Origin of the sequence: Pseudarthrobacter phenanthrenivorans (assembly GCF_000813845.1) — a bacterium.
GTDB lineage: Bacteria > Actinomycetota > Actinomycetes > Actinomycetales > Micrococcaceae > Arthrobacter > Arthrobacter phenanthrenivorans_B.
This window is the reverse complement of the sequence record NZ_JWTB01000004.1, coordinates 55637-151380: the sequence shown is the minus strand read 5'-3', so window position 1 is coordinate 151380 and position 95744 is coordinate 55637. Positions and strand designations below refer to the sequence as shown.

Annotated in this window: 96 protein-coding genes (1 of these 96 cut by a window edge); 51 read left to right on the top strand and 45 right to left on the bottom strand. The window is 64.5% G+C overall.

The window, feature by feature from the left end:
• Nucleotides 1-197: 197 nt before the first annotated feature.
• The 12 genes from paaA to galU all read left to right on the top strand — a co-directional run bounded on the left by paaA (nucleotide 198) and on the right by galU (nucleotide 10811).
• Nucleotides 198-1202: a 1,2-phenylacetyl-CoA epoxidase subunit PaaA gene (paaA, locus tag RM50_RS01935; protein ID WP_043449340.1), complete on the top strand. Its 1005-nt coding sequence runs from the start codon at nucleotides 198-200 to the stop codon at nucleotides 1200-1202.
• Nucleotides 1199-1594: a 1,2-phenylacetyl-CoA epoxidase subunit PaaB gene (gene paaB / locus RM50_RS01930; RefSeq protein ID WP_043449338.1), complete on the top strand. Its 396-nt coding sequence runs from the start codon at nucleotides 1199-1201 to the stop codon at nucleotides 1592-1594. Before paaA ends, paaB begins: the two co-directional genes overlap by 4 nt.
• Nucleotides 1591-2517 carry a 1,2-phenylacetyl-CoA epoxidase subunit PaaC gene (paaC, locus tag RM50_RS01925; protein ID WP_043449336.1) on the top strand — a complete coding sequence of 309 codons (927 nt, stop codon included), beginning with the start codon at nucleotides 1591-1593 and terminating at the stop codon, nucleotides 2515-2517. Before paaB ends, paaC begins: the two co-directional genes overlap by 4 nt.
• 5 nt (nucleotides 2518-2522) lie before the next feature.
• Nucleotides 2523-3053 (top strand): 1,2-phenylacetyl-CoA epoxidase subunit PaaD, encoded by a 531-nt coding sequence (paaD, locus tag RM50_RS01920; protein WP_043449406.1) that lies wholly within the window; start codon nucleotides 2523-2525, stop codon nucleotides 3051-3053.
• A gap of 9 nt (nucleotides 3054-3062) precedes the next feature.
• Nucleotides 3063-4289, top strand: coding sequence for a 1,2-phenylacetyl-CoA epoxidase subunit PaaE (gene paaE, locus RM50_RS01915; protein WP_043449334.1), 1227 nt, complete (start codon nucleotides 3063-3065; stop codon nucleotides 4287-4289).
• A gap of 41 nt (nucleotides 4290-4330) precedes the next feature.
• Nucleotides 4331-5116, top strand: a complete 786-nt coding sequence (locus RM50_RS01910) for an enoyl-CoA hydratase/isomerase family protein (protein WP_043449332.1) — start codon at nucleotides 4331-4333, stop codon at nucleotides 5114-5116.
• A gap of 147 nt (nucleotides 5117-5263) precedes the next feature.
• A complete protein-coding gene (locus tag RM50_RS01905; RefSeq protein WP_052259897.1) occupies nucleotides 5264-5845 on the top strand; it encodes a hypothetical protein in 582 nt (193 codons plus the stop codon).
• The gene (locus RM50_RS01900; protein WP_043449330.1) at nucleotides 5842-6123 is read left to right on the top strand and encodes a PqqD family protein; all 282 of its coding nucleotides are present in this window, start codon (nucleotides 5842-5844) and stop codon (nucleotides 6121-6123) included. The genes RM50_RS01905 and RM50_RS01900 overlap by 4 nt, the downstream gene beginning before the upstream one ends.
• A 4-nt stretch (nucleotides 6124-6127) precedes the next feature.
• Nucleotides 6128-7345, top strand: coding sequence for a PqqD family protein (locus RM50_RS01895; RefSeq protein ID WP_052259896.1), 1218 nt, complete (start codon nucleotides 6128-6130; stop codon nucleotides 7343-7345).
• Between the two features lie 45 nt (nucleotides 7346-7390).
• On the top strand, nucleotides 7391-8941 hold the full coding sequence (locus RM50_RS01890; protein WP_043449329.1) for a polysaccharide biosynthesis tyrosine autokinase: 1551 nt from the start codon (nucleotides 7391-7393) through the stop codon (nucleotides 8939-8941).
• Between the two features lie 5 nt (nucleotides 8942-8946).
• Nucleotides 8947-9846 carry a nucleotidyltransferase family protein gene (locus RM50_RS01885; RefSeq protein ID WP_043449327.1) on the top strand — a complete coding sequence of 300 codons (900 nt, stop codon included), beginning with the start codon at nucleotides 8947-8949 and terminating at the stop codon, nucleotides 9844-9846.
• A 74-nt stretch (nucleotides 9847-9920) separates the two neighbouring features.
• Nucleotides 9921-10811, top strand: a complete 891-nt coding sequence (galU, locus tag RM50_RS01880) for a UTP--glucose-1-phosphate uridylyltransferase GalU (protein WP_043449325.1) — start codon at nucleotides 9921-9923, stop codon at nucleotides 10809-10811.
• A gap of 69 nt (nucleotides 10812-10880) precedes the next feature.
• On the opposite strand, the gene rfbA is transcribed toward galU, so the two are convergent.
• From rfbA to RM50_RS01855, 5 genes are all read right to left on the bottom strand, one after another.
• Nucleotides 10881-11786 (bottom strand): glucose-1-phosphate thymidylyltransferase RfbA, encoded by a 906-nt coding sequence (rfbA, locus tag RM50_RS01875; protein WP_052259895.1) that lies wholly within the window; start codon nucleotides 11784-11786, stop codon nucleotides 10881-10883.
• 65 nt (nucleotides 11787-11851) lie between these two features.
• The gene (locus RM50_RS01870) at nucleotides 11852-12238 is read right to left on the bottom strand and encodes a VanZ family protein (protein WP_082006937.1); all 387 of its coding nucleotides are present in this window, start codon (nucleotides 12236-12238) and stop codon (nucleotides 11852-11854) included.
• Nucleotides 12239-12530: 292 nt separating this feature from the next.
• Nucleotides 12531-13130 carry an LPXTG cell wall anchor domain-containing protein gene (locus RM50_RS01865; RefSeq protein WP_043449323.1) on the bottom strand — a complete coding sequence of 200 codons (600 nt, stop codon included), beginning with the start codon at nucleotides 13128-13130 and terminating at the stop codon, nucleotides 12531-12533.
• Nucleotides 13131-13311: 181 nt separating this feature from the next.
• On the bottom strand, nucleotides 13312-15192 hold the full coding sequence (locus tag RM50_RS01860) for a DUF4012 domain-containing protein (RefSeq protein WP_240471821.1): 1881 nt from the start codon (nucleotides 15190-15192) through the stop codon (nucleotides 13312-13314).
• Between the two features lie 52 nt (nucleotides 15193-15244).
• Entirely contained in the window at nucleotides 15245-16639 is a 1395-nt protein-coding gene (locus RM50_RS01855) for a sugar transferase (RefSeq protein ID WP_052259894.1), read from the bottom strand.
• 329 nt (nucleotides 16640-16968) lie between these two features.
• Here RM50_RS01855 and RM50_RS01850 point away from each other — a divergent pair, with 329 nt between their 5' ends.
• The 8 genes from RM50_RS01850 to RM50_RS20555 all read left to right on the top strand — a co-directional run bounded on the left by RM50_RS01850 (nucleotide 16969) and on the right by RM50_RS20555 (nucleotide 25149).
• Nucleotides 16969-18114, top strand: a complete 1146-nt coding sequence (locus RM50_RS01850) for a glycosyltransferase (RefSeq protein ID WP_346421898.1) — start codon at nucleotides 16969-16971, stop codon at nucleotides 18112-18114.
• Nucleotides 18111-18776 carry an acyltransferase gene (locus RM50_RS21155; RefSeq protein ID WP_276202725.1) on the top strand — a complete coding sequence of 222 codons (666 nt, stop codon included), beginning with the start codon at nucleotides 18111-18113 and terminating at the stop codon, nucleotides 18774-18776. The genes RM50_RS01850 and RM50_RS21155 overlap by 4 nt, the downstream gene beginning before the upstream one ends.
• Nucleotides 18773-19927, top strand: coding sequence for a glycosyltransferase (locus tag RM50_RS20820; RefSeq protein WP_082006935.1), 1155 nt, complete (start codon nucleotides 18773-18775; stop codon nucleotides 19925-19927). Before RM50_RS21155 ends, RM50_RS20820 begins: the two co-directional genes overlap by 4 nt.
• A gap of 418 nt (nucleotides 19928-20345) precedes the next feature.
• Nucleotides 20346-20954, top strand: a complete 609-nt coding sequence (locus RM50_RS20815; RefSeq protein WP_167562148.1) for a glycosyltransferase family 4 protein — start codon at nucleotides 20346-20348, stop codon at nucleotides 20952-20954.
• Nucleotides 20955-20991: 37 nt separating this feature from the next.
• Nucleotides 20992-21522, top strand: a complete 531-nt coding sequence (locus tag RM50_RS01845) for an acyltransferase (protein ID WP_240471818.1) — start codon at nucleotides 20992-20994, stop codon at nucleotides 21520-21522.
• A gap of 35 nt (nucleotides 21523-21557) precedes the next feature.
• Entirely contained in the window at nucleotides 21558-22652 is a 1095-nt protein-coding gene (locus RM50_RS20275) for a polysaccharide pyruvyl transferase family protein (protein ID WP_043449316.1), read from the top strand.
• Nucleotide 22653: 1 nt separating this feature from the next.
• The gene (locus RM50_RS21255; RefSeq protein ID WP_043449314.1) at nucleotides 22654-23895 is read left to right on the top strand and encodes a Coenzyme F420 hydrogenase/dehydrogenase, beta subunit C-terminal domain; all 1242 of its coding nucleotides are present in this window, start codon (nucleotides 22654-22656) and stop codon (nucleotides 23893-23895) included.
• A 156-nt stretch (nucleotides 23896-24051) separates the two neighbouring features.
• Nucleotides 24052-25149: a hypothetical protein gene (locus RM50_RS20555; protein WP_156133804.1), complete on the top strand. Its 1098-nt coding sequence runs from the start codon at nucleotides 24052-24054 to the stop codon at nucleotides 25147-25149.
• 330 nt (nucleotides 25150-25479) lie between these two features.
• Here RM50_RS20555 and RM50_RS20550 read toward each other — a convergent pair whose 3' ends face one another.
• From RM50_RS20550 to RM50_RS20125, 4 genes are all read right to left on the bottom strand, one after another.
• Complete coding sequence (locus tag RM50_RS20550; RefSeq protein ID WP_156133803.1) at nucleotides 25480-26757, bottom strand: hypothetical protein; 1278 nt, start codon at nucleotides 26755-26757, stop codon at nucleotides 25480-25482.
• Between the two features lie 150 nt (nucleotides 26758-26907).
• A complete protein-coding gene (locus RM50_RS21250; protein ID WP_430929382.1) occupies nucleotides 26908-27744 on the bottom strand; it encodes a glycosyltransferase in 837 nt (278 codons plus the stop codon).
• 22 nt (nucleotides 27745-27766) lie between these two features.
• Nucleotides 27767-28402 carry a CatB-related O-acetyltransferase gene (locus tag RM50_RS21245; protein ID WP_430929381.1) on the bottom strand — a complete coding sequence of 212 codons (636 nt, stop codon included), beginning with the start codon at nucleotides 28400-28402 and terminating at the stop codon, nucleotides 27767-27769.
• Nucleotides 28403-28505: 103 nt separating this feature from the next.
• Nucleotides 28506-29993, bottom strand: a complete 1488-nt coding sequence (locus RM50_RS20125; RefSeq protein WP_052259900.1) for a polysaccharide biosynthesis tyrosine autokinase — start codon at nucleotides 29991-29993, stop codon at nucleotides 28506-28508.
• 359 nt (nucleotides 29994-30352) lie between these two features.
• Between RM50_RS20125 and RM50_RS01830 the strand changes: the two genes are divergently transcribed.
• From RM50_RS01830 to RM50_RS01815, 4 genes are all read left to right on the top strand, one after another.
• Entirely contained in the window at nucleotides 30353-31180 is an 828-nt protein-coding gene (locus tag RM50_RS01830) for an MBL fold metallo-hydrolase (protein WP_043449312.1), read from the top strand.
• A 793-nt stretch (nucleotides 31181-31973) separates the two neighbouring features.
• On the top strand, nucleotides 31974-33224 hold the full coding sequence (locus tag RM50_RS01825; protein WP_240471816.1) for a MinD/ParA family ATP-binding protein: 1251 nt from the start codon (nucleotides 31974-31976) through the stop codon (nucleotides 33222-33224).
• A 55-nt stretch (nucleotides 33225-33279) separates the two neighbouring features.
• Complete coding sequence (locus RM50_RS01820) at nucleotides 33280-33816, top strand: acyltransferase (protein WP_052259892.1); 537 nt, start codon at nucleotides 33280-33282, stop codon at nucleotides 33814-33816.
• A 353-nt stretch (nucleotides 33817-34169) separates the two neighbouring features.
• Entirely contained in the window at nucleotides 34170-34937 is a 768-nt protein-coding gene (locus tag RM50_RS01815; protein ID WP_043449307.1) for an SGNH/GDSL hydrolase family protein, read from the top strand.
• A gap of 428 nt (nucleotides 34938-35365) precedes the next feature.
• Here RM50_RS01815 and RM50_RS01810 read toward each other — a convergent pair whose 3' ends face one another.
• From RM50_RS01810 to RM50_RS01795, 4 genes are read right to left on the bottom strand one after another with little or no spacing between them, the layout of a single operon-like run.
• Nucleotides 35366-36541: an alpha-hydroxy acid oxidase gene (locus RM50_RS01810; RefSeq protein WP_052259891.1), complete on the bottom strand. Its 1176-nt coding sequence runs from the start codon at nucleotides 36539-36541 to the stop codon at nucleotides 35366-35368.
• 23 nt (nucleotides 36542-36564) lie between these two features.
• Nucleotides 36565-37329: an amino acid ABC transporter ATP-binding protein gene (locus tag RM50_RS01805; RefSeq protein WP_043449306.1), complete on the bottom strand. Its 765-nt coding sequence runs from the start codon at nucleotides 37327-37329 to the stop codon at nucleotides 36565-36567.
• Nucleotides 37326-38294: an amino acid ABC transporter permease gene (locus tag RM50_RS01800; RefSeq protein ID WP_043449304.1), complete on the bottom strand. Its 969-nt coding sequence runs from the start codon at nucleotides 38292-38294 to the stop codon at nucleotides 37326-37328. Before RM50_RS01800 ends, RM50_RS01805 begins: the two co-directional genes overlap by 4 nt.
• Before the next feature lie 4 nt (nucleotides 38295-38298).
• Nucleotides 38299-39213 carry an ABC transporter substrate-binding protein gene (locus tag RM50_RS01795; RefSeq protein WP_043449302.1) on the bottom strand — a complete coding sequence of 305 codons (915 nt, stop codon included), beginning with the start codon at nucleotides 39211-39213 and terminating at the stop codon, nucleotides 38299-38301.
• A gap of 226 nt (nucleotides 39214-39439) precedes the next feature.
• On the opposite strand from RM50_RS01795, the gene RM50_RS01790 reads away from it, so the two are divergent.
• The 3 genes from RM50_RS01790 to RM50_RS01780 all read left to right on the top strand — a co-directional run bounded on the left by RM50_RS01790 (nucleotide 39440) and on the right by RM50_RS01780 (nucleotide 42582).
• Complete coding sequence (locus RM50_RS01790) at nucleotides 39440-40141, top strand: GntR family transcriptional regulator (protein ID WP_052259889.1); 702 nt, start codon at nucleotides 39440-39442, stop codon at nucleotides 40139-40141.
• 147 nt (nucleotides 40142-40288) lie between these two features.
• Nucleotides 40289-41689: a glutamate decarboxylase gene (locus RM50_RS01785; protein ID WP_043449300.1), complete on the top strand. Its 1401-nt coding sequence runs from the start codon at nucleotides 40289-40291 to the stop codon at nucleotides 41687-41689.
• A gap of 23 nt (nucleotides 41690-41712) precedes the next feature.
• On the top strand, nucleotides 41713-42582 hold the full coding sequence (locus RM50_RS01780; protein WP_043449299.1) for a class II glutamine amidotransferase: 870 nt from the start codon (nucleotides 41713-41715) through the stop codon (nucleotides 42580-42582).
• A 28-nt stretch (nucleotides 42583-42610) separates the two neighbouring features.
• Here RM50_RS01780 and RM50_RS01775 read toward each other — a convergent pair whose 3' ends face one another.
• A complete protein-coding gene (locus tag RM50_RS01775) occupies nucleotides 42611-43360 on the bottom strand; it encodes a hypothetical protein (protein WP_167562146.1) in 750 nt (249 codons plus the stop codon).
• 143 nt (nucleotides 43361-43503) lie between these two features.
• Here RM50_RS01775 and RM50_RS01770 point away from each other — a divergent pair, with 143 nt between their 5' ends.
• Nucleotides 43504-43863, top strand: coding sequence for a hypothetical protein (locus RM50_RS01770; RefSeq protein ID WP_043449295.1), 360 nt, complete (start codon nucleotides 43504-43506; stop codon nucleotides 43861-43863).
• Nucleotides 43864-43874: 11 nt separating this feature from the next.
• Here the strand turns inward: RM50_RS01770 and RM50_RS01765 are convergent, their stop codons facing one another.
• Nucleotides 43875-44780, bottom strand: coding sequence for a DMT family transporter (locus tag RM50_RS01765; RefSeq protein WP_043449293.1), 906 nt, complete (start codon nucleotides 44778-44780; stop codon nucleotides 43875-43877).
• 232 nt (nucleotides 44781-45012) lie between these two features.
• Nucleotides 45013-45198 (bottom strand): hypothetical protein, encoded by a 186-nt coding sequence (locus RM50_RS01760; protein WP_043449291.1) that lies wholly within the window; start codon nucleotides 45196-45198, stop codon nucleotides 45013-45015.
• Between the two features lie 108 nt (nucleotides 45199-45306).
• Between RM50_RS01760 and RM50_RS01755 the strand changes: the two genes are divergently transcribed.
• The 3 genes from RM50_RS01755 (at nucleotide 45307) to RM50_RS01745 (ending at nucleotide 49895) form a co-directional block, all read left to right on the top strand.
• Entirely contained in the window at nucleotides 45307-46023 is a 717-nt protein-coding gene (locus tag RM50_RS01755) for a hypothetical protein (RefSeq protein WP_043449289.1), read from the top strand.
• Between the two features lie 6 nt (nucleotides 46024-46029).
• A complete protein-coding gene (locus RM50_RS01750) occupies nucleotides 46030-48444 on the top strand; it encodes a hypothetical protein (protein ID WP_082006932.1) in 2415 nt (804 codons plus the stop codon).
• 218 nt (nucleotides 48445-48662) lie between these two features.
• Nucleotides 48663-49895, top strand: coding sequence for a glycosyl hydrolase (locus tag RM50_RS01745; protein WP_052259887.1), 1233 nt, complete (start codon nucleotides 48663-48665; stop codon nucleotides 49893-49895).
• 75 nt (nucleotides 49896-49970) lie between these two features.
• On the opposite strand, the gene RM50_RS01740 is transcribed toward RM50_RS01745, so the two are convergent.
• The 14 genes from RM50_RS01740 to RM50_RS01675 all read right to left on the bottom strand — a co-directional run bounded on the left by RM50_RS01740 (nucleotide 49971) and on the right by RM50_RS01675 (nucleotide 62763).
• Nucleotides 49971-50369 (bottom strand): nuclear transport factor 2 family protein, encoded by a 399-nt coding sequence (locus RM50_RS01740; RefSeq protein ID WP_043449287.1) that lies wholly within the window; start codon nucleotides 50367-50369, stop codon nucleotides 49971-49973.
• Between the two features lie 64 nt (nucleotides 50370-50433).
• Nucleotides 50434-52566 carry an OmpL47-type beta-barrel domain-containing protein gene (locus RM50_RS01735; RefSeq protein ID WP_043449285.1) on the bottom strand — a complete coding sequence of 711 codons (2133 nt, stop codon included), beginning with the start codon at nucleotides 52564-52566 and terminating at the stop codon, nucleotides 50434-50436.
• The gene (locus tag RM50_RS01730) at nucleotides 52563-53066 is read right to left on the bottom strand and encodes a hypothetical protein (RefSeq protein ID WP_043449283.1); all 504 of its coding nucleotides are present in this window, start codon (nucleotides 53064-53066) and stop codon (nucleotides 52563-52565) included. Before RM50_RS01730 ends, RM50_RS01735 begins: the two co-directional genes overlap by 4 nt.
• 1 nt (nucleotide 53067) lies before the next feature.
• Nucleotides 53068-54204, bottom strand: a complete 1137-nt coding sequence (locus RM50_RS01725; RefSeq protein ID WP_043449281.1) for a hypothetical protein — start codon at nucleotides 54202-54204, stop codon at nucleotides 53068-53070.
• Between the two features lie 76 nt (nucleotides 54205-54280).
• Nucleotides 54281-54736 (bottom strand): hypothetical protein, encoded by a 456-nt coding sequence (locus tag RM50_RS01720; RefSeq protein WP_043449280.1) that lies wholly within the window; start codon nucleotides 54734-54736, stop codon nucleotides 54281-54283.
• 432 nt (nucleotides 54737-55168) lie between these two features.
• Nucleotides 55169-55732: a copper resistance CopC family protein gene (locus tag RM50_RS01715; RefSeq protein ID WP_052259886.1), complete on the bottom strand. Its 564-nt coding sequence runs from the start codon at nucleotides 55730-55732 to the stop codon at nucleotides 55169-55171.
• 13 nt (nucleotides 55733-55745) lie between these two features.
• Nucleotides 55746-56480 (bottom strand): YcnI family copper-binding membrane protein, encoded by a 735-nt coding sequence (locus RM50_RS01710; RefSeq protein WP_043449278.1) that lies wholly within the window; start codon nucleotides 56478-56480, stop codon nucleotides 55746-55748.
• Nucleotides 56481-56621: 141 nt separating this feature from the next.
• On the bottom strand, nucleotides 56622-57209 hold the full coding sequence (locus RM50_RS01705; RefSeq protein WP_043449276.1) for a hypothetical protein: 588 nt from the start codon (nucleotides 57207-57209) through the stop codon (nucleotides 56622-56624).
• Between the two features lie 363 nt (nucleotides 57210-57572).
• Nucleotides 57573-58436: a prenyltransferase gene (locus RM50_RS01700; protein ID WP_043449273.1), complete on the bottom strand. Its 864-nt coding sequence runs from the start codon at nucleotides 58434-58436 to the stop codon at nucleotides 57573-57575.
• Entirely contained in the window at nucleotides 58433-58828 is a 396-nt protein-coding gene (locus RM50_RS01695; RefSeq protein ID WP_052259885.1) for a lycopene cyclase domain-containing protein, read from the bottom strand. The genes RM50_RS01700 and RM50_RS01695 overlap by 4 nt, the downstream gene beginning before the upstream one ends.
• Nucleotides 58825-59166, bottom strand: a complete 342-nt coding sequence (locus tag RM50_RS01690) for a lycopene cyclase domain-containing protein (protein WP_043449270.1) — start codon at nucleotides 59164-59166, stop codon at nucleotides 58825-58827. Before RM50_RS01690 ends, RM50_RS01695 begins: the two co-directional genes overlap by 4 nt.
• On the bottom strand, nucleotides 59163-60779 hold the full coding sequence (gene crtI / locus RM50_RS01685) for a phytoene desaturase family protein (protein ID WP_043449267.1): 1617 nt from the start codon (nucleotides 60777-60779) through the stop codon (nucleotides 59163-59165). The genes RM50_RS01690 and crtI overlap by 4 nt, the downstream gene beginning before the upstream one ends.
• A gap of 5 nt (nucleotides 60780-60784) precedes the next feature.
• A complete protein-coding gene (locus RM50_RS01680; protein ID WP_082006931.1) occupies nucleotides 60785-61699 on the bottom strand; it encodes a phytoene/squalene synthase family protein in 915 nt (304 codons plus the stop codon).
• The gene (locus RM50_RS01675; RefSeq protein ID WP_052259884.1) at nucleotides 61696-62763 is read right to left on the bottom strand and encodes a polyprenyl synthetase family protein; all 1068 of its coding nucleotides are present in this window, start codon (nucleotides 62761-62763) and stop codon (nucleotides 61696-61698) included. Before RM50_RS01675 ends, RM50_RS01680 begins: the two co-directional genes overlap by 4 nt.
• Before the next feature lie 23 nt (nucleotides 62764-62786).
• Here RM50_RS01675 and idi point away from each other — a divergent pair, with 23 nt between their 5' ends.
• Nucleotides 62787-63338, top strand: a complete 552-nt coding sequence (gene idi / locus RM50_RS01670) for an isopentenyl-diphosphate Delta-isomerase (RefSeq protein WP_043449264.1) — start codon at nucleotides 62787-62789, stop codon at nucleotides 63336-63338.
• A gap of 58 nt (nucleotides 63339-63396) precedes the next feature.
• On the opposite strand, the gene RM50_RS01665 is transcribed toward idi, so the two are convergent.
• A complete protein-coding gene (locus RM50_RS01665; RefSeq protein WP_052259883.1) occupies nucleotides 63397-64158 on the bottom strand; it encodes a glycosyltransferase family 2 protein in 762 nt (253 codons plus the stop codon).
• A gap of 261 nt (nucleotides 64159-64419) precedes the next feature.
• Here RM50_RS01665 and RM50_RS01660 point away from each other — a divergent pair, with 261 nt between their 5' ends.
• Both RM50_RS01660 and RM50_RS01655 read left to right on the top strand, forming a co-directional pair.
• On the top strand, nucleotides 64420-65349 hold the full coding sequence (locus RM50_RS01660; RefSeq protein ID WP_043449377.1) for a lipid kinase: 930 nt from the start codon (nucleotides 64420-64422) through the stop codon (nucleotides 65347-65349).
• 589 nt (nucleotides 65350-65938) lie between these two features.
• Nucleotides 65939-66151 (top strand): hypothetical protein, encoded by a 213-nt coding sequence (locus tag RM50_RS01655; RefSeq protein WP_043449261.1) that lies wholly within the window; start codon nucleotides 65939-65941, stop codon nucleotides 66149-66151.
• A 171-nt stretch (nucleotides 66152-66322) separates the two neighbouring features.
• On the opposite strand, the gene RM50_RS01650 is transcribed toward RM50_RS01655, so the two are convergent.
• Complete coding sequence (locus RM50_RS01650) at nucleotides 66323-66766, bottom strand: YdeI/OmpD-associated family protein (RefSeq protein WP_043449258.1); 444 nt, start codon at nucleotides 66764-66766, stop codon at nucleotides 66323-66325.
• Between the two features lie 61 nt (nucleotides 66767-66827).
• Nucleotides 66828-67289 carry an Lrp/AsnC family transcriptional regulator gene (locus RM50_RS01645; protein ID WP_043449375.1) on the bottom strand — a complete coding sequence of 154 codons (462 nt, stop codon included), beginning with the start codon at nucleotides 67287-67289 and terminating at the stop codon, nucleotides 66828-66830.
• A 160-nt stretch (nucleotides 67290-67449) separates the two neighbouring features.
• Here RM50_RS01645 and pdhA point away from each other — a divergent pair, with 160 nt between their 5' ends.
• The 4 genes from pdhA (at nucleotide 67450) to RM50_RS01625 (ending at nucleotide 72621) form a co-directional block, all read left to right on the top strand.
• Nucleotides 67450-68676, top strand: coding sequence for a pyruvate dehydrogenase (acetyl-transferring) E1 component subunit alpha (gene pdhA / locus RM50_RS01640; protein ID WP_043449255.1), 1227 nt, complete (start codon nucleotides 67450-67452; stop codon nucleotides 68674-68676).
• Complete coding sequence (locus tag RM50_RS01635; RefSeq protein WP_043449253.1) at nucleotides 68673-69800, top strand: alpha-ketoacid dehydrogenase subunit beta; 1128 nt, start codon at nucleotides 68673-68675, stop codon at nucleotides 69798-69800. Before pdhA ends, RM50_RS01635 begins: the two co-directional genes overlap by 4 nt.
• Nucleotides 69801-69802: 2 nt before the next feature.
• Complete coding sequence (locus tag RM50_RS01630; protein WP_043449250.1) at nucleotides 69803-71317, top strand: dihydrolipoamide acetyltransferase family protein; 1515 nt, start codon at nucleotides 69803-69805, stop codon at nucleotides 71315-71317.
• A gap of 290 nt (nucleotides 71318-71607) precedes the next feature.
• On the top strand, nucleotides 71608-72621 hold the full coding sequence (locus RM50_RS01625; RefSeq protein WP_240471813.1) for a glycoside hydrolase family 16 protein: 1014 nt from the start codon (nucleotides 71608-71610) through the stop codon (nucleotides 72619-72621).
• A gap of 263 nt (nucleotides 72622-72884) precedes the next feature.
• Here the strand turns inward: RM50_RS01625 and RM50_RS01620 are convergent, their stop codons facing one another.
• Nucleotides 72885-74138 (bottom strand): RNA polymerase sigma factor, encoded by a 1254-nt coding sequence (locus RM50_RS01620; RefSeq protein WP_043449372.1) that lies wholly within the window; start codon nucleotides 74136-74138, stop codon nucleotides 72885-72887.
• Entirely contained in the window at nucleotides 74138-74473 is a 336-nt protein-coding gene (locus tag RM50_RS01615; protein ID WP_043449247.1) for a YciI family protein, read from the bottom strand. Before RM50_RS01615 ends, RM50_RS01620 begins: the two co-directional genes overlap by 1 nt.
• 194 nt (nucleotides 74474-74667) lie before the next feature.
• Here RM50_RS01615 and RM50_RS01610 point away from each other — a divergent pair, with 194 nt between their 5' ends.
• Nucleotides 74668-76161 (top strand): FAD-dependent monooxygenase, encoded by a 1494-nt coding sequence (locus RM50_RS01610; protein WP_043449244.1) that lies wholly within the window; start codon nucleotides 74668-74670, stop codon nucleotides 76159-76161.
• 405 nt (nucleotides 76162-76566) lie between these two features.
• Nucleotides 76567-77736 carry an acyltransferase family protein gene (locus tag RM50_RS01605; protein ID WP_043449241.1) on the top strand — a complete coding sequence of 390 codons (1170 nt, stop codon included), beginning with the start codon at nucleotides 76567-76569 and terminating at the stop codon, nucleotides 77734-77736.
• A 92-nt stretch (nucleotides 77737-77828) separates the two neighbouring features.
• Here the strand turns inward: RM50_RS01605 and RM50_RS01600 are convergent, their stop codons facing one another.
• Genes RM50_RS01600 through RM50_RS01590 form a run of 3 tightly spaced genes read right to left on the bottom strand, consistent with a single transcriptional unit; the run spans nucleotide 77829 to nucleotide 79954 of the window.
• Nucleotides 77829-78749: a cation diffusion facilitator family transporter gene (locus RM50_RS01600; RefSeq protein ID WP_043449240.1), complete on the bottom strand. Its 921-nt coding sequence runs from the start codon at nucleotides 78747-78749 to the stop codon at nucleotides 77829-77831.
• Between the two features lie 3 nt (nucleotides 78750-78752).
• Nucleotides 78753-79631, bottom strand: coding sequence for a cation diffusion facilitator family transporter (locus RM50_RS01595; RefSeq protein WP_240471812.1), 879 nt, complete (start codon nucleotides 79629-79631; stop codon nucleotides 78753-78755).
• Entirely contained in the window at nucleotides 79628-79954 is a 327-nt protein-coding gene (locus RM50_RS01590; RefSeq protein WP_043449369.1) for an ArsR/SmtB family transcription factor, read from the bottom strand. The genes RM50_RS01595 and RM50_RS01590 overlap by 4 nt, the downstream gene beginning before the upstream one ends.
• A 133-nt stretch (nucleotides 79955-80087) precedes the next feature.
• Between RM50_RS01590 and RM50_RS01585 the strand changes: the two genes are divergently transcribed.
• Nucleotides 80088-81788: an HNH endonuclease signature motif containing protein gene (locus RM50_RS01585; RefSeq protein ID WP_052259882.1), complete on the top strand. Its 1701-nt coding sequence runs from the start codon at nucleotides 80088-80090 to the stop codon at nucleotides 81786-81788.
• Nucleotides 81789-81905: 117 nt separating this feature from the next.
• Here the strand turns inward: RM50_RS01585 and RM50_RS01580 are convergent, their stop codons facing one another.
• Nucleotides 81906-83444, bottom strand: a complete 1539-nt coding sequence (locus RM50_RS01580; RefSeq protein WP_043449237.1) for an LCP family protein — start codon at nucleotides 83442-83444, stop codon at nucleotides 81906-81908.
• 201 nt (nucleotides 83445-83645) lie between these two features.
• Here RM50_RS01580 and ftsW point away from each other — a divergent pair, with 201 nt between their 5' ends.
• On the top strand, nucleotides 83646-84920 hold the full coding sequence (ftsW, locus tag RM50_RS01575) for a putative lipid II flippase FtsW (protein WP_240471811.1): 1275 nt from the start codon (nucleotides 83646-83648) through the stop codon (nucleotides 84918-84920).
• A complete protein-coding gene (locus tag RM50_RS01570; protein WP_240471802.1) occupies nucleotides 84904-86178 on the top strand; it encodes an MFS transporter in 1275 nt (424 codons plus the stop codon). The genes ftsW and RM50_RS01570 overlap by 17 nt, the downstream gene beginning before the upstream one ends.
• 556 nt (nucleotides 86179-86734) lie before the next feature.
• On the opposite strand, the gene RM50_RS01565 is transcribed toward RM50_RS01570, so the two are convergent.
• Nucleotides 86735-87472, bottom strand: coding sequence for an ANTAR domain-containing protein (locus RM50_RS01565; protein WP_240471801.1), 738 nt, complete (start codon nucleotides 87470-87472; stop codon nucleotides 86735-86737).
• 243 nt (nucleotides 87473-87715) lie between these two features.
• Here RM50_RS01565 and RM50_RS01560 point away from each other — a divergent pair, with 243 nt between their 5' ends.
• Entirely contained in the window at nucleotides 87716-88234 is a 519-nt protein-coding gene (locus tag RM50_RS01560) for a MarR family winged helix-turn-helix transcriptional regulator (protein WP_043449232.1), read from the top strand.
• 62 nt (nucleotides 88235-88296) lie between these two features.
• Complete coding sequence (locus RM50_RS21020; protein WP_240471800.1) at nucleotides 88297-88740, top strand: hypothetical protein; 444 nt, start codon at nucleotides 88297-88299, stop codon at nucleotides 88738-88740.
• 189 nt (nucleotides 88741-88929) lie between these two features.
• Here the strand turns inward: RM50_RS21020 and RM50_RS01550 are convergent, their stop codons facing one another.
• A complete protein-coding gene (locus tag RM50_RS01550; RefSeq protein WP_043449229.1) occupies nucleotides 88930-89253 on the bottom strand; it encodes a hypothetical protein in 324 nt (107 codons plus the stop codon).
• A 157-nt stretch (nucleotides 89254-89410) separates the two neighbouring features.
• Between RM50_RS01550 and RM50_RS01545 the strand changes: the two genes are divergently transcribed.
• Together RM50_RS01545 and trxB are read left to right on the top strand one after the other, a co-directional pair.
• Entirely contained in the window at nucleotides 89411-89845 is a 435-nt protein-coding gene (locus tag RM50_RS01545) for an arsenate reductase ArsC (RefSeq protein ID WP_043449226.1), read from the top strand.
• A gap of 22 nt (nucleotides 89846-89867) precedes the next feature.
• Nucleotides 89868-90845 (top strand): thioredoxin-disulfide reductase, encoded by a 978-nt coding sequence (gene trxB / locus RM50_RS01540; protein WP_043449223.1) that lies wholly within the window; start codon nucleotides 89868-89870, stop codon nucleotides 90843-90845.
• Between the two features lie 72 nt (nucleotides 90846-90917).
• On the opposite strand, the gene RM50_RS01535 is transcribed toward trxB, so the two are convergent.
• Complete coding sequence (locus tag RM50_RS01535) at nucleotides 90918-91259, bottom strand: hypothetical protein (RefSeq protein WP_043449220.1); 342 nt, start codon at nucleotides 91257-91259, stop codon at nucleotides 90918-90920.
• A gap of 284 nt (nucleotides 91260-91543) precedes the next feature.
• Here RM50_RS01535 and RM50_RS01530 point away from each other — a divergent pair, with 284 nt between their 5' ends.
• From RM50_RS01530 to RM50_RS01520, 3 genes are all read left to right on the top strand, one after another.
• Nucleotides 91544-92065 carry a PAS and ANTAR domain-containing protein gene (locus RM50_RS01530; protein WP_240471799.1) on the top strand — a complete coding sequence of 174 codons (522 nt, stop codon included), beginning with the start codon at nucleotides 91544-91546 and terminating at the stop codon, nucleotides 92063-92065.
• A 116-nt stretch (nucleotides 92066-92181) separates the two neighbouring features.
• Complete coding sequence (locus RM50_RS01525; RefSeq protein WP_043449218.1) at nucleotides 92182-92619, top strand: hypothetical protein; 438 nt, start codon at nucleotides 92182-92184, stop codon at nucleotides 92617-92619.
• Between the two features lie 145 nt (nucleotides 92620-92764).
• A complete protein-coding gene (locus RM50_RS01520; protein ID WP_043449215.1) occupies nucleotides 92765-93982 on the top strand; it encodes an MFS transporter in 1218 nt (405 codons plus the stop codon).
• A 10-nt stretch (nucleotides 93983-93992) separates the two neighbouring features.
• Here the strand turns inward: RM50_RS01520 and RM50_RS01515 are convergent, their stop codons facing one another.
• From RM50_RS01515 to RM50_RS21200, 3 genes are read right to left on the bottom strand one after another with little or no spacing between them, the layout of a single operon-like run.
• Entirely contained in the window at nucleotides 93993-94847 is an 855-nt protein-coding gene (locus tag RM50_RS01515; protein ID WP_240471798.1) for an SDR family NAD(P)-dependent oxidoreductase, read from the bottom strand.
• A gap of 23 nt (nucleotides 94848-94870) precedes the next feature.
• Nucleotides 94871-95209, bottom strand: a complete 339-nt coding sequence (locus RM50_RS21205) for an NADPH-dependent F420 reductase (RefSeq protein ID WP_346421897.1) — start codon at nucleotides 95207-95209, stop codon at nucleotides 94871-94873.
• Entirely contained in the window at nucleotides 95166-95549 is a 384-nt protein-coding gene (locus tag RM50_RS21200) for an NAD(P)-binding domain-containing protein (protein ID WP_346421896.1), read from the bottom strand. The genes RM50_RS21205 and RM50_RS21200 overlap by 44 nt, the downstream gene beginning before the upstream one ends.
• A 128-nt stretch (nucleotides 95550-95677) precedes the next feature.
• Here RM50_RS21200 and RM50_RS01505 point away from each other — a divergent pair, with 128 nt between their 5' ends.
• Nucleotides 95678-95744: the beginning of a TetR/AcrR family transcriptional regulator gene (locus RM50_RS01505; RefSeq protein ID WP_043449356.1), read on the top strand. Its footprint extends 512 nt past the window's final position; 67 of the gene's 579 nt are visible here — the first part of the coding sequence; it begins with the start codon at nucleotides 95678-95680; the stop codon falls past the right edge of the window.

The following is a 95744-nucleotide window of genomic DNA, read 5'->3' as shown; positions in this document are numbered from 1 at the left end:
GCGGGATCTGATGGGGCGTCGGGGGAGGGGGGCGGGATCTGATGGGGCGTGCCGGGAGAGGGGGCGGGATCTGATGGGGCGTCACGGGAGGCGGGAGGGAGCGGCGCTTGACGAGTTCCGCCGCGCCAACATATCCTGAACGAACGGTCGGTAAATAATTCCGCACGTCCCAGAAGGTCATTGCATAGGAGCAACCCATGGCAGCGCAGAACCTGCAGTCAGTGCCCGCTGAGCTATCCCCGGAAGAAGAAGCCGCAGGCCAGGCCCACTTTGACCGCATCATCGCCGAGGACTCGCGCATCGAGCCCCGCGACTGGATGCCGGTGGCCTACCGCAAGACCCTCCTGCGCCAGGTTTCCCAGCACGCACACTCGGAAATCATCGGCATGCAGCCGGAGGCCAACTGGATCTCCCGCGCACCGAGCCTGAAGCGCAAGGCCATCCTCATGGCCAAGGTCCAGGACGAGGCCGGCCACGGGCTCTACCTCTACAGCGCCGCCGAAACCCTGGGCCAGACACGGGACAAGATGATGGACGACCTCATCGCCGGCAAGGCCCGCTACTCCAGCATCTTCAACTACCCGGCGTTGACCTGGGCGGACATGGGCGCCATCGGCTGGCTGGTGGACGGCGCAGCCATCTGCAACCAGGTCCCGCTGTGCCGCGCGTCGTACGGCCCCTACGGCCGGGCCATGGTGCGCATCTGCAAGGAAGAGTCCTTCCACCAGCGCCAGGGCTTCGAGATCCTCCTTGAACTCTCCAACGGCACGCCCGAGCAGAAGCAGATGGCGCAGGACGCCGTGAACCGCTGGTACGCCCCGGCCCTGATGATGTTCGGCCCGCCCGACGACGATTCACCCAACTCCAAGCAGTCCATGGCCTGGAACATCAAGCGGTTCAGCAATGACGAGCTCCGCAGCCGCTTCGTGGGCATGATGGTGGAGCAGGTCCGGGTCCTGGGCCTCACCCTCCCTGACGACCAGATCCGCTTCAACGAGGACACCAGGAAGTGGGAGCACGGGCCCCTGGACTGGCACGAGTTCCAGGAAGTCCTGGCCGGCCGCGGTCCCTGCAACGCCCAGCGCCTGGAGCGCCGGAGGGCAGCGCACGACGACGGCGCCTGGGTCCGTGAGGCGGCAGCCGCCTACGCAGCAAAACAGGCAGCAAAACAGTCAATGAAGACGAAGGAATACGCAGCATGAGCCCGCACGGCAACCCCGACGCTCCCGCAAGCGCCGCCACCGAGATCAACCGCGAAGCCCCGAAGGCAAGCCCCGCCCCGGAGAACCCGGCCCCCGCCGAGCACCACGACCGCTCCGCCTGGGGCCTGTGGGAGGTCTTCGTCCGGTCCAGCCGCGGCCTGAGCCACGTCCACGCCGGATCCCTGCACGCGCCGGATGCCGCCATGGCCCTCCGGAACGCACGGGACCTGTACACCCGCCGCAACGAGGGCGTCTCCATCTGGGTGGTCCCGGCTGACGCGATCGCCGCCAGCGACCCCGACTCCAAGGGCAGCTTTTTTGAAAGCCCGCAGGGCAAGGACTACCGCCACGCCACGTACTACACCAAGAGCGAAGGGGTGAAGCACCTGTGAGCACCCCCGAAACCAGCACCCCCGAAACCACCGGCCACGGCGACATCTCCACCGGCGTCGCAGGCGGGGACAGCAACGCCAGCGCCACAAGAATTACCCCCGGTAACGCCCTCCGCCCGGAGGACATCGCGTTGGAAGTCAGGACCGGCCTGGTGAAGCCGTCCGGGGACATCGCCGAGTACGCCCTGCGCCTGGGTGACGACGCGCTGATCCTCGCCCAGCGCCTGGGCCACTGGATTTCCCGCGCCCCGGAGCTGGAGGAGGACATCGCCCTGGGCAACATCGCCCTGGACCAGCTGGGGCACGCCCGCAGCTTCCTCACCTACGCCGGAGCCGGCATGCCCAACGAGGACGGCACCGCCAAGTCCGAGGATGACCTGGCCTACTTCCGCCGCGAACACGAGTTCCGCAGCGTGCAGCTGTTCGAACAGCCCAACGGCGACTTCGCGGCCACCATCGCCCGCCAGTTCGTGGTGAGCTACTACCAGTACGAGCTCTACCGCCGCCTCACGGGATCCACGGACCAGACCCTGGCAGCCATCGCCGCCAAGGCCGTGAAGGAAGTGGACTACCACCGCGACCACAGCTCACAGTGGATCCTGCGCCTGGCCGGCGGCACCGAGGAATCCCGCACCCGGATGATTCACGGCCTGCGCACCATGTGGCCGTACGTTGCCGAACTGTTCCGCGACGATGAGCTGACGCAGCGCCTCGCGGAGGCGGGTGCCGTCGTCGCGCCTTCCTCGCTGAAGGACGACTTTGACCGCCTGACCGCCGAAGTCCTTGCCGAAGCCGAACTGGAGGTGCCGGATGTTCCGGCAGCGCCGGGCGGAGGCCGGCAGGGCAAGCACTCGGAGTACCTGGGCTACATCCTCGCGGAGATGCAGGTGCTGGCCCGCGAGCATCCCGGGGCCAGCTGGTGACCGTCATGGACATCTACGTCAGCGACTTCGAAACGCCTGCCCGGACCGCCGAGCAGCAGGCCTGGGACATCGCGGCCACCGTAGTGGACCCGGAGATCCCCGTGCTCACCATCGCGGACCTGGGGATCCTGCGGAAGGTCGACGTCGGCACGGACGGCGGCGTGCGGGTCACCATCACGCCCACGTACTCGGGCTGCCCGGCCATGGACGCCATCCGGGACGACCTGTACAAGGCCTTCGAAAAGGAAGGCTACGAGGATGTCCAGGTGGACCTGGTCCTGGCCCCGGCGTGGACCACGGACTGGATGACCGAGGCCGGCAAGCAGAAGCTGCAGGAATACGGCATCGCCCCGCCCAGCGGCCACCCCCGCGCCGGCGGCCACTCCGGCCCCGTCCGGCTGAGCCTGGCCGTGAAGTGCCCGCAGTGCAACAGCCTCAACACCAAGGAACTCACCCGCTTCGGTTCCACGTCCTGCAAGGCGCTCTTCGTCTGCCAGGACTGCAAGGAACCGTTCGACTACTTCAAAGTCCTGTAAGGAACCCCCATGCCTGTTGTCCGCCAGACCGCCGCCGAAGAGGCTGAGGCGACCGGCCGCCGTCGTCCGTCCTTCCACACCCTCGAGGTGAAGGAGGTGCGCCGGCTCACCGACGATGCCATCGAGGTCAGCTTCCATGTGCCGGCCGAACTGGCCGGCAAGTTTGACTACCTGCCCGGCCAGTACGTGGCCCTGCGCACCACGCTGCCGGATGAGGACGGCGAGCCCAAGGAAATCCGCCGCAGCTACTCCATCTGCGCGGAGCCGCGCAGCTTCGCCGACGGCACCAGCGAGATCCGCGTGGCCATCAAGAAGGACCTGGGCGGGCTGTTCTCCACGTGGGCCAACGCCGAGCTGAAGGCCGGCGACACCCTCGACGTGATGAGCCCCATGGGTGCGTTCGTGTCCAAGCACGGCCGCGACGGCGTGGCCGTGGACCAGAACGTCATGAACTCCATGAACCACCCGGAGGACCTGGCGGGGGAGGCGGGGAACTTCGTTGCCATCGCCGCCGGGTCCGGCATCACCCCGGTGATCGCCATCGCCCGCACGCTGCTGGCGGCCAACCCGGAGACCCGGTTCGACCTGATCTACGCCAACAAGGCCGCCATGGACGTGATGTTCCTGGAGGAGCTGGCGGACCTGAAGGACAAGTACCCGCAGCGGCTGGCCATCCACCACGTGCTGAGCCGCGAGCAGCGGATCGCGCCGCTACTGTCCGGCAGGATCGACGCCGAGAAGCTGCAGCAGCTGCTGGGCACCGCGCTGCACGCGGACGACGTGGACGAGTGGTTCCTGTGCGGGCCGTTCGAGTTGGTGCAGCTGTGCCGGGACACCCTGGCCGAGCGCGGGGTGAAGCCGGAGAACATCCGGTTCGAGCTGTTCACGTCAGGCAAGCCGGACCGTCCGGAGGGCCAGGCCGGCCGTCCCGTCGTCGTGGACGAGTCCAAGGAGACGTACAAGATCACGTTCAAGCTGGACGGCCTGCAGGGCGAGGTGGCCAGCCCCACGCACGCCCGCGAGTCCATCCTCAACGCCGCGCTGCGGGTGCGCCCGGACGTGCCGTTCGCGTGCGCCGGGGGAGTGTGCGGCACCTGCCGCGCCAAGGTGGTCACCGGCAGCGTGACCATGGACGAGAACTACGCGCTGGAGCAGGATGAGCTGGACAAGGGCTACGTCCTGACCTGCCAGAGCCACCCCACCAGCAAGGAAGTCACGGTCGACTTCGACGTCTAATCCGTTTTCACCCCGTGCCCGCCTGAACTTATAGGAGCCCCATGATTTCCCTTTCCATCAGCAACGGCATCGCCGAGGTAGTGCTGGACGCGCCGCAGAAGCTGAACTCCCTGGATGAGCAGGCGCTGCGGGATTTGGCACAGGCGTACGACGACGCTGCTGCCGCCGCCTCGCGCGGTGAGGTGCGGGCGCTGCTGCTGAGGGGAGAGGGACGCGCCTTCTGCGCGGGCCGGGACATCGCCGGGGTCACCCCGGAGAGTGACGACGCCGCCGCGTACCTGGGCGGGCTGGTGGAGCCGCTGCTGAAGAAGATGGCGTCCTTCCCGGCGCCGACCTTCGCGGCGGCGCAGGGTGCGTGCCTGGGCGTGGGGCTGGGGCTGCTGCTGGCCACGGACGTGGTGTACGTGGCGGAGAACGCCAAGTTCGGCTCGCCGTTTGCCAAGCTGGGGGCCACGCTGGATTCGGGCGGGCACTGGTACTTCACGGAGCGGCTGGGCATGCACCGGACGCTGGACCTGATCTATACGGCGGACCTGATCTCGGGTGCAGAGGCCGTGGCGCAGGGGATGTTCAGCCGCGCCATGCCGGCTGATTCTTTGTTGGACTCAACCCGGGAGATCGTCTCGCGCGTGGCGGCCGGCGCCACCGGGGCGTTCGTTGCCTCGAAGGAGCTGGTGGCGCATATCCGCGACCAGCGCCTGGGCCTCTGGCAGGCCATGCAGGAGGAGAACGAGGAGCAGGCACGGCTGTGCAAGACCGAGGACTACGCCGAGGGCTTCCGGGCGTTCCAGGAAAAGCGCGAGCCGAAATTCACCGGCGGCCGCTGATTCGAAATTTCCATCAAGACCTCTTGAAGAATTCTTGATTGAACCTTGCAAGGCAATTGCAGAAATATTAATTCGCGTTCGAAAGAGTAGGCGCAGCCGGACAAATCCGGTTGATGCGCGCTGCCGGTCTCAAATAGGCAGCGGCGTTTGAAGACTACTCTGGGGGCACAATTGTCTGAGGTTTTGAACGCGGATGTCGATGGCAAGGAAGAGAACGGTTTCAGCCGTCGGAGGGTAGTCGCAGGCGTCGCCTGGTCTCTGCCTGTCATTGCGACGGCCATTGCGGCTCCTGCCGCTGCGGCTTCTGGGTCTCTGTCCATAACGGCTGGCCCTATCGGGAATATCAATTTCTCCAAGCAGCAAGGGTCCGCGGGCACCCGAAGCGGTCAGGGCCCTTCCGTCCTCACGATCCAGAACACTCACACGACCGCGCAGACCGTAACCGTCGGAATCGTTGGCACAGTCAGTACCGGAACGGTTGCGACAGGTATCGCCGTGAAGTCCTTGGGCGGAAACACTGTGAGCGCCGCAACCTTCAACGGGTTTTCCTCGACGGCGACTATTACTGTTGCCCCCAACCAGTCGGCGACACAAGCCATTTCCTTCTACTACTCGGACGGTACGGGCCAATCCAAGGTGGTGAGTGGTCAGAAGTACACCTTTACGATGACTCTTACTGCCGGAGCTTCCAATTTCACCATTTCCGGCATAACAATGGTCATTCCGTGATCTGGCACCACGGCCCCCTGGTGGCAGAAGTCTGCACCAAACCCCGGGCCCGCGTCGCCCTGCTGCACCTCGACGCAACCCAGCCCGTGGTCCTGGAAGGGCCGGCAGCGGTCATTTGGGACCTCATCGACGGCGAGCGGAGCGAGCGGGACATCTTCGCTGAGCTCGAGGCCACCTTTGAGGACCAGTCGGGACAGATGCAGGCCCAGGTGGAAGGATTCCTGGCCAGCCTCGAAGCGCAGCGCCTGATCGAGGCTGCCCGCGGCACTTCCCGCTAACGGCATGACGTCCGCAGGAATCACCGGGAACGCGCAGTTGGCGTGGCAGCAACGGCTGCTCGAGGAACTGGCAAAGGGCAGCGACCTGCTGTGCCTTGAGGTCCTGGGGCAGCGGTTTGTTGTCCGCTGGGGCCGCGCAGTCACCAGGCAGCAGCGGGTGGCCATGAGCTCGGCCTGGGCCCGGTGTATCGCCGGCCCGGAGCCGCTGCTGCCGCCGGTGCCGGCGGAACCAACAGGTGGAAGGCCGTTCACCGCGTCGGTCTCCTGTACGTCCTCCAAACACAGTGCCGGAACATTCCAGCTGGAAGCCGCTTCCTTTGAGGAACTGGCGGAGAACCTCACCTCCCGCCTCACCGTGTCCGCCATTCTGGCCAATGCGGGCGAACTGACCATGCTCCATGCCTGCGGGGTGGCGGACCCAGGGACGGGGGCTGTGGTGGCGCTGGTAGCCAGGTCCGGGACAGGGAAGACCACCGCGGCTTCCGTACTGGCCAGGATCTATGGCTATGTCACGGATGAGACTGTGGCCGTCGCCTGGGACGGGTCCGTGGTTCCGTATCCCAAGCCGTTGTCGGTCAAGCAGGAGGCCGGCACACCCAAGCGCCAGGTGGGGCCGGACGAGTTTGGGTTGCAGCCGGCACCGGCCATGCCTTTCATCCAGTCCATCGTGCTCCTGAACCGCGTCCAAGCACTCAATCCGGTAGCACCGGTACTGGAGAAGGTGCCGCTGGCCGACGCCCTGCTCGCACTGATCCCGGAATCGTCCTCGCAGGGCGACATCGTGGACCCACTGCAGTCGCTGTGCCGCCTCATCGAGAGTGTCGGGGGAGTGCGGCAGGTGACCTATTCCGAGGCAGCGGACCTTCCGGGTGCCCTGGAGCCCCTGTTCCGGCTGCAACCAACGTCAGGGCCGGAATGGGAAGCCGCGTCGCTGGATGTTGCCCGCCGGCCGCCCCTTCCCGCCGGGAGTATCCGGCGGAGGGCCTCAAGGGATGTCGTCAAGGTTGGCGGGGACCTGCTGGTCATGCTGGACAACGAGATCGTCCGCCTGAGCGGGATCGGCCCGGCGCTCTGGGAAGCCTGCTCCGCGCCGAGGAGCCTGGACGAACTGACTAAACACATCGCGGAAGTGCACGGAAAACCCGACGGCTACCGGGCCGCCGTCGCCACAGCCGTGAAGCAGCTCATCGCCAAGTCCGTACTGGAACGCGGCGAACACTGAACAGCCCTCGGGGCGCAGACAAAGACCTGGATTTGAGGAATCACCATGAGCACAACAACCACGCCCACGGAGGCGTCGCCGGGCCTGGACCTTGCGGACTACCTGGCCATCCTGCGGGTCTACTGGAAGGCCATTGTGGCTTTCACCCTGCTGGCCACCTTGGCAGCGGCGGGATGGACCGTTCTGCAGCCCAAGGTCTACTCCTCTGACTCCAGCGGCATCGTGGTTACACCGGGCTCTGACAACGTCAGCCTGGCCCTGGCCGGGGACAGCCTGGCCAAGGCCAAGGTCAAGAATTACGAGTCGGTGGCGAAATCGCGGCTCGTCGCGGACCGGGTCATCCAATCCCTGGACCTGAAGACTTCGGCCGATGCCCTGCTCGGCAGCATCACCATCAAGGTTCCGCTGGACACGGCAGAGATCAAGGTCACCGCACAGTCCACGGATCCCGCAACGGCCCAGCGCGTGGCCGATGCCTGGGTCAACGGCCTGGCCGCCCAAGTGGAGGCCATAGAGACCGCGCCAGCCGCCGACACAGCGGGGCAGGCCGGGGCCGGGCAGGCGGATGCAGCCACAGCTGTCCGGGTACTGCCCCTGGGCAAGGCCGTCCTTCCCACCAGCCCCACGTCACCCAACACCAAGCTCAACCTGGCCCTCGGCGCGCTTGTGGGCCTGGCCCTGGGCGTGGCATATGCGTTGATCCGCCGGCACCTGGACCGGCGGATCCGGAAGGCTGCGGACATCGAGCGTCTGTTCGGCGTCCCCGTGATCGGCACCCTCCCGGTGGACCACCGGCTGGATGGGAAAAGCACCATCGTGGACGCCGGCACCGCCGCGCAGCTTCACGACGCCGGCGGGGCCATGGCTGAAGCCCTCCGCGAGCTGCGCACCAACCTCAGCTTCCTTGACGTGGACCAGCCGCCACGGATCATCGTGGTCACCAGCTCAATGCAGGCGGAGGGCAAGTCCACCGTCACGGCCAACCTGGCGGTCACCATGGCGGCAGCGGGGGAGAACGTGGTGGTGGTCGACGGCGACCTCCGCCGGCCCACGCTGGTGGACGTTTTCAACCTTGTTCCGGGAGTCGGGGTCACAGATGTGCTCACGGGCACCGCCGAGCTCGCCGATGTCCTCCAGCCGTGGGGGGCGTTGCCCAACCTTTCGGTCCTGGGCTCGGGACGGATCCCGCCGAACCCCAGCGAATTGCTTGGCTCCCGGGCCATGAAGAACATGCTCACCACCTTGGCCAAGGATGCCGTTGTCCTCATTGACGCACCGCCGCTGCTTCCGGTGACCGATGCTGCGGTCCTCTCGCGCGTGGCCGACGGTGCCATTGTGGTGATCCGGACGGGCAGGACCACCCAGGAGCAGCTGGACCAGTCTCTGGGGAACCTTGAAAAGGTCAAGGGACGCATCTTGGGAGCCGTCCTCAACTACGTTCCCACCAAGGGCACGGATGCCTACTCCTACTACGGAACCTACACCTCGGCTGCTGCGCACCCACAGGCGGAGCCGGAGCCCCTCGGCGAATGGCCAGAGCCGGACGCTCTAGAGGTGCCGGAGGCAATTCCTGGCGGCCGTAGGGCCAGGATCTAGGCATCATGACTGACGCCGCCCATGACGCGGAGCTGAGTATCCCGGAAGGCGTTCTCCTCGGCCACGCACTTGTAGCGCGGCTGGCGGACCGCCTGGGCATTCGGGTCTTCTTCATCAAAGGGCCGGCAAGTGTCCTCCAGGGGCTGCGACCGGCGAAAGTGTCGTCTGATGTGGACGTCTATGCTGATCCTGCAAGGCTGGATGACTTGCTGGGGGGCCTTCGTGAGCGGGGTTGGCGGGAACGCCCCGCGGACCCGGACCACAAGACGTTTCCCAAACACTCGGTCACCGTTCACCACCCCGAGTGGCCTTGCTGCATTGACCTCCACTTCCGCTTCCCTGGAATGGAAGAACCAACTGGGGACTGCTTTGAGACGCTGTGGGCAAACACGGTCGATATGGAACTCGCGGAACAGCGGCTGAGGGTCCCCGCGAAACCTCTTGGGATCTTGTTTCTGGCCTTGCACGCCTTGCGGTCGCCCGAGCTGCCCTCCTGTCACCAGGAGCTTCAGTACCTGGCGGGCCTCACGCAGGATCAATCCCAGTCGGAGGCGCTACTGGACCTCGCAGGGTCCACAGGCTCCCTGGCCGCCATGAGGCCCTTCCTGGAAAGCCTGCTTTCCGACGGCCGCACCGTGGCTTGGCCGGAGCCCTCCCCGGAGTGGTGCAACCGGGTGGCTGCGCGTGAACCCGGGAGTGCGCGAATCATTGCCCTTCTCCAGGCTCCCTGGCGGGAAAAACCGCGTCTGCTGTGGCGGGCGGTCTTTCCCCGGACCGAGGTCTTCCTGAGTGGGAACATCTATGCAGATATGTCTTTCCTGGGACGACTGAGGCAGCATCGCAGCAGGTGGGCGCGGTTTTCCAAGGCCGTACCCAGGCTTGTTAGGGACCTGCGCGGACTCTGATCCACCGGTGAATTGGCCGTCCCTAATCCGCATCCGATTGCCGTTTACCACAGCAAATTTGTTAAGGTTCAGCTATGACTACGGGGAAAGCTATTACCAAAGCCGTCATTCCTGCTGCCGGATTGGGAACACGCTTCCTGCCCGCCACCAAGGCAATGCCGAAGGAAATGTTGCCGGTGGTTGACCGCCCGGCCATCCAGTATGTGGTGGAGGAAGCGATCGATGCAGGCCTCTCGGACCTGCTCATGATCACTGGCCGCAACAAGCGCGCACTCGAGGACCACTTCGACCGCGAACCGGGCCTGGAGGCTGCCTTGGAGGCCAAGGGTGACAAGGACAAGCTGGGGCTGGTGGAGTACGCCTCCAACCTGGGTCCCATCCACTACGTCCGCCAGGGCGAAGCCAAGGGCCTGGGCCACGCAGTGCTGTGCGCGCAGCAGCACGTGGGCGACGAGCCGTTTGCCGTGCTCCTGGGTGACGACCTCATTGACGAGGCTGAGGACCTGCTGAGCACCATGATGGAGGTGCAGCAGAAGACCGGTGGCTCTGTGATCGCCCTGATCGAGGTTGATCCGTCGCAGATCAGTGCCTACGGCTGCGCAGACATCACCGCTGTGGAAGGCGAGGACTACGTCCGCGTCAACAGCCTGGTGGAGAAGCCGGCAGTCGGCGAGGCGCCGTCCAACTTGGCCGTCATCGGCCGTTACGTCCTGCACCACAACGTGTTCAGTGTCCTGGAGAACACCGAGCCCGGCCGTGGCGGCGAGATCCAGCTGACCGACGCCCTGCAGACCCTGGCCGCCGGCGAGGGCGAAGGCTCGGGCGTCTACGGCGTGGTCTTCAAGGGCCGCCGCTACGACACCGGTGACAAGCTGAGCTACCTTAAGGCCGTTATTACCCTCGCGTCGGAACGCGTGGAGTTCGGTGAGGACCTGAAGACCTGGATGAAGAGCTTCGTCGGCTAATTTCCGACCACGACGAGGGCCCACCACTTTTTAGTGGTGGGCCCTCGTCGTTAAGTTTGTTGTTAGAGGCTACCTGCTTACGAGTTCCAGCCGCTCGGCGGATCCCTCGGCACTTTCTGCCAGCAGGTCCAACAGGTATCTGCCGTAACCGCTCTTCGCAAGCGGTTCGGCCCGATCCCGCAGTTCGTCGTCCGTCAGGAAACCCAAACGCCAGGCGATTTCCTCCGGGCAGCCGATGGACAGTCCCTGTCGATGCTGCACGGTACGGACAAACTCAGATGCGTCGTTGAGGTCATTGAAGGTCCCGGTGTCCAGCCAGGCGGTGCCGCGGGGGAGGATCTCCACCTGCAGCTTGCCCCGCTCCAGGTAGACCCGGTTGACGTCGGTGATTTCCAACTCGCCCCGGGCGGAGGGCTTAAGGTCGCGGGCAATCTGCACTACGTCGTTGTCATAGAAGTACAGGCCTGGCACGGCATAGTGGCTTTTCGGTTCAGCAGGCTTTTCCTCAAGGGAGATAGCCCGCCCCTTCTCGTCGAATTCCACCACGCCGTAGGCAGAGGGATCGGCAACGCGGTAGCCGAAGACAGCTCCGCCGTCGATGTTTTCGAACCGCCGCAACTGAGTCCCCATGCCCTGGCCATAGAAGATATTGTCGCCAAGCACTAAAGCGACGGGGCCAGTACCAATGTGTTCAGCGCCCAGGACAAAGGCCTGAGCAAGGCCGTCGGGCGAGGGCTGCTGGGTATAGGAGATATTCACCCCGAAGCGGCTGCCGTCGCCCAGCAGGCGCTGGAACTGGTCGGCGTCGTGCGGCGTGGTGATGATCAGGATGTCTCGAATGCCAGCCAGCATGAGCGTTGACAACGGATAGTAGATCATGGGCTTGTCGTACACCGGGACCAGCTGTTTGCTGATGCCCAGAGTGATTGGATGAAGACGTGAACCGGTTCCCCCGGCGAGGATAATTCCGCGCATTTCTACATTTTCCGTTAGATCGTAAAAAGCACCAACATTTGTCACACCAATGGGAAAGATGCGGGTTAAGTGGCCCCGAGTGCACGGACATTTTGCCTGAACAACTTGACCGTGAGCGCCCCGAGCGCGGCTCCTGCAGTGTTGGTGACAACGTCTGACAAGGTTGCAAAACGATCATGAAGAAACAAGAGTTGGCCAAGTTCGATGCAACCTGAAACCAGCATCCCGAGTGCAGCCAACTGCCACCAGAGCTTTGCGGGAAAGGCCAAACTGCTAACTATTCCGAGTGGAATAAAAATCGCAATGTTGGCGGCTGCTTCGATGGCGGCGTAGTTCACCCAGGTTGGAACCCCCTGCCGGTGCAGAAGATATAAGCCTCTTACCAGCTGCCCTTGGATGGGTTGGTCTACGGGGGAGGGCCAAAACGCAATAAGGGCCAGCGGAAAAAACATGAGAACAAGAATCCCGCGCCAGACCCGACGGTTCTGGAGGAGTTTCAAGGACGCGTCAGCTGGTAAGTAGAAGGGCAAACGCGGCGGTTCCCACGGCGCCGGCGAAGAGCATCGCCAACACGGCGTAGCGAAGCACCTGCGGGTTTGGAGGCGGTATGGAAAAGTCGTATTCGCGAGGTGCTTTGCTCCAATGTCTCCCCATAGATCAAATAGATACCACAAAAGCAAAAGGTGGGTGCTTCTCCGATGTCGGAGAAGCACCCACCTTCGTTGGTGCTGGAGAGGGTTGCTACTATGCAGCAGCCTCGGCCTTGGCGCGGCGGCGAACCACTACGACTGAGGTTGCGCCGGCAGCCAGTGCGCCAGCGCCAACCAGAGTCCAAAGGATCAGGCCGGAGTCGGCGCCGGTGTTTGCCAGACCACCCGTATTGGCGAGCGGAGCACCGGCCGCGTTGCCACCGGTGTTAGCCAGGGAGGCTGCGACGGTAACCGTAACGGGGCCGACCGTAACGCCGGACTGCGTGCCGGTTGCGGTGATGGAGTACGTGCCGGCTTCGCTGATGGCGATAGGCAGTGAAACCGCGCCCTGCGCGTCGGCAGTAGCCGAGAGGTTCTGTGCTTCGGCGACCACGGCGATCCGGGCAGCCACAGCACGGTTACCAACGCCCGCGCCGTTGGAAGCAGGAGCCTGGCCGGGCGTGACCGTGATAACCAGCGGTTCCCCCGCACGGAAGCCCTGACCGCGGAAGACGAAGGTTTCGCCCGGACCGACGGTGCCGTCAGAAACAGCGGCCTGCGGCGGAAGGGCCGGATAGGTCGCAGCCATGGCGGGTGCAGAACCAACGAGCGCGATGGACCCAGCAAGGGCGAGTGCAGCGAGTGTTTTCTTCATGTGTGTCCCCCCGGAGACGTTAAGTTGTGGTACCCGAATTTGGGGAGATTCCCCCTCCGTACGAGACCAAGTACGGAACTACGGATAGATATCCCAAAAAAACGTTACCATCCCGAGCCGGTAGTGACCAACCTCAATCCAGACGGTTTACATAGTGTTAACGCGGGGTCCACATTTGTAATCAGCCCTGGTAACACGCCGCATTTTCGTTGGGCAGGACAACATCCTTTACAGACTGGACCGTGGGAGTGACAACCACGTTAGGTTCTGTGTGCTGGACGATTTTTCCAAAGGTGAACTCCAAAGTCTTGGTTTCCCCGGGTGCAAGTTGCTGGCTTACGACGCCAACGGGGCGGTTCGCGTGTAGGTAAGGTGCGAAGGGAATCTTTTGGCGCTCGAGGGTGGCTGATTCGATGTTTGCCTGAACTGGTCCGTAAGCAACGATATTGGTCTGCACTGTTCCAGGTGGAACCCCAAACGCTCCGGCCCCGGTCACGTAGGGTGGCAATGTTGTAGCGGCGTCAGCGGGCGCGGTGTTAGTACTAGTCACGCGGATCGTTGTTTGTTCATAGCCGTCCACCGGGCACTCTTTAACGAGCTGGACAGTGCGCTTGACGTAGTAGTCCATTTTGGCGCCAGTGCCGTCATTGAAGTAGATGCCGAACTCAGCGGGGGAAACACTCGCACCCGACACCGAGCCGCTCAGCGCATACTTGCCCAGCACAGACTGCTCGTCCGGATTTGCAGACCAGACCAAAACGCGTCCTTCTTCTGTGCCTCGGGTTATTCCGGTGATCAGACCCTTGGCTTCACCCTTGCCGTTAGACAATGCGGAAAATACTTCTTTGGCAACTCCAGCGAAGTAAAGATCCTGGAGTTTCGGTTGTGGGATCTTGGCATAAACGTCGGAAAGTAGGGTCGGGATAACGTTGCTTCCGGTGAGTTCAGTCGGCAATCCTGTTGCCTTGACCGCAGCAAGGTCTGGACCGCTCACCTCAACTGGTCCTGTCGCCTGCAGGATGTAGCTGAGTACCACTGGGTCGAGGGATATTACGCCGTCCACGCGCTGGCCGTTTGTCTTCTCCCACATAGCCTGAGCAGTAGCAGCCGCAGTGGGGAAATCAGGAGTGAGGTTCACGTCCTGCATGTACTTTCCGAGCCTGGTGGAATATATCTGCTGCTGTTGTCGGTCCACGGCCAATGTCGGCGTCATGGTGCCGATATCGCCTGCGCTACTTTGGGCGCCAAGCGAGAGCTTCCCGTGGTCAAGCGTCAGAACTGCCAGCGCGCCCGGAATGCCGCCGGATGCGCGGGACTCAGCGTTGTTTTGAATCATGAGTAAGTAGTTCTTCACACCATCGGCACCGAGCATTTGAGGCGCTAGCTTTGCTGCGTCTGCGGCGGCGTCTAGTGCGCTTGTCATATTGTTGAGCTGGTCTCGGGCTTGTATGACAGGCTGGGCGACCTGAGGGAGCAAGGAACTCGTGTCTATGCCACCAAGGCGCTCAGCTGAGAGCCGAACTGTATGCGCGGCGGAAGATACGTTGGGTGAAGCGGCCTTCAGCTGGGATAGGTCTGTCCCAGACTCGCTTGGTAGCAGGCTACTCCAGTCGAGACTGCTGAATGCCTTGACTAACGGCAGCAAACCGAGGTTTGCCACGTCATCTGCTGATCGAGCGACCTCAGAGACGGCGCTCGCGTTCTGTCCGAGACCGGGCAAAGAAGACGCTAGAGTCCACAAAGGATTATCAACTGCCTTCTTCGCAGCAGCCGTATGCGCACGGAGTGCTTCAGCGGACGAACTGGCTTCAGTGAATTTGTCTCCTGCCAGTTCTTCCTTGAGCTTAGGGACGATCTGAACAGCAGCCTCCAGTTCTGACTTGATGGAAGACGCGGTGGATGCGAGTACTGCGGCGCAGACTGCTCCTGTGCCTAGTGCGAGGGCACCGCATATTGCAAACACGGCTGCACGGTTTCGAGGCATAGCCCGACGTTTCCCAGACATTTTGCCCGTCCTGCCCGCTTTCCGGTTGCTTTTTGTATCGGCGATGGAATTCGCCATCAGGTGTTCCTTCCCCTTAGGCCAGTTAACGTGTACAGGCGGCAGTCAACATTCAGTAGGCGCCGGTACTCTTGAACACCGCTCTTGCCGTCTTAAGGAGTATGAGGAGGTCACCGGCCAAGGACCAGTTCTCGACGTAGTAGAGGTCCAACCTCACTGAGTCCTGCCATGACAAGTTGGAACGTCCACTCACTTGCCAGAGCCCGGTCAAACCCGGCTTTACTAAGAGACGACGCCGAACGTCCTTTTCATAACCTTCGACTTCTTTAGGGAGGGGAGGTCGCGGGCCCACCAAGCTCATTGAACCAGCCAACACATTGAAGAGCTGCGGAAGCTCATCCAAGCTGAACTTTCGCAGGAATTTTCCGATGGGGGTTATTCGCGGATCATCCTTGATCTTGAATAGAACTCCGCTGCCCTCATTGCGGTTCCTCAACTCGAACAATAGCTGCTCAGCATCCACGACCATGGAGCGAAACTTGAGCATGTCAAAGCTGACGCCGCTGATTCCCACCCTTTCCTGTTTGAAAAGCACGGGGCCTGGGCTGGAGATCTTTATCGCTATGACGATCGCCAGCATCACTGGTAACGACAGCAGAACGAGAATCCCTCCGGCAACTACATCAAACAAGCGCTTTGCGACTCGCTGCCCGCCCTCCAAAGTTGGAGTTGTGACGTGGATTAGCGGAAGCCCGGCAACTTGTTGAGTATGGATCCGTGGCCCGGCGATATCCGTCAGGGCGGGTGCCATAATGAGCCCGACGTTGCGCGAGGCCAACGCCCAACCTAGGTGACGCAGGGTCTGAGGGTGCAATTGGACGCCGGCGGACACAGCCACGGCATCGGCTTCGCAATGGTCGATTGCTTGCAAAATCGCTTCCGTTTCGGCATCGTGCCCCAGGACGGGAAGACCTGAACCGGCTTCGACGGTAATGGACTCATCGGCTCCGGGCATGTAGGCGGCAATCGGGAGATATCCGGCGTGCTTTGCCTCGGCCAGCGTTGACGCAAGGTGGGCCACCGCGCCGGGACCGCCGAGAAGCATCAAACGTGACATGCTTCTGCCGCCTTGCCGGGTGACGTTCAGGTGCTGTCGAAGTAGCCAGCGGGCCAAGAGAAGACCTGTCAAACCGACGGGTAGAGCGATACCCACGTAGCCCCGGGCGGTATCAATCCTCAGGACGTACGAGAAAATTGCGACAAGTCCAAAAAGCCAAAGTGACGCTGCGGCAACACGCTTATATTCGTCCGGTCCCGACCCAAGGATTCGGCTCTGCCGACTGTTCCAGGCTCCCAACATCAGCCACCAAGCGATGCAGAGAGCAACGGAGAGCAAGACGTATCCTGATTCAAACCCTGAATTAGCGGGATCGGGCCCGAGCCCAAATCTGATGACGTAGGCCCCAGCGACAGCCCAAATGATCACGAAGGCATCGACAAACCGCAAAGCCCGCGATGTCCGCTTCCGCCAATCCAACGAAGACCCCCAAAAGTTCTTATTGCGCTCTACGCGCGAGCACAGAGGACAGGTTACAGCCGCCACACGTCCTAACTGTAATGTTCCACCGACCGGGCGGCGCCTTGAGGAGGTTTCCGCCGCAACGTCTGTGGCTTGGAGGGGGTGCAGAGGCAACAAATTCAGGTAGCCGCGTGCATAGGGGAACCTGTTTTCGTCGGCGTCCTATATGAGAGGCATCCATCGCATCGGCATTCGATAGGGCGGAACCGTCACCGCCGAGTGGTAACCTCGGTTGCGGCTTCTTGCGGGAGCCTTGGATGCATCAACAAATGGGGGTTTCCGTGAACCGGACAGTCGCGATTATTGGAACAAGGGGCTATCCGAGCTTCTACGGTGGGTTTGAAACCGCAGTGAGGAAGTTGGCGCCCTACCTGGCTGACAACCATTGGGCAGTTACTGTTTACGGGCGATCCGCTAGTTCCGTAGAACACGCTGATAGGGACGAGCGGGTGTCGGTAGTCACGACCCCGGGCTTGGAAAACAAGTCGCTAAGTACCTTGTCTTATGGTTTTACAGCTTGTCTTCACGCCTTCTGGACCAAGCCGGACGTGGCACTCGTCATGAACGTAGCCAACGGATTCTGGTTGCCCTTGCTCGCCATCCGTGGCGTGCCAACGGTGGTCAATGTAGACGGAATCGAGTGGGAACGTGCCAAATGGGGCCGGCTCGCAAAATTCGTATTCAAACTTGGCGCGAAAATGACTGCCAGGTTTGGGACTGTCCTCATCGCGGACTCCCAAGAAATTGGGCGCCGTTGGCAGGAAGACTTCGGCAGGTCTTGCGTTTTCATCCCATACGGAGGCGATCAAGGCGCACCTGCCCCGGTAGAAAGCGGGCTAGAGGCCCGGCGCTACATTCTTGTTGTCGCACGATTCGTTCCAGAGAACACGATCCCGGAATTTGTTGTCGCGGCAAAGAATCTCTCACGTGAATACAAGATCGTAATCGTCGGTTCGTCCGGTTACGGAGGTCCCTTAGAGCAGGAAGTCCGGCGGTTGGCCTCTGACAGCCCCAATATCGAGTGGCTCGGCCATGTTTCCGACGACGAACGTCTGCTCGCCCTTTGGAGAAACTGTGGGGCCTATTTCCATGGTCACAGCGTAGGCGGTACTAATCCCGCTTTACTTCAGGCAATGGCAAACGGCGCCCCGGTCGTGGCCCGAGACACCGTCTACAACCGCGAAGTTCTAGGCGACAAAGCCGTCTTCTGCGATGCCAAACCTCAAGCAATTGAAAAGGCCATCCGCAAGGTTATGAACGATCCGTCTGAACAGGACCGCTTGGCGGAACTCTCACTCGATAGAGTCCAACAGGGTTATACCTGGGACGCAGTATGCCGTGCTTACGACACTGAACTTCGTAAAAAGGCAGTCACTGCAACCAGCGAAAGGGTTTTCAAATGAAGATCGGGCGGTTTCATGGACTGCCGGACCGAGAGAATGCGGTTGCAACGGCACAAATGTTAGCCAAAGTGGGTCCGATGCTCCTTCGCGGGGCCGCTTTGAAACCCCTGCTCAGGCGTTCCGGAGGTCCTCTCTTTATTGGACGGGGAGCCCGTTTGAAAAACCCGCAGTATATCTCCCATGATGGTCGATTGGTCGTCGAAGACTTTGCCGAGGTTCAGGGCCTTGCAGACTCTGGTCTCAACTTTGGGGCAGAGGTATCAATCGGGAGAAGTGTTCAAATCCGCCCAAGTAGTTATTACGGCGGCGACGTAGGCATAGGGTTATGGGTCGGGGACAGATCGAGCTTCGGTGCTGGTTGCTTTGTCGGCTGTTCGGGCGAAATCAGAATCGGCTCCGACGTTATGTTCGGGCCCGGTGTGCGGCTGTTTTCTGAAAATCACGACTTCAAAGACACTTCTCAGACAATCAAGTCACAAGGCGTGGTTCGTTCTTTTCTTCGAATCGGCGATGACACTTGGGTGGGTAGTGGGGCCACAATCACAGCAGGCGTAACGGTTGGAACAGGTGTAGTCATCGCTGCCGGAAGCGTAGTTACGCGGGACGTTCCTGACGGTGCTGTCGTTGCCGGCGTTCCTGCCAAGGTGATTCGGACACGATGACTTTCAACAGGCACGCTTCGCCAATACGTACCCTTTTTGTCCACTCTTCTAACGAGATGTATGGTGCCGACCGTATTCTCCTTGAACTACTCCGGTCATTGCCCTCCCCTGAACGGGAAGCTGCCGTCGTGTATCTGCCAGACGACCTTCCAAGCAACGACAGTCGCCTAGCCAAGCACATCGAGGAACTCGGGGTCGAGACAATAGTTGGCCCATTACCTGTCCTGAGGCGGCGATACCTCACGCCTAGCGGCTTGGTGCCTTTGCTGTCGCGAATTTGGCGTTCGTACCGCATCATGCGCAAAATCCGCCCAGACGTCGTTTATGGCACAACTACTGCCATGGTGTTGTGTCTCCCACTTGCCTGCCTGGCTGGGGTCAAGAGCAGGGTCCTGCACGTGCAGGAGATTTGGTCGAAGCGAGAGTCTCGGGTGCTCGGCATTTTTGCATCGTTTGCTACACATCTACTTTGTATCTCGGCGGCATCCGTACGATCGCTGGGTACATCTTTGGCTAAACGGGCCACATTGCTGGTCAATGCGCATCAGGATTCAGGGAAGGACCTCGTTCCTACGAGTCCTTCGGGACCTGTCCGTTTCGTAGTAGCCAGTCGATGGAACGCTTGGAAGGGCCACGCTACTTTACTCGACGCATGGGACACGGAGGAGCCGCTTGGTGAGCTCCTGATTCTCGCTGGCCCGCCCCCAGTGGGCAGCAGTGTCGACGTCCCGAAACTTGTGGGGAAGCTAAAAAATCCAGATACGGTCAAGATTATTGGTGAGGTCCAGGACATCGAGCAGTATCTTGATGATGCCGATTTCCTGGTTCTTCCATCAGACCATCCCGAGCCTTTTGGTCTTGTTGTGCTAGAGGCCTTTGCGCGAGGTCGAGCTGTTATTGCCAGCCGTGCTGGGGGTGTTGTCGATATCGTCAAGCACGGTGAGACCGGCCTGCTCTACGAAATAGGCGACGCAGAGGATTTGAGGTTGAAGTTGACTTCTGTTGGTAAGGCATCTGCTCAAGTACTTGGAAACAATGCCCGTCGCGCATATCTGGAGAGGTACTCCATCGAGTCTTACCGGCGAAGGTTCGGCGAGGCCTGGTCTAGGATCACGAGCGGTAAAAGGGCGGTGTTGGATGCCCACCGCTAACATCGTTTACTGGTACGGGGTGGAGGACATGCCGAGAGACGGGGGTGGCCTCAGAGCGTTGTCCTGGTATCAGGCACTGGAGAGCCTTGGTTACACTCCGAAAATTGTTCCTTTGCGGAGTCCCTTGAGATCAAACGGGGACCAAGAGAGCCCTTTGAGAAAGGCAAAAAAGCTAGTCATTCCTATGCCTCTTGCCGCAGCGCTTCCGCCCTTGACCTCCGCAGATGTGAACATCATCACCGTACCCGCGGTCTTTGCCTCCGCGGCTAAAACATTGCCCCGCCACTCTCTGGTATTCGACTGGATGGACCGTTGGAGCGTAAATGCTCGGACCATGGGTAGATCCGCTTGGATTTCGCGACCGGGCGGCTACCTCCAAAGTCAGATCTGGGCTCGTCGCGAGCGGCAACTTGTACGCATGCCAGCCGCGAACGTTTATGCGGGATATGAAGATAAGACTTCAGCCACGGAATCAACTAGTCCATCATCATTTTGGTTACCTACTCCAATCAATGCTGCAAGCAGGAACGGCGCAATTCGATCTAATTCCCAAGTGAGAAGAGTGGGTTTTATCGGAAACTTTCTGTACCCCCCCAATGTCATGTCCCTGCGCGAATTTTTTGCCGGTTACGGCGCTGCTTTAGCGGCTCGGGGAATTGAAATTGTTGTTGCCGGGTTTGGTTCAGACATCGTGGAAACCTGGAACGTGCAAGCGACGGTACTAGGCAAAGTAGATTCCCTAACGAACTTTTACGAATCGATTGATGCTGCGATCGTTCCCGTCGACCACGGGGGAGGGATAAAGGCGAAAGCGGTAGAAGCCATGGCACATGGTGTGCCCGTCTTTGGTACGGATCACGTCGTGTCCGGCTTCGCACCAGTGTGGGGAAAGTACATAGGTCGTATTGACGAACTCCTCAAGGAGACGCCCACGCTCCCTCCAGTCGTGCCGGCCGAGATATTCCACCAAGAATTCAGCCAACAGGCCTTTTCCACCGCTGTCTCGGCTGTTCTGGATAGGCTTTGAAATGCACACTAAGAAGTTTCGTACAGGAGTAGGACGAATGCGTCTCTATCTGCAAGGATTTAAGCTTTGGCTGGGGTTTATGGTTGGCCGAGTGCCAGTTCACAATTTCAGGGTTTTCATGTATCGCCGCTTCTTCAATATGCGAGTCGGGGTCCGAAGCACGGTTCATTGGCGGTTGGTTTTCTTTGCACCCCGCGGTATCGCCTTGGGCAATAACTCAATTGTGGGCAATGACTGCTTTTTGGACGGTCGGTTAGGTCTTTCGATCGGTGACAATGTTAATATCGGCGGCCACGTGCAAATCTTCACAGTGGGTCATGACCCGCAAAGTGATTCTTTCGGCACCAAGGGTGGGCCAGTTCGTGTGGACGACAGGGCTTACGTTGCCTCCAGGGCAACAGTCCTGCCCAACGTCAGAATCGGAGAAGGCGCTGTCGTGGCGGCCGGTGCGGTTGTGACCAAGGACGTCCAGCCGTACACCATCGTTGCAGGCGTTCCTGCTGTTCCCGTAGGAAAACGTACACGGGACCTCAGTTATGAGCTCGACTTCCACATGCCGTTCCAATAATGGCATGACGATACAAAAAGGAGTGCGTAACCTTCATGGCTAAACGCGTGTTAGTTCTCTGGGCCAACGATTCGTCCAGTAACTTGGGAGTTCGAGTACTTAGCGACGGTGCCGAAGCCCTCATTCGGCGCGCTTGGGGGGTGGACACGCTCGTAGACTTTCAGAGTTTCGAGCCAGGCCCCTTGGGTACCCAACTTTCCGGCAAAGTCGTCTTGAAAGGGCTCTTGACGGGCAGTAGAACTTTACGCTCCCGCATCGCTCAGTACGACGCGGTTGTGGACACCGGGGCGGGCGATAGTTTCACGGATATTTATGGTCCGAAGCGGCTGTTGATTATGTTTTATACACGGTATGTTGCCAAACAAGCCCAAGTCCCGGTAATTTTCGCGCCGCAAACTCTTGGGCCGTTTAGTACCCGCTGGGGCAAAGTAATTGCAAGGTATTCGCTGAAGCATGCGAGCGCTGTTATGGCAAGGGACAGTGTGAGCTTTGCGTTCTCGGAAAGAATTGGTGTGCCCGCCGATCTCTTAGCCACCGATGTGGCATTCGCCTTACCTCAATGTCCAGCAGGCGGAGCTCCTGCTGCAGATGTTGTGCTCAATGTCTCGGGGCTGCTCTGGAACAGCGATTCACATCTACCTCGAGAGAAGTACCAAAAGTTCACCCGTGAGCTAATTCGCGCGCTCCTCTTTGAGGGGCGTTCGATCACACTTATGGCCCATGTACTCGACAATCCGTCCGTTGATAACGACGTGCATACAGCGAGGGAATTAGCGAAGGAATTTGGCGGGGCGGTGTCCGTATTCATACCAAAGGATCTTCCGGAAGCTCGTCAGTTCATTGCAAATTGCAAGGTAGTCATTGGGGCGCGGATGCATGCATGTCTGAATGCTCTATCCCTAGGGATACCCGCGATTCCATTGGCCTACTCCCGTAAGTTCGCGCCTCTGTTGGGAGATGTTGGTTGGCCAATTACCTTGGATCTTCGTAGTGACGATGGTCTTGTCGAGAAAGTCCTGGGCTTGTTGCGAGATGACCGCCTGCCTGAACAGGCACGGGCAGTAACGGAACAGGCCCAAGAACGCCTGAGTGCAGCTGTAGGGCATCTCTCAGGCCAAGTGGTCGCCTAAGATGAAGACGCCTAAGAGACTTGCCTCTTTTGATGAACTTGTTTCAGCCGTGGTCGAGAGTGGGAACTGTTCCGGTTGCGGCCTTTGCACGATAATAGATCCGGGCTTAGCAATGGAGCTCAACGAAGAGGGCTTCAATCGTCCCGTTCGCCGTCTTCCGATATCACCGAAATATGACGAGAGGGCTAGCAATGAATTCCGGGCGAGCTGCCCAGGTTCGCTCGTTATGCGGCCACCTCAACGCGAAGTTGCGAGCAAGGATTCCGCTTTAGGTGGCGCCGTGTCCAGTTGGCAGGCGTGGGCCGTCGATCCTCAAGTTCGCTTTCAAGGGAGTAGCGGCGGCGTTCTAACGGCCATCGCAGCTTGGCTCCTCGAGTCAGGGAGGGCGACCCGTCTACTCGGGGCGGCGGCAGATACAGGAAGCCCACGTCGGACAGTACCGGTAGAACTGCACCGAAATGCAGATTACCTCAGCCAGTCCGGCTCACGATATGCACCGGTATCTGTGCTCTCTGCAAAATCGGCCCTCTCGCCTGCGACAGTGGTCGTCGGAAAGCCGTGCGAGGCATCTGGACTCAGGCAACTGATGCGATACCGCGACGCGGAAAGCCTACCGGTAATTCTTTCATTCTTTTGCGCGGGGGTTCCAAGCCAATTTGCGACTGACCGACTCTTAGCAGAGCTGGGGATTCCACCTGAATCTCCTTTGCGTTCCTTGCGGTATAGAGGTCACGGTTGGCCCGGTGAATTCCATGCGGAAACAGTGGAAGGCCTCGAAGGGTCTGCGAGTTATGACGAATCCTGGGGACGGCAGCTTGGCCCATCAATGCAGTGGAGATGCAAGGTATGTCCGGATGGTGTCGGCGAGAGTGCTGATATCGTTGCAGGCGACTACTGGAAAACCGATGCAAAGGGCTATCCAATATTCACAGATTCAAGTGGAGTCAGCGCGTTGATTGCCAGAACGAAGAGGGGACACGACATAGTTCTCGAAGCGCTTGGTGCAGGGGTGATTCATGCGGAGCCATTGGAGCTCAAGGACATCAGTGCGATTCAGCCGTACCAGGTAGAACGACGAGCAACCCTTCTGGCTCGATTGGCCGGGAGGCGACTGGCAGGTTGGGATGTTCCGCGATACAAGGGGTTTGGTCTTATGCAGCAAACGTTCAAGAACCCCATTCGTTCACTTCGCTATGCGTATGGATCGTACAGACGCTCAAAAGCTCAACGCGCAAGCCAATAATGCGTTTCGCGGTTCTGGTCCACTGAAATGCGGACTATAATTCACCTGGCGGGAAACGTTGCACCGTTGCTTGCCGGTCTCTTGACTGCTCCTCTCACCGCACGTGCTCTCGGGCCAGAAGCACGGGGAGAGCTCGCGATTATAATGCTGGTTTCCGTGTTCATTGGGTTGGTGGGCGCTTTTGGGCTGGGACCTTTAGCCCGCCAGGCGGTTTCGGAAGATATTGGGCAGGCGGCTGGCTGGAGCAGAAGAGGTCAGCGGATCACGCTTGCGAGCGCGAGCGGGGCTGCAGCAGTGGGATTCTGCACCGCTACTCTGCTGGGGCTGGCTGTTGAAGAAACAATTGCCGCTATTGCCTTTTTTGGAATTGCCGGAATGAGTGCGAGTAAGTCCATTGACGCAAATATACTTATTGTGGCGGGTCGCACCAAACAATTTGGGACGGCGAATCTCGCTGCAGCATGCACGATCTGCGGAGGCATTATTCTCGCATACGGCCTTGGACTGCTAACGCTTCAATTTGTTATTTCCATTAATGCAGCTTCGTTGGTTATGCAGATGCTTTACATTTCGTATCATCGTCGAAAGTTTGTTCGCGGGCTTGTGGCCACGGAGCTCCGCAAAGATACTCGACGCATTCTAATTGCTAAAGTTTGGCGGGCTTGGAAGTCTCAATTAATCGAAGCAGCTCTACTAAGATCGGACAGTGCTCTATTTATCGCGCAGGGGACCGTTGCCCTTGTAGGGTATTATGCGGTTGTAGCTCTTGTTCCTCAGGTTAGCTATCAGGTATATCAGACGCTCATTCAACATTCATATGCTAAGTGGCCAGCACTCCGTCTCAGGCGGCGAACAACACTATTGTGGCAGCTCTGCATGTTGCTTAGTCTTCCTATCGCCGCATTAGGCGCGGTCGGCGGCACCTTACTCATACCTGTTGTCTTCGGTCCCGCGTTTGAACCAGCCGTTTCGCTTCTAGGGCCCGCCTGTGCCATGGTGGTTTGCCTCGCAGGACTAGCGCCGGTACTTCAACACTTCGCGGTATCACCTACCGGTGACGCCTGGTTCCCTGTCGCGGCTTTTGGATTGGTCGTCATTGCTTGGTTTGCTGGCAATAACTTTGGCCCTGCCATCAGTGTGCTTCTGCTCGCAGTTGGATTCCTAATAACCGGGGGAGGGTACGTGTATCTTTTGAGCGGGAACCGTATGTTCCGCGTGTCGAGCTCAGATCTTATGCGTCTCTTTGGCCGCTGAAAAATCAAGAGGACCAATACCGGCATAAGCTCCTCCAGAGCGGCCACCATCGGCAGCGTTGTACGCAAGGCCCTCTTCAGCCGATATTCCCAACGACTTCGTTGCTTGCCGTCGGACTGGAAGTTGAACCTCCGCGAAGGAGCCTCGCCCTGGTCACTCGGCCACCTAGTTACAGTCTTTAGCGGAGTGTTGAAGCCATATGAAGGTTCGCAAGCGCGGCCGTAGTAGTAATGCGTTTAGTGGGTGGACGAGACGCTGTTAGGCGCGGGCCCCAAGACAAGGCTCTTCACGTGCACTTGGCCGCCCAAGATTCACAATATCCGTGCAAATTCACATCTCAGCCATGTTTGTGGGGGCACTTACCGAACGGGAACTTTTTGTTGACTCGCAATAGGCACCTAGAGCCAGGCCTACGATCAGCATCCAGGAGGTTCCCAATCCAACCCAAGAATGTAAAGCCAAGTACAAGCCTGAGATAGAGACAATGAAAGCGCTTTGCCCGATCGGCAAATAGATTCTCCGCGCATTGAGCATAGCTACTACGAGCAAGCTGAAAGCGATAACACCAATCCAGCCGAAGTCGAACGCCGCGAGGGCAAGCTCCGAATCGACGGTCTTGGATAAGTCTAGTGGGCCAAAGACGCTGGCGACATAGTAGACGCCTTCCGGTAACCCACCGATGCCCCAGCCGACAGGCATGGAAACCAACGACCTGGCGGCGTAAGAATAGAGCGCACTGCGATATTCCGCGCTTGCATCAAGTGCGCTTGAACTCGTAAGTTGATCTGATCCACTTGTAAAGAGACCTCCGACCAATAGAAAGCCAATGGCCGCAATTGCGACAGTTCGTGCAAGGTGCGAAGCGCCTCTCCCGAGAATGTTAAGTCGGCGAGCGATTATAAAGGCTGTCCAACATGCCAAAATTATGATGGCACCACGACTATTCGTTGAAAGAATGCCGGCCAAGAGACTCGCATAGCCGCAGCACTTTCCTAGCCGGGAGGCTGCCACTAGGCTGACCAAAGGAACTGCAGCGAGCAACAGCACTGATAGAACTAAGGGATGTTCCGCGAAGACAATACTTCGGACGGAGCCATCGCGAAATAGACGTTCGGAATTTGAGTAGGATCCTGCGACGAGAAATTTTCCTGAAAGGCGTTCGGTCGTGGCCAGGACTCCCATGAGACAGCTGATCATGACATAAAACCCAGCAACACGACGAGTTTGACCAGCACGGGCCATTAGAAAGCCGCTAACTAGAGTTAGCGGAAACAAAACAGTATAGCGGAAGAGCGGGTCCATCACCGTGGAATCTAGGAGCAAGAATCCGACGGTGTAAGCACAAAAGCTCGCAGCTAATACTAGAAGGCCGGCATATCGCTGCCTTCTCGTAAGCTCAGACCTATTGGCAACCAGTCCGAAGAGTATTAGCAGCACCGTTGCTGCCATCATAAACCTGACTGGAACGGCCTGTTGCAAATATCCGCTGCTATAGATAAGTACAATTAGCAGAATAATGAATAACGAACCGAGGTTGCCTCGCGCAAGCAGGAACAGCATGGCCAGGGAAACAACGACAGCAAACAGTGCGTATACGACGTATTCCACGAAGCGGCACACGCTCCTTTCGGTTTAATTCGAACGTCGACAACCAGTTGGCGAACGAGCACCGGCCTAGGCGGATATGGTTCCCCATGCGAGTGATAAACAGGTGAACGGCCTTCGACACGATTCCAACGGGTAATGCCTGAAAGGCTCCTACCCAAGCCTTCCGACCGACTTATATATGTCGCCGGTAGCACGAACAGCGTCTCGGCTTTCCCTTGACTTAGCTCTCACATCGCGGTTTGGATGGATACTCATGATAATTTGACGTAAGAAAACGTCAAGAAGCACTATGAGTCTTGAGTCCAAACGCATGTATCGTTGGGCGAGCAGCACCCTGTTGCGTATAGCCAAGGAACGACTCGGACCGTTTGCGGTTTGCTCCACAACCGCGTCTAAGTTGACTAAAACTGGGACATTGGCACGCCGACATAATTCTCCCAGGGCAACGTCCTCCATGTACATGAAAAACTCTTCGGGAACGCCCCCCAGTTTCTTCCAGGTTGCCAAGTCGACTACGAAGGCAGCTCCGTCTACCCACTTGACCGACACAGTGCCCCCCGTACTGCTGCGGAGCCTATGCTTTGGATAAAGAAGCGGGAAAGAATAGACGCCACCGTTCGACCACGTGACTTCCTCGCCTGATTCACTTCTGGTTACTAGGCGCGGTCCTATAACGTGCCCATTCGGATATGCTCTCGCAGTGTCAAGCAACGTCTGGATCGCATTGCCCCGAAAGATCGTCTCGTGAGTGCAAACCAAAACTTCGCGTATAGAACTTAACTCGCTCTCCGCGTATCTGATACCGTGGTTGACTCCACCCGCATATCCGTAGTTTCGGCCGTCGTCTAATACAATGGCGTCAAGGTCATTCGGCAATTGCACCAACGACGAAGAGTTGTCTACGACGACAATTCGACTCGCCGGTAGGAAGTTGCGCAGGCTTTGGATGGTCTTTTTTAGCGTGTTTACGCTGTCATAGTGAACCACGACCGCGGCAAAACCATCAAAATTATTCTGCACTCGCGGTCATTCCCAAATTTATATAGTTCAGTCTGTTCAGTGCTTGCTCAGGTTCCAAGTCCCATGGTGCTTCCCGAAGAATCTGATCCTGACGCGCTCGGGGGAATCGTGCCTTCACTATTCTTGCCGGGTTGCCCGCAACAATCGTGAAGGGCGGAACGTCCTTGGTAACAACGCTGCCAGCACCCACCACGGCACCTTCTCCAATGTGACGACAACCAGGCAAGATCGTCACGTTGGCACCAATCCAAGCGTCATGATGGATGCGGCAGGGCGTGCGTTCAACATCTTCACCTTCGCCTACAAGGCCCAGGGCCGGATTGTAAAAGAGCGGATGAAGTGAAGCACCCTCCAGGGGATGAGCCGCGCCGTAGCGCCGGACGTTTGGGCCAATTGAGACGTAGTTTTCAATCTCTGTGTATTGGTCGGCATTCCCTATGTTGAGCAATGAGCCGTAGCTGTAGCTTCCTACGGACACCTTGAAGTACTTGAGCAGGATCTCCCGAAGGGTCAGCGAGTACATATCGCCTCCCTCAAATTTCACTATCCATTTGAGGACCCGACTGCGCATTGGCGTTTTGGAATAGGCCGGAACGAACAGTCTTCCGACGAATGAGGACTTCATTGCTGGTCTTCTCACGAGTTCCACCGCCCTCCGTTGAAGCAGGCGCACGTAGAGAGTTGGCTGGCGCTAGAGTCAATTCTGCGAGCAGAGAAAATTTTTTTCACTAGTGATCCGACCGCGTGTTGCTGGAGGGGAACATAGATGCCGGGCGGGACTGTTCGAGAACCAGTGAATCATCCTCATATGCGTTGTTGGGCGAACCGAAAGATTTTCCCGGGAACTGCCGTTTCTTGTCACTCTTCTGCTCATATGAGTAGTAGGTGTAGGAGTACGAGTCAGGTCCCTTGACCGGAAGGCGGTTAAGGACAATTCCTAATATGGTAGAACCAACCATTTCAAGGGCATTAAGTGATTTTGCCAAATCTGGCTGTCGGATCTTTTGTGAACCCACTACAACGACTACGCCGCCGACATGTTGAGATAGGACAGCGGCATCTGTAACAGGCAGAAGGGGCGGAGCGTCAATTATCAACATGTCAAAAGACTGTTCCAGACGATTTAGCAAACTCTCCATTTCCGACGACCCCAATAGCTCGCTTGGGTTTGGAGGGATCTGGCCCGAGGTCAAGACGTAGAGCTGGTCTTCTCCCCACGGCTGTATGAGCTCATCCACGTCAGCGGAGCCTAAAAGTGCCGTTGTTAGCCCCGCATTTCTGTCCAATCCTAGGTATTCGTTAACCATGGGACGACGGAGATCTGCGTCGATAAGGCATACGGCTTGACCGGACTGCGCAACTGCGATTGCCAAGTTCGTAGCCGTCGTGCTCTTTCCCTCCCCCGGGAGCGAAGAAGTTACGAGGATCGTCTTTGCATGCCCTGCCACATTGGCAAATTGCAGGTTAGTTCGTAGCTGTCTAAACGACTCGGCTCTTGGGCTCTGAGTGGCCGCCTGGGTCAGTAACGGTTTCTTGACTGCTTCTTGGTCAAAAGCGATACCACCCAGAAGGGGAGCTTCAGTTACCTTCCGCAGGTCGGCTTCCCCGCGTATCCGGTTATCAAGGGTTGTCCGGAGGACGGCGAACGCAATCCCAGCAGCCATACCTGCAATTAGGCCAATCAGGAGGTTCAATTTTGTGTTTGGGGATGACGGCGTGGTGGGGGCAGTGGCGGGCTTGATGATCGACAAACCGACTGGGGAAGTACCCCCGCCCTTCGGTTTTTCCAACGTGTCTATGGAGCTTATGAGGCTGTCGGAGACTGCCTGAGCAATTGCAGCTGCCTGCACGGGTGAGGCATCAGTGACCGAGATGTCGATTAGAACGGTATTTACCTCGCTGCTGGCCTTTACCCGAGGTGCAAGTTGTTCTGCGGACACGGAAAGTCCGAGTGCATCAATCGCCGGCTGAAGAACTAACGGGGAGGTAACAGTTTTGACGTATGACTGGACTCTGGCTTGGCTGAAAGTGTTGCCTTGCTGGAGTTCCAAAACAGAACCGGAACTCTGGATCGCGACGAAAAGTTGCGTCTGTGCCGTATACACCGGAGTCGCCAGTACGGAGACTCCGCCGCTGAGGAGGAGTCCAAGGAGGGTCGAAGCGGCGATTGTTAACCAGTGGTGCCTCAGCAGGCGCAGGTATTCACGTAAATCCAAAACCGGGATCCCCCTGTGTCGAAATCCGAGGACAGCCGGTAGGCACACCACCGGAACGGCAAAATATGTACGGTCGGGTCCATCGTACCCGCAAGGGTTAGTAAAACTGGATTACGGGGGTACCCGCAACAGTCTGTTGTGACGAAGGTTCGGCTAGCTGATCGGGAATGATACTCGGCCCTCTCTTCGTTGTAACTCGGCTTGGCGCTATTGGTCGTGACAGTTCCAGGTTCAGATGCGCGGTGCCCAACTTCCCCTTGCCGGGGAGGCCCTCGCCGCTTCGCAGGGTCCACGATTTCTCTAGGTAGAATCGGTCACCAAGACGAATGCACACTGCTTGCCGGAGGTACGGAGAAACAATGTCGGATTGGATCGAAGTCGGCACGGACAACTATGTACTGGTTACTAAAGGATCCCTGCTGAACACGGGCCTCATCGCCGGGTCCGAACGTGCCATGGTCATCGACACGGGGTGCGGTCCGCGCCAAGGCCGCGAGATTCTTGATGCGGTGAGAGCGAAGACTGACCTGCCCCTCGTTGTGGTCAACACCCACGCCCATTACGACCACTTCTTCGGTAACGCTGTTTTCGCGGAAGCCGGCGTAAGCGAATTTTGGGCTCACGAAAACGCTGCTGCCGAGATCGACCAACGCGGCGACCTGCAGCGCAGGCACGTGGGAACGCTTGAGCCTGAAATGTCCGCCGGTGAGGGGGAACATGTCGAGCTCGTGGTCCCCAACGCGATCGTCAAAGATCAGCCCGTCCTCGTTGATCTCGGCGGCCTCGCGGCGACGTTGTTCTACCTGGGCCGTGGCCACACTGACGGCGACCTTCTGGTGGGCACGCCTTCGACGCTCTATGTCGGCGACCTCGTGGAACAGGGCGCCCACCCCTCCTTTGAAGACTCCTACCCGGAAGAATGGGCAGACGTGCTTCGCCATATCTCGGCCTTGCGACACCGATACGAGTTCCTAATCCCCGGACACGGAGAACCGTGCAGCGACCAATTCGTCAAGACCATGGCCAACACTATGACCACCGCCGTCCGCCAAGCCCGCCAGTCCATCCGCGACACCCCCAACGACGCCACCAAAGCCATCCCGGTGTTGCCCTACGGTCCGGAGCAGTCGCGCTGGTTCATCAAACGGTTGCAGGAGACCAGGAGGAATTCGCAGGAAGCGTCGTGATACTAGGGCTTAGTCCAACCACTCCTGTGGGAACGGAAATTCGAGCATCCGTCGTCATGGATCCTCCTTGAGACTCGCGAATGGTTACGAGTGAAGGAAGGTTTGGCAGCCTGCAGGCCGATGACATTGTTTGTTTCGTGACTGTCTCTGGTATCAAACGCCACTTATCACCGTGTTCCAGTAGGTTCCGTAGGCAGCCCTTTAGCTTAGATATGACGTGACTTGTCAATTCCGGAGCCGCATGTTTAGGTCATGATCAGTAAGGAAGCTTATGACCGATGGAGATTATTGTGGCTTTGTCTGACTACGCCCTGGCGCTATGCGCTTTATTGGGCACGCTGCTGGTACCTTTTGTTGTCCTGTACCAGGTGCTGCGGCTCAAGCGCCGTGCACTCCGGATCCCCGTCCGCCCCGCACCTCGAGGTAACCAGCGCTAACCATGCCGTATGTCGACATTAATCCCCACAGAAGCCGCCCCAAATGGGTTGGCTACACAATTCTTGCCGTTCTCCTGGTGCTCACAGTGGCCGTTGTTTCAGCTGCGCTTATCCACTTCTGACCTGCACCGTTGAACCTCCACTAGCGCCAGGAGCCCCTACCGGACCCCCTAGACTTACAGATTGAACCAGTGCCGCAGAACCGTTTGCCGAAAACGTCCGGGGGGACAGACATGCCAGATCCGGCGGATCAGAATGCAGGCGCCCAAGCAGAGGATGCAGGGCAGCCGCAGCTGCGCCGACGCCGCGACCTTCGTCGTGCCGACGGCTCGCTTCAGGATGCCTGGACAGGAACCATGCCAGCAGTAACCCCTTCCCCTTCCAGCCCGAACGACGCCAGCAAACCGGCGACCCGCCGCACGTCCTGGGCCGAGGCTGCCGCCGCGGCTGATGCCACCAAGCCGTCCCGCGCACCATCGCCTGCACCGGCTGCCCCGGCCGCACCCGCCCGGCAACCTGCTGCCGAGCCTGCTGCGCTACCCATTGCGTCCGTGCCGTCGGCACCTTCAGGTGACACTGCCCAGGAAGTTGCCCCTCCGCCGTCGGACGCTCCAGCCGAGACTCCATCCTTCCGCCGCAGCCGGCCCACCGTGGCTGACGCCATCGCGGAAAGCCCGATGCCTGACTTCATCAGTTCGCCCGGACTGTTCGTCAAGGAGCAGAAGCCACGGCCGGTCGGCGGCATCCGCGGCGCGCTGTACAAACTGACTGGCGGCGCGTGGAACCTGGGACCCGGGCCGAAACAGCGCCAGGAGGACGAGCTTGCCCGGCGAATCTCCCGCCAGCTGCAGGGCAGCTACAACACCGCGATCCTGAGCCTCAAGGGCGGAATCGGCAAGACCTCAACCACCGTGGGTGTGGGCCTGACCCTTGCCGAATACCGCGGAGATGCGCCGTGCGCCATCGACGCCAACCCGGACTCGGGTGATTTGGTGGAACGCGCCTTGGGCGAAGGAATCTATCAGCAGGCAAGCCCTCGGACCATTACAGACCTCCTGGAGCACATCGAAACCATTGACTCCTTGACGGCGCTCGCCCGGTACATGCACCATGCCGGCCGGCTGCACCTAATTGCGGGGGAGCAGGACCCGGAAGTCTCGGATTCTCTGACGGCCGAGGAATACCTGCGGATCCGCAAGCTCATCTCCAGCTACTACTCAGTGGCCTTGACCGACTGCGGTACCGGTGTGACCCACAATGCGATGAGCGGCATCCTGCAGTCGGCGGACAACCTGGTGATCGCCGCCGGCTACGCAGTGTCCGGGGCCAAGCGGGCCCGCAGCACCCTGCACTGGCTGGCCAGCCATGGCTACGAGGACCTGGCTCGGAACGCGATCGTGGTGATCACCGACAAGGACGAGGTGTCCTCCCGCGTGGACAAGGACGCGATCGAGGAACACCTCTCCGGGATCTGCCGCGAACTGATCGCCGTGCCGCATGACCGTGGTGTTGCCGACGGCGACTTGGTGACCCTCGACGTGCTAAAGCCGGAGACGCGGCGGGCGTACAAGGAGATTGCCGCTGCGATCGTTGACGGGTACCGGTAGCGCCAAACTTCCCGCTCGTGCATAACCGGATTTACTAACCCCTATCATTGAGGACATGAGTCTCGGGGGAAAGCTTTCAAACATGTGGCCAGGATTGCGTCGTGAAGTGCTGCTGAACCGGGTTGTGTCGTCGGTCCTGATGCCCGTGCCGCTGCGACGCCGGTTCCTCGCCGCGTATGGAATGCGTGTAGGCAGGGCGACCATTTATCCAGGCGTCTGGTTCGGGTCATCCCGTGTCACCATTGGAGACGGCACGTTCATTAATCAAGGGTGCATGTTCAACACTTCTGGCCCGATCAGCATAGGGGAACGATGCTCTATCGCCATGAACGTCACGTTCGTAACCAGCTCGCACGCTGTTGGGGGTCCTGAGCAGCGTGCCGGCGCGGCAGTCGCCGCGCCAATCGTTGTAGGTGACGGGACCTGGATCGGTGCTAACGCCGTGATCCTCCCGGGCGTGACCGTCGGGGCCGGTTCAATCATTGCGGCCGGTGCGGTGGTGGTATCCGATTGTGAACCGGATGCGGTCTATGCGGGAGTCCCCGCCCGAAAGATCAAAAGCCTTGAGGCCGTCGGTTCAATCGCCTCATGAATCTTTGGGGGAAAGTAAAGCTTCGCCGGGTCTCTCGGGGCGCAGCGGCTGATCCGAACCAACTGCTCTATTGACATTGGATCACGCGCAATTATTCGCGCGGGCGTTCGGAGAGCGGACTCGCTTGACGCGGATTCCACTGCTCTCTACCTTCGCAACTCAGCGCCGATCCGTGTTGCCGACGGGGTCACAATTGGTGCGGGGTGTAGTCATCCTTCCGGGGGTCAATGTTGATCGAAGCGTGGACCGCGGCGAGGTGTTCGTCGGGGGCACTTCTCCTACTGCCTAGCTGATTGCCTTCATGATTTATCTGCCGGGTAGAATGACGGCATTCACTTCTTGTTGGGGGACTCTTGAAACGCCTTGCCCTGGTCTTCGCCGCTGCACTCCTGTTGACCGGCTGTGGTCTTGCCGCGGTCCCGGCAGCCCCTGATATCAAAGCCAAAGCGGATGCGTTCGAAGCCAAAACAAAAGCAGAGATGGAAGCTCGCGCCGCAGCGGCTGCGGAGGCCAGGATCATCAAGCTGCCCGTGCCGCAGGATCGCCCGCTGTCCGTCTTTTACGCTGGCGATTCGTTAAGCTACAGCCTCTACACGAGCGCCGAGGCGAACGGGTACCGGCAACTGTTGAATGCTGAGCTCCGCAAGCACGGGGAGATCAAAGAGAAGCGCGCCACGAAAGCCGACGAGAAGGCCTTGTTCAAGGTCGGCAACGTGCAGGACATCCCCGAGAGTGGCGTGGACCTTGCCATTCTGGAACTCGGAACCAACGACCTTGGCACCAACGTAGTAGGCAGCAGGACCGAGCCGGACCTTTTCCGGCAGCAGTACCTTGACCTCATTGCGAAGGTGCAGAGGTCACCGAACGTGCAGATTATCTGTGTCGGGGTGTGGGGCGCGGCAGGGCCAACCATTTCTGATCCGTACGACTTCGCTATCGAGAAGGCGTGTCGGGGACACGGCGGCCAGTATGTTGACCTGACCGCCGTATACCAGACCGCAGGGACCTTCGGCCCCAATGGGTCCCCGTCCTGGCTTGGCCCGTCCGATAATTTCCACCCGAACGACAAGGGTCACCGGATGATCACGGACTTGATTCTGGAGCGGCTGCGGTTCGTTTAGACTGACAGCCAGTACGTCCCATCGTTGATGATTGTCGCTGGTGCGCTGCCGCGATGCTGATGTTAGTTACCGCTGCGGTGTCGTAGAACTGGTCGGTGCCGGCGCGCTAGAGTGTGATCGCGCCGCTGCCCCGGTTCTTGATCCGGTACGTGAGCCCACTGTTGTTCGCCACAGCGGTAGCGTCCAGGTTGTGGCGGCGCCCGTGTTGACGTACACCCTCGCGCTGCGTGCGAGGGTTAGTGTCGCCGCCGAAAATACGCTGACTACCTGGGCGAGGCTTGGCGCCCATCCGGGACTTCCCATCCGGCGCCGTCGGACAGGACCAGCAGCACGGACTGGCCTGGCTGGATCGTGATGAACGTCAGGGAACCGCCGGCAACGTTGCCCGCCCGAATGAACGGGGCGGGCACCCTTCGTGGAGCCCGAGGTTAGACGAGCAGGCGCTCAGCGGGCGCGGGCTGCGCCTGGGTCGCGAAGATGCTGCTGTCCAGGTCAGCAACTGATGGCTTGCCCACGAACCCCATGGCCCCCTTGAACTCCTCCTGGAGGATTCCGAAGACCCGGTCCACCGCCGGCTCACCGCCCGTGGCGAGGGCGTACGCAAACGGACGCCCGGCCAGAGCGGCCTTGGCGCCCAGCGCGACGGCCTTGACGATGTCATGCCCGCGCCGGATGCCGCCGTCGAGGTACACCTCCGCCCGGCCGCCGACAGCCTCAACAATGGACGGCAGGACATCGATGGTGGCGGGCTGGGAGTCGAACTGCCGGCCGCCGTGGTTGGAGACAAAGATGCCGTCGGCCCCCTCATCCACCGCCCGGGCCGCGTCCTCGGCGTCCATGATGCCCTTGATCACCAGGTTCCCCTTCCACTCAGACCGGAGTCTGGCGAAGTCCTCCCAGTTGGCGCCCGGGTTCTTGTTGGATGCCATCCAGTTGTTCATTTCGTCCATGCGCAGCGCGCGGCCGTTGATCTGGTAGTTCCCGTACGTCATCTTCCGGCCCATGAGCCAGCGCCACAGCCAGGCAGGACGGGTCGCGGCGTTGAAGTAGTCCGCCACCGGCGGGCGCGGCGGCATGGACAGCCCGTGGTGCAGGTCCCGTTCGCGCTTGCTCGAGGACCCAACATCGCCGGCCACCACCAGGGTCTCAACCCCGACGGCCCGTGCGCGGTTGATGTAACTGGCGGTCTCCTCCGGGTCCTTCCAGAATGCGATCTGTGCCCACAAGTTGTTGGGCGCCACCTTGGCCACCTCTTCCAGCGAACAGCCGGCCCACGCGCTGTGGATGAAAATCGACCCGGCCCGGACAGCGGCCCTGGCCACGGCAGGATCCGAACCAGGGTGGAAGATGGTGAGCATTCCCATCGGTGCCACCATCAGCGGCATCGCCAGGGAATGGCCCAGCACGGTGGTGGACGTGGTCAGGCCCCGCAGGTCCACCATCGACCGCTGGCGAAGCATCAGGGCATCAAACCGGTCCTCGTTGGCGCGCATGGTGGTCTCGTCCAGCGCCCCGCCCTCCAGGTAATCCGAAATCATCTTCGGCAGCTGCCGACGCGAAGCTTTGCGGTAGTCCTCAATGCTGACAATCCATTTGTTTCTCAAGAGTCCTGCTCCAATGTGAAGGTCTAAATTACTTTCGCCAGGAATTGCTTGGTGCGCTCATGCCGCGGGTCACTGAGGACCGTCCGCGGGTCGCCCTGCTCCACGATGCCGCCGCCGTCCATGAAGATCAGGTGGTCCCCGACTTCCCGGGCGAAGCCGATCTCGTGGGTGACCACGATCATGGTCATCCCGCCCTCCGCGAGCTTGCGCATCACGTCCAGCACCTCGCCCACCAGCTCGGGGTCCAGCGCCGATGTAGGTTCGTCGAACAGCATCAGCCGTGGCTCCATGGCCAGTGCCCTGGCGATGGCCACGCGCTGCTGCTGGCCGCCGGAAAGGGACGCCGGGTAGGCGTGGACCTTCTCGGAGAGCCCCACCCGGTCCAGGAGGATCCTCGCCCGGTCCTGCACGGCTTTCCGGTTCTCCTTCTTCACCCTGACGGGCGCTTCGCAGATGTTCTCCAGCACCGTCATGTGCGGGAAAAGGTTGAAGCTCTGGAAGACCATGCCGATGTTCTCGCGCATCCTCGCCGCCTCGGCGTTGTTCTGCGCGTGCAGCCGACCTTTCCTGATTTTCACGCCGACCGGCCGTCCCTCGACCAGGATGTAGCCGCCGTCGAGCGTTTCCAGCTGGTTGATGCAGCGAAGGAACGTCGACTTGCCGGAACCGGACGGCCCGATGATGCAGGTGACACTGCCCTTCGGGATGGTGAGGTCGATGCCTTTGAGGACTTCGAGGTCGCCGAAGTTCTTGGTGACCCCCTGTGCTTCGATCATCCGGTCAGTCATGGCCGGGCCTCCTGGGAAGTGGTGCGGGAGTTCTCCGCCTGCGGCTTGGGCTTCCGGGTGCGCCGGTTGCCCCTGCCCGCGGTGATCCCACCCCGGTTGAAATGCCGTTCGATGAAGTACTGCCCCAGGCTCAGGATGCTGGTGACCAGCAGGTACCACAGGCTTGCGGCGATGAGCAGCGGAATAGTTTTGAAGTTGGCGCTGTAGACCAGCTGCGCTGAGTAGAGCAGCTCAGGGAAGGCAAGAACGCTCACCAGGGAGGTGGTCTTCAGCATGGAGATGGTCTGGTTGCCCGTGGGCGGGATGATGATCTTCATCGCCTGCGGCAGGACGATCCGGGACAGGATGGCGAAGCGCCGCATGCCCAGGGCCGTGGCCGCTTCGGTCTGTCCGCGGTTGACGCTCAGGAGCCCCGCCCGGACGATCTCGGACATGTAAGCACCCTCATTCAGGCCCAGCCCGAGGATTGCCGCCATGAACGGGGTGATGAGCACGTTGGCATCGACGGAGAAGAACTCGGGCCCGAACGGGACACCTACCGCAATGCGCGGGTAGATGGCGGCGATGAAGCCCCAGAAGAGCAGCTGGACGAAGACCGGCACCCCGCGGAAGAGCCACACCAGGAACGCGGCGGTCCCGGCGACGATGGCGTTGGGGGCCAGCCTGGCCAGCGCCAGCAGGACGCCGACGACGATTCCCACGGCCATGGAGATGGCCGTCAGTCCCAGGGTCCGCAGGAGTCCGGTGAACAGCCGCTCCGAGGTGAACCAGCCGAAGACCACGTTCCACTCGAAGCGCGGGTTGGTGACGAGGGAGTAGCCCACCAGGAAGATCGCGAACAGGACGATTGCCGCCGTCAGCCACAATCCGCCGTGGCGCTGGTGCGGGCGCCCCAGGAGAAGCTGGCGGTCCAATGCGTCCCCTGCGGGTGCCTTGGCGTCGGGTTCCGTGGCTGTGTTGGCCATGTGGCTACTGCGCTTTGTTGAAGGCGAAGTCAGAGATTGCACCGCTGCCTACACCCCACTTGTCGAGGATTTCCTTGTACTTGCCGCTCTTGGCAAGGGACTCCATGCCGAGTTCGACCGCCTTCTCCAGGCCCGCGCCCTTCTTGAAACCGATGCTGACGGGGGAGACGTCCTTTTCGCCGAGCAGTTCGATCTGGCCGCCCTGCTTGATGGCGTAGCCCAAGGTGGGTCCGTCGATGTAGACCGCATCAATGCGGCCTGCCGTCAACGCCAGATTCGGGGCCTGCATATCGGGGTAGGTCATGGCCTCAATGGCCGGGTTGCCAGCGGCGGTGCACGCCTGGGAGAGGGCGGGAAGGCGCTTGAGGTCCTGGAATGAACCCTTCAGCACGCCGACACGCTTGCCGCAGAGTGCGTCTACGCTGAGGTGCTGCGGGTTGCCGGGAGCCACTCCGATGCCGCTGCCTGACTGGTAGTAGTCGACGAAATCAAGCACTTTCATGCGTTCCGTGGAGGGGGACATCTGGGAGATGGCGATGTCGAACTTGCCGGCCGCAATACCCGGGATGATGCCGTCGAACGGGCCGCTCTTGATGTCCGTTTTCAAGCCCAGCGTCTGCCCGAGGGCCATGGCGATTTCCGGGTCGACACCTTGGATGGTGGTCCCGTCCGCGGCCATGAAGTGCAAAGGCGGCGAGCTCTGGCTCATGGTGACGGTGAGGGTTCCCTTGTCCCTTGCTTCTTTGGGGAGGGCTGCTGCGGCGGCTTCGTCGACTTTGACGGCCGCCGCGGAGTTTGCGGGTTTGGGGGCTTCGGACTGGGCGGAGCTTGTCATGTCGGGGTTTGAGCACCCGGAGAGAAGCACGCTCGCCATGGAGACTGCGGCGACGGTCACCAACATCGATCGAAACTGAATCATCTACACGCCTTCGGAAGTGGGGGATAAGGGGTGGTAGGAGAGCTTCCAACCTGATGGACAACTGGTGCTGTGTTTCAGATCACGCTGCTGCCCGGTATCATGTACCGTACATCATGCACGATTTTCTGCAAGCACCTTTTTCGTCCTTGTCTCATTTGTGACGGGTCGGACGGGGAACCCGTACTGATGCTGCAGCCCACGACGAAAATTCACATAGGATGCCGAAATGAACGCCGCTTCGCCTGAAGAAGAAGTCCTGATCCCCGGCCGGCCAATGCTGGTGGATCAGGTGTTCGAGGCCATCCTGTCCCTGCTGCTGGATGACAAGATCTCCACCGGGTCGCCGTTGAGCATCGACGGACTGGCTAAGCGCTTCAAGGTTTCCTCCACACCGGTGCGTGAGGCGCTGGCACGCCTGGAAACGACAGGCATGGTCAGGCGCGAAGCGCTCCGGGGATACAAGGTGGCGCCGGAACCCACCGCCAGCGACATCGCGGCACTTCTGACCTCACGGCAGATCCTCGAACCTGCCTGCACCAGCATCGCCGCCACCAACTCAACGGACGAGTTGGTAAGGGACCTGGAAAGGTTCCACCACGACCTTGAGGCTTCCCGCCGCGGCGGTGACACGTTTCCCGGCTACCGGGCCTACTGGAAGGCCGACGAAAACTTTCACCGGCGGATCGTGGAGGCTACGGACAACGAGTTCCTCTTGAGGGCCTACTCCTCCATTGAGGGAAGTATCCAGCGGTTCCGGCTCATGGTCCACAACGATATGAGCGGCGACCATACCGTGCAGGAACACCACGCGATTATCGAAGCCATCAAGGCGGGCAACCCGGAGGCGGCGACAGCGGCGATGAACAGTCACATAGAGGGCATCAGGTCCCGCTCCAAAAATCTGCCGAAGTTCGGCCAGCAGGGCTGAGGACCTGCAAAACGGGGGACCGCCGTCGTCCCTGCCGCCCCGCCTGCTGCCCTTTCCTCCGGGTGCATGAATAATACGGAGTGCTGGGAACAGCGGAAGTGAGCGGCGGGCGCCTGCCTGCGGCGACGGCGGGCGAAGGAACTGGACATGGCGAGGTCACACCGGAACGCACGGCACGAGCCCGAAACGAGCGTTGAGCTGAACCCCCTGTTCAGCCGGCCGGGGGAGTCCACCATCTTCCCGCGGTTCACCATCCCGGACGGGGAGTCCCTGCCCGGCACCGCCTACCAGGTGGTCCACGACGAGGTGATGCTGGACGGCAACTCCCGCCTGAACCTGGCCACGTTCGTGGGGACGTGGATGGAACGGGAAGCCTCCCAGCTTTACGCCGAAACGTTCGACAAGAACATGATCGACAAGGACGAGTACCCGCAGACCGCCCTGATCGAGACCCGGTGCTGGCGGATGCTCGCGGACCTGTGGAACGCCCCGGACCCGGCGGCCAGCATCGGCACCTCCACCGTCGGCTCCTCCGAGGCGTGCATGCTGGGCGGCCTGGCCCTCAAGCGCCGGTGGCAACACCGCCGTCGTGCGGACAAGAAGCCCACGGACGCACCCAACATTGTCCTCAGCTCCGCTGTGCAGGTCTGCTGGGAGAAGTTCTGCAACTACTGGGAGGTGGAAGCCCGCTACGTCCCCGTGTCCGCGGAGCATCCCACCCTGGACGGCCACCGCCTGGACCAGTACGTGGATGAGAACACTATCGGCGTGGTGGCCATCATGGGCGTCACCTACACCGGCGCCTACGAACCCGTGGAACAGATCTCCGCCGCCCTGGACCGCATCCAGGCCAGCACCGGCCTGGACATCCCCATCCACGTGGACGGCGCCTCCGGGGCCATGGTGGCCCCCTTCCTGCAGCCGGAACTGGTGTGGGACTTCCGGCTCCCCAGGGTTGCCTCCATCAACACCTCCGGCCACAAGTACGGGCTGGTGTACCCCGGCCTGGGCTGGATCGTCTGGCGGGACCAGCAGGCCCTTCCCGAGGACCTGGTGTTCCACGTCAGCTACCTGGGCGGCGACATGCCCACCTTCGCCCTGAACTTCTCCCGGCCCGGCGCGCAGGTGCTGCTCCAGTACTACCTGTTCCTCCGGCTGGGCTTTGCCGGCTACCGGTCCGTGCAGGCCAGCTCCCGCGACGTCGCCCTCTACCTCTCGCACGAAATCGGAGCCATGGACGCCTTCACCTTGTGGAGCGACGGGTCGGATATCCCCGTCTTCGCCTGGCAGCTCACCGACGGCCACACCAATAACTGGAACCTGCACCACCTCTCCGAACGCCTCCGCATGAACGGCTGGCTGGTCCCGGCCTACACCCTGCCCGAAGGGCTCACAGAGATCACCGTCCAGCGGATCGTGGTCCGCAACGGCTTCACCCGGGACCTGGCCGCCAGCTTCCTGGCCGACCTCAAGAAGGAAGTGGCCTACCTGGACGCCCTCGCCGCGCCCATGCCCCAGCAGAAACAGAAGGAAGCGTTCCACCACTAGCCACGCACCGAAGGGAGCGTCCCATGTGCCGGTTGTTCGGGCTGCACGCCGGGTCCCGGCCCGTCCACGCCACCTTCTGGCTCCTGGACGCCCCGGACAGCCTGGCCCAGCAGAGCCGGCGGGAGCCCGACGGCGCGGGGATCGGCACGTTTGATGACGACGGCGGCGCGCGGGTCAGCAAGCGGCTGCTCGCCGCGTGGGAGGACCACGCCTTCGCCCGGGAGGCACGGCAGCTGGCCAGCACCACCTTCCTGGCCCACGTCCGCTACGCCAGCACCGGCGCGCACACCCTGGTGAACACGCACCCGTTCGAGCAGGACGGCCGGCTGTTCGCGCACAACGGCGCCTTCCACGGCCTGGACCGGCTCGACGGACGCCTGATGGACCTCGGCGTGGCGGGGCTGGTGCAGGGCCAGACCGACAGCGAACGCCTCTTCGCCCTCATCACCGCCGAGATCCGGCGGGCCGGCGGGGACGTGGCGGAAGGCATCACCCGCGCCGTTGAATGGGTGGCCGCCGAGCTGCCCGTCCTGGCCCTGAACATCATCGTGACCACGGCAACCGACCTTTGGGCACTCCGCTACCCGGCCACCCACCCGCTGTACATCCTGGAACGCGACCCGGCGGCCGAGCCCGCCCCGGCCGCGCCCCTGGACGCCAGAAGCCCCCGGATCCATTCGCGAAGCACCGAACTCTCGGTGGCGCGGTCCGTCCTGTTTGCCACCGAACCGATGACCCACAACCCCGGCTGGCGTCCCCTGGCGGCAGGCGAGCTGGTGCACGTTGGCCCGGACCTGGCGGTGACCTGCACCTACCCGTTCCCGGACCAACCCGCCCACCCGCTCACGCTCGCCGACCTGGATCCGTCCGCGGCGGCGTCGCAAACGTCCTGACTGCCGGCCCGTCCCGACGGCTGCTGCCTTACGTGCTGGGCGTTGCCGCTTTCTTCTGCAGCGCCTCGGCCATCTTCTGCACCTTGGCGCCGTAGCCGCCGTTCAGCGCGGTGTCCTTGATCTTGTTCGCCTGCGCATCCAGGTCAGCCGGGGCGGCGTTTTTGAGCGCCGTCAGGTCCGACTGCAGATTCGCGGGGAGCTTGGCGAACAGTTTCGGGTGGCTGATCAGCTGGTCGGCCACCTTTTGCAGCCCGGCCCCCGGGTTGTCCGAGCTGAACGCGGTCCGCAGCTCCTGCCGCAGGCCGGCCAGTCCGGTTGCGGTCTTCTCCAGCGTCTCGGCGCGCTTCTGGATCTCCTCGCCGTACCCGCCGGAGAGGGCGGTGGTCTTGATCTTGTACGCGTCCTTCACCCGGTCAGCCGGGGCGGCGTCCTTCAGCGCGGTCACGTCCGTCTGCAGGGCAGCGGGAAGCTTGGCGAACAGCTTCGGATGGTCCACCAGCGCCGCGGCCGCCTTCGCCGCGCGGTCCCCGGCGGCCTGCGGGCTGTCCGCGTTCAGGCGCAGGAAGGCCTGCAGCCCGCCAAAGCCCCTTCCGGCCTTGGCATCCGTGCCGGCATCGGTGGGTGCGGCGGGGGAGGAGGCCGTTGCGGAGACGACCGTTGGGCTGGAGGATGCGGACGCGGCACCCACGCCCGCTGCGGCCATGGCGCCGGCTGCCAGGACTGCTGCAGCCCCGACGCCGATGCGGGTCTTCATTGACGGAATAGATGGCTTCACCACGGTGTGTCCTTCCAAAAATCAGCGGGCGTGCGTCCATCACCGAGCCGTGTGGACACGCACAGCATCACTGTAGGAGCGCAGGCTGGGGAAACGCTGTGAGCCGGTCCCTACCTCCACCGGGGAGCGGCACCTATGCTCGAACTATGGAGATGCGAGGTGCTGCGGCACAACCTGGACCGGCCGGAAAACTGGGCCTGTGGCAGCAGCGCACCTGGCTCTGGATTGTGGCTGCGGGCCTGGACATCTACATCCTTGGCGTCGTGATCGGGCTGCAGCCCGCCGGCCCGCTCTGCGGCAGCCCCTTGATTCCCACCAGCAAGGCCGCCGAACTGGTCGACCTGGAGCAGGCCGGCATCGGGGCGGCGGCCGCGTGCTACCGGAACATCGATTCCGATTCCATCCCGGTCTGGAGCCTCATCGCCCTGGGGGTGCTCCTGGTGCTGGTGGGCGTCGCGGCCCGGATCATCAACATCCGGCGTTCCACCGCCAGGGACGCCGCCTAGGGGCCTGTGTGCTATCCCGCGGTGACGGGCTTCTTGACGGTTGCCAGCAGGAGGACGCCCGCGACGGCGGTGGCCCCGGAGAGCAGGAACAGCACGATGGCCAGCGGGGGAGCGGCGTCCGCTTCGCCCAGGATGGTGATGCCGATGGCGACGGCGACGAGCGGATCGATGACGGTCAGGCCCGCGACCACGAGTTCAGGCGTTCCGCGGGTGTGGGCGTTCTGGACCAGGAAGCTGCCGGCCAGCGCGGCAATGATGAGTCCCGCCAGGCAGGTCATGGAGAGCCACTCGAAGTCGCCCTGGAACAGGCGGGCGATCACGGTCTTGGCCAGGGCCGCCACGAACCCGAACAGGATCCCGGCACCCGCGGTGAATACCACGGCGCCTGAGCGGTGCCGCCACAGGGCATAGGCCACGCCAACGCAGGCCAGGACCATGGCGAGCACGATCAGGATGGTGACCAGGTGCCGGTCGCTGATCTCCACATCCTCCGCGGACAGCGCCGCCACCGCCACAAACACCCCCACCCCGCCCACACAGAGCGCGACGGCGGTCAGCGCCCGGCGGCCGGGGGACCGGCGGGTCATCCGGGCGGTGGCGAGGGTGGTGACCACCAGTGCCACGGCACCGATGGGCTGCACCACAATCAGCGGCGAAAAGCGGAGACTGGTGAGCTGGAGCAGAATCGCGGCGCCGAGCATCGCCGTCCCGCCCAGCCACAGCGGTTTCCGGACCAGGGCCTGGAGGCGGCCGCCGCCCATGCTTCCAGCGGAGCGGCCGGACGCGGCTGGCTGGTTTTCGACGGCCCGGTGCTGGAACAGCGTTCCCAGGGCGAGCATGACGGCGCCGGCCGCGGCGATCGGAATCCCCAGCCAGTGATAGGACGTCAGTGCGGACACCGCCGCAGCCTGGATCATGATCAGACCTTACCCGCCCGGGCCTCGGGCCAAGCGCCAAAACCCGCCACCCGCCGTCGTACTCCTCCTGTTTGGGGAGCCGCTTCCCTGGGGTGCCGGGCGGGCGTTAAGAAAACATCAAGGAACTGGCGTTCGGGACCTAAGACCCGGTCGTGGGTCCGCCCGCGGGTCTATGTTGGGTGCAGTGCCGTCGCCCCACGACCCCCAAGTGTGGCGGCGGCACCTCGCTTGTTCAGCCGGTTGCGACGAAGAGCAGGACGAAGGCCGCAGTCAGGGCCAACCCGGCCCACATGCTGATCCAGCACCCCTTTCTGTACCGCCCGGACTTCCCGCGCCGGTCCGCCATCAGCCATTGGTCATAGAGCACCATCGAGGCCACGAAGGCCACGGCCGAGATGGACAGGAAGACGAACGGCATGGCAGAAGGCAATCGTCACTTCGCAAAACTACTAATCATGCTTACTATTATGGGGCGCGGGCTGCCCGCTGGGGGCAGAGCACCCGCGCAGCACCGGAGGTCTCAAGCATGGACAACGAAATGCGTCCCCTCACCGATGAAGAACTGATGGCTGAGCAGGCCACCGCCCTGCCGGACAAGGAAGTGGCATCCGTCCTGGACCTGAACGCGGACCTGGACCTGGGCATCAACGCCGCAGCACCCATCGACCTCGCCGTGGCCGCCAACGCCAACGTGGCCGCGCCCATCGATGCCGCCGCTTCGGCCAACATCCTCTCCTACGGTTCCGACGCCCAGGCGCTCTCCAGCCAGGACGCCGCCATTGACCAGGGCATCACCGCCGACGCCAACGCCGACTCCACCCAGGACAGCGTGATCGGGCAGGATGACGGCACCGCCGACGCCGGCACCACGGACGCGGGTACTACTGACGCGGGTACTGCTGACGCGGGCACTACTGACGCCGGTTCCGTGGACGGGGCCATCGGCGCGGTCACCGATCCCACCGGCACGGGCGGCCTGACCGACGCGGCGGGTGCCCTGAACGGCAACCTGCTCAACGTCGACGTGAACCTGGACGCCGACGCTGCCATCGCCGCCCCTATCAACGGTGCCGTGGCCGCCAACGCCAACGTTGCCGCTCCCATCGACGCTGCCGTGGCCGCGAACATCGGCTCCATCGACAGCCAGGCCTACGCCATCTCGGACCAGAGCGCCACGATTTCGCAGCACATCGACGGCGAGGCCAACGCCACGGCCGGCCAGCAGTCCGACCTGCAGCAGTAAGCCCCGATGGCCCAGACCCACGGCGGCCCGCCTCCCGAGGCGGGCCGGCCGCCGTCGTCCCCTGGCCTTGCCCAGGACCCGCCCGGCCGGACCATCACGACGGCGGGCGCACACCTTCCCGCTTTGGCAGACGGCGTGCAGCTGCTTGGCACGGCGGAGGGTTCCGGCTACCGCGAGCCACCGGCCCTGGTGCGCCGCGCCGACGGCCAGACCCTCCAGCTGACCCGGCTCCTCTACCTGGTGCTGGAAGCCGCCGACGGCACCAACGATCTGGACGCCATCGCGCGGCAGGTCAGCGACGGGTCCGGGCGACTGGTCAGCGCGGACAACGTGCGCACCCTGATGGACTCCCAGCTGCTCCCGATGGGCCTGCTCCGGCTCGCCGACGGCAGCCAGCCCGAGGTGAAGAAGTCCAACCCGCTGCTGGGTCTGCGCTTCCGCTACATCGTCTCCGACCCCGGGCGCACGCGCAGGATCACGGCTCCGTTCGCGGTGCTGTTCCACCCGGTGATCGTGGTGGCCGTGACCGCGGCATTCCTGGCGGCGTGCTGGTGGGTGCTCATGGTGAAGGGCCTCGGCTCGGCAACGCACGAGGCCTTCGCCGAGCCCGCCCTGCTGCTGCTGATCCTCGCCGTCACCATCCTGTCCGCGGGCTTCCACGAGTTCGGCCACGCAGCCGCTACCCGCAAGGGAGGGGCGACGCCCGGGGCCATGGGTGCCGGGCTGTACCTGCTGTGGCCGGCGTTCTTCACCGACGTTACGGACTCCTACCGGCTGGGCCGCGGCGGCCGGATCCGCACGGACCTGGGCGGGCTGTACTTCAACGCCATTGTGGCGGTGGCCATCATGGCCCTGTGGTGGGCCACCGGGTTCGACGCGCTCCTGCTGGTGGTGGTCACGCAGATCCTGCAGATGGTCCGCCAGCTGATCCCGCTGGTGAAGTACGACGGCTACCACATCCTGGCCGACGCCACCGGGGTGCCGGACCTGTTCCAGCGGATCAAGCCCACCCTCCTGGGGATCCTTCCCTGGCGGTGGGGCAACCCTGAAAGTAAAGTGCTGAAACCCTGGGCGCGGGCCGTGGTCACCGCCTGGGTGCTGGTCACCGTCCCGGTGCTGCTGTTCAGCATGGTGATGATGGTGCTGTCCCTGCCACGGCTGCTGGCCACCGGCTGGGCCGGCGTGGGCAAGCAGCAGGAGCTGCTGGCGGCCAGCCTTGCGTCCGGGGACGTCCTGGGCGTTGTGGTGCGTGCGCTGGCGATGGTGGTGGTGGCCGTGCCGGTGCTGGGCGTGCTGTACATCGTGGTGCGGCTGCTGCGGCAGCTGGTCACCGGGCTGTGGCAGAAGACCCGCGGCAAAATGGCCCAGCGGATCGTCGCCATGGGCGCTGTGGGCGTCCTGCTGGCAGGCCTCGCCTGGGCGTGGTGGCCCGACGCCGGGACGTACCGTCCGGTGCAGGCCTACGAACGCGGGACGCTGGGCGATGCCACCCGGGCCATCCTTCCCGTCCGCGACGGCGGGGCGTTGCGGCAGGGTGCCGCCGGCCGGACAATCGCGCTGTGGCCCGCAGGTGCCGCCAAGCCGACGCGGGAGAACCCGCAGTTGAGCATGGTGCTGGTGCCTGCTTCCGGGACTTCTTCCGGGGCTACGTCAAGCTCCGGCGGTACCTCCGCTGCGGCGCCCTCCTGGGTCTTCCCGTTCGACCGGCCCGCCGCTCCGGAGGGGGACGGAAACCAGGCGCTCGCCGTCAACACCACCGACGGGTCCGTGCAGTACAGCGTGGCTTTCGCGCTGGTGTGGGCCGAGGACGGCCAGCCCGTCACCACCACCAACGAGGCCTACGCGTTCGCCAATTGTTCGGGCTGCGCGGCGGTGGCTGTTGGGTTCCAGGTGGTGCTGGTGGTGGGGCAGGCAGACGTGATCGTGCCGCAGAACCTCTCCGCGGCCGCCAACTACAACTGCCTGGACTGCCTCGCCTACGCGTTGGCGAGTCAGCTGGTCCTCACCCTGGACGGCCCGTTGGACGGGGACAGCAGGCAGCAGCTCGAGGCGCTGTGGGCGCGCATTGCGGAGTACGGCCGGACCATCCAGGACGTGCCGCTCTCCGAGATCCAGGCCACGCTCAACGGGTTCAAGGAGCAGATCACGGCCATCGTCAAAGGAACAGCTGCGACGTCCGCGCCGTCAGCATCCCCCGGTTCCGGACCCAGCCCCACGTCGTCCGGTGCCGGTGTGGAACCCTCCACCCAGGCGACCGTGCCCGCCGTTCCCAACCCGGCCCCGACCTCCGGCGCCACCGCACCATCCGGAGAGTTCACGGAAGGCCCGCAGCCGACGTCGTCCGTTGCCTACCCCACGACGGAACCCACCGCGGACCCGGGAACTGTCACCACGCCGCTGGCCACGTCCGGCGCCGGCTGAGCGGCTCAACCCAGCGTGGAGTGGTGGCCCCGGAGCGGGCCGTTGCTGCCGCGGCGTCCTTCAACGGACGCGCCGAGTGTACCGGCACATTTTTTGCACAGGATTCGATCAAGGCCTGCTCAGCTTCAACGCAGGGCCTCTACGATCAGCGTGTGCCGCCCGGTGCACTTGGCCGGCAGCAGGCTTTGCTGCCACGACGATTCTGGGGATCGATTGCCTTGCTTACCTCCATAAAGACGCACCTCGCGGCAGTCGCCGCAGCCCTGGGCCTGGCCCTTGCCCTAACGGTGGTCCAGCCCGCAGCCGCGCAGGCAGCCGCGGGACAGATCTCCCTGAGTCCCACCACCGGACCTGCAGGCTCTGCCATCACCGTCACGGGCACTGGCTTCAGGGCCTCCACCACCGGAACCGTGATCATCGGCTCGGCCACCTTCCCCCTGAAGACGACGGCGGCCGGCGCCTTCAGCGCCCCGGCCACCATCCCCGCGGGCGCCACAGGCAAGGTCACGGTGACTGCCAAGACGTCCTCCGTGCAGGCGTCGGCGGTGTTCACGGTGTCCGCGCCCACCTCGTCGGTGCCGCCCATCAGCACTGCCAGGCTACGCTTCGGCGCGGCCACGGCCGGCGGCCCCCTTGCCGGCAGCGAGCTCGACGAGGTGGCGGTCCTTGCCGGCGAAGCCCCGTCCAGTGTGTTGTTCTATGAGGACTTCGCACAGCCTGCCCCCATCACCGAGCTGAACGCCGTCCGGGCACGGGGCGCCGTGCCGCTGGTGACGTGGGAACCCTGGCTCTGGGGCGGCGGGGTAGACCAGCCCGCCTACAGCCTGGACAGGATCAGTGCCGGTGCCTTCGACTCATACATCGCGCAGTGGGGCCAGTCGCTGGCAGCCTGGGGTTACCCCGTGCAGCTGCGGTTTGCGCACGAAATGAACGGCAACTGGTATCCGTGGGCCGAAGGCGTCAACGGCAACCAGGCGGGTGACTACGCCCAGACCTGGCGGCACGTCCACGACGTCGTCGCGGCGCAGGGTGCCAGCAACGTCACGTGGGTCTGGAGCCCGAACGTTCCGTACTACGGCTCCACCGACCTTGCCGGCCTGTATCCCGGTGCCGGGTACGTCGACGTCGTTGCTTTGGACGGCTACAACTGGGGCACTTCAGCCTCCTGGAGCGCGTGGATCTCCCCGCAGGACCTCTTCGGGCCGGGCATCGCCCAGCTTCGGGCACTTGCCCCCGGTGTGCCCATCCTCGTTGCCGAGACCGCCTCCAGCGAAGTGGGCGGCGACAAGGCCGCATGGAACTCGGCGCTGGTGTCCTACCTGGCCGCCCAGCCGGACGTGATGGGGTTCGTGTGGTTCCACATGCAGAAGGAAACGGACTGGCGGATCAACAGCAGCGCCAGCTCCGCCACGGCCTTCAAGAACGCCCTGCTGGCCCGGCGTACTTCCTGACAGCGGGTAACTTCCTCGGGCTACGGCTGGCCAGGGGTTCCAAGTGGAAGCTTCCCCGGCCTCGCTGCGCCTTGCTCACCCGCCTACGGTGTCACCGTGCCGGTGGGCCACCTTCCAGGCGCCCTCCTCGCGCCGGTAAACCTGCGTTGCCCGGAGCACGTAGCTGCGCGGTTCACCGTCGACTGACGCTGACGTATGTTCCAACGCCGCGGTATAGGCCATGTCACCCACCACGTCGCAGGCGAGCACCTCCAGCCGGTACGAGTTGCAGTTGGAGAACTGTTTGCCAAGGCTGGTGAACAATTCGTCCAGTTCGTGCTGCCCGAAGGCATTGCGCCACGCGCCAAGGACACTGACCGGTTCCTTTCGGGACCAGAGCGCGCGGCGCGGGCCGGCATCGCCGTTGTGCAGGGCCAGTTCCGCGGCGTAGAGCTCGGTGTTTACCCATTCCAGGAAGTCGTCACGATCACCCATGCCATCAGTATGGTCCCGGAGCCGCAACAGGGGGAGGGCCTACTTGCTGCCGGAGCTGCTGCACTTAGAAGCGGGCTGCAGCTCCGGCAAACGGACCAGCTCCAAGCGGGTTCCCTGGGATGTCGGCAAGGCCGGCTCCCGGCGAATACGACGGTGAATCCGCCGTGGTGGTTGTCCCGGAAGTTGCGGTGCCCACCTTTCCAAGCTTGATTGTCAGGGTGTTTGATCCGTTCCAGCTCACGGAACTCGCATTGGCGCCGTTTCCGCTGAAGCTGAGGGCGCCTGCGGATCCGTACTTGGCGTTCGAGCCCAGGAAAACCGAGCCGACGTTGAGCGTGCAGGTTCCGCTGGTGACCGTCAGCACGTTGGCGGTGCTGATGTTGACAATGATGTCGCCGTTGCCGTTCAAGGTCTGTGTACCGGTGTTGTTCCATGCGGAGCAGATCTTGGTGGCATCCATCTGTTCCGAGAACTGGATCGTCAGGGAGTCTCCCTGCTCCGCTTTACCCACACCTGCGGTGCCGCCGCTGTTGACCAGTGAAATGGCGCTAACGGTCGGGGCAATCGTGTCCTTGGTGGTGGTACCCGCGGCGCTCGCCGTGCCCGTGTTGCCTGCCGCATCGGTCATCGAGACGGTGAAGGTCACCGTGCCCTGGTCGAGCGGGGTGAGGTCCGTGCTCGTGGACCAGGCTGAGCCGGATGCCGTCACCTGCTTCGTGACGCTGTTGGTCACGCTGCTTCGGGCAGTCACGTTGAGGGTGCCGGAGGTATCCGTGGTGCCGCTGACCTGGACCGCGGTGTAGTTGCTGAGGTTCACGTACATCGGTGCCGTGATGCTCAGGACCGGGGCCACAGTGTCCTTTGTGTCCGTAACTGTAGCGGTGCTGCTGCTGTTGCCCGCCGCGTCCTTCACGGTCACGGCGTAGCTGGCTGTTCCGTCATTCAGGGTGCCGAGGTTCAGGTTCAGGGACCATGCGCCAGTGCCTGAGGCGGTGGCCGTACCGGAAACGGTGTGCACGGCGCCGGCGTCCGTGGCGGTGACGGTCACGGTTCCACCGGCTTCTGCGGTGCCGGAGACCGGGACTGCGGAAGAGTTGGCGCTGTTCACGTACGTCGGAACGCTCAGGGCCTGGGGCGCTGCAGGTGCCACGGTGTCCTTGATGCTGGTTGCTGCCTTGGCGGGGCTCGTGTTCCCTGCGGGATCGGCGGCCGTGGCGCTGTAGTTGACCGTTCCCTGCTTGAAGGTGCCCATGTCCAGGGTGACTGACCATGCCCCGGTGGCCGAGGCGGTTGCCGTGGCGGACGCGGAATGAGGGGCGCCGGAGCCGGTGTCAGTGGCCGTAAGGCTGATCTTGGCGCCGGCTTCTGCGGTTCCTGTGACGGGGACAGCAGCGACGTTGGCGAGGTTGACGTAGGCGGGAACGCTGAGACCGGGGGCGGCCGGAGCCGTGGTGTCGATCCGGACCGTCTGGCTCTGCGCCGTCCCGGTGTTGCCCGCATTGTCCGTGGCGAAGTAGGACACAGTGTGGGTTCCGTCGCCGGCGACTGATACAGAGGCGGACGCGCCGCTCACGGTCTGCTGCGCGCCGCCGTCGACCATGTAACTGATGGATGCCACGCCTGAGCCGCCGGCACCGTCGTTGGCGGTGATGGCCACAGTGACCGGGCTGGTGTTGTTCAAGCCGGCAGCGTTGGGGGCCGGGGTAAGCCCGGAAACGGAAGCGATGGGGGCAGTGGAGTCACTGCTGACGCCGGTGCTGCGCGGGCTTTCGGCGCCTGTCCAGAGCGCGATGGTGGGGGTGACGGTGTAGAACCAGATGCCGCCGGGGACGTTCTGTTCGGTGCAGGTCAGGGTGGTGACCGTCCCTGCGCAGCCGCCCGTGGCCGGCGTTCCCGTGCCGCCCGTGGCAGCCGCGTACCTGGTGACGGTGTAGCCGGTGGCCGCACGGCCGTTGACCGTGGTGCCCGCTGCCCAGCTGACGCTGAGCGAGGCGCCGTTGGCGGTGACGGCGGGCTTGGATCCCGGCGCCAAAGTGTCCGCCGCGGCGGTGGCATTGTTGCTGCTGGTGGTGGAGGCCCAAAAGCCGTAGGCGGCGGTGGCCGTGCCCAGCAGGAGCAGGACCGCGGTGACAATCCATGCCAGCCGCCCGGAGGGGAGACGGAAGCGGAACGGCATCTTCCGGATGGCGAGGCTCATTTGCGCACCTCCGCCGTGACGGGGAGGCGGAAGGTGGCGCCCTGGCAGGCGGCGAGTGAGGTGGTATCCATGGCGGCCGATCCTGGAAGGGTGAGCAGGGTGGACGAGTTTGCCGGAATGAAGGTTGCCGGTGACAGCGGCGCGGCGGGTCCGGTGAAGCTGACGCCGGTGGTGGTGCAGCCCGAATGTGCGGTGTCCGCCGTGGCCGGCCCGTTGGCCGTGACGCTGTACACCTGCACGGAGTAGGGGTTGGGGTTGGTGAGGCGGAGGACGACGTCGGCCGTCCCGCCTGGAACGAGCGCCGTCCTGGGGCTGTCCCCGGCAACGAGCGCGTCAACGGTGACGGCCTGCATGGTGCCGGCGGCTGCGGTTCCGGCACCCGCCCCGGCGGCGGCCCAGTAGGCGTAGGCGGTTCCGGCGCCCGCGGCGAGGAGGATCCCGGCGAGGGCCGCGGCCTTGAGGCTCTTGCCGGCTTTGGCAGTCCTGGTGCTGGCGGTCATCTCAGTTCCCCTGTCCTGATCCTGAGTACGTGAGCTGGAGGGTGGCGCCCTTGCAGCCGTCCTGGTTGGCGGAGGTGTCCAGCATTCCCACCCGGGGCCACACCGACGATGCCAGCCGGAGTCCGGACAGGGAGCTGGTGCCCGCGGGGACGCTGAGGGGGTAGGGGCCGCTGTACTGGGTCACGGTGAAGTCTGCCGCGGTGCAGATGAGGTTCCTGGCCACGGCATCCGCGCTGCGGGTAACCCCTGCCACGGCCACGGACATGTTGGTCAATGACAACGCCTTGCTGTTGGGGTTGTTGATCTGCAGGTCCAGCCCGGCCGACGTGCCGGGGGAGAGGGTTCCGGGGACGTTGCCGGAGAGGACGAACTGCTTGATGGTCGCATCCAGGACCAACTGCACGTTCGCGTAGGCGTACTGCGACTTCCCGCTCGAATCCTTGCCCGTGCCCACCAGGTACAGGTTGTAGCTTCCAGTGGGGGAAGCGGCGGTGGTCGCCACCTGCAACGTCGTGGAGGTGCCGGTGACCGGATTGGGCGAGAACGATGCCGTGGCGCCGGAGGGAAGGCCGCCCAGGACGCTGAAGCTGACCGGTCCCGAGAGGTTATTCCGAGTGAGCTGCAGCGTGTAGACCGCGGTGGCGCCCGGCGGGACCGACAGGGAATCCGGGGAAGCGGCGACCGAGATAGCCGAGGAAATCTTGTAGTTGACGGTCAGGCTGGCAGTGACGCTGCCGGAGACCTTGCCGCTGGTGCCGGTGATGGTCAGGGAGCTGGTGCCCGCCGGCGTAGTTGCGGCGGTAGTGACGTTCAGGGTTGAGGTTGCGGTGCTTCCGGAGCTAAGGGTGACGGACGACGGCGTGAAGGCACCTGCTGCTCCGGCCGGCAGTCCCGCCGTGGCCAGGTTGACCGGCCCGGTGAAGCCGCCGGTGGACGTCACCGTCACCGTATAGGCAGCTGCCTGCCCTTGCTGGACGGACTGGCTGGCAGGGGAGACCTGCACCGTAATGCCCGGTTTGGCGCTTTGCGATGCCGCGAACAGCGCCCCCGCGCTGGCCAGCATCACGGCAAAGCCGATCAGCGCCACTTTGATGGCATTCCGCAAGCGATGCCGCGGCTGCCCGTCCTCGTTGTGCACCCCGTGCCCCTTCCCAATTGGTGCAAATGACGGCAGGCCGGGGGCGGAGTTTGGCCGCCCCCGGCCCACGCGTTTGTTAGTTGCTGCCGACGGTCACCGTGATGGTGGCGCCCTTGCAGGCATCCTGCTTGACTGCGGGGTCGTCATTGAGCGTCAGCGTTCCAGTACCCAGCGGTGTCGTCGTCGCGTTGGCGGGAACATTCGTGGGGCCACCGGGGACGGTCGCGGAGAACCAGCCCGGCAGGCATCCGGCGTCGCTGGTGGTGACCACGGGGTTGGCGAGTGTCACCTGGGTGTTGTTGGCGTTCGGGTTGGCGGCCGTGTACGTGATGGTCTTCGGCGTACCGGGTGCCACGCCCGGGTCCACCGTCACGTTGATCGTGACAGGGGAAGTGGTCGACGATGCCACTGCAGACCCGTTGCCCGAGCCCGTGGTGCTCCAGTAGGCGTACGCGGCCCCGCCGCCAACGGCTACCAGCGCTGCGGAAGCGGCGACGGCGGCGATCTTGTTCTTCTTGGTCATGTGGCGCATGGAAAGACTCCTTGTAAATGTGAGTGAGAACCCGTTCCCCCATGAGCGGCCCCATCCAGGTGCCTTTCGGTGGATCGATGACCTAATGTTTTCGGCTGCGCCCCAAGCCCAACAACACGTACCGGTACCCGACTTTTCGTCGGGCCGTGGAAGCCACTACTTGGCTGGATGCCCCAGTACTCAGGACCGTTCCTCCTGCCCTGACCTGCGGGGATTGGTTCCGGGGCCGGAATTCAGGCCGTCTTGGACCCAAACAAGTAGTGCCATCGAACTGCCGCGTACCGTGCCTGCGCGGCAGCTTGAACGCCCGAAAAAACCTGCCCTAAACGGGTATCAAAGCCGTTAAATGAAGCAGCGCGCCCGGCAATATCCGGACGCGCTGCTTGCAGTTTGGGATGGCTCAGCCCTGGGTTCTGCGGGCCTGGGCGGTGCTCAGTCGTCGTCCTCGGGGCTCCGCAGCCGGCGCCTGATCATGAGCCCGGCAACCACGAGCCCGATGACCAGCACGCCCGCGACGATCCCCACCACAACCAGCTGGCCCGGGAGCCCGGAGCCGGCCGCCGCAGCAGGCGTGGCGGCGGCCGTGGCAGGCGCGGTATTTGGACCGCCGGCCGTGAAGGTGAAGGTTCCCTCGATGGGGTGCCCGTCGGAGGACACCACCCGCCACACCACGGTGTACTTTCCTTCGGGCGCACCCGGTTTGACCGGCTGGCTGACCTGGTTGTCCACGATCTGGACCGGCCCGTCCGCCTGGTCGGTGCCGGTGGCATCCTCCACCCGCACGATCGAGTTGATGGCGATCGGGATGTGGTCGAAGGTCAGCTCGATCTTCGCGGGCATTGCGCTGACCGTGGAACCATCGGCAGGGTTGCTGGCCTCCAGGGAGTCGTGCGCCTGCGCCGGCGCCGGGGAAGCGAGCACGAACGCGGCTGTGGTGAGCGCCAGCAGCACCCGTGCCAGCCATGCCGCCGGGGTCTTATGCGACAGTGTCGTCATTCGTTTCCCCGCGCTACTTGCCGGCGGTGCGGGTCTGGCGCCCGGCAAGGACCAGCCCCAGGGCCGCTGCGCCGAGCACGAAGCCTGCCGCACCCAGCACTACGCCCCACACAGCGGTGCCGTCGCTTGAGGCCTGCTTCGTCTCCGACACTGCCTCGGCGCTCGGCGCCGCTGACGCACCGGCGGCGGCAGCGTCGTCGTCGGCCGTTGTCACAAAGGACGGGGCCGGATGCTTGGGCTCCGGCTGCCCCTCAGCGCTCTCTTCGTCCCACTTCACCACGCTGCCGTCGGTGTAGCTCTGGGCCGCTTTCAGGGTGACCTTGGTGCCCGCGGCGGGCAGTCGGCCCACGGACAGCGAGAAGGACTGGTACTGGTTCTGGCCCAGCTGGTGGGCTTCGTCCGCAGTCCAGACCACCGAGACCGGCGCCTTGGTGACCGTGGCGCCGGCCACCGTGACCGGCTTGGGTAGGTCTCCCGTGACCACCTGCGCCGTCCAGCCCTCCACAGGCTTGACCGAGACGGACGTGAACGACGTATCGGTGGGCAGCGTGACCTCGAGCTTGTTGGTCTTCGCGGTGGGGGACTCGTTGGGGACGTTGAACGTCAGGTGCGAGTAGCCGTTGGCCGCGGTGTCGTCCGGGTCCACGCTCACGTGGGCGGACGCGGCGGTGGCGCCTGCGGCGATGATTCCCGCGGCGGCAGCGGCGGCGGTGAGGGTCTTGAGGGTACGGCGGAATGAGGTGTTCAAAGTAAGCCTTCCAAGGGGTGCGCCAGAAAAGAACCGCATGCGGCGGCGGCGCAAAAAAAGGGGACAACGCGGCCGGCCCATTCCTGCCCGGGGCAGGTGCCTGTGGGCAGGTGGGGACGGCGCGGAAAGTCGGGAGCCGCGTTAGGTTGCGGCGTGGAAGGCCGGCGGCCCGCGCAGAGCAGGCAGGCGCAGGCTCCGCCACTGGAAAGGAATGACGACGGCGGCCGGCGCGGGAACGTGCGGCCACTCGGGGATGGCGACGGCGGACAGGATCCGGACCAGTGGCCGCAGCCACGCAGCCAGCGCCCAGACAGCCGCTTCGCCCTTGGCCAGGACCAAGGCCGTGGCCAGGGTTGCCGCGGCGTGCAGGGCCAGCATCAGGGTCCCCGGTACGGCAGCATGTTCCGGCATCAGGGCCGTTGAAAGGGGCACTGCCGAGGCGTCATGGACGTGGCTGGCGGCGGTGGGAGTGAACGATGCGGACACCGAGAACGCGTCGAAGGCCCAGTGCAGGACCAGCTGGCTGGAGCCCAGGAGCGCGATCATCGCCGGCATGTTGATCTTGGTCTTTGACAGGATCGTGACCGGTGCCAGGACCAGAGCCACGATGCCCGCGACGATGGCCGGCTGCGGCAGCAGGCCCCCTGCGAGAACGTGGGCTCCCGCGGCGAGGGCGAACATGGCCGCGGTGAAGGCTATGGCACGGGGGAAGCGGAACGGAGCACTCATGCCACTCGCCGCCCTTCCATCCGCTGTTGCCACCCTCCACTCTAGGGAAAACCGTGGTTCGGCAGGTAATCGGGCCGGTGACAATCGCCCGGGCTGGCGCGAATTCGACGCGCATGGTCATCTGTGCGGCCCAGATTCCCTGGCGCGCACCAAATGTGGGTCGCGAAAAGGAATATGCGCGTCGCAGGTGGAGGTGCGCGTCGGTGGCGAGTGCGCGGGTCGGTGGCGAATATGCGCGTCGGGAAGCCGGATGCGCGTCGCAGGTGGCGATGCGCGTCGGTGGCGAGGATGCGCGTCGGGAAGGCGGATGCGCGGCGGAAGCTGCCGGGCCGCCGTCGTACCTTGCCAACCCAGTGTGCCTGCTTACCGCACCGAGACGAACCAGATCAGCAGCATGGTGACCAGGAACCCGGTGACGTAGTTCAGCCACAGGAACCGCTCCCAGCCGCGGTGGGCCCGCTCGGAGTCCTCGTCCGTCACGCCCGCGAAAGGGAGGATGTTGAGCGCATAGGGGAGCGGGAGCAGGGCCGCGAGGGGTCCGGGCCACGGGGTGAGCAGCAGCAGCGCGGCGCTGACCAGGTATGCCAGGGCGGCGAACCGCACCGTGGCCTTGGCGCCGATCACGGTGGCGATCGAGCCGATGCCGCCCGCGCGGTCCGCCACCACATCCTGCACCGCGCCGAACGCATGGCTGGCCACGCCCCACAGGAAGAACGCCCCCAGCAGCGCCCACAACGGGGCCGTGAACTGTGCCTGCGCCAGCACCAGCCCGTACACTGCCGGGCTGACGAAGTGCGTGCTGGACGTGGCCGAATCAAGGAACGGCCGCTCCTTGAACCGCAGCCCGGGCGCGCTGTACGCCACCACCGCGAAAATGCTGATGGCCAGCACCAGCCAGGACAGCGGACTGCCCAGGATCACCAGCGCCACCAGGAAGGGCACGTTGGTGCCGATCGCCGCCCGGAGCGTGATGGCGTGCATGGTCCGGTCCAGGACCGCTCCCTCCACGCCGCCCTTGCGCGGATTTCGGAGGTCGGATTCGTAGTCGAACACGTCGTTGATGCCGTACATCGCCAGGTTGTACGGGATCAGAAAGTACAGTGTCCCGATCACCCAGGCGAGGTCGATTTCCCGTGCCGTGAGCAGGTACGCGGCGGCGAACGGGTAGGCCGTGTTCACCCAGGACAGCGGGCGGGAGGAGAGCAGGAGCATCCGGAAGGTTTTCATGGCCGCCCCTTTGGCGCTCGGTCTGTGGGCGTGCTGGTCTTGGAACTGCGGGTCTTGGAACTGCGGGTCTTCGGCGGAGCGGTTTTGGAGTTCCGCTCCAGCAGGATCCACAGCGCCGGCAGCAGCAGCACGGCGGCCACCGGGTACGCGAAGTCCTCCAGCGGGGCCAGGCCCAGCAGGGCCCCGGAGATCATGTCCGGGGCGTAGGTGAACAGGCCTGCGGCAATCATCAGGTTGTCGAACACGGCCGTGAGGACCAGGACGACGGCGGCCGTCCCGCCTGCCGCCGCGAGGGCCAGGCTGCGGGCGCGGCCTTTGAGGGCAAAGGCTGCGGCGGTTCCGGCAGCAAGGGCAACGAGCAGGAACACCGCGTTCAGGGCCCAGTAGCTCAAGAGTCCACCTTCCCGGGGTGGAGTGACCGGGTTTCGAGGAAGCGCCGGAACAGCTGGAACAGGTTCATCACCAGGTAGCAGAGGAACAGCAGGAACACCGGTTCCTCCAGCGGCAGCTCCGGGGCGAGCTCGATCCCGATGGTCTTGTTGTGCCCGCGGAAGAAGATGCCCAGCCCGATGCCTGCCAGGTCCCAGGCCAGGAAGAACGCCAGCCCCGCGGCGAGCACCACGGCCGCCCGGCGCGCGTCCTGCCAGAAGAACAACCGCAGCCGCTGGTCCAGGAGCACCATGCAGCCCAGCGACGCCAGCAGGAACACCAGGTACGCCGCCGCCGTCATGCCGGCGTGCCGTCCGGCAGGGTTCCCCGCTCCGCCATGGCCGGACGCAACGGCACCGGGAGCGGGCCCGTGCTGGTGTCCCCGCGCAGCCGCTTGACCACCAGTTCGGCGCTGATCAGGCACATCGGAATGCCAATCCCCGGAATGGTCGACGCCCCGGCGTAGTACAGCCCCTGCACCTTGCGGCTGACGTTGCCCGCCCGGAAGAACGCACTCTGCCGCAGCGTGTGTGCCGGCCCCAGCGAGGTGCCCTTCCACGAGTGGTAGTCACGCTCGAAATCCGCCGGACCGTACATCCGCCGCACCACGATGCGTTCCGCAAGGTCCGGGATGCCCGCCCACTCGCTGAGCTGGCCGATCACGGCGTCGGCGGCTTTCTCCAGCGTCTCGTCGCCGCTGCCGCCCAGCCCCGGGTCCGGCGGGATGGGGACCAGCACGAACACGTTCTCATGCCCCTCCGGCGCCACCCCGGGATCCGTGGCGCTGGGCTTGCAGACGTACATCGACGCCGGCTCCGGGATGAACGTGTCCTTCCCGAAGATCGCCCTGAAGTTCTTCTCCCAGTCCGCGGTGAACAGCAGCGTGTGATGCTCCAGCTGCGGCAGCCCGCCGCGCACGCCCAGGTAGAGCAGCAGCGCGCTGGGTCCGGCGGTGCGCCGCGACCAGTACCGCTCGGGGTAGGTCTGCAAGTGGCGGGGGAGCAGGGCAGTTTCGCTGTGGTGCAGGTCAGCAGCGGAAATAACGACGTCGGCCGCCAGGCTTTCCTGCGCGCCGTCACCGGTGCGGCAGCGCACCCCGCGCACGGCCGCGGGGCGGCGCCGGGAGCCGGTGGGAACCGTTTCGATCGCCAGGACTTCCGTGTTGGACCGGATGGCCACCCCGGCCCCGCGCGCCTGCCGTTCCAGCGCCTCCACCAGCCGGGCGAACCCGCCCATGGGGTAGGAGACGCCCACGTCCAGGTCCAGGTGGCTCATCAGGTGGTACATGCTGGGCGCGGTGAACGGTGAGGCGCCCAGGAACACCGCCGGGTACTCCAGGATCTGCTGCAGGCTGGGGTTGCTGACATAGCGTTTGGCGTAGGAGTGCAGCGGCTCCAGCAGTAGCCGGGCAAGCCGGGGGAGCCGGGCCAGGATGTCGGGCGTCAACAGCGGGGCGAACGACTGGAACGTGGGGTACAGGAACCGGCGCTTGGCCATGGTGTAGGTTTCGGCGGCGGAGTCCAGGTACTGCTCCAGCCGGGCGCCGGCGCCGGGCTCCAGCCGCTCGAACAGTTCCACTACCTTGGCGCGTCCCGCCGGCACGTCCACCGGTCCGCCCGCTCCCTCGGAGATCAGCCGGTAGCCCGGGTCCAGCTTCACCAGGTCCAGTTCCTGCTCCGCGGAGCTGCCCAGGAGCTGGAAGTAATGGTCGATGACTTCCGGCATCAAGTACCAGGAGGGCCCGGCGTCGAACCTGAAACCGTCCTCATTGAACGTGTAGGCGCGGCCGCCCAGGGCTTCCTGCTTCTCCAGGATGGTGACCTGGTGCCCCTCGGTGGCGAGCAGGGCCGCCGTCGCCAATCCGCTGATGCCGCCGCCGATGACCACCACCGCCTGCCCGGCGCGTGCGGGCATCCTCCTCATTGTGCTGCCACCGGCGCCGGGCCGGGGCCTGCGGGTTCCAGGCCCCGGCGGCCGGTGAACACCGCGGCGGCGATCCGCAGCTTCACGTGCGTGGGCACGCTGATCCGGGCGTTGATCAGGTCCGGCGCCGGCGTGACGCGGATCCGCTCGGCGAGCTCGGCAAAGAGCTCCTGGGCCAGGGCCACCGCCAGCCGGCTGGACGCGGGCAGGCCGCGCAGAACCGCACGGGACTCGTGCAGGTCGTGGTCGATGTCCGCCAGCAGCCGTATCTTGTGGGCTTCATCGAAATTGGCCGGCGAGACGCCCGGGAAGTAGCTGCGGCCCAGGGACGTGAAGTCCTCGGCCAGGTCCCGGAGGAAGTTGATCTTCTGGAACGCTGCGCCCAGGTGCCGGGCACCGCGCTCCAGCCGGGCCCGTTCCTCCGCAGCCACCGGATGCCCGTACAGGAAGCACCGCAGGCACATTAGGCCCACCACCTCCGCCGAACCGTAGACGTACCGGGTGAAGGACTCCTCGGTGTGCTCCACCTGCTCCAGGTCCGCCCGCATGGAGGCAAAGAAGGGGCGGGTGAGGTCGGTGCCGATGCCGGTCCGGCGGGCAGTGTCCGCGAAGGCGTGGATCACCAGGTTGGTGCTGTAGCCGGTGGCCAGCGCGTGTTCGGTCTCCTGCTCAAACCCGTCCAGCTGCCGCCGGCTGTCATCCGGGGACAGGCCCGCGGCGGAGGCCACGCCGTCGACAATCTCGTCGGCAACCCGCACCAGCGCATACACGGAGTCCACCTGCCGGCGCACGCCGTCGTCGAACAGCCGGGACGCCAGGCCGAAGGAACTGGAGTAGGCGCGCAACACCACGCCGGAGGCTTTGAGGGCGGCAGCCGTATAGTCGGCCAGCGCGTCGCGGTCCCGCTTCATGCGCCCATGCGTTCGGTCACCAGGCGGGACAGCGGGGAGAGGCCGTCGCGCAGCACCAGCGGCACCAACGGCTGGACCAGGACGTCCAGCGCCCGCTCCGTGAGGTCGGCGGCAAGCTTCAGGGTCTTGTCCCGTGCCCCGGACGCCACCAGCAGTTCGCGGATTTCGGCGGCGTCCCTGGCCGTGAGGTCCCGGGAGAGCAGTTCCTGGATGCGGGTCCAGTGGGGCTGCTGCGCCGCGTAGGAGATCAGGGCCGTGCGCTTGCCCTCGCGCAGGTCGCCCCAGCCTGTCTTGCCGGTCCGCGACTCGTCGCCGAACGCGCCCACCAGGTCGTCCGCCACCTGGTACGCGGTCCCGATGATCCGCCCGAACTCGCCCAGGGCGTCCACCAGCGCCTGCTCCGCTCCGGCCAGGACGGCCCCTGCGCGCAGCGGTACGTCAAAGGAGTACACGGCCGTCTTCAGCTTGGACATCTCGAGGACCTCGTCCACCGCCTGGGGATTCGGGTCCAGCGGGGCCAACACGTCCAGGAGCTCACCGGCCGCGGACGCCATGACGGCCTCGTCCAGCAGGTCGCCCAGCAGCTGCCGCGTGTCCGGTGCCGCAGCGGCGTCCGCCAGGAGGCGGTAGGCGTTGGAGAGGGCAAGGTCGCCGGCGATCACCGCGGCGGACATGCCGGTGTGCTCGGCACGGTCAGCGTCGCCGCCCTGGTCCGCGGCCAGGCTGCGGTAGGTGCCGGCGAGGTTGGGGATACCGCGGCGGGTGAAGTCCCGGTCCACCACGTCGTCGTGCACGATCAGGGCGGTGTGCAGGAGTTCGAAGGACGCGGCCACGGTGGCTGCCGCCTTCCTGTCGCGGCCACCCAGCAGGGAGTACACGGTCATGACCAGCCGCGGGCGGAAGCGCTTGCCGCCCACCGTGCAGGCTTCAAGGTGCTGCCACAGGCGGAGGTACTGCGGGTGCATGGCACCGGCCCTCGCCTTGGCCTGCGTGAAGAACGAATCCAGAACTTCATTGACCAGTTGGCCGTCATCGGTGTGCGCCAGCGTGGTCCCCATATCCATAGGTAAAGTAAACACGGGCACCCATGGGAGGGCAATTGAACGCAGAGGCAGAGCAGGTGGTCCTGGCCGCGGACGACGGGTCACCGGTCGGCGTGGAGGACAAGGCCTCTGTGCATTCATCCGCCACCCCGCTGCACCTGGCTTTTTCCACCCACGTGTACGATGCCGACGGCCGGATCCTCATCACCCGCCGCGCCTTGTCCAAGCTGACCTGGCCCGGCGTCTGGACCAATTCCTTCTGCGGCCATCCTGCCCCCGGGGAGGACATTGAGGACGCTGTGCGGCGCCGGGGGGAGTACGAGCTGGCCCTGCAACTGGACCAGGTGGAACTGAAGGTGCCGGACTTCCGGTACCGCGCCGTGGATGCCTCCGGCATAGTGGAAAACGAGATCTGCCCCGTCTTCACGGCCCGTGCCGCGTCGCCGCTGCAGCCCCGTGCCGACGAGGTCATGGAATGGCAGTGGACCGATCCTGCCCTGATCACCGCCGCCGTGGCCGCCACGCCCTGGGCATTCAGCCCCTGGCTCACCCTGCAGCTGCCGCTGCTGTACCCGGAGCGCTTCGGCCCGGCATAGGTCGTTGGTTGGCATAGGTCGTTGGCTGGGTTCCCGGGCCAGGCTCGTGTTCCCGGGATCAGCTTGGGGGTGACGTCCGACGGCGGCGCCCGCGTTTCGCGTCCAGGGTCCGGTTCCAGCGCTCCCACGGCGGCGCCTGCCGCCAATGCACGGCCAGAGTGTGAAAGGCGCGTTTGAAGCGCAGCCTCGCCGCCGCTCCGCCAGCGAGAGCCCGGGCCGAAATGCCCACCTGCAGCGAGCTGTCGTAGGCCGTGCGCTGGGTGGGGTCGAGCGCAAAGCCGAGGTCGACGTCGTCGTGCACGTCCTGGTCCAGCCGGCTCACCCGGGTGCGGACCCCCTCCCAGTCCCGGCGGCGGAAGGCGCAGTTCGAGCCGAAGGGCGGCCAGTGGCCCATCGCGGCACCCATCAGCACGAAGTAGGCCTGGATGTAGGCGATGCCGGCGAGCCGGCTGCGGATCCGGCCGGTGCCGTAGAAGACCCCGGGCCCGGAAAGGAGCGCCAGGTCCGGCTCCCGGTCGAAGCGGGCGGCGATGCGCTCCAGCCAGTCCGGCGGCGGAACAGTGTCCGCATCGCACCGGGCAATGACGTCCCCGCGGGCCGCGTCGTAGCCGGCGGACGCCGCGGCGGTGATCCCGGGGGCGGCCTCGTGGAGCACGCGGGCGCCGTGCGCGGCGGCGGTCTGCGCCGTGTGGTCCGCCGAGTTGTTGTCCACCACGATGATCTCCAGCGGCGCCATGGTCTGGGACGCCAGGGCCTGGAGGCAGTGCTCGAGGAATTCGGCGTCGTCTTTGCACGGGATGACCACGGACAGGGACGGCATGCCCCGATGCTAATCGGTTTCGCAATGTCTTTCCGCGGTTGCGACTTCGCGGAGCGGCGGCTGCCGCCGGGCCGGACGTAGGCTGGTGATGTCGATGAGCCATGAGGTTGCAAAGGAGTTCCGGCATGGACGGTCCAAGCGCAGGGGTCAGCATCGGGGCTCTGGTGGCCGTGGCCGCCGCCCTGTACATCGTGCTGGTGGTGCGCCGCAGGAAGTGACCCGTCAGGAACCTCCCAGCTCCACCCACCTAGGATGGTCCCCATGAAAGCTGCCCGGGATGCGGACTCCGCTGCGCTGGTGATCAATGCGGGGGCGCGCCTGGGGGCTGCGCCGGAGCTGGCGGTGGGCAAGCTGCAGAAGGCAGGCCTGCCAATTTCCGCCGTGCACCACGTCCGGTCCGGCGCCGACCTGGCCGGGACCCTGGAGCAGGTGGTTGCCGCCGGGCATGACCTGGTGGTGGTGGGCGGTGGTGACGGCACCGTCTCCTTTGCCGCCGGCCGGCTCGCCGGAACCGGGATCGTTCTGGGGGTCCTTCCACTGGGAACCGCCAACGACCTGGCCCGCACCTTGGAGATCCCCGCCGGCCTGGACGCGGCGTGCGCGGCGCTCGCCGACGGGAAGGTAGTGGACATCGATCTTGGGCGGGTGAACGGCGAGCCGTTCCTCAATGTCGCGTCCGTGGGCCTGTCAGTGGGGGTGACCGAAAGCCTCAGCCCGCGCCTGAAGCGGTCACTCGGGCCGCTGGCGTACCCTGTTGCGGCGGTCCGCGCCTATGCCCGGCACAAACCATTCCGGGCCCGCCTCGAATTCCCCAACGGGGACCACGGAACGCTGGAACTCGACGACATGCTGCAGGTGGCCATAGGCAACGGCCGGCATTACGGGGGCGGCAACGCGGTCTCGCCCACCGCAGGAATCGACGACCACACCCTGGATATCTATGCCATTCCGGGAGCGCCGCTCAGGGAGCATGTACGGATCGCCCGGCTGCTCAAGGACGGCAGCTTCGTGGAGCGGGACGGTGTCCACCACCTGACCACCCAGCACGCCAGGCTGGTCACCGAGCCGCCGCTGCCGGTGAACCTCGACGGCGAGATCGCCACGGTGACGCCGGCAGACTTCACCGTGGAGCGCAACGCCTTACACGTCGTGGTGCCGCGGCACAGCAGCGCGGCGGTGCTGGACGGATAGTGGGGCCTGGCAGCTTTTTCGGATCGACGCTGATCCGTGCCTCCGCTGCAGGCCCCTGGCTTTTGTGGAATGGGGGTGGTTGCCTGGCGGCGCGATTGCTTAGCGCCGCCAGGCAACTGAGACCATCGGTTTTATCCGACGCAGGCGCGGGGTGCTGGGCCCAGTACCCAGGTGCATCAAGCTGCGCTCCCGTCCTTCACGCATCACTGTGGATGGCATGCCTCAAGGACTTGCGCGGATTTGGTCAAGAATGCATCAAGGTCGCCTCAATTTTCGCAGGGACAGGTTATGGCGGCACGGTCATTTGTGCGGCACGGCGATTTATGGGCCACAGCGAGGGGATTCCCCAATGCACTACCCCTCGCCGTTTGGGTAGCCGGGCCTTGTCGTTGGGGTAGCCCGTTGGCTCTATTTGGGGTGCGGCCACCCTTATTGGCGGGAGCGGCGCCGGTGTACCTTGGGTCTGCCGGAGAGTCCCGCGCTGGCGGAACTCGCATGTTGGAATCGGCTGGGGGATCCAGTTGCACCCGCCCAGGTCCTGGACGGGCTGCCCCCCAAACCTTCCTTGCTGAATTCAAGGAGCCCAGCCGTGTTCAAGCGCCACGTCCCGGTTTTTGCTGCCGTTTTCCCGGCACTCTTCCTCATTCCGTTGCCCGATGCCGCAACCACGGGCTATGACGACGAGGTCCTCAATACCTACGTTGACTGTCCATTGGAGCGCATCGGCACCCAGCTGGTCCGCTGCGACAACCTGACCGGTGCGGGAGTGGATGCCCCCTACTGGATACCTGAGCAGGGGTAGCGCCGGCTGGGCGGGAAGCAGCGCTGACGCACGCCTGCTTCCCCTTACAATCGCGGAGATAGTAAGTACACTGATAAAAGGGCGTAGTGTCCAGCAGTGTGGCGCTGCGTTCCATACGCTCAGGGCCCTGCCGCAGCTGGGCCGCGTGGCCGCCGGGTTGCTGCCGTGCGCCTACTTTTTCTTCGCTTTGAGGTCTTCTATCGCCTTGGCGATCCGGCGTGAGCGGGTTTCAGGGGTCTTCGCATCGGCTATGGGCTCAACGTAGCGGCGCTGGCTGCTGTAGTTAAGCGTGCCGTAGAAGTCCTTCGCTTCGGGTTCGGCCCCCAGGGCGGCGGCCAGGTCCTCGGGAACCTCCACCACCCGGGGTTCCGTGTCCAGTTCCAGGCCCACCTCCACCGTATCGCCGGCCGCGACCCCGGTGAGCTGCCGGTTGGCGGCGCTCAGGCTGACCATGTTCCTGCCGCCCATCACGGCGATGCTGCTGCGGTAGCTCGCGCCGTTCATCGTGACCACCACCGGCGGCCGGCGTCCGGCGTCCAGGGCGCTGACTACCTCGTCGGGTACCTCGATGCCTGTGGTGTTGCCGCTGCCCTGGATGGTGGTGGTGAATTTCATGTCCACAGTATGCGGCCGTTTGAGGGGCAATCACGCGCGGGCACGCGGACATCATCCGGTCTTACCGCGTATCTACGTCCTCGAAGACCAGGAACGTCTGCGTGTCCAGCACGCCGGGCATGGTCTGGAGCTGGTCGAAGATCACCCGGCGCAGGTCGATGTTGTCCACGGCCCGCACCAGCAGGATCACGTCGAAGTCGCCGCCCACCAGGGCAATGTGGTGCACTTCCGGGATGGCGCCCAGCTGGTCCCGGAGTTCGCGCCAGGAATCCTGCTTCAGCTTCAGGGTGACGTAGGCGGAGGACTTCAGCCCCGCCTTGATGGGATCCACCAGTGCCGTGAACCTGGTGAGCACCCCGTCGCCGGTCAGCCGGGCAATCCGGGAATACGCATGAGCCCGCGAAATGTGCACGTTCTCCGCCACCTGCGTCACGGACATCCGGCCGTCCCGGGTGAGTTCACTGATGATGCGCCGATCGATCTCATCCAGCGGAACCTCAGCCGCCGCATCCTTGCCCGCCATTTTGTCCACGGCTCCCGTCGGTAATGCGCGTCACAGTTACAAATCGTCTTCCATAGTAGGCACTTCAGCGCAGCTTCTCCACGATCCGCGCAGGTACTGGATACGAAACCTCCCTCAGGACAATACTGGGAGGGAATAGTGGCTACCGAAGGACGGACCAATGACGATCTCCGCAGACCACACCGCGCCGGACACCGCCAGCACCGCACCCGCAGACGATGCGCTGACGGAAGCTGTGAAGAAGTTCGGCATCACGGTGGAGGACTACATGCTCCCCGCCCGGCACCAGATCCAGATGGTGGATCCGGACGGCCGGCTCATCCCAGAAGGTGAGCAGGGCACCCAGCCCGGCCACGAATACCCCGTGCCCGGTGATGGTGAACTGCTGGCAGCCTACGAACAGCTCGTCGTCGGACGCCGCGTCAACGACCAGAACTCCGCCCTGGTCCGGCAGGGCCGCATGGCCGTCTACCCCTCCAGCCACGGCCAGGAAGCGTGCCAGGTGGCCGCGGCACTGTGCCTCTCGGACGCCGACTGGATGTTCCCCACCTACCGCGACGCCGTGGCCGTGATGACCCGTGGCGTGGATCCGGTCCAGGTGATGACCATCTTCCGCGGCGACTGGCACGGCGGCTACGACCCCCTCAAATACAAGGTGGGCATCCAGTGCACGCCGCTGACCACCCAGCTGCTGCACGCCGTCGGGGTTGCGCACGCCGCCAAGCTCCGCGGCGAGGACACCGTGGTGCTGGCCATGTGCGGTGACGGCGCCACCAGCGAAGGTGACTTCCATGAAGCCCTCAACTTCGCCGCCGTCTTCCACCTGCCGGTGATCTTCTTCGTCCAGAACAACAAGTACGCCATCTCGGTGCCGCTGGCGCACCAGTCCGTGGCGCCGTCGCTGGCGCACAAGGCCGTGGGCTACGGCATGGCGGGCGAACGCGTGGACGGCAACGACGTCGTGGCCCTCCTCGCCGTCCTGGACCGCGCCGTGAAGCTCGCCCGCGAGGGCTCGGGGCCGCTGCTGGTGGAAGCCAACACGTACCGCATGCAGGCCCACACCAATGCCGACGACGACACCCGCTACCGGGAAAACAGCGAGGTTGCGGAGTGGCGGGCCAAGGATCCGGTCAACCGGATGCGGGTGTATCTCACCGAGCGGGGCCTGCTGGATGACGACGGCGAGGCGCGGATCCGTGAGCACGCCGAGGCGGTTGCCGCTCAGCTCCGGGAGGGCCTCAGCGAGGACGTCCCCGTGGACCCGCAGGAACTGTTCCGCCACGTCTTCGCCCGGCAGACGCCGCAGTTGAAAGAGCAGTCCGCCATGCTGGCCGACGAGCTTGCCCGCGATGCAGCAGCTACTGATTCAAAGGAGGCCGGCAAGTGAGCCCCACCATCACCACCTCGTCCGAGGCCAACGGCAACGTCAGCGCCGCCACCGCCCGGGCCGCCGCCACCGCCGCGGCGACCGCCGAAGCATCCGGTCCCCAGCCCGTCACCATGGCCAAAGCCCTGAACACCGCGCTGGCCGACGCCATGCATGCGGACTCCTCGGTCCTGGTGTTCGGCGAGGACGTGGGCATGCTGGGCGGCGTCTTCCGCATTACCGACGGGCTCACCGCCACGTTCGGGGAGCAGCGCTGCTTTGACACCCCGCTGGCCGAGTCCGGCATCGTCGGCATGGCCGTGGGCATGGCCATCAACGGCATGCGCCCCGTCATTGAGATGCAGTTCGACGCGTTCGCGTACCCGGCGTTCGAGCAGATCGTCAGCCACGTGGCCAAGATGCACAATCGCACCAAGGGTGCCGTGAAGCTGCCGATGGTCATCCGCATCCCCTACGGCGGCGGCATTGGGGGCGTGGAGCACCACTGCGACTCCTCCGAGTCCTACTACGCCCACACCGCCGGCCTGAAGGTCTACACCCCGGCCACCGTGGCGGACGGCTACCGGATGCTCCGCGAAGCCATCGACTCCGACGATCCCGTCGTCTTCATGGAACCCAAGAAGATGTACTGGACCAAGGACTCGGTGGACCTCGGTGAGCTGCGGCGCCTCCACGAGGAGGCTGCTTCCATGGAAGGCACGACGGCGGGACGCACCTCGGAGGGGAGGGCCGCCGTCGCGCGTCCCGGCACCGACGCGACGCTGATTGCCTACGGTCCCTCCGTGCTCACTGCTTTGGCCGCCGCCGAAGCCGCGGCGCTGGAAGGGCGCTCGCTGGAAGTCATTGACGTGCGCACGATCGTCCCGTTCGACGACGACACCGTCTGCGCGTCCGTGCGGAAGACCGGCCGTGCCGTGGTCATCGCCGAGGCCCACGGCTTCGCGTCCGTGTCCTCCGAGATTGTGGCCCGGGTGCAGGAGCGCTGCTTCCACTACCTGGCCGCCCCCATCCGCCGCGTCACCGGGTTCGACGTCCCGTACCCCGCGCCCAAACTCGAGAAGTACTACCTGCCCGGCGTGGACCGCATCCTCGACGCCGTTGACGACCTTCAGTGGGAGAACTGACCATGACAGAACCACGCGTATTTCTGCTGCCGGACCTGGGCGAAGGCCTCACCGAAGCCGAACTGATTTCCTGGCACGTTTCGGTTGGGGACGAGATCGCCGTCGACCAGCCGATCGCCGAGGTGGAAACCGCCAAGTCCGCCGTCGAGGTGCCCTCACCCTACGCCGGGATCGTGGCCGAACTGCACGGGAAGCCGGGGGAGACCATTGACGTGGGGAAGCCGTTGATCTCGGTGACGCCGCTCTCTACTGGCGCTGCCGCGGATGATGCCGCCCCCGCCCCTTCGCCGGACAGCATTCGTCCTGCGGACGATGCTGCCGGCTCAGGAAGGCCCGAAGCCACTCCCGGGGCGGCATCATCCGCGGCAGCTGAGGCGGAAACGTACCGGGAGGAAGAAAAAGCTGGATCTGGAAATGTTTTGATCGGGTATGGAACTCCCGGTGGGCATGGCGTTGCACGGCGTACCCGTGCCCGGAAGTCTTCTGTGGCGGTGGCTGACCGTGCCGACTCCGCTGCTCCCGAGTTGTCCAAGGAAGACGAGCTCGCGCTCCTGCGTACCCGGGTGCCCGGAAAGCTTGGCGCCGTGATCTCACCGCTGGTCCGTCGGATGGCGCGGGAGCACGGCGTGGACCTCGGGGAGATTTCCGGGTCCGGCGACAGCGGGCTGATCATGCGCCGAGACGTGGAGGCCGCCCTGCGGACGGTTGCGCCGGCGGCAGCACCGGAAGCCGCGCCTCAAGCCGAACCTGTTGAAGCGCCGTCGGCTCCGGTTGAGTCCGCAGAACCGCGGGACCGTGACGCCCGCACCGGCCTCGCCATCTCCGCGCGGACCCCCGTCCGGGGCGTCCGCAAGGCGGTTGCGGCGAACATGGCCCGCAGCCGCTCCGAGATCCCCGAAGCCACCGTATGGGTGGACGTGGACGCCACGGCGTTGCTGGACCTGCGCGAAGGCCTCAAGGCCACGGGCGCGGAAGTCCCCGGGCTGCTGGCTTTCATCGCCCGGTTTGTCACCGCGGGGCTGAAGAAGTACCCGGAACTGAACACCCGGATCGAAACATCCGGGGACGGGTCGCAGGAGATCGTGTCGTTCGACGGCATCAACCTGGGCTTCGCCGCCCAGACCGACCGCGGCCTGGTGGTGCCCTCGGTCCGCGGCGCCGAAAAGCTCAGCGCCCGGGAACTGGACGCCGAGATCCGCCGCCTCACCCAGGTGGCCCGCGACGGCAAGGCAACCCCGGCGGAGCTGGGCAGCGGAACATTCACGCTGAACAACTACGGCGTGTTCGGCGTTGACGGGTCCGCGGCGATCATCAACCACCCGGAAGTGGCCATCCTGGGCATGGGCAGGATCATCGACAAGCCGTGGGTGGTCAACGGCGAACTGGCCGTCCGCAAGGTCACCGAGCTTAGCCTGACCTTCGACCACCGCGTCTGCGACGGCGGAACGGCCGGCGGCTTCCTTCGCTTCGTGGCCGATGCGATCGAAAACCCGCAGGGGCTGCTGCTCGACCTCTAAGCCCCCCGACGGGGCGGGTTGCCCAGGGTCTGTTGAGCCAAAACAGGTACCCGGGGTGCCCGCTCCGGGTGAGGATCCGGAAACATGAGTACCCGGTACTCATGACCGGCTGACGGGCAGCCCGTAGGGTGGACCGGACAAGGGGATAGGGCTGCCGGGCAGGACTTCACCCGGCGTCCCTCCGCGAGTCCAAGGGGGATGGCCATGCAAGCAGCCGCAGCAACTCCGGTGCCGGCTTGGAATGCCCCGGCGGTAGAATCCAATCACTCCTTGTGGCAGGAGGGACGCCAATGAAGACATTCCAGCACTTCGCCGGGGCTCTTGCCCTCGTGTCGGTGATGTCCCTGACTGCTGTGGGTTGTGGCGACCTCAGCGGTCCTGCGGGTTCCGGGCCGCCCCAAAGTGCCGACCGGACGCCCCAGAACCCTGACACCGAACCTGCCACCGGTTCGGCGGACCCAACCCCGGATGCGCCTCCTCCAGGCGCCGATCCCCTCGGGACCGCCGAGCCTTCCGTCGTCACCCCGCTGCCGTCCCGGCCCGCAGACCCGTCCGCGGCATCCAATGCCATGCCCGTTGGCGACCTCCCCGGCTGGCGCCAGGTCTTCGCAGAGGACTTCGCCGAAGGAGATGTTGGCCTGGGCGGCTTCCCGGGCCCCGTCTACAGCACGCGATGGAGCGCCAACTACGCTGACGGTACGCCGGACACGGCCGCCCAGCAGCAGCCGAAGGGCCAGCGGACATCCGGGTATTTCCCCTCAAAAGTCCTGAGCGTCCACGACGGCGTTTTGGACATGTTCCTGCACTCTGAAGCCGGCGTTGCCATGGGTGCCGCGCCATCACCCAAATTCGACGGCGCCAGCCAGCGGCCCTACAACAGCCAGGTGTACGGCCGCTACTCCGTGCGCTTCAAGGCCGACGTCCTGCCTGGCTTCAAGCTGGCGTGGCTGCTGTGGCCCGACAGCAAGCAGTGGCCCGAGGACGGCGAGATCGATTTCCCCGAAGGAGACCTGTCCAAGGTCATCTATGCTGCCGTGCATGGCATGGACAACGGCATCCACGACAATGACGTCCTCCGGCCCAACCAGCCCTACGGTGACTGGCACATCGCCACCACGGAGTGGCGCCCCGACGGCATCGAATTCTTCCTCGACGGGAAATCCATTGGCATTTCCACCAGGTTCACGCCAACCAAGCCAATGCACTACATCCTGCAGACCGAATCCTGCTCGCCAAGCTGCCCCGCGCCTGAGACGCAGGGACATGTCCTGCTTGACTGGGTCTCCATCTGGACCAGGGAATAGGGTTCCGGGGCACAGGCTGTCCATCCTGGAAAGCCGGCTGCCCGCCCGGGCGGCAGGCCGGCGTCGTACGTCTTTCCAACTTTTTGGCACGGAACCCCTTTACCCCACCTCCGGGCCCTATTAAAGTGATGTAGGTCATAGTCCGGATGGGCGCCGGGGCGTCCGGGAAGGGGGAGTGCATCACCGCTGACCATTACCTGAAGACAAGTGACAATAACGTTGAAAGCCCCTCCTAGGAGGGGCTTTCCCCTTGCCCGCCGGGGTTAGCGGGCCAGCCTGTCCAGCCGGCTGCGGAGGTTGCGGCGTTCTGCTTCGTTGTCCGTGACGATCATGGCTTCCTCCAACGCTGTGCGCGCTTCCTCCAGGCGGCCCAGCCGGACCAGGAACTCGCCGCGGGCGGCAGAAAGGTACGGATACCGCGCCAACTGCGGTTCGGCTCCCAGGGCGTCGAGCTCAGCCAGCCCGTCGGCGGGGCCAGCGGCGAAACCGAGGGCAATGGCCCGGTTCAGCCGGACCACCGGGGAGGGCCACCGTTCCATCAGCAGGTTGTACAGGCCCAGGATTTCGTCCCAGTCGGTCTCCGCCCAGGAGCCGCTCTCGTCGTGGACAGCGGCGATGGCCGCCATGAGGGCGAAGCGGCCGGGCGGACGCGATGCCAAAGCTTCACGCAGGAGGGCCGTGCCTTCCGCAATGGCCCGGCGGTCCCATTTCGACCGGTCCTGGTCCTCCAGCAGGACGGCGTCATGGTGCCCGTCCACCCGGGCGGCGGTCCTGGCCTCCGTGAGGAGGATCAGGGCCAGGAGCCCCGCAACATCGGCGTCATGGGGCAACAGGACCCGCAGCATCCTTGCCAGCTCCAGGCCGCGCTCGGCCAGGTCCCGGCGCATCAGGTCACCTCCCGAGGGGGCGGTATGCCCCGTGGTGTACACCAGGTAGACCACCGACAGGACTGCCTCCACCCGCCCAGGCAGCTCGGCAACAGCCGGAACGCGGTACGGGATGTTCGCCGCAGCGATCTTCTTCTTTGCCCTGGTGATCCGCGCTGCCATGGTCGGTTCCTGGACAAGGAACGCGCGCGCCACCTCCGCGGTGGACAGTCCACACAGCAGCCGGAGGGTCAGCGCCACCCGGGCCTCAAGTGCCAGGGCCGGATGGCAGCAGGTGAAGATCAGCCGGAGCCGGTCGTCCGGAATCTCCTGTCCGCCGATGTCAGGCCCGCTGCCGCCGCGTTCCTCCGGGTCCAGCAGCTTGGGCAGGGCCCGCTGCGCCGTAGCCGCACGCCGGCGCGTGTCCAGGGCCCGCCGTCGGGCCGTCACGGTCAGCCATGCCGCCGGATTCCCGGGAATCCCGCTCGAGCCCCACGCCGACAGCGCACTGGCATACGCGTCCTGGACGGCTTCCTCGGCGGTGTCGATGTCACCCGCCACGCGCACCGTGGCCGCCAGCACAAAGGCCCACTCGCGGCGGTGCGCATCCGCCACCGCGGCGGCAACCTCCGTGCCGGCAGCCCGCTGCATCAGCTGACCACCCGCACCGGCCATACCTCTACCCCGACGCCGGCGGGAACCTCCTTGGCGATCTCCATCGCCTCGTCGAGGTCTGCTGCCTCGATGAGGTAGTAGCCGCCCAGGGTTTCCTTCGACTCGATGAACGGGCCGTCCGTCACCAGGAAGCCGCCGGCCCCGTCACGCCGGATGGACGTCGCCGTGGAGGAGGGATGCAGCGCGGCTCCGCTGAGCAGGGCGGAACCGCGGCGCTGCATGAATTCCTGGTAGCTGGCGCTGATCGATTCGCCCTCGGCCTGCCTCGCCACCGACTCGTCCTGGTAGATCAGGATCAGGTATTTGGACATCTTTGTGCTCCGTTCGCTTGGCTTCAAAGGCTCCTCACTGGAGCCTCTACCAATACGACGCACAAGGGAAGCGGAGATCGACAGCGCCAGGGAAATTCCCCTTCCATTTCCAAGGTACCGCGCGCAGGGGGCCTTGCGGCAAGGGCCCGGGGCTGACGCATACTGGCGGTCCACGAACGAGGGGACAGGCTGGGATGCACGAGGTAGTGATTGTGGGAAGCGGGCCCACCGGGCTGATGCTGGCGGGGGAACTCCGGCTGGCGGGAGTGGACGCTCTGGTCCTGGAGCGGCGGCCTTCCCAGGAACTGGCCGGGTCGCGCGGCGGCGGGATCCATTCGAGGAGCATCGAGCTGCTGGACCAGCGCGGCATCGCAGAACGGTTCCTCGCCGAAGGCAAGACCGTCCAGACCGCCTCTTTTGGCGGCACGCAGCTGGACCTGGGCAGCCTGCCCACGCGCCACCCCTACACCCTGGCTCTGTTCCAGAACCATATCGAGCGGCTGCTGCTGGAGTGGGTGGAGGAGCTTGGGGTGCAGATCAGGCGCGGCGTGGAGGTCACCGGAGTTTCCGCGGACGACGACGGCGTGGACGTTGAGCTTGCCGGCGCCGGTCCGGTGCGGGCCGGGTACGTCGTGGGCGCCGACGGCGGGCGCAGCATGGTGCGGCGCTCTGCCGGCATTCCCATGGCGGGTCCGGACGCGACCCGCAGCAGCCTGATCGCCGAGGTCAAGGTTGCCGGGGAACCCGCGCAGCAGGGGAAGGTGGACGCCCGCGGAATCCACGGGCTCTACCCGATGGGAAACGGGATCGTGCGGGCAGTGGTCACCGAGGCTGCTCTGGGTCCGGCCGCCGAGCCCACCATGGAGGACCTGCGGCAGGCCCTCACGGACGTGTTCGGGACTGACTTCGGCGTGCACAGCCCCATCTGGCTGTCACGGTTCACCGATGCCACCCGGCAGGCGGAGTCCTACCGGAAGGGCCGCGTGCTGCTGGCCGGTGACGCCGCGCATGTCCATTCACCCACCGGCGGGCTGGGCATCGGCCTGGGACTGCAGGACGCCGTGAACCTTGGCTGGAAGCTGGGGCAGGTGGTCCGGGGAATCTCAGGTGCAGGCCTGCTGGACACCTACCATGCCGAGCGCCATCCCGCCGGGGCCAGGGCACTGGGATACACCATGGCGCAGTCCCTCTTCCAAAAAGCTGACCCCCGGCAGGAGGCGCTGCGGGGACTGCTCGACGAGGTCCTGCGGGTCGACGGGGCGGGCGCGCCGGTCGCCGCACTCATTTCCGGCGTGGACGTTTCCTACCACCCTGGGACGGGCCACCCGCTGCTGGGCCGCCGGATGCCGGACCTGGACATCTCCACCCCGCGCGGCTCCATGCGGGTCTACGAACTGCTGCACCGGGCCCGGCCGGTGCTGCTGGAGTTCGGCGGCCAAACGTTGGAGGCGGGCGGTTGGTCAGGGCGCGTAGAGCACGTCACCGCAACCTACGACGGCGCGTGGCAGCTTCCCGTGCTGGGCAAGGTCGCCGCCCCGGCGGCAGTCCTGGTCCGCCCGGACGGCTACGTCGCGTGGGTGGGCGAAGGCTCTGCGGACGGGTTGGCGGATGCCCTTGCCTCCTGGTTTGGCCGGCCCGTCCAGGAACCGGGGCCGTCCGCCACAAATCCATTAATACGGGGTAATTGAGCGAAAACTACGGCTGAACCCCCTATTGCAGCGGCGGCGGGTCTTGTAAGCTGACCCCGGGTCAGGCAGACGGCCTTCAGTTGCCGTCGAAGGACCAAGCCATGACCGCCCCTGCCACGCACCAGCCACCTCCCGGCACGGCCGTGCCCTCATAGCCGGCGCGGATGTGGCCCAAGGGAAACCAGTTTTCGGGGGTGGGCCACATCCACGCCTTACGCTCCGGGAGCCAGCAGCGTGGCTGGCTCCCGGACTCCGGTGCAGCATCGTCAGTTCTGCGCCGCCAACCACCCGGAAACAAGGGCCGACGGACGCCGCAGTTTCAGCCGGCGCCCAGCCTCCACCCAGCGCAGTTATGGAAACGTTATATATGCTTGCTTAGTGGTTTTGAGGATAAGCAGCGGAAAAGTGTCAGCATCAGGAAGGCCCTCGGCACCCGGAGCAGGGGTCATCGCCGGGCGCAAGCATGCCCTGGACGGGCTCCGGACCATCGCCGTGGCGGGCGTGTTCTTTTTCCATACCGCCACCGATTCCATGCCTGGCGGATCCATCGGCGTGGATGTGTTCTTCACGCTCAGCGGCTTCGTGATCACCCTGCTGATTATGAAGGAGCGCCTTGCCACCGGCAGGCTCCATCTCGGCATCTTCTATGCCAAGCGGCTGGCCCGGCTGTGGCCTGCGCTCCTGGCGCTCTGCGCGGTGATTGTGGCCACCGGTCTTGTGTTTCCCGGGTCGGGCTGGGGCGGCCAGGCCGGGTTTGTCCTGCCGGCGGCCGCCTACGTGATGAACCTGGCGCACTTTGGCTTTTTCGGCGACTCGATTGCCGGTGAAACACTGGGGCCCACCTGGACCCTCGCCGTGGAGGAACAGTTCTACCTGGTGTGGCCGGTGCTCCTGCTGGTGATGCTCCGCTTTTGGAAGATCCGCACGGCAGCCCTGGCCACGGTGGCCCTGGCTGGGGCGTTCGTGCTGAACCGGTTCCTGCTGGTCACTGCCGGCGAACCGCTGGACCGGATCTACAACGGACCGGACACCCGGGCCGATGAACTCCTGGTCGGCTGCGCCCTTGCCCTGCTGTTCACCGCTGTACGCCAGGGCTCCCGGCTCCACACCGTCCTCGTGTCCGCAGCCCGCTGGGCCGCTGCCCCCGCCGGCCTCGCGCTGGTGGCAGCGCTGTTCCTGCTCAAGGAACCGGACACTCCCGGCCCGTGGTTCACCGCGTTCTGGACGGCCGGCCCCACGGTGCTCGCGCTGCTGGCCGCAATCCTCATCGGCTCCCTGGTCCTGCAGCCGGCCGGTTTCCTGTCGCGCCTCCTCAGCCATCCGTGGCTGGCGCGCCCCGGCCGCGACCTGTCCTACGGCCTGTATCTCTGGCACCTGCCCGTCTACCTGCTGCTGATGCCCCTCATCCCGGACCTTCCCGTCCGCATCGCCCTGACCGCCGCCCTCACCGTGCTGCTGGCCTACGCGTCCTTCCGCTGCGTGGAGCGGCCGCTCCGCCGCTGGGCCAACAAAAGGCTGGATCCCGCCGTCGTGCCTTCCGCCCCGGAACGGGCCAAGGAGTCCGTGCCGGCGTAGGGCGGGGAGCGGGGACCTGCCGGCGTGCGGTGTCACAGTGTTCGGGGCCGACGGCGGCAGGCGGCTTGGGTGCCGCTGGCGCGGCTGCGCCGTCAGTGCGGGATGCTTTCCTGGTCGCGGTGGGCTGCGGGTTCGATCTGGAAGGTGGAGTGCTCGACGCTGACGTCAAAGTCCTGGGCAACACAGCGCTGCAGGTCGGCCAGGATGGTGGTCGAGTGCCCGTCGCGCATGCACTCATCCTGGACGGTGACATGCGCGGAGAGCACGGGGACGCCTGAGGCGACCAGGGAGGCATGCAGGTCATGCACGTCGATGACATGCGGGAGCGCCAGGATGTGCCGTCGGACCTCGGACAGGTCAAGGCCCGGGGGAGTGCTCTCCATCAGCACGTTCACGGTGTCCCGGAGCAGTTTCAGTGTCCGGGGAATGATCAGCACGCCGATGAGCAGCGAGACGACGGCGTCCGCCCGGGTCCATCCGGTCAGCGCAATAACCAGCGCGGCCACGATCACCGCGATTGAGCCGAGGGCGTCGTTGAGCACCTCGAGGAAGGCCGCCTTCATGTTGAAGCTGTGGTGGCGCGCGGAAGCGAGCACCAGCAGTCCCACCGCGTTGCCAGCCAGGCCCACGACGCCGAACCACAGCATCAGCGGCCCACCAACCTCGGGTGGTTCAACCAGGCGGCGGATTCCCTCGACAATGACGAATCCGCCGACGCCCAGCAGCAGTGCGGCCTGGCCGGCTGCTGCGATGATCTCAGCCCTCTTGTACCCCCACGTGCGCTTGTAGGTGGCGGGTTTCAGGGCCAGTGACGCCGCAATCACCGCAATGAGCAGCCCGGCCGAATCGGTGAACATGTGTCCCGCGTCGGCCAGCAGCGCCAGGCTCCCAGTAAGGACCGTGCCGACGACTTCGGCCACCATCACCGTGAACGTGATGGCGAAAACCAGCAGGAGTTTGCCCCGCTGGCTGTGGGCGTCCGCGCTGTGGCTGTGGTTGTGGCCGCTGCCCACCGGTCAGCCCTTCCGGACGATCGGCAGGCCCAGCGGTTCGTGTTTGGCGGACGTGGCCGCCGTGCTGGAGCAGTCCGGGCAGCAGCCGTCCCCTTCTGTGGTCCCTGGAAGCGTGGCCGCTTCGCCGGGGTCTTCTGCTTTGGCGGGTGCTGCGGTGTGGGGTGCGGTGCAGCAGGTGTCTGTCGGGTCGCCGGCTGCTGCGGCGCCGGGAGCGGCGCAGCACGCGTCCTCCTGTCCGCCGAGGTCCGCGGCGTGGGGAACCGCGCAGCACGCGTCCCCGCGCCAGGCGTTGACGCCTTCGCGGAGGGCGATGCCGGCGATCACCAGTGCCGCTCCGGCGTCGGCCCACCACCAGCCCAGGGTGCTGTTCAGGACCAAGCCCACCAAAAGCACAGCAGAAAGGTAGGTGCAGAGCAGGGTCTGCTTGGAATCCGCCACGGCCGTCCGTGAACCGAGTTCACGTCCTGCACGCCGCTGTGCCCAGGACAGGACCGGCATGACGGCCAGGCTCAGGGCCGCGATCACGATGCCCGGCACGGAGTGCTGCGCTTCACCCGCACCAGCCAGGGATCGAATGGCGTCGACGGCCACGAACGCGGCCAGGGCGAAGAACGAAACTGCGATGATCCGCAGGGTCAGGTGTTCCCGGCGCTCCGGATCCTTGGCGGAAAATTGCCAGGACAGGGCCACGGCCGATGCCACTTCGATGATGGAATCCAGCCCGAAGCCGATCAGGGCTGAGGAGTCCGCGGTGCCGCCGGCCCACAACGCCACAACCGCTTCGATGATGTTGTAGGTGATGGTCGCGGCCGCGAAAAGCCTGATCCGCCGGCTAAGTACCCGGCGGCGTTCCATGGTGGGAAGGTAGAGGGCGGTGGTCATGCCAGGCACTCTCCGTCGGGGGCGCAGCAGGCCGGATCCACGGCCAGGACAACGTTGATCAGGTCCTTGATGGCATGGCCGATCCGCGCGTCGGCCAGTTCGTACCGGCTGCGCCGGCCGTCGGGGACGGCAACCACCAGGCCGCAGCCGCGCAGGCAGGTCAGATGGTTGGACATGCTCTGCCGGGAGACACCCAGGCTGTCCGCCAGATCCGAGGGATAGGACGGCGCTTCCGCGAGGGCCAGGAGGACACGGGCGCGGGTGGGGTCCGATACCGCATAGCCAAAACGGGCCAGCACCGGAGCCTGCGTGACGGTCTGCATGTCCCCAAAAGTACAGCCGACGATGTATTCACGCAAACATGGATTCTGTTGCCGGGGGCCGGGGGCCGGGATCCGCGGCGGGGATAGGTACGTGGGCCCTGTGATTGTCAGACCCCCTTGCGATGATGGGTTTATGGGGACAGCGGCGGTGGTGAAGGCGTTCGGGGATATCCGGGCGGCCCTTGCTGTGCTGAATGCTGAGCTGGATGGGGCCGGTGCGGTGCCGTTTTCGGCGGCTGATCCGTTGGCTGGGTTGGCGGATGGGTGCCTGGAGATTCTGGCTGGTGCGCGGGAGGTGGAGGCCGGGTTCGCTGGGTTGAAGGCGAAGGCAGCGGTAACGTACACGGAGTCAGCCTTTGCCGTGGCGGGACCGGACACGCCGGTGGTGGCGCAGGAGATGGCGGTCACGGCCGAGATCGGGTGTGTGCTGGCGCTGGGGCCGCGGGCCGCGGGGTCGTTCCTGGCCACCTCGCACGCCGTTGTTTCCTCATTGCCGCGGACCCTTGCGGGGCTGCAGGCCGGGACGATCTCATGGCAGCACGCGGTGGTGATGGCCGATGAAACCGCTGGCCTGGATGCTGCCGGGGCTGCGGCGTTGGAATCCCATTTCCTGGACCCCGACGCCCCAGACCCGGCGCGGGGGTGCCCCGCCGGTCAGTTGCCGGCGCACCGGTTCCGGGCCAAGGCCCGGTCCTGGCGGGAACGCCACCACGCCGAGAGCATCGAGACGCGACACGACAAAGGGGTGGTGGAGCGGCGGGTGGAGTTCCGGCCGGACCGGGACGGAATGGCCTGGCTGTCTGCGTGCCTGCCCGCGGACCAGGCGCTTGCCGGGTGGAACCGGCTCACCGCCGTGGCCCGGTCCCTGCAGGGGCCAGACGAGACCCGGACCCTGACCCAGCTCCGCGCGGACCTGTTTGCTGCCACTGTCCTGGGCGGCTGCACACCAGACCGCACGGACGCCCACGGGACGGCAGGCGGCGCGAACGCCCACATGACGGCAGCCAGCACGGGCGTCAGCGGGGCTCCCGCCGGCAGGGATGCCAGCACGACTTCCACCGGCACGGATGCTTCCCCCGCCACGGCCTGTGGCGCCCGGGCCCGCCACAGCGACAGCAGCGGCGGGGGAGACTGCCTTACCGCTGCGGGCAGCGTTGAAGAAACAGATTTACCGCCGACATCAATAAGGGCGCAGGTGCTGGTCACCGTTCCCGTGTTCTCGTTGCTGGGCCTGGCCGATGAACCGGCAATGCTGGACGGGTACGGTCCCATCCCGGCCTCGATGGCCCGGGAACTGGTGGCCTCCGGTGCCGAGTCGTTCCACCGGGTCCTGGTTGACCCGCGGGACGGGGCGCCGCTGGAGATCGGCAGGACCAGCTACCGCCTCACGAAAGCCATGCGGGCCTGGCTAAGGTTGCGGGACGGCAAATGCCCGTTCCCCGGCTGCAGCAACCACTCCCTCGACAACGAGGCCGACCACCTCCTCGCGTGGGCCAACGGCGGCACCACCGGAATCAGCAACCTGGGACAACCCTGCCCAAAACACCACAAACTACGCCACACCACGGGCTGGACACCCACCCCCGCGACTAAGAACGAACCACCCGGCTGGACCTCACCCACAGGCCGCTATTACGCCAGCGAACACCAGGACTGGGAGCCACCCCACTGGCCTCCCGGGTTCCTGCCTCGCGTGCGCAGCAAAATCAAGCAACGGATCCCAATTAGAGAACCGAGCCATGCAGAGAACGGAGCCATGTGGAAGAGGTCTTCGTTCAGCAGCGGGCCCTGTCCTGAGGCAAACGACGCCGGCTCGCATGTACCACCGAACTAGAAGCCGGGCCGGCCAGTTCGGCATAGCTGGAATCGGCGCCGGCTCGCATATCCCCCGGATTGGAAGCCGAGCCGGCCGCCGATACACCGCGACAGCGTTCGCAGAGCAGCCCGTGGCCTAGTAGCCGGTGGGGTTGGCCGACTGGCAGGTCTGGTCGCTGCCGGTCTGTGCCACCACGCCACCCGGGGAATCCGGGGTCGACGGCGGCACGGTGGGTTTGGTGCCGGTGGTGAAATCGGTGCCCGCGTAGAGCTGCACGCCCTGGATATTGCCAACCTGCTGGACGCTGCTTGCCGGCAGTCCAAACAGGACGGCTACGTCGGCGGCCACATCCTCGAACCCGGCCGAGTAGTACACCATCGTCTTGTCCTGCGTCTGGGCCTGGAACTTGGTCAGCTTCGTAAAGCCTGCATCAGAGAGCAGCCCGGCAATCGCGTTGCTCCGGGCCGCCAAGCCGGTGCCGTTGGCAACGGAGATCGGCTGCAGCGACTTGTCGTAGGCGGGCGCCGCGGGCGTTGCGGGCGCTTGTGTTGGGGATGCCGGGGCGGGCTGGCTCAGGTCCGGGCTGTTGCGCAACGCAGTGAAGAAGGTTGACGCCGCCGGCTCAGCAAGGGTGAGCCGGTTGGGGTCCTGTGGCGCAGGCATTGTTGGCGTAGTGATGAAGTTGATGTTGGCGGGGTCAATGTTCTTCAGCCTGTTGGCGATAGTCAGCAGGGAGGGGATGGACGACAGGCCCGAGTCGACCGTCAGGTTCCTCGTGATGGTATCGGCAATGGTGAGGGTCTTTTGCGGGTTTCCCAGCGTGCCCTCGGACTTGAGCTTTCGGCTGAGCGAAGCCAGGAATCCCTGCTGGGCCTGGATGCGCCCCAAATCCCCGCCATTGGCGAATGCATGCCGCGTGCGGAGGAATGCCAGGGCCTGCTCGCCCTGCACCTGCGATGTGCCGGCGGGCAGGTTCAGGCCGCTGTCCGGATCGTGCACGGCGTCACTGACGCAGACTTCCACGCCACCCACGGCGTTGGACAGCTCCTTCACCGCATTGAAGTCAGCCATCATGAAGTGGTCCACTTCCAAACCGGTCAACTTGTTCACGGTGTCCACCGCACAGCCAATTCCCGCCTGCGCCATGGCGCTGTTGATCATGACGTCCTGCCGCGCAGGATAAGCCTGCTTGGTTTTGGGATCGGTGCAGGCCGGAACATCGACCAGCAGGTCGCGGGGAAAGCTGACCACGTTCACATGCTTGTTGTCCGCGGAGATGTCCAACAGCATCATCACATCGGACTGCCCGTAGCCGGAGGAGTCCTCGGCGCTGCCGTACTGGCTGTTGCTTCCGTCCCTCGTGTCCGATCCCAGGACCAGGATCTGCAGCCGGTCGGTGCTGTCATTAACGGCACCTTCGGTCCGCTCCCCGCCCGCCGTCAGCTCGGACGTGCTGATGTTGGACTGCAGGCGCCAGGCCCAGTAGCCGCCGAAAGCCACGGCGCCCAGGAGCAGGACCGACACCACGGCCGTAACCGCTTTGAGCCAGCGCGGTACCCGGCGGGCAGGCCGACGGTGGCGGGAACTGGCGGCATAGAGCTCACCTTGGCCGGGATAGGCACTCGGGCTGGAGCCAACCTGATCCTGGCCGGGGGACTTTCTGGAACCGAACACGGCAAAATGACCTTCGGGAGGGGATGGGTTTCGGATACCTTACAGGCCTTAGCTGGCAATTCCCTCAGAACGATCAGGCGCACGGCCGTGCTGCCGCCATCATCGGCGTGGGGAGGCGTACTCTTTCTTCTCGGCGGTACCGCCCCGGAGCTGGGCCCGGCCATGGGGGAAGTCCTGGTGTGCAGGCTGAGGAACGGACAGATGAATACAGGACAAAAGCAGCGCGCGACGGGCCGTCCTGCCCGGCGCGGGCTGGGCAAAGTAGCGGTGTGGCTCGAAGATGACTCCCCGGGACGCCTGCGGCCCCTTATCCTGGCGGTGGTCCTCACGCTCTCCGCAATCGGACTCGTGGAAGTAGCCTCGGCGTCGTCCGTTGAATCCGTGGCACAAGGCAACAATCCGTACGATCTCCCCTTGAAGCAGGCCATGTGGACCGTGGCCGGCGTGGTGATCATGCTGGTCTTGGCCCGCTTGCCCGTGCGGCGGATCCGTCGTCTGGGCTGGCCGCTGCTGATAGGTTCCCTGATCGCCCTTGTCCTGGTGTTCACACCGCTCGGTATGTCCGTCAACGGCAACCGGAACTGGCTGAGCGTGGGCGGCTTCACCGCACAGCCATCAGAATTCGCCAAGCTATCGCTGATCGTGTGGGCCGCCGCCATCCTGGACCGGAAACAGGCGCTGCTGGCCAACTGGAAACATGCCGTGGTTCCCCTGGGGCCTGCGGGCGGGCTGATCATGCTGGTCGTGGCGCTGGGGCATGATCTCGGCACCACCATGATCATCATGATGATCCTGGCCGCCACCATGTTCTACGGCGGCGTGCGAATGAAGGTGTTCTCGGTGGCAGGCATGATCTGCGTGGTGGCGGCCCTGCTGCTTGCAGCAACCAGCGGCAACAGGATGGGCCGCATCTCATCCTGGCTCGGCATGGGATCCGAGGAGGACGCCCAGGGCATGGGCTACCAGGCCCAACATGGCGCCTACGCCCTTGCCTCCGGCGGCTGGTTCGGCGTGGGCCTGGGCCAGAGCCGGCAGAAATGGAACTGGATCCCGGAAGCCCACAACGACTTCATCTTCTCCATCCTGGGCGAAGAGCTTGGCCTGGCCGGGACACTGCTGGTCCTGGGCCTCTTCGCCATCCTGGCCATCACTGTCTTCAAGACCATCGCCCGCACCACGGACACGTTCTCGCGCATCGTCGCCTGCAGCGTGATTACCTGGATCCTGGGCCAGGCGGTGATCAACATCGCCATGGTCAGCGGGTTGCTGCCGGTCATCGGTGTGCCGCTTCCGTTCATCTCCTACGGCGGCTCGGCCATGGTCTCCTCCCTTGCCGGAATCGGGGTCATCCTGGCGGTAACCCGTCCCGATCAAGCACCTGCCGGCGGAGCCCTGCACGCCGCCGCGGCCCCGCGGGGCCGGGACAGCCGCGGCGGCACCGCAAAGCAGGCCAGGGAGCATGAGTACCAGCGGTAGCGCCGGGGGGACCGGTCCCGCGGTGCCCATGACCGCCATCCGCTTCATCCTGGTCTTCGGGATTGTCAGTGCGCTGATGGACATGGTGTACGAGGGTGCCCGCAGCGTCACGGGACCGTACCTTGGCATGCTCGGCGCCTCGGCGCTCCTGGTCAGCGTGGTGACGGGGGCCGGTGAGGCAGTGGCCCTGGTCCTCCGCCTGGTCTTTGGGCGGCTGGCAGACCGGCCCGCCCTGCGGTGGACCCTGGCGATCAGCGGCTACGGCCTGACCGCACTGTCCGTCCCCCTGCTGGGCATCACCGATGCACTGTGGATCGCCTGCCTCCTGGTCCTGGCCGAACGGCTCGGCAAGGCAGTCCGGAGTCCGGCGAAGGACACCATGCTCGCGGAGGCCGGGTCCTCCCTGGGCCGGGGAAAGGCCTTCGCGCTGCATGAAGCCCTCGACCAGGCGGGCGCGTTCGTTGGCCCGCTGCTGGTGGGTGCGGCCCTGGCGCTCTCCGGCAGCTACGGCCCGGGTTTCCTGCTGCTGGCCGTTCCCGGTCTTGCGGCGATGCTGATCCTGTTCCGGCTCAAGCGCAGGGTTCCTGATCCCGGCGCCTTCGAAACCGTGGTGCGCATGGATGATGCCGCATCTCCGGCAGGCGTGTTGGCTGCCGCGCCCGCTGCCACCCCGATGCCCCGCCAGTTCTGGCTCTACGCCGCCTTCAGCAGCCTGACGATGTTCGGCTATGCCACATTCGGGCTGCTCTCCTTCCATGCGGTGGCCACGGGACTCCTTGCGCCGGCCCTGGTTCCGGTCCTGTACGCGGCGGCCATGGGCGTGGATGCCGTGGCCGCACTGCTCTCCGGCTGGCTCTATGACCGGGTGGGGTTGAAGGTACTCCTGGTCCTTCCGGTCCTTGCCGCCGCGGTTCCATGGCTGGGCTTCAGCAACAGCGCCCCGCTGGCCGTAATAGGGGCGCTGGTGTGGGGAGCAGCCATGGGAGTCCAGGAAAGCACCATGCGGGCCGGCGTGGCAGGGCTTGCACCGGCAGCCCGGCGGGGGAGTGCCTACGGAATGTTTACGGCCTGCTACGGCCTTGCCTGGCTGGCGGGAAGCTTTCTGATCGGCTTGCTCTACGAACAGTCGGTACCGGCGCTGGCCGTCACCATCACGGTTGTCCAGGCGGCGGCACTGGCCGTCTTCGCGATCGTGCGGCCGCATTCAACCGTTGCCGGCAGCAGTAAACGGGGGTCTTCGGGGAAGAAAAACACCTAGGCGACGGCTCCCGCTGTCTCGGGGCATTCAACGCAGCGGACGTCAGCAACCAGGGAACCGGCGTCGTCCTTATGGAAATGGGTGACGTGATTGGTGGTCCTGCCGCACGTGGGGCAGAAGCACTGGCTTTGTTTTGTCCACATGCATGAATAATACGGAACAGCCCCGCAAAGAGAAGTTCGCGGCCGAAAGTATGTGGATCGCCACAGCCCTTCTTAACCGGATCTTGACTAAAACCCGGCGCGATCCTTCAGTCAACGCTGAGATTCGCGGCGTAGTTTGGGCTCATCACCGCAGTAGGCAGTAGGGAAGGGGCGCAGGACAATGACCATTACCGATTACTTCGTGGCTCTTGGCGGCATGCTGGCTTCACTCGGATGCGCAGGGCTGGTGGCAGCAGGCCTGATCCGGGCACGGGCCCGGCACTAGTTTGACACGGCGGCACGGCATTTCCGGGCGGCAGCTTCTGTGAAGCGCCTGCCCCGGGCGGATGCTGGTGGCGTTCATGCTGCGCCACGGCATTTTCCCTGACGGCAGCTTCTGTGACGCGCCTGTCCTAGGCGAAGGCCGGCGGCTCGAACCGCGTTGCGGGCAGGCCGCTGGGCATGGCCTTCAGGATGCTGTCCGCAACGCTGCGTACTTTGAGGTTGCGGTGCCGCGAGGTGCCGGCGAGCTTGCTGAACGCTTCCGCGTAGGAGCAGCGGTTCTGTGCCATGAGCACCCCGCAGGCCACGTCGATGCTGGTCCTGCTCTCCAATACCTGCTTCAGGTTGTCGCCGGCCCGGATAATGCCGTGCACATCCAGCGCCAGCTTGAGGCTGTGCGACGCCACCCCGCCAAGCCAGGCTGCTTCTCCGATGACCTTGGCCGTGAACCCGTAACCGGGAGGGCCCAGCAGGATGAGGGCAGCGGCCGAGCCCGGCTGCAGTTCAAGGGGGACCGCCAGGGCGGAGCCAAAGCCGTTGTCCAGCAGCCGCTTCCGGTATGCCTGCCAGCGGGAGCCGCCATGGTTGATGACCGCCGGAGCTGCCAGGGCCGAACCCAGCGCTGCAGGTCCATCCCCGTGCTCGTCCTCGGAAGCGGCAAGCCCTGCTGCGGCCGGCGTGCTTCCGGCGGTGGCATAACAGGCACGCTGCCGGTGCAGGACAGCCGCGCACTCGATTCTGGTGCCCGCCGTCGTGCTGATCCAGCGCGCGGCAGCATCGGTAAGTCGTTGCAGGGACTCTGCGTCGCCGTCGGCCCCTGTCACCAGGTCCAGGAGGAATCCCTGCCGCTCGGGCTCCCTGTTGCTCACCGGGCCACCACCTGCCACCCTGCACCCCCATCCCGTCATGTCCCTTGGCCATGGCGCCGCGGGTTTCATTGCAATGTATTAGCAGGGTGCGCGCGCGGCACGAGTAGCCGGTACTCTACTTTTTCGCACCACCTGCGCGGGTACTTGGACGGGCTGCCGGACGTTGTGGAGGTGGTGGGAGGCGGAGTGGGCTACCATTGGTTTGTTAGACAGCCAAGCAAGTAGGATATCGAAGGAATTCGCATGAACCCGCATGGTGCAAGCGAAGGCTACAGGTACCCGCCCACGGAAGGCGCCCAGCCCGGAGCGGTTGATGTCATCAACGCCCTCCGCGAGTTCCGCACGTCAGAGACCGCCATGAGAAGGCGCACCCGATCGTCTGTCGCGATGGGGGAGACGGACCTCCTGGCCCTGCGCTACCTCATCGACGCCGACGCCGCCGGCACCGGAATCCGGCCCACGGAACTCGCTGCCCGCCTGGGGATCACCTCCGCCTCCATGACCAGCCTCGTTGACCGGCTCGTGGCCAATGGCTACGTCACCCGCGAACCTCACCCGTCCGACCGCCGCGCGGTCATCCTCCGGCCCACCCCGGGCGCCGACGAAGAGGTCCGGCACAACCTCAACCAGATGCATACCCGCATGCTTGAGGCTGCCGAATCGCTGTCCCAGGAGGAAATCCGGGCCGTGATGCACTTTCTGATGCGCATGCGTGAAGCAGTGGATGCGGTGAATTCCCCGGCCGGCGCTACTGTTCGGTAGACAAAGGCATAATCCTAGTTAGACTAGCTACATTGTTAGTTAACTACCGGATGGCGGATCGAATGACTGCAGTACTTGAACCTCAGGCGCCGGGACAGTCAACTCCCGCGGATACCTATGAAGTCCTCCCGCACCAGCCGGCAGTTGCCGCGGTGCTTCCTGAACCGGGCACGCCTTTCCACTGCGGCGTGGCAATGACCGAGTCTCCCATTCCCATCGCCTCACTGGGATGGGCGCCGCTGGAGCTGGGTTCGTCCGAGTGGTGCTGCGCCTGCGGCTACCGGATGGATGGTGGCCCGGCCGGCGATCCGCTCGAGGCCGTCCGCCTGGCGTCGGCCAGGGTGGAGAGCATTCAGTGGGAACTTGATACGGCGCAGGAGCGGTTTGGCACTGCCCTCCGGAACGCGTCACGGCTGGGCGCCGGCCAGGAGGCACTCAGTGAGGCCGCAGGCCTTAGTGCGGCGGAACTTCAGGAATTCCTGGCCGACGGCCAGAGGATCGTCTAACCCGAAAAATCAGGTAGGAGCGGGGCCTGCCTCAGGCAGGCCCCGCTTGGTGTCATGCTCCGCAAACCCTGAAGTGCAGCCATCCGTCTCTTCAGATGCAGCTGCACTTCGGGATATGGAGATGAAGTTCGAAAATTGTCGGCCGGCTCTGGCCCGAATCCTGGGCGCGGCGAGGGGCCGGAAAATGTTTTATGCGGCCAGGCTGGCTGCTGCCGGACGCGGATGTCGCCGGCCGGCCAGCACGCTGATGGTGCATGGCTGCTGGGCCGGATCGATCATGGCGGGCAGCTGCCTGGACTCGGAGGCGGAGCGGAGCATATCCAGCGCTTCCTCGTCCACCCAGGCTCCGGAAATATCGAGTTCCAGGTCCAGGCCCCCCTTGAGGGAGTTGGCGCGTTTTGCCACGACATACAGTGCGTTGATGCTATGGACGGTGATGTGCCCCTTTGCAATCACCTGGGCCTTGCTGTGATCCAGATCCACCCGTACTACGATGTGCAGCTTAGAGTTCAAGTTGTAAAGCCTTCCCCGGCATTGGCTGCGACGCTGCAGCTTCTTGCAATGGCCCGTTTGCATGAGCCTCCATTAGATTAGGCAACGAATGTGATGCACGCAACACGGTGATGTTTGTTACACCTGCGAAGACCGCTATCAGTTTCAGGAGCGCCGCATGACCATCCCGCCCGCCCATAAGCCGTCCGTCCTCTTTGTCTGCGTGCACAACGCCGGCAGGTCACAGATGGCCGCGGCATTCCTCACCTCCTTATCCAGGGGAGCGGTTGAGGTCCGCTCGGCCGGTTCCCAGCCCGCGGAGAAGGTGAATCCGGCCGCCGTCGAAGCCATGGCAGAGGTGGGTATCGACATGTCCGCTGAGGTGCCGAAGGTGCTGACCACCGAGGCGGTGAAAGAATCGGACGTGGTGATCACGATGGGATGCGGTGACGAGTGCCCGTTTTTCCCGGGCAAGCGTTACGAGGACTGGGTGCTGGAGGATCCGGCCGGCAAGGGCGTTGGCTCCGTCCGTCCGATCCGTGATGAGATCAAGGCACGCGTTGAACAACTGATCACCGAACTCCTGCCCGCGCAGCACGCGGACGCCCAGTAGTACCGCCACCGAAGGACACTCCATGAGCAAAGAACAGCTGATCATCATCGGCTCCGGCCCCTCCGGCTACACCGCCGCAATCTACGCCGCCCGCGCCGGCCTGAACCCCCTGGTCCTGGCAGGGTCCGTCACCGCCGGCGGTGCGCTGATGAACACCACCGAGGTGGAAAACTTCCCGGGTTTCCCCGGCGGCATCCAGGGCCCCGAGCTGATGGACGGGCTGCAGCAGCAGGCGGAAAAGTTCGGCGCGCGCATTGAGTACGACGACGCCACCTCGGTTGATCTGAAGGGTTCCGTTAAGCGTGTGGTCACCGGCGCCGGGGAGACTTACGAGGCACCCGCCGTCATCCTGGCCACCGGCTCCGCCTACAAGGAACTCGGGCTGCCGGAGGAGAAAAAGTTCAGCGGCCACGGCGTCTCCTGGTGCGCCACCTGCGACGGGTTCTTCTTCCGGGACCAGGACATCATTGTGGTGGGCGGCGGCGACTCCGCCATGGAAGAGGCAACCTTCCTGACCCGGTTCGGAAAGTCCGTGACCGTGGTGGTCCGCAAGGGTGAACTGCGCGCCTCCCGCATCATGGCCCAGCGCGCCAAGGACAACCCCAAGATCTCCTTCGCCTGGAACTCAGCCGTGACCGCAATCCACGGCGACGGCAAGGTCACCGGGGTCACCCTGACCGACACCCGCACCGGCGAAACCAGGCATCAGGGCGCCACCGGCATCTTCGTGGCCATCGGGCACCTGCCGCGCACCGAACTGGTGGCCGGCCAGGTGGATTTGGACGACGAAGGCTACATCAAGGTCGATGCACCCACCACGTGCACCAACCTGCCCGGTGTTTTTGCCTGCGGCGACGCCGTGGACCACCGCTACCGCCAGGCCATCACCGCCGCGGGAACCGGGTGTGCCGCCGCCCTCGACGCCGAGCGGTTCCTGGCAGCACTGGAAGATGCAGCAAGCATCGCTACCGCACTGGTGGAGGAGCCGACCCACAGCTAGAGAGGCTGCCCGGGCAACCTCGGCTGCCCGGGCAGTCCGCCGTGGTTCCTGTTGTCCTGCGCCGTTCCGGCGTCAGACGACTTCGGGAAGCCGTCCCGTTAATACTGAAACCGGAGCAGCCGACCAGCGCTCCCGCTCCGGCTCGTACGAGACCACCATGGATGTATCGCTCCCGTTCGCCTCGTCAATGGCCAGCAGCAAGGCGTCCTCCACATGCCTGGCATACTCCAGCCGCTCCGGCAGCGAACCCTGCAGCCCGCCGTCGTCGATCACTACGTGGCCCTTGCCGTCCACGATGACCTTGAGTGAAAACCCCTGGTCCTCATGAAGGGACCCGCGGGTGGATGATATTTCGGTGACCCGGTCTGCGCGGACCAGCCCGTTGCCCAGCGTGCGGATCCATACTTCACCCATGAATTGACCTCCCCTTGGATTGGGACGCGCTTCAGTGCCCCATAAGGCGAACGCTACTCCTCGCGGGCGCGTTTGTGACCCCCGTTTTTGCGGGCCCCAGGGTCTTTCGACTGCTTCGCAGGAACGGAATTTGGGCTATTGTGATGCCGACAGCCGACCGAGGGGGAGATAAGACAACTTTGGAGAAAGATATGTGGTCAAACCTTGATACCTACCTTTTTCCTCTCCAGGCCGGCACGGTATGTCCCTCAGGCACTTTTGAACTGGATGTCGCCACCGGGAAGATGAAATGGTCCGACGGGATGTTCGGCATCCACGGGCTGCGCCCGGGGGAAGTGGTTCCCACGTTCGAACTGCTGATGTCCCACAAACACCCACAGGACCGTGAACCGATCCTTGCCCTGTGGAAGAACCTGCTGCAGTCCGGAGGCCAGGGCGCCCTGCTGCACCGCATCATCGACGTGCGCGGAAGGGAGCGGCGCGTCTTCTCGGCCCTCCAGGCGGTGCCCGCAGCGTCCGGGCGCGTGGAGCAGGCGCGCGGATTCATGGTGGACGTAACCCAAAGCCTCCGCATCGAATCCCAGCAGGCAGCCACGGAGGCAATTGAGGGCGCCTACGCGCACAAGGCCGTGATTGAGCAGGCCAAGGGGATCATCATGGCGCTGCAGGGGGTTGAACCTCCGGCAGCCTTCGAGATGCTGGCCACCCGCAGCCAGCATGCCAACGTCAAGCTGCACATCGTGGCCGAGGAACTGGTGAACGCGGCAGTCAACGGCAAAGCCAGGGAAGTCCTGACGGGCTTCTGAGGAGGCCTCGTCGGCCGGTCCGGGCACCCGCCGGTTCCCGGAGTACCGGTTCCCAGGCGCGCTGCTGGGACCTTCGGCACTTCCGGCCCGGCTGCACCCAGGGCGACCCTGTTGGCATGGCGGACAGGACCTCGACCAGCCGGACGCGCGGCGGCAGCATCGGCTCCGCCGTGGTCAACGCCTTGCTGCTCTACGGCATCAACATCTGGCCGGGTTGGCGGATCGTGCCCTTCCTGACTGCGGACATGGACCGCGTGCTGGACCTCATCAACGCAACCCTGGTCGCAGGAATCGTGGTCAACCTGGTGTGCGCGGTCATCCGCTCCAGGGCCCTCCTGGCCCTCGGGAACCTGGTGTCGATAGGTATAGGCCTGGCGGCGCTGCTCCGGCTATGGGAGGTCTTCCCCTTCGATTTCGGCGGCAACTGGCCAGGCTGGCCGGTGCTGGTCCGGGTGTTCCTGGTGCTCGGAATCGCGGGCTCGATCATCGGCGCCATCGTTGAGCTGGTAAACCTCTTCCGTGCCTTGGCCGGGTTCGAGCCCAGGCCGCGCTAAGCCGGGCGCCTTTGGCCCTGGCCGCCGGGCGGCCGAGGATTTTCCCGCCGCGCGCCCGAGGACCTTCCCGCCGGGCAGCAATGGCCTTGTCCGGTGAGTCACACCCGACCCTGTGGAGCAAGGAGCCGGCCATAGGATAAATCTGATGACTTCCCCGGATGATCCCCAGCCCTTCAGCCTGCGCAGTATTGCCGTGGCCGCTTTCGGTCCCACGCTGCTTTTCGGAATCGGCCAGGGCGCCATCCTTCCGGTGGTGGCATTGTCCGCCCGCGGGCTGGGTGCTTCCGTGGCGGTGGCAGCACTGATCGTTACCCTCATTGGCCTGGGATCCTGGTTCTTCAACCTGCCGGCCTCCCTGGTGACCCTCCGTTTCGGTGAGCGCTGGTCCATTGTGGGGGCCGCCGTCGCAGCGGGCCTGGCCCTGGTGGCCGCTGCCACTGCTGCCCTGGCCCCGAACGGGCTGTGGCTGCTGGCCGTGGCGATGGCCGTCGTCGGAATGTCCGGTGCCGTGTTCGGCCTGGCCCGGCAGAAGTACCTGACGGAGGCCGTGCCCGTGGCGTTCCGGGCCCGGGCGCTGTCCACGCTTGGCGGCGTCAACCGCATCGGCGTCTTCATCGGCCCGTTCGCGGGGGCTGCCGTGATGCAGTTCTTCGGGCTGGCCGGTGCCTACTGGGTGGGCGTGGTGGCCATGGCGGCCGCCGCTTTGCTCTCCCTCACCATCCCTGACCTCGCGGCGCCGGATGGCCAGCCCGGCAGGGGTGCCGGCCCCCAGCCGACGCTCCGGAGCGTGGCGGTCTCGCACGCCGGGGTGTTCCTTTCGCTGGGCGTAGGCATCCTGCTGCTGAGCGCCCTCCGCTCCTCCCGCCAGGTGGTGATTCCACTCTGGGCCGACCACCTGGGCATGGATGCTACGTCCGCGTCCCTGGTCTACGGGCTGTCCGGTGCCATCGACATGCTGGTGTTCTATCCCGCCGGGAAGCTGATGGACCGCAAGGGGCGGCAGTGGGTGGCGGTGCCATCGACCCTCCTCATGGGGACGGCGCTGCTGCTGATTCCGCTCACCGGGTCCTTCATGGGGCTCCTGATGGCGGCGCTGCTGATCGGGTTCGGCAACGGCATCAGCTCCGGGCTGGTGATGACACTCGGCGCCGACTTCTCACCGGACCGCGGCCGCGGCCAGTTCCTGGGCCTGTGGCGCTTCATGGCGGATGCCGGCTCAACCGGGGGACCGGTGCTGCTCTCCGGGGTGACGGCGCTCGCCTCGCTTGGCCCGGGGATCTCGGCCACCGGCCTCCTGGGGTTCGCGGCGGCGGCCGTGTTCGCCGTCGTAATTCCCCGCCTGAAGCACCGCCGGAACTACTGACGCCCGCAAGTCAGGGCAAGTGGGCCAGGCCGGCGCAGGCGTCCCACAGGCGCTTGCGGGCCTGCGGGTCCGATCCCATGCCCGGCGTACCAAGCTCCCCGCGTTTCGCCCAGAGCTTCCCGGATACTCCCGCTGTTTCGCTTGATGTCGCCAGCCAGAGGGCGGTGTCTGCCGCTTCTTCTGCCGGTGCACCGAAGAGGTTGGTGAGCAGACGGAACGGGCCGCCAACGTCCTTGAGGAGTGACGTGTTCTTGGCCAGCCCCGGATGGACGGCGTTGGCCACCACGCCTGAGCCCCGCAGGCGTTCGGCAAACTCCTGCGTGAGGAGAACGCGGGCGAGCATGGTGGGTGGTGTGGAACGAAGGTAGCTGTACCGGCCCTTGGCGGTCTGGAGGTCGTCGAAGTTGACTCTGGTGTTGCCGTACTTTGATGCGATGTTCACGATCCGGGCCGTGCCTGCCACCGCCGCGGCGTTCCTGAGCGCGTCAAGCATCAGGTTGGTGAGCAGGAAGTATGCCATGACGTTGGTGGCAAACGTCAGTTCCAGCCCGTCCGGCGTTACCTGGCGCTCCTTACGGAACACTCCGGCCGAGTTCACCAGGACATCGAGCCTGCCGTGGCGTGAGAGGAAGTCAGCCGCCGCGGCGTGGATCGAGGACTGGCCCGACAGGTCGCAGGCCAGTGGCTCCAGGAGGGCGGAAGGGAGGACGCGCTGAATGGCGCTCGCTGCCGCCTCCGCGCGGGCGGGTGAGCGGCCAACTACGACGACCAGTGCGCCTTCGCGTGCGAGACCGGTTGCCACAGCCTGACCCAGGCCGCTCGCCGCGCCTGTCACCATCGCCACGGTGCCATCCATGGATGCCATGCTAGTCCCCTTGGCGAACCGGGTCAGCGAACGATCTTGAAGTTGAACGCGGGGGTGCCCAGTGCGCCCCAGAGGCGAAGCCAGACGGGGAGGAGCATTTCCGTGCCACGGGCGGTGGAGATGTCACCGAGGTCGATGACGTCCTCGTGGCCAAAATCCTTCAACAGCCCCGTGACGGTGTGCTTGGCGTCAGCGTCGTTTCCTGAGACGAAGACGGTGCTGCTCCCGGGAAGCGTACCCGGCCGTGCCATGAGGTCGGCGTTGAGGGTGTTGAGCGACTTCACCACGCGGGCGCCGGCGAATTCGCGTTGAATCTGTTCACCGAGCGAATCGGTGTCTTTGACGAAGAGGGTCGGGGGCATTCCCTGGCTGAAGTCCAGCGGGTTGGCGATGTCCAAGATGACCTTTGCCGTCGAGGTTTTCGCGGCCCGCCTGCGCCAGGACATCCAGGGAGGCGCTGCCATTGGTGGCGTTGACGATGAGCTCTGCCCCGCTGGCGGCGCCGGCGTAGCTGGCCAGTGTGATGCCGGGGTTGGCTGCGGCCCAGTCGGCGAAGGGTTCGGTGCCCATGGCGCCGGGCTCCGTGCGGGCCAGTGTGGCTTCGGGGCTGCGGGTACCAATGGTCACCGCGTGTCCGAGCTCTGCCAACCGCGCGCCAAGGGTGCGGCCTACAATGCCGGTTCCGAGGACGGCAATCTTCATGGTGGTTTCCTATCTGCTGGTGGGCGCCGCCGCATGTGACGGAACGTTCACAAGTTTGTGACGGATCGATCCGTCTGTCAAACTTGGAGACAGGACATGTGGTCTTGAACGTGGAAGGTGGGTTGTCCGTGGCACGCAAGAGCGGCGAGGAGAACCGGCGCAATGTGCTTGAGGTAGCCACGCGGCTGTTCTACC

Coding starts and splice junctions, on each gene's coding strand:
- paaA (WP_043449340.1), top strand. CDS start 198: ATGGCAGCGCAGAACCTGCAGTCAGTGCCCGCTGAGCTATCCCCGGAA.
- RM50_RS01820 (WP_052259892.1), top strand. CDS start 33,280: ATGAGTCTCGGGGGAAAGCTTTCAAACATGTGGCCAGGATTGCGTCGT.
- RM50_RS21205 (WP_346421897.1), bottom strand. CDS start 95,209: ATGCCCCCGACCCTCTTCGTCAAAGACACCGATTCGCTCGGTGAACAG.
- ftsW (WP_240471811.1), top strand. CDS start 83,646: ATGAATACAGGACAAAAGCAGCGCGCGACGGGCCGTCCTGCCCGGCGC.
- rfbA (WP_052259895.1), bottom strand. CDS start 11,786: ATGCGCGGAATTATCCTCGCCGGGGGAACCGGTTCACGTCTTCATCCA.
- crtI (WP_043449267.1), bottom strand. CDS start 60,779: ATGCCCGCACGCGCCGGGCAGGCGGTGGTGGTCATCGGCGGCGGCATC.
- RM50_RS20275 (WP_043449316.1), top strand. CDS start 21,558: ATGGCTAAACGCGTGTTAGTTCTCTGGGCCAACGATTCGTCCAGTAAC.
- RM50_RS01845 (WP_240471818.1), top strand. CDS start 20,992: ATGCGTCTCTATCTGCAAGGATTTAAGCTTTGGCTGGGGTTTATGGTT.
- RM50_RS01585 (WP_052259882.1), top strand. CDS start 80,088: ATGGGGACAGCGGCGGTGGTGAAGGCGTTCGGGGATATCCGGGCGGCC.
- pdhA (WP_043449255.1), top strand. CDS start 67,450: ATGACGATCTCCGCAGACCACACCGCGCCGGACACCGCCAGCACCGCA.
- RM50_RS01595 (WP_240471812.1), bottom strand. CDS start 79,631: ATGACCACCGCCCTCTACCTTCCCACCATGGAACGCCGCCGGGTACTT.
- RM50_RS01715 (WP_052259886.1), bottom strand. CDS start 55,732: ATGACGACACTGTCGCATAAGACCCCGGCGGCATGGCTGGCACGGGTG.
- RM50_RS01770 (WP_043449295.1), top strand. CDS start 43,504: ATGGAGATGCGAGGTGCTGCGGCACAACCTGGACCGGCCGGAAAACTG.
- RM50_RS01785 (WP_043449300.1), top strand. CDS start 40,289: ATGGCGAGGTCACACCGGAACGCACGGCACGAGCCCGAAACGAGCGTT.
- RM50_RS01530 (WP_240471799.1), top strand. CDS start 91,544: ATGAAATGGTCCGACGGGATGTTCGGCATCCACGGGCTGCGCCCGGGG.
- RM50_RS01545 (WP_043449226.1), top strand. CDS start 89,411: ATGACCATCCCGCCCGCCCATAAGCCGTCCGTCCTCTTTGTCTGCGTG.
- RM50_RS01865 (WP_043449323.1), bottom strand. CDS start 13,130: ATGAAGAAAACACTCGCTGCACTCGCCCTTGCTGGGTCCATCGCGCTC.
- trxB (WP_043449223.1), top strand. CDS start 89,868: ATGAGCAAAGAACAGCTGATCATCATCGGCTCCGGCCCCTCCGGCTAC.
- RM50_RS21200 (WP_346421896.1), bottom strand. CDS start 95,549: ATGAAGATTGCCGTCCTCGGAACCGGCATTGTAGGCCGCACCCTTGGC.
- galU (WP_043449325.1), top strand. CDS start 9,921: ATGACTACGGGGAAAGCTATTACCAAAGCCGTCATTCCTGCTGCCGGA.
- RM50_RS01515 (WP_240471798.1), bottom strand. CDS start 94,847: ATGGCATCCATGGATGGCACCGTGGCGATGGTGACAGGCGCGGCGAGC.
- RM50_RS01730 (WP_043449283.1), bottom strand. CDS start 53,066: ATGACCGCCAGCACCAGGACTGCCAAAGCCGGCAAGAGCCTCAAGGCC.
- RM50_RS21245 (WP_430929381.1), bottom strand. CDS start 28,402: ATGAAGTCCTCATTCGTCGGAAGACTGTTCGTTCCGGCCTATTCCAAA.
- RM50_RS01870 (WP_082006937.1), bottom strand. CDS start 12,238: ATGTTTTTTCCGCTGGCCCTTATTGCGTTTTGGCCCTCCCCCGTAGAC.
- RM50_RS01610 (WP_043449244.1), top strand. CDS start 74,668: ATGCACGAGGTAGTGATTGTGGGAAGCGGGCCCACCGGGCTGATGCTG.
- RM50_RS01760 (WP_043449291.1), bottom strand. CDS start 45,198: ATGCCGTTCGTCTTCCTGTCCATCTCGGCCGTGGCCTTCGTGGCCTCG.
- RM50_RS01720 (WP_043449280.1), bottom strand. CDS start 54,736: ATGCGCCACATGACCAAGAAGAACAAGATCGCCGCCGTCGCCGCTTCC.
- RM50_RS01700 (WP_043449273.1), bottom strand. CDS start 58,436: ATGAAAACCTTCCGGATGCTCCTGCTCTCCTCCCGCCCGCTGTCCTGG.
- RM50_RS01590 (WP_043449369.1), bottom strand. CDS start 79,954: ATGCAGACCGTCACGCAGGCTCCGGTGCTGGCCCGTTTTGGCTATGCG.
- RM50_RS01620 (WP_043449372.1), bottom strand. CDS start 74,138: ATGCAGCGGGCTGCCGGCACGGAGGTTGCCGCCGCGGTGGCGGATGCG.
- RM50_RS01795 (WP_043449302.1), bottom strand. CDS start 39,213: ATGATTCAGTTTCGATCGATGTTGGTGACCGTCGCCGCAGTCTCCATG.
- RM50_RS01830 (WP_043449312.1), top strand. CDS start 30,353: ATGTCGGATTGGATCGAAGTCGGCACGGACAACTATGTACTGGTTACT.
- RM50_RS01660 (WP_043449377.1), top strand. CDS start 64,420: ATGAAAGCTGCCCGGGATGCGGACTCCGCTGCGCTGGTGATCAATGCG.
- RM50_RS01885 (WP_043449327.1), top strand. CDS start 8,947: ATGACTGACGCCGCCCATGACGCGGAGCTGAGTATCCCGGAAGGCGTT.
- RM50_RS01705 (WP_043449276.1), bottom strand. CDS start 57,209: ATGAGTGCTCCGTTCCGCTTCCCCCGTGCCATAGCCTTCACCGCGGCC.
- RM50_RS01665 (WP_052259883.1), bottom strand. CDS start 64,158: ATGCCGTCCCTGTCCGTGGTCATCCCGTGCAAAGACGACGCCGAATTC.
- RM50_RS01535 (WP_043449220.1), bottom strand. CDS start 91,259: ATGGGTGAAGTATGGATCCGCACGCTGGGCAACGGGCTGGTCCGCGCA.
- RM50_RS01645 (WP_043449375.1), bottom strand. CDS start 67,289: ATGGCGGGCAAGGATGCGGCGGCTGAGGTTCCGCTGGATGAGATCGAT.
- RM50_RS01755 (WP_043449289.1), top strand. CDS start 45,307: ATGGACAACGAAATGCGTCCCCTCACCGATGAAGAACTGATGGCTGAG.
- RM50_RS01680 (WP_082006931.1), bottom strand. CDS start 61,699: ATGAAGCGGGACCGCGACGCGCTGGCCGACTATACGGCTGCCGCCCTC.
- RM50_RS21155 (WP_276202725.1), top strand. CDS start 18,111: ATGAAGATCGGGCGGTTTCATGGACTGCCGGACCGAGAGAATGCGGTT.
- RM50_RS01800 (WP_043449304.1), bottom strand. CDS start 38,294: ATGGCCAACACAGCCACGGAACCCGACGCCAAGGCACCCGCAGGGGAC.
- RM50_RS01525 (WP_043449218.1), top strand. CDS start 92,182: ATGGCGGACAGGACCTCGACCAGCCGGACGCGCGGCGGCAGCATCGGC.
- RM50_RS20820 (WP_082006935.1), top strand. CDS start 18,773: ATGACTTTCAACAGGCACGCTTCGCCAATACGTACCCTTTTTGTCCAC.
- RM50_RS20815 (WP_167562148.1), top strand. CDS start 20,346: ATGCCAGCCGCGAACGTTTATGCGGGATATGAAGATAAGACTTCAGCC.
- RM50_RS01850 (WP_346421898.1), top strand. CDS start 16,969: ATGCATCAACAAATGGGGGTTTCCGTGAACCGGACAGTCGCGATTATT.
- RM50_RS01910 (WP_043449332.1), top strand. CDS start 4,331: ATGATTTCCCTTTCCATCAGCAACGGCATCGCCGAGGTAGTGCTGGAC.
- RM50_RS01625 (WP_240471813.1), top strand. CDS start 71,608: ATGAAGACATTCCAGCACTTCGCCGGGGCTCTTGCCCTCGTGTCGGTG.
- RM50_RS01895 (WP_052259896.1), top strand. CDS start 6,128: ATGACGTCCGCAGGAATCACCGGGAACGCGCAGTTGGCGTGGCAGCAA.
- RM50_RS01780 (WP_043449299.1), top strand. CDS start 41,713: ATGTGCCGGTTGTTCGGGCTGCACGCCGGGTCCCGGCCCGTCCACGCC.
- RM50_RS21020 (WP_240471800.1), top strand. CDS start 88,297: ATGACTGCAGTACTTGAACCTCAGGCGCCGGGACAGTCAACTCCCGCG.
- RM50_RS21255 (WP_043449314.1), top strand. CDS start 22,654: ATGAAGACGCCTAAGAGACTTGCCTCTTTTGATGAACTTGTTTCAGCC.
- paaB (WP_043449338.1), top strand. CDS start 1,199: ATGAGCCCGCACGGCAACCCCGACGCTCCCGCAAGCGCCGCCACCGAG.
- RM50_RS01650 (WP_043449258.1), bottom strand. CDS start 66,766: ATGAAATTCACCACCACCATCCAGGGCAGCGGCAACACCACAGGCATC.
- RM50_RS01805 (WP_043449306.1), bottom strand. CDS start 37,329: ATGACTGACCGGATGATCGAAGCACAGGGGGTCACCAAGAACTTCGGC.
- RM50_RS01690 (WP_043449270.1), bottom strand. CDS start 59,166: ATGACGGCGGCGGCGTACCTGGTGTTCCTGCTGGCGTCGCTGGGCTGC.
- RM50_RS01860 (WP_240471821.1), bottom strand. CDS start 15,192: ATGGCGAATTCCATCGCCGATACAAAAAGCAACCGGAAAGCGGGCAGG.
- RM50_RS01790 (WP_052259889.1), top strand. CDS start 39,440: ATGAACGCCGCTTCGCCTGAAGAAGAAGTCCTGATCCCCGGCCGGCCA.
- RM50_RS01560 (WP_043449232.1), top strand. CDS start 87,716: ATGAACCCGCATGGTGCAAGCGAAGGCTACAGGTACCCGCCCACGGAA.
- RM50_RS01890 (WP_043449329.1), top strand. CDS start 7,391: ATGAGCACAACAACCACGCCCACGGAGGCGTCGCCGGGCCTGGACCTT.
- RM50_RS01765 (WP_043449293.1), bottom strand. CDS start 44,780: ATGATCCAGGCTGCGGCGGTGTCCGCACTGACGTCCTATCACTGGCTG.
- RM50_RS01740 (WP_043449287.1), bottom strand. CDS start 50,369: ATGGGTGATCGTGACGACTTCCTGGAATGGGTAAACACCGAGCTCTAC.
- RM50_RS01675 (WP_052259884.1), bottom strand. CDS start 62,763: ATGGATATGGGGACCACGCTGGCGCACACCGATGACGGCCAACTGGTC.
- RM50_RS01570 (WP_240471802.1), top strand. CDS start 84,904: ATGAGTACCAGCGGTAGCGCCGGGGGGACCGGTCCCGCGGTGCCCATG.
- RM50_RS01520 (WP_043449215.1), top strand. CDS start 92,765: ATGACTTCCCCGGATGATCCCCAGCCCTTCAGCCTGCGCAGTATTGCC.
- RM50_RS01735 (WP_043449285.1), bottom strand. CDS start 52,566: ATGAGCCTCGCCATCCGGAAGATGCCGTTCCGCTTCCGTCTCCCCTCC.
- RM50_RS01615 (WP_043449247.1), bottom strand. CDS start 74,473: ATGTCCAAATACCTGATCCTGATCTACCAGGACGAGTCGGTGGCGAGG.
- RM50_RS01630 (WP_043449250.1), top strand. CDS start 69,803: ATGACAGAACCACGCGTATTTCTGCTGCCGGACCTGGGCGAAGGCCTC.
- paaE (WP_043449334.1), top strand. CDS start 3,063: ATGCCTGTTGTCCGCCAGACCGCCGCCGAAGAGGCTGAGGCGACCGGC.
- paaD (WP_043449406.1), top strand. CDS start 2,523: ATGGACATCTACGTCAGCGACTTCGAAACGCCTGCCCGGACCGCCGAG.
- idi (WP_043449264.1), top strand. CDS start 62,787: ATGGGAGGGCAATTGAACGCAGAGGCAGAGCAGGTGGTCCTGGCCGCG.
- RM50_RS01750 (WP_082006932.1), top strand. CDS start 46,030: ATGGCCCAGACCCACGGCGGCCCGCCTCCCGAGGCGGGCCGGCCGCCG.
- RM50_RS01825 (WP_240471816.1), top strand. CDS start 31,974: ATGCCAGCAGTAACCCCTTCCCCTTCCAGCCCGAACGACGCCAGCAAA.